This window comes from Streptomonospora nanhaiensis (assembly GCF_013410565.1).
GTDB classification, from domain to species: Bacteria; Actinomycetota; Actinomycetes; order Streptosporangiales; family Streptosporangiaceae; genus Streptomonospora; species Streptomonospora nanhaiensis.
Genome location: NZ_JACCFO010000001.1, coordinates 4784263 through 4896786, shown reverse-complemented (window position 1 = coordinate 4896786; position 112524 = coordinate 4784263). Strand labels below are relative to the sequence as shown.

The 112524-nt window shown below is 74.8% G+C and carries 106 protein-coding genes, 1 pseudogene and 1 riboswitch (2 of these 108 cut by a window edge); of the genes and pseudogenes, 45 read left to right on the top strand and 62 right to left on the bottom strand.

Annotation, left to right across the window (positions count from 1 at the left end):
- From pyrH to HNR12_RS21745, 5 genes are all read right to left on the bottom strand, one after another.
- A protein-coding gene (gene pyrH, locus HNR12_RS21765) for a UMP kinase (protein ID WP_218903109.1) crosses the window boundary here: on the bottom strand, nt 1–293 show its 5' end (the start). Its footprint begins 433 nt before the window's first position; the window shows 293 of its 726 coding nt (coding positions 1–293); the start codon lies at nt 291–293; its stop codon lies off the left edge, out of view.
- Nucleotides 294–473: 180 nt separating this feature from the next.
- A complete protein-coding gene (tsf, locus tag HNR12_RS21760; protein WP_179769313.1) occupies nt 474–1310 on the bottom strand; it encodes a translation elongation factor Ts in 837 nt (278 codons plus the stop codon).
- 120 nt (nt 1311–1430) lie between these two features.
- Entirely contained in the window at nt 1431–2315 is an 885-nt protein-coding gene (rpsB, locus tag HNR12_RS21755) for a 30S ribosomal protein S2 (protein WP_179769312.1), read from the bottom strand.
- Nucleotides 2316–2581: 266 nt separating this feature from the next.
- Nucleotides 2582–3556 (bottom strand): LLM class flavin-dependent oxidoreductase, encoded by a 975-nt coding sequence (locus tag HNR12_RS21750; protein WP_179769311.1) that lies wholly within the window; start codon nt 3554–3556, stop codon nt 2582–2584.
- On the bottom strand, nt 3553–4122 hold the full coding sequence (locus HNR12_RS21745; RefSeq protein WP_179769310.1) for a GNAT family N-acetyltransferase: 570 nt from the start codon (nt 4120–4122) through the stop codon (nt 3553–3555). The genes HNR12_RS21750 and HNR12_RS21745 overlap by 4 nt, the downstream gene beginning before the upstream one ends.
- Nucleotides 4123–4350: 228 nt before the next feature.
- On the opposite strand from HNR12_RS21745, the gene HNR12_RS21740 reads away from it, so the two are divergent.
- The 5 genes from HNR12_RS21740 (at nt 4351) to HNR12_RS21720 (ending at nt 9855) form a co-directional block, all read left to right on the top strand.
- Complete coding sequence (locus HNR12_RS21740) at nt 4351–4743, top strand: YraN family protein (RefSeq protein ID WP_179769309.1); 393 nt, start codon at nt 4351–4353, stop codon at nt 4741–4743.
- Entirely contained in the window at nt 4743–6278 is a 1536-nt protein-coding gene (locus HNR12_RS21735; protein WP_179769308.1) for a YifB family Mg chelatase-like AAA ATPase, read from the top strand. The genes HNR12_RS21740 and HNR12_RS21735 overlap by 1 nt, the downstream gene beginning before the upstream one ends.
- Nucleotides 6279–7015: 737 nt before the next feature.
- On the top strand, nt 7016–8317 hold the full coding sequence (gene dprA / locus HNR12_RS21730) for a DNA-processing protein DprA (RefSeq protein ID WP_308118373.1): 1302 nt from the start codon (nt 7016–7018) through the stop codon (nt 8315–8317).
- Between the two features lie 255 nt (nt 8318–8572).
- The gene (locus tag HNR12_RS21725) at nt 8573–8947 is read left to right on the top strand and encodes a RidA family protein (RefSeq protein WP_179769307.1); all 375 of its coding nucleotides are present in this window, start codon (nt 8573–8575) and stop codon (nt 8945–8947) included.
- The gene (locus HNR12_RS21720; protein ID WP_179769306.1) at nt 8944–9855 is read left to right on the top strand and encodes a tyrosine recombinase XerC; all 912 of its coding nucleotides are present in this window, start codon (nt 8944–8946) and stop codon (nt 9853–9855) included. The genes HNR12_RS21725 and HNR12_RS21720 overlap by 4 nt, the downstream gene beginning before the upstream one ends.
- 145 nt (nt 9856–10000) lie before the next feature.
- Here the strand turns inward: HNR12_RS21720 and HNR12_RS21715 are convergent.
- Nucleotides 10001–10423: pseudogene (locus HNR12_RS21715) on the bottom strand (peptidoglycan DD-metalloendopeptidase family protein); the annotation flags it as partial.
- Nucleotides 10424–10709: 286 nt separating this feature from the next.
- On the opposite strand from HNR12_RS21715, the gene HNR12_RS21710 reads away from it, so the two are divergent.
- Entirely contained in the window at nt 10710–11486 is a 777-nt protein-coding gene (locus HNR12_RS21710) for an SDR family NAD(P)-dependent oxidoreductase (protein WP_179769305.1), read from the top strand.
- Nucleotides 11487–11506: 20 nt separating this feature from the next.
- Nucleotides 11507–11878, top strand: a complete 372-nt coding sequence (locus tag HNR12_RS21705) for a MerR family transcriptional regulator (protein ID WP_179769304.1) — start codon at nt 11507–11509, stop codon at nt 11876–11878.
- 280 nt (nt 11879–12158) lie between these two features.
- Here the strand turns inward: HNR12_RS21705 and HNR12_RS21700 are convergent, their stop codons facing one another.
- From HNR12_RS21700 to HNR12_RS21655, 10 genes are all read right to left on the bottom strand, one after another.
- Nucleotides 12159–12491: a DUF2469 domain-containing protein gene (locus tag HNR12_RS21700; protein ID WP_179769303.1), complete on the bottom strand. Its 333-nt coding sequence runs from the start codon at nt 12489–12491 to the stop codon at nt 12159–12161.
- Nucleotides 12492–12695: 204 nt separating this feature from the next.
- On the bottom strand, nt 12696–13625 hold the full coding sequence (gene lepB, locus HNR12_RS21695; RefSeq protein ID WP_179769302.1) for a signal peptidase I: 930 nt from the start codon (nt 13623–13625) through the stop codon (nt 12696–12698).
- Between the two features lie 274 nt (nt 13626–13899).
- Nucleotides 13900–14259 carry a 50S ribosomal protein L19 gene (rplS, locus tag HNR12_RS21690; RefSeq protein WP_179769301.1) on the bottom strand — a complete coding sequence of 120 codons (360 nt, stop codon included), beginning with the start codon at nt 14257–14259 and terminating at the stop codon, nt 13900–13902.
- Nucleotides 14260–14418: 159 nt separating this feature from the next.
- Nucleotides 14419–15321, bottom strand: a complete 903-nt coding sequence (gene trmD, locus HNR12_RS21685; RefSeq protein WP_179769300.1) for a tRNA (guanosine(37)-N1)-methyltransferase TrmD — start codon at nt 15319–15321, stop codon at nt 14419–14421.
- Nucleotides 15322–15384: 63 nt separating this feature from the next.
- Nucleotides 15385–15897 (bottom strand): ribosome maturation factor RimM, encoded by a 513-nt coding sequence (gene rimM, locus HNR12_RS21680; RefSeq protein ID WP_179769299.1) that lies wholly within the window; start codon nt 15895–15897, stop codon nt 15385–15387.
- Between the two features lie 124 nt (nt 15898–16021).
- Nucleotides 16022–16264 (bottom strand): RNA-binding protein, encoded by a 243-nt coding sequence (locus tag HNR12_RS21675; protein ID WP_179769298.1) that lies wholly within the window; start codon nt 16262–16264, stop codon nt 16022–16024.
- A gap of 1 nt (nt 16265) precedes the next feature.
- The gene (rpsP, locus tag HNR12_RS21670) at nt 16266–16790 is read right to left on the bottom strand and encodes a 30S ribosomal protein S16 (protein WP_179769297.1); all 525 of its coding nucleotides are present in this window, start codon (nt 16788–16790) and stop codon (nt 16266–16268) included.
- A 350-nt stretch (nt 16791–17140) separates the two neighbouring features.
- Nucleotides 17141–18739, bottom strand: coding sequence for a signal recognition particle protein (gene ffh, locus HNR12_RS21665; protein WP_179769296.1), 1599 nt, complete (start codon nt 18737–18739; stop codon nt 17141–17143).
- 100 nt (nt 18740–18839) lie between these two features.
- Nucleotides 18840–20045 carry a hypothetical protein gene (locus HNR12_RS21660; RefSeq protein ID WP_179769295.1) on the bottom strand — a complete coding sequence of 402 codons (1206 nt, stop codon included), beginning with the start codon at nt 20043–20045 and terminating at the stop codon, nt 18840–18842.
- A gap of 413 nt (nt 20046–20458) precedes the next feature.
- Complete coding sequence (locus HNR12_RS21655; protein WP_179769294.1) at nt 20459–21778, bottom strand: ammonium transporter; 1320 nt, start codon at nt 21776–21778, stop codon at nt 20459–20461.
- Between the two features lie 346 nt (nt 21779–22124).
- On the opposite strand from HNR12_RS21655, the gene HNR12_RS21650 reads away from it, so the two are divergent.
- Nucleotides 22125–23060 (top strand): ABC transporter ATP-binding protein, encoded by a 936-nt coding sequence (locus HNR12_RS21650; protein WP_179769293.1) that lies wholly within the window; start codon nt 22125–22127, stop codon nt 23058–23060.
- Complete coding sequence (locus tag HNR12_RS21645) at nt 23047–23844, top strand: ABC transporter permease subunit (protein ID WP_179769292.1); 798 nt, start codon at nt 23047–23049, stop codon at nt 23842–23844. The genes HNR12_RS21650 and HNR12_RS21645 overlap by 14 nt, the downstream gene beginning before the upstream one ends.
- A gap of 52 nt (nt 23845–23896) precedes the next feature.
- Here the strand turns inward: HNR12_RS21645 and ftsY are convergent, their stop codons facing one another.
- The 13 genes from ftsY to recG all read right to left on the bottom strand — a co-directional run bounded on the left by ftsY (nt 23897) and on the right by recG (nt 38774).
- Nucleotides 23897–25069, bottom strand: coding sequence for a signal recognition particle-docking protein FtsY (gene ftsY, locus HNR12_RS21640; protein ID WP_179769291.1), 1173 nt, complete (start codon nt 25067–25069; stop codon nt 23897–23899).
- A gap of 128 nt (nt 25070–25197) precedes the next feature.
- Nucleotides 25198–26232: a FecCD family ABC transporter permease gene (locus tag HNR12_RS21635; RefSeq protein ID WP_372454489.1), complete on the bottom strand. Its 1035-nt coding sequence runs from the start codon at nt 26230–26232 to the stop codon at nt 25198–25200.
- Nucleotides 26233–26242: 10 nt separating this feature from the next.
- Nucleotides 26243–27187, bottom strand: a complete 945-nt coding sequence (locus HNR12_RS21630; RefSeq protein ID WP_179769290.1) for an ABC transporter substrate-binding protein — start codon at nt 27185–27187, stop codon at nt 26243–26245.
- Between the two features lie 317 nt (nt 27188–27504).
- On the bottom strand, nt 27505–31065 hold the full coding sequence (gene smc / locus HNR12_RS21625; protein ID WP_179769289.1) for a chromosome segregation protein SMC: 3561 nt from the start codon (nt 31063–31065) through the stop codon (nt 27505–27507).
- Between the two features lie 389 nt (nt 31066–31454).
- Nucleotides 31455–31646: a hypothetical protein gene (locus HNR12_RS21620; protein WP_179769288.1), complete on the bottom strand. Its 192-nt coding sequence runs from the start codon at nt 31644–31646 to the stop codon at nt 31455–31457.
- 288 nt (nt 31647–31934) lie between these two features.
- Nucleotides 31935–32261: an acylphosphatase gene (locus HNR12_RS21615; protein WP_179769287.1), complete on the bottom strand. Its 327-nt coding sequence runs from the start codon at nt 32259–32261 to the stop codon at nt 31935–31937.
- A 51-nt stretch (nt 32262–32312) separates the two neighbouring features.
- On the bottom strand, nt 32313–33197 hold the full coding sequence (mutM, locus tag HNR12_RS21610; protein ID WP_179769286.1) for a bifunctional DNA-formamidopyrimidine glycosylase/DNA-(apurinic or apyrimidinic site) lyase: 885 nt from the start codon (nt 33195–33197) through the stop codon (nt 32313–32315).
- 7 nt (nt 33198–33204) lie between these two features.
- A complete protein-coding gene (gene rnc / locus HNR12_RS21605; RefSeq protein WP_179769285.1) occupies nt 33205–33936 on the bottom strand; it encodes a ribonuclease III in 732 nt (243 codons plus the stop codon).
- 282 nt (nt 33937–34218) lie between these two features.
- Nucleotides 34219–34395 (bottom strand): 50S ribosomal protein L32, encoded by a 177-nt coding sequence (gene rpmF / locus HNR12_RS21600; RefSeq protein WP_179769284.1) that lies wholly within the window; start codon nt 34393–34395, stop codon nt 34219–34221.
- Nucleotides 34396–34536: 141 nt separating this feature from the next.
- Nucleotides 34537–35082 carry a YceD family protein gene (locus HNR12_RS21595; RefSeq protein ID WP_308118374.1) on the bottom strand — a complete coding sequence of 182 codons (546 nt, stop codon included), beginning with the start codon at nt 35080–35082 and terminating at the stop codon, nt 34537–34539.
- Between the two features lie 224 nt (nt 35083–35306).
- A complete protein-coding gene (gene coaD / locus HNR12_RS21590) occupies nt 35307–35780 on the bottom strand; it encodes a pantetheine-phosphate adenylyltransferase (protein ID WP_179769283.1) in 474 nt (157 codons plus the stop codon).
- A 72-nt stretch (nt 35781–35852) separates the two neighbouring features.
- Nucleotides 35853–36434, bottom strand: coding sequence for a 16S rRNA (guanine(966)-N(2))-methyltransferase RsmD (rsmD, locus tag HNR12_RS21585; RefSeq protein ID WP_179769282.1), 582 nt, complete (start codon nt 36432–36434; stop codon nt 35853–35855).
- A gap of 111 nt (nt 36435–36545) precedes the next feature.
- Nucleotides 36546–38774, bottom strand: coding sequence for an ATP-dependent DNA helicase RecG (gene recG, locus HNR12_RS21580; protein WP_179769281.1), 2229 nt, complete (start codon nt 38772–38774; stop codon nt 36546–36548).
- 426 nt (nt 38775–39200) lie between these two features.
- Here recG and rpmB point away from each other — a divergent pair, with 426 nt between their 5' ends.
- The gene (gene rpmB, locus HNR12_RS21575) at nt 39201–39386 is read left to right on the top strand and encodes a 50S ribosomal protein L28 (protein ID WP_078762759.1); all 186 of its coding nucleotides are present in this window, start codon (nt 39201–39203) and stop codon (nt 39384–39386) included.
- 142 nt (nt 39387–39528) lie between these two features.
- Here rpmB and HNR12_RS21570 read toward each other — a convergent pair whose 3' ends face one another.
- Both HNR12_RS21570 and HNR12_RS21565 read right to left on the bottom strand, forming a co-directional pair.
- Entirely contained in the window at nt 39529–40221 is a 693-nt protein-coding gene (locus HNR12_RS21570) for a cellulose binding domain-containing protein (protein WP_179769280.1), read from the bottom strand.
- Between the two features lie 295 nt (nt 40222–40516).
- Nucleotides 40517–41545 carry a thiamine-phosphate kinase gene (locus HNR12_RS21565; protein WP_179769279.1) on the bottom strand — a complete coding sequence of 343 codons (1029 nt, stop codon included), beginning with the start codon at nt 41543–41545 and terminating at the stop codon, nt 40517–40519.
- A 184-nt stretch (nt 41546–41729) separates the two neighbouring features.
- Here HNR12_RS21565 and HNR12_RS21560 point away from each other — a divergent pair, with 184 nt between their 5' ends.
- Both HNR12_RS21560 and HNR12_RS21555 read left to right on the top strand, forming a co-directional pair.
- Nucleotides 41730–41963, top strand: coding sequence for an Lrp/AsnC family transcriptional regulator (locus HNR12_RS21560; protein WP_179769278.1), 234 nt, complete (start codon nt 41730–41732; stop codon nt 41961–41963).
- 18 nt (nt 41964–41981) lie between these two features.
- Complete coding sequence (locus tag HNR12_RS21555; RefSeq protein ID WP_179769277.1) at nt 41982–42446, top strand: DUF3515 domain-containing protein; 465 nt, start codon at nt 41982–41984, stop codon at nt 42444–42446.
- Nucleotides 42447–42539: 93 nt separating this feature from the next.
- On the opposite strand, the gene HNR12_RS21550 is transcribed toward HNR12_RS21555, so the two are convergent.
- On the bottom strand, nt 42540–43217 hold the full coding sequence (locus HNR12_RS21550; RefSeq protein WP_179769276.1) for a DUF3105 domain-containing protein: 678 nt from the start codon (nt 43215–43217) through the stop codon (nt 42540–42542).
- Between the two features lie 124 nt (nt 43218–43341).
- On the opposite strand from HNR12_RS21550, the gene HNR12_RS21545 reads away from it, so the two are divergent.
- The 7 genes from HNR12_RS21545 to HNR12_RS21515 all read left to right on the top strand — a co-directional run bounded on the left by HNR12_RS21545 (nt 43342) and on the right by HNR12_RS21515 (nt 53023).
- Complete coding sequence (locus HNR12_RS21545) at nt 43342–43995, top strand: DUF305 domain-containing protein (RefSeq protein WP_179769275.1); 654 nt, start codon at nt 43342–43344, stop codon at nt 43993–43995.
- Nucleotides 43996–45240: 1245 nt separating this feature from the next.
- The gene (locus HNR12_RS21540; protein ID WP_179769274.1) at nt 45241–45639 is read left to right on the top strand and encodes a tautomerase family protein; all 399 of its coding nucleotides are present in this window, start codon (nt 45241–45243) and stop codon (nt 45637–45639) included.
- A gap of 348 nt (nt 45640–45987) precedes the next feature.
- Nucleotides 45988–47427, top strand: a complete 1440-nt coding sequence (locus HNR12_RS21535) for a cytochrome ubiquinol oxidase subunit I (RefSeq protein WP_179769273.1) — start codon at nt 45988–45990, stop codon at nt 47425–47427.
- Nucleotides 47428–47436: 9 nt separating this feature from the next.
- Nucleotides 47437–48504, top strand: coding sequence for a cytochrome d ubiquinol oxidase subunit II (gene cydB, locus HNR12_RS21530; RefSeq protein WP_179769272.1), 1068 nt, complete (start codon nt 47437–47439; stop codon nt 48502–48504).
- A 56-nt stretch (nt 48505–48560) separates the two neighbouring features.
- Entirely contained in the window at nt 48561–50630 is a 2070-nt protein-coding gene (locus HNR12_RS28665) for an ABC transporter ATP-binding protein/permease (RefSeq protein WP_246425146.1), read from the top strand.
- Nucleotides 50631–50680: 50 nt separating this feature from the next.
- Entirely contained in the window at nt 50681–52411 is a 1731-nt protein-coding gene (gene cydC, locus HNR12_RS21520; protein ID WP_179770802.1) for a thiol reductant ABC exporter subunit CydC, read from the top strand.
- 117 nt (nt 52412–52528) lie between these two features.
- Entirely contained in the window at nt 52529–53023 is a 495-nt protein-coding gene (locus HNR12_RS21515) for a hypothetical protein (RefSeq protein WP_179769271.1), read from the top strand.
- A gap of 157 nt (nt 53024–53180) precedes the next feature.
- Here the strand turns inward: HNR12_RS21515 and HNR12_RS21510 are convergent, their stop codons facing one another.
- Nucleotides 53181–53831, bottom strand: coding sequence for a DUF1707 SHOCT-like domain-containing protein (locus tag HNR12_RS21510; protein WP_246425145.1), 651 nt, complete (start codon nt 53829–53831; stop codon nt 53181–53183).
- 635 nt (nt 53832–54466) lie between these two features.
- Between HNR12_RS21510 and HNR12_RS21505 the strand changes: the two genes are divergently transcribed.
- The gene (locus tag HNR12_RS21505) at nt 54467–54856 is read left to right on the top strand and encodes a hypothetical protein (RefSeq protein ID WP_179769270.1); all 390 of its coding nucleotides are present in this window, start codon (nt 54467–54469) and stop codon (nt 54854–54856) included.
- Nucleotides 54857–55480: 624 nt separating this feature from the next.
- Nucleotides 55481–57331, top strand: coding sequence for a UvrD-helicase domain-containing protein (locus HNR12_RS21500; RefSeq protein WP_179769269.1), 1851 nt, complete (start codon nt 55481–55483; stop codon nt 57329–57331).
- A gap of 68 nt (nt 57332–57399) precedes the next feature.
- On the opposite strand, the gene HNR12_RS21495 is transcribed toward HNR12_RS21500, so the two are convergent.
- Nucleotides 57400–57732 carry a hypothetical protein gene (locus tag HNR12_RS21495; RefSeq protein WP_179769268.1) on the bottom strand — a complete coding sequence of 111 codons (333 nt, stop codon included), beginning with the start codon at nt 57730–57732 and terminating at the stop codon, nt 57400–57402.
- A 290-nt stretch (nt 57733–58022) separates the two neighbouring features.
- Between HNR12_RS21495 and HNR12_RS21490 the strand changes: the two genes are divergently transcribed.
- On the top strand, nt 58023–59249 hold the full coding sequence (locus HNR12_RS21490) for a helix-turn-helix transcriptional regulator (protein ID WP_179769267.1): 1227 nt from the start codon (nt 58023–58025) through the stop codon (nt 59247–59249).
- 38 nt (nt 59250–59287) lie between these two features.
- On the opposite strand, the gene HNR12_RS21485 is transcribed toward HNR12_RS21490, so the two are convergent.
- The 3 genes from HNR12_RS21485 to HNR12_RS21475 form a co-directional block, all read right to left on the bottom strand.
- Nucleotides 59288–60526, bottom strand: a complete 1239-nt coding sequence (locus HNR12_RS21485) for a helix-turn-helix domain-containing protein (protein WP_179769266.1) — start codon at nt 60524–60526, stop codon at nt 59288–59290.
- Between the two features lie 70 nt (nt 60527–60596).
- On the bottom strand, nt 60597–62141 hold the full coding sequence (locus HNR12_RS21480) for a DUF6114 domain-containing protein (protein WP_179769265.1): 1545 nt from the start codon (nt 62139–62141) through the stop codon (nt 60597–60599).
- A gap of 4 nt (nt 62142–62145) precedes the next feature.
- On the bottom strand, nt 62146–62775 hold the full coding sequence (locus HNR12_RS21475; protein ID WP_179769264.1) for a DUF6230 family protein: 630 nt from the start codon (nt 62773–62775) through the stop codon (nt 62146–62148).
- A gap of 384 nt (nt 62776–63159) precedes the next feature.
- On the opposite strand from HNR12_RS21475, the gene HNR12_RS21470 reads away from it, so the two are divergent.
- Nucleotides 63160–64932, top strand: a complete 1773-nt coding sequence (locus HNR12_RS21470; RefSeq protein WP_179770800.1) for a GMC oxidoreductase — start codon at nt 63160–63162, stop codon at nt 64930–64932.
- A gap of 101 nt (nt 64933–65033) precedes the next feature.
- Entirely contained in the window at nt 65034–65975 is a 942-nt protein-coding gene (locus HNR12_RS21465; protein WP_179769263.1) for an alpha/beta fold hydrolase, read from the top strand.
- Between the two features lie 52 nt (nt 65976–66027).
- Here HNR12_RS21465 and HNR12_RS21460 read toward each other — a convergent pair whose 3' ends face one another.
- Entirely contained in the window at nt 66028–66819 is a 792-nt protein-coding gene (locus HNR12_RS21460; protein ID WP_179769262.1) for a MerR family transcriptional regulator, read from the bottom strand.
- 194 nt (nt 66820–67013) lie between these two features.
- On the opposite strand from HNR12_RS21460, the gene HNR12_RS21455 reads away from it, so the two are divergent.
- From HNR12_RS21455 to HNR12_RS21445, 3 genes are read left to right on the top strand one after another with little or no spacing between them, the layout of a single operon-like run.
- Nucleotides 67014–67970 carry an AurF N-oxygenase family protein gene (locus HNR12_RS21455; protein WP_179769261.1) on the top strand — a complete coding sequence of 319 codons (957 nt, stop codon included), beginning with the start codon at nt 67014–67016 and terminating at the stop codon, nt 67968–67970.
- A 58-nt stretch (nt 67971–68028) separates the two neighbouring features.
- Nucleotides 68029–69639, top strand: coding sequence for a flavin-containing monooxygenase (locus HNR12_RS21450; protein WP_338119811.1), 1611 nt, complete (start codon nt 68029–68031; stop codon nt 69637–69639).
- Nucleotides 69636–69959, top strand: coding sequence for a DUF4873 domain-containing protein (locus HNR12_RS21445; protein WP_179769260.1), 324 nt, complete (start codon nt 69636–69638; stop codon nt 69957–69959). Before HNR12_RS21450 ends, HNR12_RS21445 begins: the two co-directional genes overlap by 4 nt.
- A gap of 208 nt (nt 69960–70167) precedes the next feature.
- Here the strand turns inward: HNR12_RS21445 and HNR12_RS21440 are convergent, their stop codons facing one another.
- The 3 genes from HNR12_RS21440 to HNR12_RS21430 form a co-directional block, all read right to left on the bottom strand.
- The gene (locus HNR12_RS21440; protein WP_179769259.1) at nt 70168–71544 is read right to left on the bottom strand and encodes a four-carbon acid sugar kinase family protein; all 1377 of its coding nucleotides are present in this window, start codon (nt 71542–71544) and stop codon (nt 70168–70170) included.
- 112 nt (nt 71545–71656) lie between these two features.
- The gene (locus HNR12_RS21435; protein ID WP_308118376.1) at nt 71657–72874 is read right to left on the bottom strand and encodes an MFS transporter; all 1218 of its coding nucleotides are present in this window, start codon (nt 72872–72874) and stop codon (nt 71657–71659) included.
- 336 nt (nt 72875–73210) lie between these two features.
- Nucleotides 73211–74341: an MFS transporter gene (locus HNR12_RS21430; protein WP_276516433.1), complete on the bottom strand. Its 1131-nt coding sequence runs from the start codon at nt 74339–74341 to the stop codon at nt 73211–73213.
- A gap of 178 nt (nt 74342–74519) precedes the next feature.
- Between HNR12_RS21430 and HNR12_RS21425 the strand changes: the two genes are divergently transcribed.
- On the top strand, nt 74520–75215 hold the full coding sequence (locus HNR12_RS21425; protein WP_218902005.1) for a TetR family transcriptional regulator: 696 nt from the start codon (nt 74520–74522) through the stop codon (nt 75213–75215).
- Here HNR12_RS21425 and HNR12_RS21420 read toward each other — a convergent pair.
- The 7 genes from HNR12_RS21420 to HNR12_RS21390 all read right to left on the bottom strand — a co-directional run bounded on the left by HNR12_RS21420 (nt 75201) and on the right by HNR12_RS21390 (nt 85269).
- Nucleotides 75201–76295: a Gfo/Idh/MocA family oxidoreductase gene (locus tag HNR12_RS21420; RefSeq protein ID WP_179769257.1), complete on the bottom strand. Its 1095-nt coding sequence runs from the start codon at nt 76293–76295 to the stop codon at nt 75201–75203. The two genes, HNR12_RS21425 and HNR12_RS21420, sit on opposite strands and share 15 nt — an antisense overlap.
- 102 nt (nt 76296–76397) lie before the next feature.
- Complete coding sequence (locus tag HNR12_RS21415) at nt 76398–78452, bottom strand: protein kinase domain-containing protein (RefSeq protein WP_179769256.1); 2055 nt, start codon at nt 78450–78452, stop codon at nt 76398–76400.
- A gap of 468 nt (nt 78453–78920) precedes the next feature.
- Nucleotides 78921–81332, bottom strand: coding sequence for an endopeptidase La (gene lon / locus HNR12_RS21410; RefSeq protein ID WP_179769255.1), 2412 nt, complete (start codon nt 81330–81332; stop codon nt 78921–78923).
- 116 nt (nt 81333–81448) lie between these two features.
- On the bottom strand, nt 81449–82105 hold the full coding sequence (locus tag HNR12_RS21405; RefSeq protein ID WP_179769254.1) for a response regulator: 657 nt from the start codon (nt 82103–82105) through the stop codon (nt 81449–81451).
- On the bottom strand, nt 82102–83334 hold the full coding sequence (locus HNR12_RS21400) for a sensor histidine kinase (RefSeq protein WP_308118414.1): 1233 nt from the start codon (nt 83332–83334) through the stop codon (nt 82102–82104). The genes HNR12_RS21405 and HNR12_RS21400 overlap by 4 nt, the downstream gene beginning before the upstream one ends.
- 139 nt (nt 83335–83473) lie before the next feature.
- Nucleotides 83474–84844, bottom strand: a complete 1371-nt coding sequence (locus tag HNR12_RS21395) for an MFS transporter (protein ID WP_218902003.1) — start codon at nt 84842–84844, stop codon at nt 83474–83476.
- Nucleotides 84845–85119: 275 nt separating this feature from the next.
- A complete protein-coding gene (locus HNR12_RS21390) occupies nt 85120–85269 on the bottom strand; it encodes a hypothetical protein (protein ID WP_179769252.1) in 150 nt (49 codons plus the stop codon).
- Between the two features lie 206 nt (nt 85270–85475).
- On the opposite strand from HNR12_RS21390, the gene HNR12_RS21385 reads away from it, so the two are divergent.
- From HNR12_RS21385 to HNR12_RS21365, 5 genes are all read left to right on the top strand, one after another.
- Nucleotides 85476–86321: a 3-hydroxybutyrate dehydrogenase gene (locus tag HNR12_RS21385; RefSeq protein WP_179769251.1), complete on the top strand. Its 846-nt coding sequence runs from the start codon at nt 85476–85478 to the stop codon at nt 86319–86321.
- Nucleotides 86306–88294: a helix-turn-helix domain-containing protein gene (locus tag HNR12_RS21380; RefSeq protein WP_179770795.1), complete on the top strand. Its 1989-nt coding sequence runs from the start codon at nt 86306–86308 to the stop codon at nt 88292–88294. The genes HNR12_RS21385 and HNR12_RS21380 overlap by 16 nt, the downstream gene beginning before the upstream one ends.
- A gap of 138 nt (nt 88295–88432) precedes the next feature.
- Complete coding sequence (locus tag HNR12_RS21375) at nt 88433–88780, top strand: SHOCT domain-containing protein (protein ID WP_179769250.1); 348 nt, start codon at nt 88433–88435, stop codon at nt 88778–88780.
- On the top strand, nt 88777–89346 hold the full coding sequence (locus tag HNR12_RS21370) for a hypothetical protein (RefSeq protein WP_338119810.1): 570 nt from the start codon (nt 88777–88779) through the stop codon (nt 89344–89346). The genes HNR12_RS21375 and HNR12_RS21370 overlap by 4 nt, the downstream gene beginning before the upstream one ends.
- Nucleotides 89347–89531: 185 nt before the next feature.
- Nucleotides 89532–90221 (top strand): methylated-DNA--[protein]-cysteine S-methyltransferase, encoded by a 690-nt coding sequence (locus HNR12_RS21365; RefSeq protein ID WP_179769249.1) that lies wholly within the window; start codon nt 89532–89534, stop codon nt 90219–90221.
- A 19-nt stretch (nt 90222–90240) separates the two neighbouring features.
- Here HNR12_RS21365 and HNR12_RS21360 read toward each other — a convergent pair whose 3' ends face one another.
- The 4 genes from HNR12_RS21360 to HNR12_RS21345 form a co-directional block, all read right to left on the bottom strand.
- Entirely contained in the window at nt 90241–90771 is a 531-nt protein-coding gene (locus tag HNR12_RS21360) for a low molecular weight protein-tyrosine-phosphatase (protein WP_179769248.1), read from the bottom strand.
- A gap of 229 nt (nt 90772–91000) precedes the next feature.
- Complete coding sequence (locus HNR12_RS21355) at nt 91001–91414, bottom strand: response regulator (RefSeq protein ID WP_179770794.1); 414 nt, start codon at nt 91412–91414, stop codon at nt 91001–91003.
- 29 nt (nt 91415–91443) lie between these two features.
- Nucleotides 91444–93228: a sensor histidine kinase gene (locus HNR12_RS21350; protein WP_179769247.1), complete on the bottom strand. Its 1785-nt coding sequence runs from the start codon at nt 93226–93228 to the stop codon at nt 91444–91446.
- Entirely contained in the window at nt 93225–94457 is a 1233-nt protein-coding gene (locus HNR12_RS21345; RefSeq protein ID WP_179770793.1) for a PP2C family protein-serine/threonine phosphatase, read from the bottom strand. Before HNR12_RS21345 ends, HNR12_RS21350 begins: the two co-directional genes overlap by 4 nt.
- A gap of 330 nt (nt 94458–94787) precedes the next feature.
- On the opposite strand from HNR12_RS21345, the gene HNR12_RS21340 reads away from it, so the two are divergent.
- From HNR12_RS21340 to HNR12_RS21330, 3 genes are all read left to right on the top strand, one after another.
- Entirely contained in the window at nt 94788–95480 is a 693-nt protein-coding gene (locus tag HNR12_RS21340) for a biliverdin-producing heme oxygenase (RefSeq protein WP_308118416.1), read from the top strand.
- 72 nt (nt 95481–95552) lie between these two features.
- Nucleotides 95553–96173, top strand: coding sequence for a TetR/AcrR family transcriptional regulator (locus tag HNR12_RS21335; RefSeq protein WP_179769245.1), 621 nt, complete (start codon nt 95553–95555; stop codon nt 96171–96173).
- A gap of 115 nt (nt 96174–96288) precedes the next feature.
- Complete coding sequence (locus HNR12_RS21330; protein ID WP_179769244.1) at nt 96289–96483, top strand: hypothetical protein; 195 nt, start codon at nt 96289–96291, stop codon at nt 96481–96483.
- 22 nt (nt 96484–96505) lie between these two features.
- Here HNR12_RS21330 and HNR12_RS21325 read toward each other — a convergent pair whose 3' ends face one another.
- A complete protein-coding gene (locus tag HNR12_RS21325; RefSeq protein WP_179769243.1) occupies nt 96506–97459 on the bottom strand; it encodes a 3'-5' exonuclease in 954 nt (317 codons plus the stop codon).
- A 207-nt stretch (nt 97460–97666) separates the two neighbouring features.
- Between HNR12_RS21325 and HNR12_RS21320 the strand changes: the two genes are divergently transcribed.
- Both HNR12_RS21320 and HNR12_RS21315 read left to right on the top strand, forming a co-directional pair.
- On the top strand, nt 97667–98644 hold the full coding sequence (locus HNR12_RS21320) for an asparaginase (RefSeq protein ID WP_179769242.1): 978 nt from the start codon (nt 97667–97669) through the stop codon (nt 98642–98644).
- A gap of 102 nt (nt 98645–98746) precedes the next feature.
- On the top strand, nt 98747–99955 hold the full coding sequence (locus HNR12_RS21315; RefSeq protein WP_179769241.1) for an NAD(P)/FAD-dependent oxidoreductase: 1209 nt from the start codon (nt 98747–98749) through the stop codon (nt 99953–99955).
- Here the strand turns inward: HNR12_RS21315 and HNR12_RS21310 are convergent.
- Both HNR12_RS21310 and pip read right to left on the bottom strand, forming a co-directional pair.
- On the bottom strand, nt 99939–100130 hold the full coding sequence (locus HNR12_RS21310) for a ferredoxin (RefSeq protein WP_179769240.1): 192 nt from the start codon (nt 100128–100130) through the stop codon (nt 99939–99941). The genes HNR12_RS21315 and HNR12_RS21310 overlap by 17 nt on opposite strands.
- Nucleotides 100131–100225: 95 nt before the next feature.
- Entirely contained in the window at nt 100226–101185 is a 960-nt protein-coding gene (pip, locus tag HNR12_RS21305) for a prolyl aminopeptidase (RefSeq protein WP_179769239.1), read from the bottom strand.
- Between the two features lie 534 nt (nt 101186–101719).
- On the opposite strand from pip, the gene HNR12_RS21300 reads away from it, so the two are divergent.
- The 6 genes from HNR12_RS21300 (at nt 101720) to HNR12_RS21275 (ending at nt 108206) form a co-directional block, all read left to right on the top strand.
- Nucleotides 101720–102775 carry a 3-deoxy-7-phosphoheptulonate synthase gene (locus tag HNR12_RS21300; protein WP_179769238.1) on the top strand — a complete coding sequence of 352 codons (1056 nt, stop codon included), beginning with the start codon at nt 101720–101722 and terminating at the stop codon, nt 102773–102775.
- A gap of 185 nt (nt 102776–102960) precedes the next feature.
- A riboswitch (glycine riboswitch) is annotated at nt 102961–103060 on the top strand.
- Between the two features lie 143 nt (nt 103061–103203).
- Nucleotides 103204–104325, top strand: coding sequence for a glycine cleavage system aminomethyltransferase GcvT (gene gcvT, locus HNR12_RS21295; RefSeq protein ID WP_179769237.1), 1122 nt, complete (start codon nt 103204–103206; stop codon nt 104323–104325).
- A gap of 177 nt (nt 104326–104502) precedes the next feature.
- Nucleotides 104503–104883, top strand: coding sequence for a glycine cleavage system protein GcvH (gene gcvH, locus HNR12_RS21290; RefSeq protein WP_179769236.1), 381 nt, complete (start codon nt 104503–104505; stop codon nt 104881–104883).
- Nucleotides 104884–104887: 4 nt separating this feature from the next.
- Nucleotides 104888–106159, top strand: a complete 1272-nt coding sequence (locus HNR12_RS21285; protein ID WP_179769235.1) for a serine hydroxymethyltransferase — start codon at nt 104888–104890, stop codon at nt 106157–106159.
- 97 nt (nt 106160–106256) lie between these two features.
- Nucleotides 106257–107666, top strand: coding sequence for an L-serine ammonia-lyase (locus HNR12_RS21280; RefSeq protein WP_179769234.1), 1410 nt, complete (start codon nt 106257–106259; stop codon nt 107664–107666).
- 54 nt (nt 107667–107720) lie between these two features.
- A complete protein-coding gene (locus HNR12_RS21275) occupies nt 107721–108206 on the top strand; it encodes a MarR family winged helix-turn-helix transcriptional regulator (RefSeq protein ID WP_308118417.1) in 486 nt (161 codons plus the stop codon).
- Between the two features lie 29 nt (nt 108207–108235).
- On the opposite strand, the gene HNR12_RS21270 is transcribed toward HNR12_RS21275, so the two are convergent.
- Nucleotides 108236–109093: a hypothetical protein gene (locus tag HNR12_RS21270; protein ID WP_308251218.1), complete on the bottom strand. Its 858-nt coding sequence runs from the start codon at nt 109091–109093 to the stop codon at nt 108236–108238.
- Between the two features lie 232 nt (nt 109094–109325).
- Between HNR12_RS21270 and HNR12_RS21265 the strand changes: the two genes are divergently transcribed.
- The gene (locus HNR12_RS21265) at nt 109326–110051 is read left to right on the top strand and encodes an HAD family hydrolase (protein WP_179769233.1); all 726 of its coding nucleotides are present in this window, start codon (nt 109326–109328) and stop codon (nt 110049–110051) included.
- A gap of 127 nt (nt 110052–110178) precedes the next feature.
- Here the strand turns inward: HNR12_RS21265 and HNR12_RS21260 are convergent, their stop codons facing one another.
- The 6 genes from HNR12_RS21260 to HNR12_RS21235 form a co-directional block, all read right to left on the bottom strand.
- Nucleotides 110179–110781, bottom strand: coding sequence for an alkaline shock response membrane anchor protein AmaP (locus HNR12_RS21260; protein ID WP_179769232.1), 603 nt, complete (start codon nt 110779–110781; stop codon nt 110179–110181).
- 8 nt (nt 110782–110789) lie between these two features.
- Nucleotides 110790–111395, bottom strand: a complete 606-nt coding sequence (locus tag HNR12_RS21255) for a DUF6286 domain-containing protein (RefSeq protein ID WP_179769231.1) — start codon at nt 111393–111395, stop codon at nt 110790–110792.
- 51 nt (nt 111396–111446) lie between these two features.
- Entirely contained in the window at nt 111447–111863 is a 417-nt protein-coding gene (locus HNR12_RS21250) for an Asp23/Gls24 family envelope stress response protein (RefSeq protein ID WP_179769230.1), read from the bottom strand.
- A gap of 63 nt (nt 111864–111926) precedes the next feature.
- Nucleotides 111927–112100: a hypothetical protein gene (locus HNR12_RS21245; protein WP_179769229.1), complete on the bottom strand. Its 174-nt coding sequence runs from the start codon at nt 112098–112100 to the stop codon at nt 111927–111929.
- A 27-nt stretch (nt 112101–112127) separates the two neighbouring features.
- Entirely contained in the window at nt 112128–112469 is a 342-nt protein-coding gene (locus tag HNR12_RS21240; protein WP_308118420.1) for a hypothetical protein, read from the bottom strand.
- A 5-nt stretch (nt 112470–112474) separates the two neighbouring features.
- On the bottom strand, nt 112475–112524 hold the 3' end of the coding sequence (locus HNR12_RS21235; protein WP_338119809.1) for an Asp23/Gls24 family envelope stress response protein. 448 nt of this gene lie beyond the right edge of the window; 50 of the gene's 498 nt are visible here — the last part of the coding sequence; its start codon lies off the right edge, out of view; it ends in the stop codon at nt 112475–112477.

Below are 112524 nucleotides of genomic sequence, written 5' to 3'. Positions count from 1 at the left end.
TCGACGCCCTGGCGCTCCAGGAAGTCCTGGAGGGCCAGGCAGTTGATGACGGTGCCGAGCATGCCCATGTAGTCGGCGCGGCCGCGCTCCATGCCGCGCTCGGACATGTCGGCGCCGCGGAACATGTTGCCCCCGCCGACGACCACGGCGACCTGGATGCCCTCCGACACCACCGCCGCGATGGACTCGGCAAGGTACTCCACGACCGCGGCGTCGATGCCGAGTTCGTCGCCGCCGGCGAACGCCTCGCCCGACAGCTTCAGTACGACGCGCCGCCAGCCAGAGTCGTGCATGGCTGGGGCGGCCTGCGCACTGGCATGGCCTTCGGTCTCCGACACGGCGCTCGGCCTCCTTCTGGTTCCCCCGAGTGGTAACACGGCGCGGGGCGGCCGATGCTGCACCGGGCGGGCCCCGCCTGATCCACCGAAGGTGCCGGGGTGAGTTCACCCCGACACCTCCATCATGTCAAACGGCTAAGACTGCCCGACCTTGAAGCGGACGAAGCGGCGGACGGTGACCCCGGCCTCGTCGACGACCTTCTGGATGGTCTTCTTGTTGTCCTTCACGAACGGCTGCCCGAGCAGGGTGGTGTCCTTGAAGAACCCGTTGACGCGGCCCTCGATGATCTTGGGCAGGGCCTGCTCCGGCTTGCCCTCCTCGCGGGCGGTGGCCTCGGCGATGCGGCGCTCGTTGGCGACGATGTCCTCGGGGACGTCGTCCTTGCTGACGTAGGTCGGCGCGAGCGCGGCGATCTGCTGGGCGAGGTCCTTGCCGACCTCGGCGTTGGGCTTGTCCAGCTCGACCAGCACGCCCATGGTCGGGGGCAGGTCGGGGTCGGACTTGTGCAGGTAGCTGGCGACGTAGCCGCCCTCGACCTTGGCGAAGCGGCGCAGCTCCAGCTTCTCGCCGATGACGGCGCTGCGCTCCTCGATGACGGCCTGCACGGTCTTGCCGTCGGTGAACTCGGTGGCGAGCAGGGCCGCGACGTCGGCGGCGTCGGTGCGCGCGACGAGGTCGGCGATGTCGGCGGCCAGGCTCTGGAACTGCTCGTTCTTGGCGACGAAGTCGGTCTCGCAGCTCAGCTCGATGAGCACGGCCGAGGTGTCGGAGTCCTGCTTGAGGGCGACGAGGCCGTTGCTGGTGGTGCGCTCGGCGCGCTTGCCGACGTCCTTGGCGCCCTTCACCCGCAGGAACTCGACGGCCTTGTCGAAGTCGCCGTCGCTCTCCTCCAGGGCTTTCTTGCAGGCCATCATGCCGGCGCCGGTCAGGTCGCGCAGCTTCTTGACGTCAGCGGCGGTGTAGTTCGCCATAGCTGTTCTCTAATCCCCTTGTGTGGGTCGGCGGGTCTCACGGGGTCGCGGGCCGCGGGCGCGGCCCGCAGCGGCTCCCCGCGCGTGGGCGCGGGGAGCCGGCGGTCGGCCTGGGGGGCCTCAGGACTCCTTGCCGCCCTCGGTGTCGGCGGCGGCCGGCTCGGCCGGAGCCTCGGCGGCCGCGGGGGCCTCAGCGGTCTCGGCGGCGGGCGCCGGAGCGGCCTCGGTGGAGGTGTTCTCCAGCAGCTCCCGCTCCCACTCGGCCAGCGGCTCGTCGCCGGACTTCTCGGTGTCGGCGGAGGCCGAGGCACCGGAGCGGGCGAGGAGGCCGTCGGCGACGGCGTCGGCGATCACGCGGGTCAGCAGGCTGACGCTGCGGATGGCGTCGTCGTTGCCCGGGATCGGGTAGTCGACCTCGTCGGGGTCGCAGTTGGTGTCGAGGATGGCCACGACCGGGATGTTGAGCTTGCGGGCCTCGCTGATCGCGATGTGCTCCTTCTTGGTGTCCACGATCCACACCGCGCTGGGCACGCGGGACATGTCGCGGATACCGCCGAGGGTGCGCTCCAGCTTCTCCTTCTCGCGGCGCAGCCCGAGCAGCTCCTTCTTGGTGAGGCCGGAGGCGGCGACGTCGTCGAAGTCGATCTCCTCCAGCTCCTTGAGGCGCTGCAGCCGCTTGTGCACGGTGGAGAAGTTGGTCAGCATGCCGCCCAGCCAGCGCTGGTTGACGAAGGGCATCCCCACGCGGCGCGCCTGCTCGTCGATGGCCGCCTGCGCCTGCTTCTTGGTGCCGACGAAGAGGATGGTGCCGCCGTGGGCCACCGTCTCCTTGACGAACTCGTAGGCGCGGTCGATGTAGGCCAGCGACTTCTGCAGGTCGATGATGTAGGTGCCGTTGCGCTCGGTGAGGATGAAGCGCTTCATCTTCGGGTTCCAGCGGCGCGTCTGGTGGCCGAAGTGCACACCGCTTTCGAGCAGCTGCCGGATGGTCACGACAGTGGCCATGACTCGGTCCTCCTAGTGCGGCGGGAAGGCCCCGCCTCGGTTGTTTCCTGACGCCCCGGCCGCTCCGCCGCACCGCCTGTGACGGCGCGGACCGTAAGAGCGACCCCTCCCGGGCGAGGAGGCACGTGGGCGTGCGTAGTGGTCGGCTCGCAGTGAGCCTCTAGGAATTCTAGCCGCCCTCCCGGTGTCGCGGCGCCTAGCCAGCGGCGGGCGGTGGTGTCAAGGACCCCGCGCGCCCGCATGGGCGCGGCCGGGGGCTTTGCGCGTCAACCGGTGAGGAGCGCGGGCAGCGCGGCGGCGCGCGCCAACTGCTCCTCGGGCTCGCCCACGGGGCACAGCACGACGGTGTCGGCTCCGGCCGCGTGGGTCTCGCGCACGCGCTCCAGGCAGCGCTCCGGCGGGCCGCAGGCCGACAGCCGGTCGATCCAGTCGGCGGGCAGCGCGGCGGCGCGCTCGGCCTCGGGCAGGGCGGTGATCTCCTCGCTCCGGGGGCCGAGGTCGACGTCGGCCAGGTGGGCGGCCCACGCGGGGTCGGCGACGGGGCCCGCCAGGGCGGGGCGCATGGCGTCGCGGGCGCGGTCGAGGTCGTCGTCGGCGTGGAAGAGGGTGTAGGCGGTGATGGTGTGCGGCCGGTCCAGCCCGACGCGGCCGCGGGCGATGGAGGCGCGGGCCGAGGCGAGGTAGGCGGGCGTGACGGGCTCGGCCAGCACGGTGCCGTCGGCGTGGCGGCCGGAGACCTCCAGCGAGCGCGGGCCGCGCACCCCGGCGACCACGGGCGGCGGCACCTCGGGCGGGAACTCCAGGCGCACGCCGTCGAGGCGGACGTAGCGGCCGTCGGCGGTCACGGTCTCGCCCGCCAGGAGGCGGCGGACGGCGTCGAGGTGCTCGGCGAGCGCGGTCAGCGGCGAGGCGGGTGCGGCGCCGATCTGGCGCATCCACTCGCGCATGCCGTGGCCCAGCCCGGCGGTGAACCGGCCGGGGTGCGCCTCGGCGAGGGCGGCGACCTCCATCGCGGTGAAGGCGGCGTTGCGCGCGACGGCGGGCAGGATGCCGATGCCCACGCCGATGCGCTCGGTGGCGGCCAGGGCGGTGGCCGAGGCGGCGATTCCCCCCGCGAAGAAGCAGTCCTCGACCAGCCACACCTGGTCGAACCCGGCGCGCTCGGCGCCGCGGGCCAGCGCGGCGATGCGGGAGGCGGGCAGCCGGCAGGGGATCTGGAAGCCCAGGCGGGGACGGTTCACAGCGCCTCCTCGGTGTCGGCGGGTCGGGGCCCGGAGTCGGAAAGGGGGCCGGGCGGCGCGCCGGGCCCGGCGGGGGCCAGGCGTTTGGCGAACCAGTGCTCGCTGTAGGGGCCGCTGCTGAAGGCGGGCACCTCGGCGTAGCCGCTCCGCGCGTACAGGCGGCGCGCCTCCACGAGGTCGTGGCGGGTGTCGAGCCGGATCTGGGCCATCCCGGCGTCGCGCGCGGCGCGCTCGGCGGCGGCCAGCAGCGCGCCCCCGCCCCCGCTCCCCCGCGCCTCGGCCCGGACGAAGAGCCGCGTCAACTCGGCGACGCCCCCGCCGGCCCAGCGCAGCCCCACGCACCCGCCGACGCGCCCGCCCACCCGCCCGAGCAGGAACACCCCGGTCGGCGGCGCGAGGTCACCACTGGGTTCGTCGCGCAGGGCGGCGTCGACCTCGTCGGGGGTCGCCGGACGCCCGTGGTAGCGGGACACGATGTCGACGTAGTAGTCGCGGAGAACCGCGGCGGATTCGGGACCGGCAACGTCGGCGACCCCGACGTCCCACCCCGTGGCGTTGCTGGACACAGCCAGCGATTCTGCCCCACCCCCGCCGCGGGCACCACCCTCCCCACCGCCCGGAAAGACGACGGGCCGAGCGGCGGGCCGGTCCTTCGGGCCTGCCGCGGGAAGCGCCCGGTGGGACCTTGGCGCGGGCGCCGGGAGCGCTGGGCGGCGGGTTTTTCCACAGGGGGCGGATTCGGGTCGCGGCCGGATGGGGCGCGCGAGCACGGTTGGGGGTGGAGGTGATCCACCATGGTCGCTGGGAACGGTCCGCCCGTGCGCGGGCCGGGGGCGCGCCGGGCGGTGCTCGGGGCGCGCGGCGAGGAGGTCGCGTCCGCCTACCTGCGGCGGGCGGGCATGCGCATCCTGGCCCGCAACTGGCGCTGTCCCGAGGGCGAGCTCGACATCGTCGCGGGCGACGGCGGCACGCTGGTCGTCGCCGAGGTCAAGACCCGCACGGGCCTGCGGTTCGGGTCGCCGCTGGAGGCCGTCACCGAGCCCAAGCGGCGGCGCCTGCGGCGGCTGGCGCGGCGCTGGCAGGCCGAGCACCGCGCCTGGGGCGCCCCCACCCGCATCGACGTCGTGTCGGTCCTGGTGCTGCCCGGCGGCCGGGTCTTCGTCCGCCACCACCGGGGGGTGGCCTGATGGCGCTGGCACGCACCCGCTCCATGGCCCTGCTGGGTGTCGAGGGCCATGTCATCGAGGTCGAGGCCCACCTGGGCGAGGGCCCGGCCGGGCTGACCCTCGTGGGCCTGCCCGACACCGCCCTGCGCGAGGCGCGCGACCGCATCCGCGCCGCCGTCGTGAACTCCGGCGAGTGCTGGCCCGAGGGCCACATCACCGTCAGCCTGTCCCCCGCGAGCCTGCCCAAGCGCGGCAGCGGCTTCGACCTCGCCATCGCCGCCGCCGTGCTCGCGGCCGCCGGGGCGGTGCCGCCCAGCGCGCTGCACCCCGCCGTGGTCCTGGCCGAACTCGGTCTGGACGGCCGCACCCGCGCCGTCCAGGGCGTGCTGCCCGCCGTGCTCGCGGGCGTACGCTCCGGCCACACCACCTTCGTGGTCGCGCGCGGCAACGCCAAGGAGGCCGCGCTCGTCCCGGGCATCACGGTCGTGGCCGTGGCCTCGCTGGGCGAACTGCTGGCGCACCTGCGCGGCGAACCGATCGACCAGGACCTGTTCGGCGACCCCGCCGACACCGAGCGGCACGAACCCCCGGCGGACAACCGCCGCAGGCCCGACCTCGCCGACGTCCTCGGCCAGCCGGTGGCCCGGCGCGCGCTGGAGATCGCGGCGGCCGGGTCGCACCACCTGATGATGGTGGGCCCTCCCGGCACCGGAAAGAGCCTGCTGGCCGAACGCCTGCCCACGATCCTCCCGCGCCTGACCCCCGAGGACTCCATCGAGGTCACCGCCGTGCACTCGGTGGCGGGCACCCTGCCCAAGGGCTCCCCGCTGATCGTGGACCCGCCGTTCTGCGCACCGCACCACACCGCCACCCGGGCCGCGATCGTCGGCGGGGGCAGCACCCGGCTGCGGCCGGGGTGCGTGTCGCTGGCGCACCGGGGTGCGCTGTTCCTCGACGAGGCCCCGGAGTTCGCGCGCGGGGTCCTGGACTCCCTGCGCCAGCCGCTGGAGACCGGCGAGGTCGTGATCGCGCGCTCCGCGGCGTCGGTGTGCTTCCCCGCCCGCTTCCTGCTGGTCCTGGCGGCCAACCCGTGCCCCTGCGGCAGGCCCGGCCCGGCCTGCACCTGCTCGTCGTCCCAGCGGCGCCGCTACCTCGCCCGGCTGTCGGGCCCGCTGGTCGACCGGGTCGACCTCAAGGTCGAACTCCAGCCGGTGGCCCACGCCGAACTCCTCGCCGACCGCCCCTACGCCGAGTCCTCGGCCACGGTCGCCGCCCGCGTCACCCAGGCCCGCCAACGCGCCGCCCGCCGCCTGGCGGGCACCCCGTGGTCCACCAACGCCGAGATCCCCGGCGCCGAACTCCGGCGCCACTTCCCCGTGGCGCCGCCCGCGCTGGGCATCCTCGCCGCGGCCCTGGAACGGGGCGACATCAGCGCCCGGGGGGTCGACCGCACGCTGCGTGTGGCCTGGACCCTGGCCGACCTCGCCGGCCGCCCCCAACCCGCCGTCGAGGACACCGCCTTCGCCTACGCCCTCTGGTCAGGACGCGCCCAATGACCCACGAACTCCCCACCCCTGGCACGCCCCCGCCCGCGCGACCCCGGCCCACCCCCGGCGCGCCGGGCATGTCCACCGCGCCGACCGGCCGCACACCGGCGGACGGCACGTCCACCCTCTCCGCGCAGCCGCGCGGCACCCCCACGGGTCCCGGGCCGAAGCCCGCTTCGGACACCGCCCGTCCCCGTCGCGCACCCGCGGCCCCGCGCCCCGGCCCCGCGCCCAACCTCGCGTGCGCCGAGGGCGGGACCCACTGCGGCCGCCACCACCCGGTTGCCCCGCCCGCCCGGCCCGCCGACTCCTGCGGAGGCGCCACCCCCGAACCCCCCGCCACGGTCAACCGCACTTGCGGGGAGCACGGTCCCCAAGCGGGGTCCGGCGCGATGCCCGCCACCACCCGGTGCGGGCGACCACGCGGATCCGCCGTCGCCTCCCCGATCGCGTCCGCACCCGCGGAGCGCGCGCAGGGCGGGGACCGCGGGGGTGGCGCACGTGAACACGAACGCGCGTCCGGGTCCGACTTCCACGCCCCGGCGGACGCCGCCTCGAACGGCGGCGATCCTCCCGCGGCGGACACGCCCGCGGTCGGCGTGTCCGCAGGCGAGGACACCGAACCCCTCCCGACGGGCCGCCCCGACCGATCCGCCGGAGAACCGCGCCCGCCCGGCCCGGAGGCTGGCGCGCCCCCGGGCAAGGGCGGCTCCGCCGGCGCGCGGTCCCCCGCGCCGGCCGCCTCCGTGAGGCTCCGGGCCGACAGCGCCGACCCCACGCCCGGTCAGGGAAGCACGGCGTCCACGGACGGCGGCGGCGCCGACGGTGCGCTCGACGACGCCGACGACCAAGACGGTGCGGCCGGTGACCCGCCGAGCGCCTTCGACCGGTCCGACGACGCCCTCGCGCGGGCGTGCCTGACCGCCGTCGCCAATGCGGGCGATCCCGTCATGGGCGCGCTGCTGGACGAGCACGGGGCGGCGGCGGTGTGGGAGGCGCTGGCGGCGGGGCGGCCGCCGTCGGCGCCGCCGGGGGTGCGGACGGCGGCATACGAGCAGCGGGCCGCGCGCTGGGCCGAGCGGGCGGCCCGGGTCGATCCCGACTCCCTGCTCGCCGAATCCGCCGAACTCGGGTGCCGCCTGCTCGTGCCCGGCGATCCCGGATGGCCCACCCAACTCGACGACCTCCACCTGCACCGCCCCTACGCGCTGTGGGTGCGCGGCGCCCACGACCTCCGGCACGCGTGCCTGCGGTCGGTGGCGGTGGTGGGCGCCCGGGCCGCCTCCGCCTACGGCCGGCACGTGGCCGCCGACCTCGCCTGGGGCCTGGCGCAGCGGTCGTGGACCGTCGTCTCGGGCGGCGCCTACGGCATCGACTCCGCCGCGCATCGCGGGGGCCTGGCCGCGGGTGCGCCCTCCGTGGCGGTCCTGGCGTGCGGACTGGACCTGGTCTACCCGCGCGGCAACGAGAACCTGTTCGCCGACATCGCCGCGCGCGGCGCCCTGGTCAGCGAGCACCCGCGCGGCGCCGTGCCCAGCCGCCACGGCTTCCTCATCCGCAACCGCATCATCGCCGCGCTCACCCCCGGAGCGGTCGTGGTCGAGGCCGGGCTGCGCAGCGGCGCGCTCAACACCGCCCGGCACGCCCATGAACTCAATCGCACGGTCATGGCCGTGCCCGGCCCGGTCACCTCTGCCCTGTCAGCGGGCTGCCACAGGCTCATCCGCGACTCCGGCGCCACCTGCGTCACAAGCGCGGACGACGTCATGGAGCAGGTGGGCCGGATCGGTACCGACCTCGCCCCTGCCCCCGGAAGCGCGCTCGACCCCGACACCCTCGATCCCGAATCCCGCCGCGTGCTCGCCGAGGTCCCCCGGCGCGGCGGCACCGGCACCGCCGCCGTGGCCGCCGCCTGCGGCCTCGACCTCGACTCCGCCCTCAGCCGCCTCGGCCTGCTGGCCGCCGCTGGTTTCGTCGAACGCGGCCCCTCGGGCTGGCGCACCCGCGACGACCGCCCCGCACGCCGCCCAGCCCCCTCCGGCCGATGACCCACGAACCAGGTGCCCGCCACGGCGCACGCCCCGCGCCGCCCGCCGACGACCGGGCATCGCCACCTCGCGCCGCGGCTGGGCGGCGCTCCGTGCTGGCTCGGTCCGGGGCGAGGTGAGTACCGTGGCCACAGGGGCGGGCGGTCACCGCGTAGGCCCTGTGTTCGGGGTCCGACCGGGGCCTCCGCAATCCGGGCTCCGGCTACGGGTGCCGCTCCGCCCGGCCGGGACCAGTGCCGTCGATGGGGAGGCGCGATGCCGAAGAGGTACAGCGATTCGGTGGTAGCCGAAGGGCCGCTCATCTTCGTCTCCGGGCAGACCCCCGTGGGGCCGGATGGCGGTGTCGCCGGGGACGCCTTCGCGCAGACGCGGCAGGTGTTGAGCAACATCGACGCGGTCCTCGCCAGGCACGGGGCCGACTCCTCCGACCTGGTGAAACTCACCTACTACCTGCGCCACGTCGCCGACCTGGACGACGTGCGCAGCGCCCTGGACGAGTACCTGGTGCACGAGCCCCGCCCGGCGGCCACGCTTGTGGAGGTCGGCGGGTTCGTGGATCCGAGGTTCCTGCTGGAGGTCGACGCCGTGGCGCGGATGCCGCGCGGCACCCGGGCGGAGCCGGGCACGTGACCGGTGGGGTTCCGCCCGAGCACGAGCGGCTTCTCGACGAACTGCGCCGCCACCTGGCGGTGGACCGCTCGGAGAACACGGTTCGCGCCTATCTCGGCGACGTCCGGTCGCTGCTGTCCTACCTCGCCGAGGCCGGCCGCGCCGTGGCGGAACTCGACGTCGCCGCGCTGCGCGGCTGGCTCGCCCGGCTGCACGACCAGGGTGCCGGCCGCGCCACCATGGCACGGCGGGTGGCCGCCGCCCGGGTCTTCACCGACTTCCTGCACCGCGGCGGTGTGCTCGCCCAGAACCCCGGGCCGCGGATCTCCGCGCCGCGCGCCCACCGCACGCTGCCCAGGGTCCTGGCCGAGGACGAGGCCGCCGCCGCGCTCGCGTCCGAGGCGGCCGACCGCGAGGAGGACGCCGCGCCGACCGCCCTGCGCCGGCGCGCCGTGGTGGAGGTGCTGTACGGGACCGGGATCCGGGTGGCCGAACTGTGCGCTTTGGACCTGGACGACGTCGACCGGGAGCGCCGCACGCTGCGGGTCTTCGGCAAGGGGGGCAAGGAGCGGGTGGTGCCCGTGGGCGCCCCGGCGCTGGCCGCCGTGGAGCGCTGGCTGGCGGAGGGCCGCCCCCGGGTGGCCACGGCCGCCAGCGGCCCGGCGGTGTTCCTCGGCGTGCGCGGCGGCCGCCTGGGCACCCGCACCGCCCGCCGCGACGTCCACGACCACATGGCGGCGGCCGGCACCGACATCGCCCCGCACGGCCTGCGGCACAGCGCGGCCACCCACCTGCTCAACGGCGGCGCCGACCTGCGCAGCGTGCAGGAGATCCTGGGGCACGCGTCGCTGTCCAGCACCCAGATCTACACCCATGTCTCGATCGAGCGGCTGACCAGCACCTACAACCAGGCCCACCCGCGCGCCTGAGCCGTCGGCCGGACGATGCGCGGGCGGTCGGCGGCGGCGCGCCCAGCGGCAGCAGCCGGACCTGCGCCCGCCCCACCAGCGCGAGGGGGTCGAGGTAGTCGCCGCCGCGGCGCAGCCCCCAGTGCAGGCAGGCGCGGCCGCCGCAGTGCGGCGGCTCGGCCGCGACCACGGCGATCACCTGTCCCGCCTCGACGCGGCTCCCTTGCTCGACGCGGGGCTCCACCGGCAGGTAGCTGGTGCGCAGGTGCCCGTGGACGATGCTGACCGCACCGGTGCCCGCCACGGTTCCGGCGAACGCGACCCGCCCCGCTCCCGCCGCCCGCACCGGGTCGCCGGCCGAGGCCGCGAGGTCGACGCCGCGGTGACCGGGCGACCACCGCCGTTCCGGAGGGTCGAACGCCCGCACCACGCGGACCTCGCCGTCCAGCGGGACCCGCCACGGCCCCGAGTCGGCCGTCGCGGTACCCGGAAAGGGTCCGGCGCCGACGAGCACAGCGAGTGCGGCGACGGCGAGCGCGCCGAGCCCTCGCGCCACCCGCCGCAATGTGACCTGGAGTGTTGTCCCCATGCCCCCAGCGTCGCCCTGGCCGCCACCGCCCCGCCAGCCCAACCGCGCCCCTGTGGACAACCCCCGCGCGGAGACCCCGCCGCCCTCGGCTACCTGCCGCAGAGGCTCACCCGCACGCCATATCCCCGGCCGCCCGCACCGGGATCCGCTCCCGGTGACCTGCGGGAACACGGCCGTCGATCCCCCGATCAGGTTCCGCGTCGGCCTCCCTCCGCGCAGGCCGTCCCGACCCGGATCCGCCGCCGACTTGACCTTGCCGCCGGTGTCAAGGTCGCACGATGGCGCCATGGACATCGAAACCGCCGCTCAGCGGCCCACGGAGCAGGACCGAGTCGTCGCCGTCACCGGAGCCGGGACCGGGATCGGGCGGGCCGTCGCGCGGGCCTTCGCCGCCGAAGGCGCCCACGTGCTTGCCATCGGGCGCCGCCGGGAGCCCTTGGAGGAGACCGCCGCCGGCAGCGACCGCATCACGCCCCTTCCCGCCGACATCACCGCCGACGACGCCCCCGACGAGATCGCCCGGGCGGCCCGGGAGCGCCACGGACGCCTCGACGTGCTGGTCAACAACGCCGCGATCGTGCGCAGCGGCGCCCTGGGCTCCTTCACCCGCAAGGACCTGGCCCCGGTGATCGAGACCAACCTCATCGCGCCCTTCCTCCTCACCCAGGCGCTGCTGCCGCTGCTGGAGGCGGCGGGCGGGGTGGTCGTCAACGTCTCCACCGCCGTGGGCCAGCGCGGATGGCCCGGGAACTCCGCCTACGCGGCCAGCAAGGGCGCCCTGGACGTGCTCACCCGCAGCTGGGCGGTGGAACTCGCCCCGCGCGGCGTCCGCGTCGCCGCCGTCGCCCCCGGCGCGATCGGCGGCACGCCCATCGGGGAGCACCAGGGGCTCACCCCCGAGCAGCAGGCCGAGGTGCGCGAATGGCAGGTGTCCATCACCCCGGCGGGCCGGATCGGCCGCCCCGAGGAGGTGGCGTGGGCCGTCACCCGGCTCGCCGACCCGGCCGCGTCCTTCGTCACCGGCGCGGTACTGCCCGTGGACGGCGGCGCGATGGTGGGATAATCCGGGGTCGGAGGTGCGGGATGCGGATCGGCGAACTGGCCAAGGCCACCGGCGCGAGCACGCGCGCGCTGCGGCACTACAAGGCGGCGGGACTCATCACGTCCGAGCGCGCGCCCAACGGCTACCGCGTCTTCGACCCCTCCACCGCCGTCCGGGTGCGCAACATCCGCCACCTGCTGGAGGTCGGCCTCACTCTGGAGGACGTCCAGGTCTTCCTCCCGTGCCTGGACGGCGACATCACCTCCGCGCCGCCCTCGGAGAAGAACCTGCGGGTGGCGTTGGAGCGGCTGGCCGTGCTCGACGAGCGGATCGCCGCCCAGACCCGCGTCCGCGACCGGCTGGCCGCCGCCATCGTGGAGCGGACCGGCGGCCGGGTGCGCACGGTGGCCTGAGCGCCGCACCGCCGACACCTCGCCGGTCCGGCGGCCCCGTCGCGCCGCCGAGGGCCGAATCACGAGCACGCGAGGGCCGCCGCCGATATGTCCGTTTCCGAAGAAGCCGCCAGAACCGGTAGCGCCCGCCGGAAAACCCAGTTCGATAGGGGTGCTCCCCGCACACGCGGGGATGGACTTCCTGCGCGCGCCGAGGCGTACCGTTACCAAAACGCCGCCGGATCGACCCGTGAGGGCCGGTCCGGCGGCGGGGTTCGGGGCCGGTGCGGTCGGGCCGGGGTCAGGAGGATGAGCCGGGCTTGCCCGCTGCGGGGACCTCAAGGTCGGACTTGGTGATCTCTTCGACGTTGACGTCCTTGAAGGTCACCACGCGCACGTTCCGCACGAACCGCGCCGGGCGGTACATGTCCCACACCCAGGCGTCCTCCATCGTGACCTCGAAGTACATCTCGCCGTTCTCGGTGCTGCGCGGCTGAAGGTCCACGTGGTTGGTCAGGTAGAACCGGCGTTCGGTCTCGACCACGTAGCTGAAGAGGCCGACGACGTCGCGGTACTCGCGATAGAGCTGCAGCTCCATCTCGGCCTCGTACTTCTCCAGGTCCTCAGAACTCATCTCGTGCTCGCTTTCGTCGTGCAGTCCCGGTTGAGCGGCCCGGCCCCCTTCGCCTGAGCGGTGACTTATCCACTACAGCAACCATGATGCGACACGTGTCAACCGTCCGGGGGCGTTACGCGGGATTGCCGACGCCCGGCCCGCCGGGCCCGCCCGCTCTGCCCGCCGACCACCCGCCCGGCCCGCGCGAGCACGCCCGCCGTGTCACTTTGTGTCGGCGCGCCCGTCCGGCTCCTCCGGCGGGACGGCCGCGGCCACCACCGCGGAGTCCGGCCGGCGCAGCGACCGCAGCACGCGGCGGCCCGTGAGGTGGAAGGGCACGGCCGCGGCCGCCCCCAGCACCAGCGGCAGCGCCGCCGACGCCTCCACCGCCTCGGCGCCGGCGGGCTCACCCGCCGCGCCCTCGCCGGCCTGCTCCTCGGCCCCGGCCTCGTTCAGTTCGGCGAACGTGTCGGGCGTGGGCAGCGTGTCCATGCGGTCGAACGGCCACACGATCACCGAGGCCCGGCCCACCACGTGGTCGATGGCGATGGTGCCGCCGCCCGGCTCGTTCTGGTGCATCCGGGAGTCCTTGGAGATGGCGCGGTGGTCGCCCATCAGCCACAGCCGGCCCTCGGGCACCTCGACCGGCCCGAACTCCACGTGGGTCTCCTGGCTGCCCGGGTACAGGTAGGGCTCGTCCAGGGGGACGCCGTTGACCGTGACCCGGTTCTGCGCGTCGCAGCAGGCCACGGTGTCGCCCGGAAGCCCGATCACGCGCTTGATGTACTCGCGGCCGGTGGGCGCGGCGCCGAACTGCTGGCCCACCCAGTTGAACAGCCGCGAGATCGGGTTGGTGGGCTCCTCGACCGGCAGGGCGCCCTCTTCCTCGTCCCAGGAGCCGTCGCCGTTGAACACCACGATGTCGCCGCGCTCGATGTCGCGCACCTGGAACACCAACTTGTTCACGATGACCCGGTCACCGATCAGCAGGGTGTCCTCCATCGACCGCGAGGGGATCCAGTACGGCTGCGCGATCCACGTGCGGATCACGAACGCCAGCACCAGGGCGATGACGATCAGGATCGGGAGTTCCTTCCAGAACGACCCCGACTTCTCCGACCTCTCGCCGGCACTCTCCCTCTTGGCGCTCATCGAACCTCCTGCGCTGTCGGCTGCCTCGGCCCCACCGGTGTCGCCCGGTCGCGCGCACCCCGGCCCGACACGACTCTGGCCCTTCCACGCACGCGCGTGGAAGAGCCAGAGTCGCCGAACCGGTTCCCGCCGACGCGCCCGGTGGTGACGGTGGCCGCGCAAGAGGCCGATTCCAGTTTGCTCATCGGAACCGAAGCCTATCCGAGCGCGGCCCCTCCCGCCGGAAAAGGCACAGCCGGAAACCTCCGCCGCACCACCGGTCGCGCGAGTGCGCTCAGTTCGCGACGGGCTCGCGGCGCTCGCGGATGCGGGCGGCCTTGCCGCGCAGGTTGCGCAGGTAGTACAGCTTGGCGCGGCGGACGCGGCCGCGGGAGACGACCTCGATCTTCTCGATCACCGGCGTGTGGACCGGGAACGTGCGCTCCACACCCACGCCGTAGCTGATCTTGCGGACCGTGAAGGTCTCGCGGCTGGCGCCGCCCTGCCGCCGGATCACGACGCCCTTGAAGACCTGGACGCGGGAGCGGTTGCCCTCGGTGACCCGCACGTGCACGTTCAGCGTGTCGCCCGGGCGGAAATCAGGAATGTCCGAGCGCAGTTGAGCCTTCTCAATTTCCTGAATAGCGGTGTGCATCTCAGCGGTTCCTCATCGATTGCGCGCCGCGGCGACTAACTGGAGCGGTTCGCGCGGGCGGATCTGCTGCTGGGGTCGTAGGTGCCTCTGCCGGGTGTGGGCGGCCTGCGCCGGAGTTCCGGCATGCGGGCAACACGAGCGACGACAGGGGCAACTCGTCTAGTCTGCCATAGGTTCGGCACCGGTCTGCAACGTCGCCTCCCGGCCGGCGCCCTCCCGCCCCTGCTCGGCGGCGGTCTGGGCCAGAAGTTCCCGCACCAGCTCCCGGTCCCGGCGGTCCAGGCCGGCCATCCCGGCCTCGGCCAGCGCGCGCAGCAGCTCGGGCCGGTTGCGCGCGGTCTTGCGCAGCGCCTCGTGCCGCCGCCACCGGTCCACCGCGCCGTGGTCGCCCGACAGCAGCACCGGCGGGACCTCCAGACCGCGCCAGTGCGCCGGCTTGGTGTAGACCGGCCCCTCCAGGAGGTTCTCCATGGCGCCGGTGGCGAAGGAGTCCTGCACCGCCGACTCGGCGTTGCCCAGCACCCCCGGCAGCAGCCGCGAGACCGTCTCCACGATGACCAGCGTCGCCGACTCCCCGCCGGCGAGCACGTAGTCGCCGATGCTGACCTCCTCGACCGGCATGCGCCGCGCCGCGTCGGCCGCCACCCGGGAGTCGATGCCCTCGTAGCGGCCGCAGGCGAACACCAGCCACGGCTCCTCGGACAGCCGCCGGGCGCGCTCCTGGGTGAACGGGGTGCCGCTGGGGGTGGGCACCACCAGCCGCGGCACCGCGCCGGGACCGGGCGTGCCGTCAGGGGTGTCGGGGGAGGAGCCCTGGTCGGGGGTGGCCCGCCCCGCCCCGATGACCGCGTCCAGCGCCTCGCCCCACGGCTCGGGCTTCATGACCATGCCGGGGCCGCCCCCGTAGGGGGTGTCGTCGACGGTGTTGTGCCGGTCGTGGGTCCAGCTCCGCAGGTCGTGGAGGCGGATGTCGAGGATGCCGGCCGCCCGCGCCTTGCCGATGAGCGACAGCTCCAGCGGCGCGAAGTAGTCGGGGAAGATGGTGATGATGTCGATGCGCATAGGGGTGCGGGGTCCGCGAGGGAAGGGCGGCGCGCGGCGTGCGCGCCGCGAACGGGCGGGCGGTCAGCGGCCCAGGTCGAGCAGTCCGGGCGGCGGATCGACCACCAGCACCCCGGCCGCGGGGTCGACCTCGGGCACGAGGTCGCGGATGAAGGGCACCAGGAACTCGGCGCCCTGGGGGTCGGCGACCACCAGCACGTCCTGGGCGTTGTGCAGGACGTCGGCCACCTCGCCGACCTCCTCGCCGGCGGTGGTGCGCACCCGCAGGCCGATCAGCTCGTGGTCGTGGAACTCGTCGGGGTCGTCCACGGGTGGCACGTCGGCGGAGTCGACCCACAGGGTCACCCCGCGCAGCCCCTCGGCGGCCGTGCGGTCGGAGACGCCGGCGAAGCGCACCAGCAGCCGCCCCGAGTGGGTGCGGGCCGAGGAGACGGTCAGCGGCCCCGCGTCGGCGGGGTCGGTGGCGAGCCGGGAGCCGGGCGCGAAGCGGGCGGCGGGGTCGTCGGTGCGCACATCGACGGCGACGTCGCCGCGGACGCCGTGGGCGCGGCCGATCCGGCCGACAACGAGACGCATGGTCCTCCCGGGGAGCAGGGGCGTGCGGGCACCGAAGCGGTCTCCGCACATGCCGACGGGGCGCCGCTCGTGTTCCCAGCGGCGCCCCGGCCCGGCGCCGCACGGGCGCCGGGCCAAGCGCAGATCAGCGCACTTCGTTCAGGTCCAGCAGGTCGACGCGGACGTAGCGGCCGCCGGCCAGCGAGCCGACGACCGTCCGCAGCGCCTTGGCGGTGCGGCCGTTGCGGCCGATCACCTTCCCGAGGTCGTCGGGATGGACCCGGACTTCGAGCACCTTGCCCTTGCGGAGCCTGCGGGCTCTCACCTGGACATCGTCGGAGTTCACGACGATGCCTCGAACCAGGTGCTCAAGCGCCTCTTCCAGCACGTCAGACCTCGCCCTCGGGCTCCGTGGTCGTCGATTCGCCGGTGTTCTCGGTGGCCGGAGCGGCGTCGGACTTCTCCGCCTTCTCGGCCTTCTCAGCCTTGTCGGCCTTCTTCTCGGACGCCCCGGAGGACTTCCGGCCGCGACCCTTGGACTCGCCGCCCTTGGTGTCGTTCTCGGGCAGGACGAGCTCCTTGAGCACGGCCTGGAAGGCGGCCTCCTCGGCCTCCTTGTCGCGCGGCTCGGCGACCTTCAGCGGCGCCGGCTCGGTCAGGCCCTTGAACTTCTGCCAGTCGCCGGTGCGCTTGAGGATGGTCTTGACCGGGCCGGTGGGCTGTGCCCCCACAGACAGCCAGTGCTGCACCCGCTCGGAGTTCACCTCGATGAAGCTCGGCTCTTCCTTCGGGTGGTACTTGCCGATCTCCTCGATGGCCTTGCCATCGCGCTTGGTGCGGGCGTCGGCGACGACAATGCGGTACTGCGGCGTACGGATCTTGCCCATACGCTTCAGCTTGATTTTGACAGCCACGAGTGTGGTCTTCTCCCAGTTGCGATGCTCTGTGCCCACGACCGCCCCGCGTGGGGATGCGGCGGGGTCAGCGGGCGGGGACGTAGGTGTCCAGGCTAGTTAGAGGGCCGGCCCATCACACCGTTAGTCAACCACCCATTCTGCCAGACGCGGCGCAACGCAACACCCGTTCGGCGGCATCGGTCCGGCGGCGCGGGCGATGAGGTTCCGGTCACAGGCCCGCGCAACGGGCGCGCGGCACGGCCGGGCGCCCGCCCGCGGGAACGCGAAAGCGCGGCGGGCCGGGCACTTGGGGTGCCCGGCCCGCCGCGCTGACCGTGCTGTGGGCCGCGCGCGGCGGCCGTTCGGAGCTACTTGCGCGGCAGCTTGAAGTTGGAGAGGTCGGGCATGCCGCCGCCCAGGCCGGGCGGGAGCTGGCCGCCGCCGAGACCCGGCGGGAGCTGCGGCATCTGCGGCTGGTCGCCGCCCTCCTCGCGGCGGCGCTGCCGCTCGGCCGCGCGCTCGGCCTCCTGTTGCTTGGCCTTGAGCGGGTTGCCGCTGCGCTGCTTGCCCTTCTTGCCCTTCTTGGCCTGGGCCTTGCCCTTCTTGCGGCCGCCGGGCAGCGCCCCCGGCATGCCCGGCATCCCGGGCATTCCCGGCATGCCGCCGCCGTTCTTCATCTGGCGCATCATCTTCTGCGCCTCGAAGAAGCGGGTGACCAGGCCGTTGACGTCGCTGACCTGGGTGCCCGAGCCGTTGGCGATGCGCAGCCGGCGCGACCCGTTGATGATCTTGGGGGTGCGGCGCTCCTCGGGAGTCATGGACTGGATGATCGCGGCGATGCGGTCGAGGTCCTTCTCGTCCACGTTGCCGATCTGGTCGCGCATCTGCCCCATGCCGGGCATCATGCCGAGCAGGTTGCTGATGGGCCCCAGCCGGCGGACCATCGCCATCTGCTGGAGGAAGTCGTCGAGGGTGAAGTCGTCGTCGGAGGCCAGCGTGCTGGCCATCTTGGCGACCTCTTCCTCCTCGAACGTGCGCTGCGCCTGCTCGATGAGCGTGAGCACGTCGCCCATGTCCAGGATGCGCGAGGCCATCCGGTCGGGGTGGAAGAGGTCGAAGTCCTCCAGCTTCTCGCCGGTGGAGGCGAACATGATCGGCCGGCCGGTGATGTGCCGGATCGACAGCGCCGCACCGCCGCGGGCGTCGCCGTCGAGCTTGGTCAGCGCCACCGCGTCGTAGCCGACGCCGTCGAGGAACGCCTGGGCGGTGTTGACCGCGTCCTGGCCGATCATGGCGTCGACGACGAACAGGATCTCGTCGGGCTGGACGGCGTCGCGGATGTCGGCCGCCTGCCGCATCATCTCGCTGTCGACGCCGAGGCGGCCGGCGGTGTCGATGACGACGACGTTGTGGTTGTTGCGGCGGGCCTGCTCGATCGAGGCGCGCGCCACCGCCACGGGGTCGCCCACGCCGTTGCCGGGCTCGGGCGCGAACACCGGGACCCCGGCGCGCTCGCCCACCACCTGCAACTGGGTGACGGCGTTGGGGCGCTGGAGGTCGGCGGCCACCAGCAGCGGGGTGTTGCGCTCGGCGGCCAGCCACCGGCCCAGCTTGCCCGCCAGGGTGGTCTTGCCGGCGCCCTGGAGGCCGGCGAGCATGATGACCGTCGGAGGGGTCTTGGCGAACCGGATCTCGCGGGTCTCGCCGCCGAGGATCTCGACAAGCTCCTCGTTGACGATCTTGATGACCTGCTGAGCGGGGTTGAGCGCCTTGGAGACCTCGGCGCCCTGCGCGCGCTCCTTGACCTGGGCGATGAAGGAGCGGACGACCGGAAGCGCGACGTCGGCCTCCAGCAGCGCGAGACGGATCTCCCGCGCGGTCGCGTTGATGTCCTCCTCGGACAACCGCCCCTTGCCGCGCAGCGAGGAGAAGACCGATGTCAGCCGGTCGGATAGCGTCTCGAACACGAGTGTGGCCAGTCCTTCGTCTCGGGATTGGCTTCCTAGGTTACCCGCCGGGGCGCCGCCCGCGCGCCCCGGCCGTCACCCGGTCGGCGGGGGCGCCCGGTCAGTCGCCGGCCGACTCCGAGGGCGAGGCCGACGGCGAGCCCGAGGGGTTCTCCAGGGCGGCGTCGCGCTGCTCCTCGATGGTGGTCACGAACTCCTCGCGCGCCTCGCCGGTCAGCGCCCGCGTGGACAGCTGGGCGTCGCCGCTGACCTCGTAGCTCTGCGGCGACGCGCTGGGCGCGAGGTTGAAGTCGACGCCGCAGGAGAGGTCGACCGTGCCGCCCGCCTTGAGGGTGCCGGTGTCGTCGCACTCCTTGGAGCCCAGCTCGTCGTTGGAGACGGTGGCGTCCATGCGCACCACGACGCTGTCGCCGCTGTCGCCCTCGGAGTCGTCCTTGACCGTGCCGCTGACCGTGCAGGCGCCGCCGGTCTCGCAGTTGAGTTCGAGCTGGCCGCTCCAGTTGACCGGAAGCCGGGAGTCGGGCGCGCCCTTGAGGCCGTCGTTGGCCACGGCCAGGACGTCGGTGTAGACCGACTCCACGTCGGCGGGCTCGGCCGGGGTGAAGTTGAGGCGGCTGCGCGGGCCGTCCTCGGCGCCCTCGGGCGCCAGCTGCTCGATCTCGGCGCGCAGCAGCTCGCCGGACTCCTCACCGATCCACACCCGGTTCTGCTCGCCGCCGCGCAGGTCCACGCGGTGGGCGGTGGTGCCGTCCAGGTTCTCCAGCGTGGCCCGGCCGCCGTCGGGGGCCATGGCGCCGATGATGTCGGCGAGCTGGGCGGGCGCCAGCACCGCACCGGGGTCGAAGCCGAGCTGGCGGGCCGAGACCCGCACCCAGTTGTCGGCGTAGGAGTCGGTGTCGGGGTTGATGACGTTCTGGTCCAGCCAGTACTCCTCGGGCGCGTTCACGAAGATCCGGCTGTCGGCCGCCATGACCTCGGCCTCGTTCTCGCTCTCCTGGAGCGTGCCGTAGGAGGCGCCGGCCGCGGTGGTGGTCAGCGCGATGTCGCTGACGATGCTGTTCTCGGTGGCCGAGACCTGCCCCTGCACGGTGACGGCGGGCTGGCCGCGCAGCGACTCCAGCGCCGACTCCAGCAGCGGCGCGGCGTCGACGGGGGTGGGCGAGGGCGAGGGCTCGTCGCCGCCGCCCGGCCGCAGGTGGCTGAGGTCGATGGAGCAGCCGGACACGCCGAGGACGGCCGCCGCGGCCACCGCGGCGAGCCCCAGCGGTCCGCGCGATCGGCGCGAGGTGGAATGAACCGGCGACATCTTGCCTCCTGGCCCCCTGCCACGGGGTGCGCGTGTCTTGAGCGGAGTCGGCTGGATCGACTTGGCACGGTGCGCCAAGGGGGCGCCGGGCCGCTGAAGCGGCGCCAGGCGCCGGGACGAGGGCACGCGGGCGGGTTGGGACACCGTGCGGAGGCCGCGGTGTGCGCTGCGCCCCTCCGTTGCCGCACAAGCGTACCGAACCGGCGGAGGCGTCGGACCGGTCCCGGCGCGTCAAGGCGCTGGCCGCACGTGGCCGGGTGCCCGGCACCGCCGGGCCTTGCGCGCCCCGCGCGCCCCGGGGCGTGACTCCGGCCACGCGCGCATGTCCCGCACGCGGTTGAGCCGGCGGGGACCGCGTCCCCGCCGGCTCGTTCGTCACCTCATCGCAGCGCGTGCCGCGGCCGTGCCCGCCTCTACGCTGAGGCGGTCGGCCGGGCCTGCGGTGAGGCCACCTCCTCGCCCGGAGGCGTCGGCGAGGAGAGCTCTCCGCCTTCGATCTCGTCCAGCTCGTCGAAGGCGTAGGCGGTCTCGGAGTGCAGTTCGGCGTCGAGCCCGTTGGTCTCGACGTGCTCGGGGATCCGGAAGCCCATCACCAGGTCGATGATCTTGGCGATGACGAAGGTGACCACGAACGAGTAGACGAGGACGCCGGCCACCGCGATCGCCTGCACCGCCAGCAGCGCCGGCGAACCGCCGTAGAACAGGCCGGCCGAGCCGTTGGCCGAGGACGCCGCCAGGAGCCCGATCAGCAGCGAGCCGAGGATGCCGCCGACCAGGTGGACGCCGACCACGTCGAGGGCGTCGTCGTACTTGAACTTGTACTTCCAGCTGATGGCGTAGGCGCAGACGGCGCCGGCGACCAGGCCGAGCGCGATGGCGCCCAGCGGGGTGAGGTCCGCGGCGGCCGGGGTGATGGCCACGAGGCCGGCGACGGCGCCGGAGGCGAAGCCCAGCGCGGTGGCCTTGCCGTAGCGGATGCGCTCCACCAGCATCCAGGCGCCGGTGGCGGCGGCGGTGGCGACCTGGGTGTTGAGGAAGGCGAGCGCGGCGGCGCCGTCGGCGGCGTAGGCGGACCCGGCGTTGAAGCCGAACCAGCCGAACCACAGCAGGGCCGCGCCGAGCAGGACGAAGGGCAGGTTGTGCGGGCGCATGGACTCCGAGCCGAAGCCCTTGCGCCGGCCCAGGACGAAGGTCAGCGCGAGCGCGGCGGCGCCGGCGTTGATGTGGACGGCGGTGCCGCCGGCGAAGTCGATGACACCGTAGCCGCCGATCTCCAGGCTGCCGATCCAGCCGTCACCCCACACCCAGTAGGCCACGGGCGAGTAGACCAGGATCGACCAGACGGGGACGAACAGCAGCCAGGCCCCGAACTTGGCGCGGTCGGCGATGGCGCCGCTGATCAGGGCGACGGTGATGACCGCGAACATCATCTGGAAGGCGACGTCGAGGAGGACCGGAATGCCGCCGTCGACGGAGCTGATGAGGCCGGTGACACCGGCGAGGCCGAAGCCGCCGATGAAGGGCCCGGCGGTGTCGTAGGCCAGCGAGTAGCCGATGAGCACCCACAGGACGCTGACGATCGCGATGCTCGCGAAGCTCATCAGCATCATGTTCAGCACGCTCTTGGCGCGGGACATGCCGCCGTAGAAGAACGCCAGGCCCGGCGTCATCAGCATTACCAGCGCCGAGGATATGAGCAGCCACGCGGTCGTGCCGCTGTCGATGCCGTCCATTCAGTCGCCTCCATAGATCGGGCGGGGGATCGCGGTTCGTCCGAGGATGGGTCGGCGAGCACGTCGTCGGGCTCGGCGAAGATCACCACGTCCGCAACCTTCGTATTGCCGTGTTTCTGCACGTCGGCACCTTTGTTGCACCGGCGTAAAGAGATGTCCGCACCTGTTACGCCGCAGTGAAGCAACCGCTCAGACCGGCCGCGGGAAGCGCCCGAGAGGGCCCGCGCCCCACCCGGCGCGAATCGGTCAGCCCCCCGGCGGCGTTAAGAACCCGCTAGGCGGCGGCTGGCCCCCGGCGGCACGGGGAAGGCTCTGCCTCGCCGACGCGGAATCGAGATGACCGCCCATGAACGCCCATCCCCCCGTCATCACCTGCCGTGCGCTGGCCAAGAGCTACGGCCGCCGCCGCGCCCTGGCCGGCGTCGACCTCGACGTCCCCGAGGGCACCGTCTTCGGCTTCCTGGGACCCAACGGCGCCGGGAAGACCACGGCCATCCGGATCCTGCTCGACTTGGTCCGGCGCGACTCCGGCGAGGTCGCCGTCCTGGGCGCCGACCCCCGCTCCGGCGGGGTCCGGCTGCGCCGCGACGTGGGCTACCTGCCCGGCGAGCTGCCCCTGGCGGCCCGCCGCCCGGCCCGCGACCTGCTGGCCTTCCTGGGCCGGCTGCGCGGCGGGGTGCCCCGCGGCGAGGTCGAGCGGCTGGCCGAGCGCCTGCACCTGGACCTGGACCGCCCGCTGCGCGGCCTGTCCAAGGGCGACAGGCAGAAGGTGGGCCTGGTGCAGGCGTTCATGCACCGGCCGCGCCTGCTCGTCCTGGACGAGCCCACCAGCGGCCTGGACCCGCTGCTGCGGCAGGAGTTCCTGGACATGGTGCGCGAGGTCCGCGCCGAGGGCCGCACCGTGTTCATGTCGTCCCACGTCCTCAGCGAGGTGCAGGACGTCGCCGACCGGGCGGCCGTCATCCGCGCGGGCCGGATCGCGGCGCTGGAGGACATGGACGACCTGCGCGAGCGCGCGCTGCGCCGGGTCACCCTGACCTTCGCCGAGCCGGTCGGCGCGGCCGAGTTCGCCGCCCTGGAGCACGTGCGCGACGCGGCGGTCGACGGCGCGACCCTGACCTGCACGGTCGAGGGGAGCCCTGACGCGCTGGTCAAGCAGGCCGCCCGCCACACGGTGCTCGGCCTCACCAGCGAGGAGCCCGACCTGGAGGAGCTGTTCTTCACCCACTACACCGAGGGCGGGGCCGCCCGCGGAGCGGAGGCCGGCGATGCGGGGGCCTGACGTCTTCGGCGCGTTCCTGCGCGACAACCGGCGCGGCGTGCTCGGCTGGTCGGCCGGTGTGGCGGCGGTGACCGCGCTCTACACCGCGTTCTGGCCGTCGATGCGGGAGTCCGGCGCGGCCATGGCGGCGCTCACCCGGCAGATGCCCGAGATCGCCGAGGCCATGGGCTGGAGCGACCTGTCCACCCCCGAGGGCTACCTGCGCGGCACCGTGTTCTCCCTGCTGACCCCGATCCTGGTCACGGTGGCCTCGATCGCGGTGGGCGCCCGCGCCATCGCCGGCGACGAGGAGGAGGGCGGGCTGGAGCTGGTGCTGGCCCACCCGGTCAGCCGGGCCCGGGTGCTGTGGCAGCGCTTCGCCGCGCTGGCGGCCTTCGACGCGCTGCTGGGCGCGGCCGTGTTCGCGGTGCCGGCGGTGCTGGACTCCCCGCTGGAGCTGGGGATCGGCCTGGCGGAGCTGGCGGCGGCCGCGGCGGCGGTGGCGCTGGCGGGGTTGTGCCACGGCGCTGCGGCCCTGGCGCTGGGCGCCGCCACCGGGCGCCGGGCGTACGCCATCGGCGGGGCCGCGGTGCTGGCCGCGGTGGGCTACCTCGGCAACACCCTGGCCTTGCAGGTCGAGGAGCTGGAGTGGCTGCGGTTCGGCTCGGCGTTCTACTACGCGCTGGGCCCCGACCCGCTCACCAACGGGTTGGACCCCGGCTTCACCGCCGTGCTCGTGGCGGCGCCCGTGGCGCTGGTCGCGCTGGCCGGGCTGCGGTTCGACCGCCGCGACGTGCTGGTGTAGGCCCCGCCGGGGCGGCCGGGGCGGGCCGGGCGGGCGCCCGGCCCGGTCGGCGCTACTCCGCGTCGCCGAGGATGGCGTCGACGAACGCCTCGGGGTCGAAGGGCGCGAGGTCGTCGGGCCCTTCGCCCAGGCCCACCAGCTTGACCGGCACGCCCAGCTCGCGCTGGACCTGGACGATGATGCCGCCCTTGGCGGTGCCGTCGAGCTTGGTGAGCACGATGCCGGTGATGTTGACGACCTCGGCGAAGACGCGCGCCTGGCGCAGCCCGTTCTGGCCGGTGGTGGCGTCCAGCACCAGCAGGACCTCGTTCACCGGGGTCTTCTTCTCGATGACGCGCTTGACCTTGCCCAGTTCGTCCATCAGGCCGGTCTTGGTGTGCAGCCGCCCGGCGGTGTCGACGATGACGGTGTCGGCGCCGTCGGCGGTCCCGCGCGAGACCGCGTCGAAGGCCACGCTGGCGGGGTCGGCGCCCTCGTCCTTGCGCACGACCGGCGCGCCCACCCGCGAGCCCCACGTGGCCAGCTGCTCGGCGGCGGCGGCGCGGAAGGTGTCGGCGGCGCCCAGCACCACGCTGCGGCCGTCGCCCACCAGCACGCGGGCGAGCTTGCCGGTGGTGGTGGTCTTGCCGGTGCCGTTGACGCCCACGACCATCACCACCGCCGGGCCCCCGGCGTGCGGCTCGGTGCGCACGGCGCGGTCCTGGTCGGTCTCGATCTGGGCCAGCAGTTCGGCCCGCAGCAGGCCGCGCACCTCCTCGGGCGTGCGGCTGCCCAGCACCTTCACCTTGGTGCGCAGGCTCTCCACGATCTGGGTGGCGGCGGTGACACCGACGTCGGAGGTGATGAGGGTGTCCTCGATCTCCTCCCAGGTGGAGTCGTCCAGCCGGTCGGCCGACAGCAGGCTGAGCAGGCCCTTGCCCAGGGCGTTCTGCGAGCGCGCCAGCCGGGCGCGCAGCCGCACCAGCCGCCCCGCCGAGGGCGGGGGCATCTCGATCTCGGGAGCGGGCGGCGCCTCGGGCACGGGCTCGGGCGCCACCACCACCGGGCCGGCGCCCTGCTCCTCGGCGGCCTCGGGCTCGGCCGTGGTGGTGCCGGCGCCGTCCTCGCGCTCCTGCGGCGGCGCCTTGGGCGGTGCCTCGGGCCGCCGGGGCCGGATCAGGAAGACTCCGCCGAACACCAGCAGGGCGACGACGAAGATGATCACGGCGAAGATCGTGTAGTCCATCAGTCTCCTAGCGTGTGCCTGCGGCCGGGTAAGGGCTGACCACCGCTCGCGCGCATCGGACCGGGAACGAGCCGCAACCGCTCCAGTCTCCCAGATCAGCGCTCTCGATCAGGTCACGCACCGGTGACTCACCCGGCTCTGTTGCGTGTCGTTCTGAGGACGAACACGAAGAACGGGGCGCCGAGGAAGGCTGTGACCACGCCCAGCGGCAGTTCGGCGGGGGCGATCGCGGTGCGCGCGGCGATGTCCACGAGGACGAGGAAGGCCGCGCCGGTGAGCAGGGACACCGGCAGGATCATGCGGTAGCCGGTACCCACCAGGCGGCGGACGATGTGGGGCACGACGATGCCCACGAACCCGATCAGCCCGCTGACGGCGACCGCGGCGGCGGTGCACAGCGAGGCGGCGGCGATCACGGCCACCCGCACGGCGGTGGCGTTGAGGCCGAGGCTGACCGCCTTCTCGTCGCCCAGCGCCAGCAGGTCCAGCAGCCGGCCGGAGACCATGAGCACGGCCAGGCCGACGGCGGCGTAGGGCGCGACCATGCCGACGTCGTCCCAGCCGCCGCGCCCCAGGCCGCCCAGCAGCCAGGTGTAGATGCGCCGCAGCTCCTGGGTGCGCAGCATCTGCACCAGGGTCTGGCCCGCCGACAGGAACGACGACACCGCCACCCCCGCCAGGACCAGGGTGGCGGTGCCGCCGGTCCCGGCGACCGCGCCCAGCAGGTAGGCCGCCGCGACACCGGCCAGCGCGCCGACGAACGCGGCCACCGGCACCAGGGCGCGCGGGGAGTCCAGGAGGTCGGAGCCGTAGGCCAGCACCAGGGTGGCGCCCAGCCCGGCGCCGCCGGCCGCCCCCAGCAGGTAGGGGTCGGCCAGCGGGTTGCGGAAGACGCCCTGGTAGGCGGCACCGGCCGCGGCCAGCAGCCCGCCAACCATGGCACCCAGCACCACGCGCGGCAGCCGCAGCTCCACCAGCACCGCGAACTGGAGGTCGTTCAGCGGCGAGGCCACCGGCGAGAACGGCAGCCGGCTCAGCAGGGCGGCGGCGGCGTCGAGCGGACCGAATCCGGCGGAGCCGGCGGCGGCGCCGACCACCATGGCGGCGGCCAGCACGCCGGCCGAGACCGGTACCCAGATCCAGGCCGGGCGGGGAGCGCGCAAGGGCCGCCGCCTACCGCTCCCGCGCGGCGGCCGTGACGGCCTCGGAGACGCTCTCGGCGAGGTCGACCACGCGCGGGCCCCAGCGGGACGCGATGTCGGGGTCGAGCTGGACGATGTCGTCGTTCTTCACCGCCGTGACGGAGTCGAAGGCGGGGCGGCCGCGCAGGTCGGCCACGGCGTCCTCGCCCTCGTAGGCGAGGAACACGAGGTCGGGGTTCTGGTCGACGATGAACTCCGCCGAGAGCTGGGGGTAGCCTCCGGCGGTGTCCTCGGCCTCGTCGGCGATGTTCTCCAGGCCGAACCGCTCGTAGACCTGCCCGATGAAGGTCTGGGAGGTCGCCGAGTACATGCCGTCGTCCAGCTCGTGGTAGTAGGTCAGGTCGACCTCGCCGACCTCCTCGGTGGTCTCCTGGACCACCGCGTCGAGTTCGGACTCCACCCGGTCGGCGGCCTCGTCGGCCTCCTGGGCGTGCCCGGTGGCCTCGCCGAGCATGCGCATCTGGGAGTAGGTGTCGTCCAGGGTCTCGGCGGCCGGGATCAGCAGCACGGGGACGTCCACCTCGCGCAGCTGGGCGGCGGCGTCCTCGGCGTCGCGGGCCATGATGACCAGGTCGGGGTTGTACTCGCTGACGGCCTCCACACTGGGGGTGAACCCCGACAGGTCGGTGGTGGGCGCGTCCTCGGGGTAGTTGGAGAACTCGTCGGCGGCGACCACCTGGTCGCCCGCGCCGATCTCGAACAGCATCTCGGTGCTGCTGGGCGACAGCGAGACGATGCGCTCGGGGCGGGCCTCGATGGTGACCTCGCCGGTGCCGTCCTCGACGGTGACGGGGAAGCCCTCGCCGGGGGAGGCGGCTCCCTGGTCCTGATCGGCGGGCTCCTGGCCGCCGCCGCAGGCGGAGAGGGTGAGTGCGGCCAGCAGCAGGACGGCCGGCAGGCGACGGGCGCTGCGCACGGGACTCCTTCACGGGCTGGGCAGGGAACGGGCAGCCCGCGGGCGCGGAGCGGTCCGTCCTTCCTGCGAGGACTGGGAACACCGCGGCACCGGTGAGGCGGCCTGGCTCGTCCCGCCTCGCGCGCGGCCCAGGGGCCGTGCGGGGGCGGGCGTCACAGTTGCGGGACAGCGCCGGGTTGCGCGGTGCGCCCGAAAGGGCGCCCGCACCGGACTTCGCTCGCTCGGTGCCGTCGCCCGGCCGGTCAGGGCACGGGCGACTCCCCCACTCTAACCGGCGGCCGGGGGCCGGGCGCGGGCGGGTGGCGCGGCGCGGCCGGTCAGGGGCCTGGCCGGTCGCGGTCCAGCTTCTGGCTGATGACCTGGGAGATGCCGTCGTTCTGCATGGTGACGCCGTAGAGGGCGTCGGCGGCCTCCATGGTGCGCTTCTGGTGGGTGATCACGATGAGCTGGGAGGAGGCCCGCAGCTCCTCGAAGATCACCAGCAGCCGCTGGAGGTTGGTGTCGTCCAGCGCGGCCTCGACCTCGTCCATGACGTAGAACGGCGAGGGCCGGGCCTTGAAGATGGCCGCGAGGAAGGCCACGGCGGTCAGCGAGCGCTCGCCGCCCGACAGCAGCGACAGCCGCTTGACCTTCTTGCCGGGCGGCCGCGCCTCGACCTCGATGCCGGTGGTGAGCATGTTGTCGGGGTCGGTGAGCACCAGGCGGCCCTCGCCGCCGGGGAACAGCCGGCCGAAGATCTGGGTGAACTCCCGCTCGACGTCGGTGTAGGCGGCGGAGAACACCTCCTGCACCCGGGCGTCGACCTGCTCGACCACCGACAGCAGGTCGCGGCGGGTCTTCTTGAGGTCCTCCAGTTGGGCGTTGAGGAAGGCGTGCCGCTCCTCCAGGGCGGCGAACTCCTCCAGCGCCAGGGGGTTGATCTTGCCGAGCTGGTTGAGCTGCCGCTCTGCGGCGCGCGCCCGCTTCTCCTGGACCTCGCGCACGTAGGGGACGGGCACGGCCTCGTCCTCGGGGGCGTCGGCGGGCGGCGGCACGGGCACGCGCGGGCCGTACTCGGCGATGAGGGTGTCGACGTCCACGCCCATCTCCTCCACGGCCCGGGTCTCCAGCTGCTCCAGGCGCAGCCTGCGCTCGGCGCGGGCGACCTCGCTGCCGTGGACGACGTTGACCAGCTTCTCCAGCTCCACCGACAGCTCGCGGACGCGGGCGCGCACGGTCTTGAGTTCGGCGTCGCGGGCGGCGCGCTCCTCCTCGGCGGTTCGTCGCTCGGTGTCGGCGTGGGCCAGCGAGACGGCGATGCGCTCCAGGGCCTGGGCGGCGGCGTCGGCGACCGCCTCGGCGACCCGGGACTGCCGGCGGCGGCGGGCGCGCCGCTCGGCGGCGCGGCGGCGGGCCTGGCGCTCGGCCTCGGCGGCGCGCAGCAGGGAGTCGGCGCGCCCGGCGATGGAGCGCACCCGCTCCTCGGCGGTGCGCACCGACAGCCGGGCCTCGGTCTCGGCGGCGCGCGCGGCGCTCGCCGCATCGGCCAGGGCGTCGCGGCGCTCGGTGTCGGGTTCGCCGTCGTCCAGCGGCTCGGCCTCGGCCTCGGCCAGCCGTGTTTCCAGGTCGGCGAGCGCGTCGAGGTCGCTCTGCCGGCCGGCGGCGGCCTTGGCGGCGGCGGCCGTGTAGCGCTCGACCTCGGCGGCGGCGGCGCGCGCCTGCCCGCCGAGCTTGCCCAGATGCTGGGCGGCGTCGTTGCGGCGCTTGTCGGCGGCGCGGCGGCGGGCGGTGACCTCGTCCAGCTCGGTGGCGAGGTCGGCCCGCTCCTCCTTGGCCTCGGCGAGGTCGGCGGCGGCGCGCCGGGCGGTTTCGGTTGCCCGCGCGAGAAGCTGGGCGGCCTCGTCGACGGCGGCCTGCACCTCCAGCAGGCTGGGCGCCGAGGACGACCCGCCCTGCACGAGCCCGGGGCCGAACACGTCGCCCTCGGCGGTGACGGCGCGCAGGTCGGGGTGGGAGTCGAGCAGGTCGCGGGCCGCCGGCGCGTCGGCGACCAGCACCACGCGCTCCAGCAGCGCGGTCAGCGCCCCGTGCAGCGGCGCGGGGGCGGTGACGGCGTCGAGGGCGTAGCGCAGGCCCGCGGGCGGCCGCGGCCATTCGGCGCGGGGGACGGTGGCGGCGGCACCGGCGCCCACCACGATCCCGGCGCGCCCGGCGTCGTCGCCCTTGAGCAGGTCCAGCGCCGCCAGGGCGTCGGCCAGGGACTCCACCGCCACGGCGTCGGAGGCGGCGCCCAGGGCGGCGGCGACGGCGGTCTCGTGGCCGGGCTCGACCTCGACCAGCGCGGCGACGGAGCCCAGCAGGCCCGGCAGGCGGTCGCCGGCGGCCATCAGGGCGCCGGCGCCGTCCTTGCGGGCCAGGCCCATCTCCAGGGCCTCCTTGCGGGCGGCCAGTGCGGCGCGTTCGCGCTCGGCGGTGCGCTCGGCGTCGCGCAGCTCGTTGAGCCGGGCCTCGACGGCGGCCAGCCGCTCCTTGGCGCGCTCGTAGGCGGCGTCGAGTTCGGCGTCGCCCTCGTCCAGGCCGGCGGCGTCGGCCTCGGCGAACTCGTACTCGGCCTGGGCGGCCTCGGCGCGCTCGCGGGCCTCGACGGCGGCGGCGTCCAGCCGCTCGACCTCGGCCTCGGAGGCGGCGAGCCGGCTGCGCAGGGCGTCGACGCGGCCCCGCAGCTTGGCCAGGCCCTCGCGGCGGTCGGCGGCGGCGCGCGCGGCGGCGGCCACCCGCCGCTCCTCCTCCTTCAGCGCCTCCTCCGCTGCGGCGCGCTCGGCCACGGACCGCTCCAGGACCTCGCGGGAGTCGTCCAGCCGGTACTGCAGCTCCTCCTCCTGGGCGCGCGCCTCCTCGGCCTCGCGCTCCAGGTCGTCGGGGTCGCGGCCGAAGCGCTCCTCGCCGGGGTCGGCGGCCAGGTGGCGGTGGCGCTCGGCCGCCAGGCCGGCCACGGCGCTGAGGCGCTCCTTGAGCCGGGACAGCCCGTGGTAGGCGTCCTGGGCGGCGGCCAGCAGCGGGGCGGCCTCGGTGGCGGCGGCCTCCAGGGTGGCCTCGCGCGCCTGGGCGTCGGCAAGGGAGCGCTCGGCGGCCTCGCGGCGGGTGCGCACGGCGGCCTCGTCGGCCTCCTCCTTCTCCAAAGCCTCGCGCAGGGTGACGATGTCGTCGGCGAGCAGCCGCAGCCGGGCGTCGCGCAGGTCGGCCTGGATGACGGCGGCGCGGCGGGCGAGTTCGGCCTGGCGGCCCAGCGGCTTGAGCTGGCGGCGCAGCTCGGCGGTGAGGTCGGTGACGCGGTCGAGGTTGCCCTGCATCGCGTCCAGCTTGCGCAGCGCCTTCTCCTTGCGCTTGCGGTGCTTGAGGATGCCGGCGGCCTCCTCGACCAGGGCCCGGCGCTCTTCGGGGCCGGCGTGCAGCACGGTGTCGAGCTGGCCCTGCCCGACGATGACGTGCATCTCGCGGCCGATACCGGAGTCGCTGAGGAGGTCCTGGATGTCCAGCAGCCGGCAGGTGTCGCCGTTGATGGCGTACTCCGAGCCGCCGTTGCGGAACATGGTCCGCTTGATGGTGACCTCGGTGTAGTCGATGGGCAGCGCGCCGTCGGAGTTGTCGATGGTGAGGCTGACCTCGGCGCGGCCCAGGGGGGCGCGGGAGGACGTCCCCGCGAAGATGACGTCCTCCATCTTTCCGCCGCGCAGGGACTTGGCGCCCTGCTCGCCCATCACCCAGGCCAGTGCGTCGACCACGTTGGACTTGCCCGACCCGTTGGGGCCGACGACGGTGGTGATGCCGGGTTCGAACCGCAGGGTGGTGGCTGAGGCGAACGACTTGAAACCGCGCAGCGTGAGGGTCTTCAGGTACACGCCGCGGGTCCTCCTGCTTCACTCGCCACTCGCCGGTCCTCGGCATTCCAGGGTGCCATCAAGAGTGCCATGAACCAGGGGTTTCGGGTGGGGGAACCGCGCGGTGTCACCGGTGGCCGCGGCCACCCGCCCCGTCTCCGGCGCCGCGTGGGGAGCGCGGCGGTCGGGCGGGGCGGTGCTGTGCGGACACGGCGGGGCGCACCGGAGCGGTGCGCCGTTCGCGGGGGGTGGAGTCGTCGTCGCCTGCGGGGCGGAGGGGCGGTCGGCGTGCGCCGCCGCCGCGGACCGGGTGGTCGGGGCCGGTACGGCCGGGCCCGGATGCCCCGCTCAGGGACGCCTGGCCGAAGAAGCGGCGTCCCTTGCTGCGGTACGGAATCGTAGCGGGGGCGTTAGGCGAGCGCGGGCTCGCGGTCCGCCGCGGTGACAGAGACGTCGGCGACGGCCGCCGACAGTTGGTCGTTGCGTGCCTGAAGACGACCGATCTCGTCCTCGAGGTCACGTACTCGCTTCTGCAGTCGCCGCATTTCCTGAACCATCTGAGGGTCAGGACCGCCGACGTGGCCAAACAGAGCCTTCGCCATGATGTGGGTCCTCCACACTGAGTGACCAGTTCGATGCACGCACACATGAGCAAGAGGAGCGCCGCCGAGCATCCCCGGCTGTCTCCTGAGGAAGGGCGCGCGGTCTGCCTTCCAGCGTCTCACCATGGGCGCTACTGGTCAAGATTGAACGAAACCGTACGTAACAAACTGTAACCGGACAGGTCACAAGGGCGCGATCCGGCGTTGAGCACCCCGCGCGTAGGGCTGCCGCGGCGTGAAGCCGACTGCAGGCGGGCGCTCGCGAACCGCGCTACCTTCCCAGGATACTCACCGCTCGGCGAATCCGGAGTACGCGCCCCGGGGATTCTCCCATCGTTCAACCACGCCGGTGACCTCACCAGGGGTTTCACCGCCGCGCAGATGCGCGAGAAGCTGCGCACACCGCTCGCGCGGGCCCTCGGCGACCACCTCCACCCGGCCGTCGGCCAGGTTGGTCGCGGCGCCGGTGAGCCCCAGTTCCAGCGCGCGCGAGCGCACCCACCAGCGGAAACCCACGCCCTGCACGCGTCCGCGCACCCACGCGGTCAGGCGCGCCCCCTCGTCGGCGCCGCCCCCGGCGCCGTGCGTGCCCTCTGTGCTCCCGGTGCCTGCCATGCGCTGCCGCCTCCCGTCTCGGCTCGTGTCACGTGCGGTCCACGGACCCGCCTACCCGCCGCCTACCCGCCGGCGCGGCGCCGGCTGGCAGCGCGGGCAGCTGAACGACGACCGGTTCATGAAGGGGTCGCGGCGGATGGGCGTGCCGCAGCGGCGGCAGGGCAGGTCGCGGCGGCCGTAGGCGTTCAGGCCGCGCTCGAAGTAGCCGCTCTCGCCGTTGACGTTGACGTAGAGGCTGTCGAAGGAGGTGCCGCCCTCGGCCAGCGCCTCGCGCAGCACGTCGCGCAGCCGCGCCAGCAGCTCGGCCACCTGGGCGGGGCGCAGCGTGGCGGTGGGGCGCGCCCAGTGCAGCCGCGCGCGCCACAGCGCCTCGTCGGCGTAGATGTTGCCCACCCCGCTGATCAGCGACTGGTCCAGCAGCGCGCGCTTGATCTCGGTGCGCCGGCGCCGCAGCGCCGCCGTGAACACCGCGTCGTCGAAGTCGGGGTCGAGGGGGTCCAGCGCGATGTGGGAGATGACCGCGGGCACCCCGGCCGAACGGCCCACCACGTCGGGCGCCAGCGGCTCGACCATGAGGTGGCCGAAGGTGCGCTGGTCCACGAACCGCAGCTCGCGCTCGTTGTCGGCGCCCAGCCCCAGGCGCACCCGCAAATGCCGCTCGTCGGGGCGGCCGCGCGGCTGGACCAGCAGCTGGCCGCTCATGCCCAGGTGGGCCAGCAAGGCGTCGCCGGAGTCGAGGTTGAGCCACAGGTACTTGCCGCGGCGCCGGACCTCGGTGACGGCGCGGTCCTTCAGCCGCGCGGCGAAGTCCTCGGCCCCCGCCGCGTGCCGCCGGACGGCGCGCGGGTGCAGCACCAGGGCCTCGTGGACGGTCCGGCCGCGCACCCAGTGCTCCAGGCCGGTGCGGACGACCTCGACCTCGGGCAGTTCGGGCATCGGGGGGTCAGGCTCCGTCCTCGTCGGCGACCGCAGCGGCGGACTTGGCGCGGATGGCCTTCCAGGCCGACTCCGCGGCCTGCTGCTCGGCCTCCTTCTTGCTGCGGCCCTCGCCCGTGCCGTAGTCCTCGCCGGCCACGCGGACGGTGGCGCGGAAGGTCTTCTGGTGGTCGGGACCGCTCTCGTCGACGTGGTACTCGGGCACGCCGAGCATCTCCGAGGCGGTCAGCTCCTGCAGGGAGGTCTTCCAGTCCAGGCCCGCGCCCAGGCCCGAGGCGGTGGCGATCAGCGGGTCGAACAGCCGGTGCACGAGGTCGGAGGCGACGTCCAGGCCGCGGTCGAGGTAGACCGCGCCGATGATGGCCTCCAGGGTGTCGGCCAGGATGGAGGACTTGTCGCGCCCGCCGGTGCCCTCCTCGCCGCGGCCCAGCCGGATGTAGCCGCCGATGCCCAGCTCGCGGGCGACGTCGGCCAGCGCCCGCATGTTCACCACGGCGGCGCGCAGCTTGGCGAGCTGGCCCTCGGGAAGGTCGGGGTGCTCGCGGAAGAGGGTGTCGGTGACGATCAGCCCCAGCACGGAGTCGCCCAGGAACTCCAGGCGCTCGTTGGTGGGCAGACCGCCCTTCTCATAGGCGTAGGACCGGTGGGTCAGCGCCCGCGCGAGCACCTTGGGGTCGAGTTCGACACCGATGGCGCGGTAGAACTCGCGGGCCTCGGCCGCGTTGAGTTGAGTGGCCACTCGACGTTCACACTCCTGATCTCCAGCGCGCGGCGCGTGCGCGCGGCTGCGCTCAACTAAGCCGATCAGGGACGCTCGAAAGCGAGGTGGGCGTCGCGGAGGCGGGTGCTCCCCGGCGGCCACCACGGCCTCGGGATAGGCCCGAACCGGCGCGGTCGTCGTGTTGTGTTGCCGTGGTACGTGCGGACCCCAAGAGCCGAAAGGCGGGCCCGGTGGGCGGCGCGGTGCGGGGCTGCCCCCCGCTCGCGCGCCGCGCACCGGACCCGCCGCGGTTCGCGGCCCTTAGGACGGGTTCAGCACCTGGCGGTTGTTGTAGGTGCCGCACGTGGCGCAGGCGGTGTGCGGGAGCTTGTAGTCGCGGCAGCGCGGGCAGGTCACCAGCTCGGGGCGCGACGCCTTCCACTGCGAACGGCGCTTGCGGGTGTTGCTCCGCGACATCTTCCGCTTCGGGACAGCCACTTCAATCCTCCTGGGTCACCCGCGCGGTCGCGGGAGCGGTACTTGCACGGGCGCACCCCGCCGAGGCGGGGAGCACCGCTGTGCCCCGCCCGGGGGTTCGCGGCCGCGGGCGGCGGTCGCGGTGCCGGACGGAGCGGGGGCTCATCGTTCGCCGAACTCCTCGCCGAGGTCGCGCAGCGACGCCCAGCGGGGGTCGATGGCCTCGCCGTGGTTGTGGTCGGGGCCGACGTCGGCGAGCCTCGCCCCGCACTCGGCGCACAGGCCGGGGCAGTCGTCCCGGCACAGCGGCGCGAGCGGCAGCGCGAGCACGACGGCGTCGCGGACCACCGGTTCGAGGTCGAGGAGTTCGCCTTCTAGATAGTAGTCCTCTTCGTCGTCCTCCGCGTCCGTGTCACCGGCCGCCCCGAGGTCGTCCTCGCCGGGGTAGCGGAACAGCTCCTGGAACCCGACCTCGACGGTGTCGGTGATGGGGTCCAGGCAGCGGGAGCACTCGCCCGTGACCTCGGCGCGCGCCTCGCCGGTGACGAGCACGCCCTCCATCACGGCCTCAAGCCGCAGCTCCAGCTCGATCGGCGTGCCCTCGGGCACGGCGGACATGCCCGTGGCGAGCGAGCCGGGCGCGGGCACGGCGCGCTCCACGGTGCGCATGGAGCCGGGCTGGCGCCCCAGCGGCCGGGTGTCGACCACGAACGGGGCGCGTGCGTCAAGACGAGACAGGGTGATCGCGCTTTCAAGGAGTGCCGCCGGCCGCGGAACGCGGGGCGGTGGGCGGGTGGTCGTCGCAACGACGCGTCGGACACGCGGCCGCGCCCGGAACGAAGGCGTAGCCGGTTGGCGAGTATACCGACCGGCCCGGACCGCGCCCAAATCCGCGTTCGCCCCGGTGGGCGGCCCGCCGCGCAACGCCCGCCCTACTTGTACTTGTCGCGCAGCCGCTGCTCGACGTTGGGCGTGACCAGGCTGCTGACGTCGCCGCCGTACTGGGCGATCTCGCGGACCAGGCTGGAGCTGAGGAACGAGTACTTCGGGTTGGCCGTCATGAACAGGGTCTCCACCCCGGACAGGCGGTAGTTCATCTGCGCGATCTGGAGTTCGTAGTCGAAGTCGCTGACCGAGCGCAGGCTGCGGATGATGGCGCTGATGCCGTTCTCGCGGCAGAAGTCCACCAGCAGCCCGTTGAACTGGGCCACCCGCACGTTGGCGAGGTCGGCGGTGCACTCCTGCAGCATCTCGACCTTTTCCTCGACGGTGAAAAGGCCCTTCTTGTGGACGTTGGTCAGCACCGCGGCGACCACCTCGTCATACTGCCGCGCGGTACGCCCGATGATGTCGATGTGGCCGTTGGTGACCGGGTCGAACGACCCGGGGCAGACGACACGACGCACGGTGGATCGATCCTCCTTGACGATCGGACGCTTCCGGCGCGAGGGCTCCACCGCCAGATTCTGCCCGGAGTTTCACGACGGTCCCGAAAGGCTCGCGGCGCGACCGTACCAAAGCGCCGCCTCTCCGTATCGGCGGACCCGGTCGGGTTCGTAGCCCTCGGGCCAGACCAGGTCGGGGTCGCGGCCGGAGCGCTCCACGACCACCAGCGCGCCCGGCGCGAGCCAGCCGCCGTCGCGCAGGGCCACCAGGACCTCCTCGACCTCCGCCGCCGCGACCGCGTAGGGCGGGTCGGCCACGACCACGTCGAAGGGGCCGCCGGGCGGCTCCCCCGCCAGGACCCGCAGGACCCGCGCCGCCGCCACGCGCGCGCCGGGCAGGCCCAGCGCGGCGATGTTGGCCTTCAGCGTGGCCACCACCCGGCGGTCGGACTCCACCAGCAGCGCGTGCGCGGCGCCGCGCGACAGGGCCTCCAGCCCGATCGCCCCGGATCCGGCGTAGAGGTCGAGCACCCGCAGCCCTTCGAACGTGCCGAGGTCCGACAGCGCCGAGGCGAACAGCGCCTCGCGGGCGCGGTCGCTGGTGGGACGGGTGGTGCGGCCGTCCGGCACGGCGATCCGGCGGCCCCGCGCGGTACCGGCGATGATGCGGGTCATATGCGTCACGTTAGCGCGGCGGCACCCGGGGGCGCCGCGCGGCACCGGTGAGCGCCCGGGCGCGGCGGGCGCGCCGCCGCGCCGGTGCCCGGCCCGCGCGCGGGGCGGTGGTCAGGCCTTCTCCAGGAACTCCGCCCGCTCCTCGGGCAGCAGGTCCTCAAGGGCGCGGGCCAGCGGCGGGTGGCCGGTGAGGCCGGGGTCGGCGCCGATCAGCGCGGTGGCCTCCTCGCGGGCCTCGCCGATGAGGTCTTCGTCACGCAGCAGGGTCAGCATGCGCAGCGAGGAGCGCCGCCCCGACTGGGCGTCGCCCAGGACGTCGCCCTCTCGGCGCTGTTCGAGGTCGACCCGGGACAGCTCGAAGCCGTCGGTGGTGGCGGCCACGGCGTCCAGGCGCTGGCGGGCCGGTGTGTTCTCGGGGGCCTCGGTGACCAGCAGGCACAGGCCGGGCAGGCCGCCGCGGCCCACGCGCCCGCGCAGCTGGTGCAGCTGGGAGACCCCGAAGCGGTCGGCGTCCATGATGACCATGGCGGTGGCGTTGGGGACGTCCACGCCGACCTCGATCACGGTGGTGGCGACCAGGACGTCGGTCTGGCCGGCGGCGAAGCGGCGCATGACGGCGTCCTTGTCGTCGGGGGCCAGGCGGCCGTGCAACTGCTCCACGCGCAGCCCGGCCAGCGGGCCGGCGGTGAGTTCGGCGGTCAGCTCGGCCACGGCCAGCGGCGGGCGGCGCGCGGGTTCGTCGCCGGGGGCGGCGGGCTCGGCGGGCGGGGCGAGGCCGGGGTCGTCGGTGTCCTCGCCGCCGGGGGTGTCGCCGCCGATGCGGGGGCACACCACGTAGACCTGCCGGCCCTGCTCGACCTCCTCGCGGACGCGCTGCCAGGCGCGTTCGACGAAGTGCGGCTTGTCGACGGCGGGCACCACGTGGGTGGCCACGGGCGCGCGCCCGGCCGGGAGCTGGGTGAGGGCGACGACGTCGAGGTCGCCGTAGACGGTCATGGCGACGGTGCGCGGGATGGGTGTGGCGGTCATGACCAGCACGTGCGGGCGGCCCTCGGCGGCCTTCTCGCGCAGGGCGTCGCGCTGCTCGACGCCGAACCGGTGCTGTTCGTCGACGACCACCAGGCCGAGGTCGGCGAAGGAGACGTGCTCCTGGAGGAGCGCGTGGGTGCCCACCACGATCCCGGCGGCGCCGGAGGCGGCGTCGAGCAGGGCCTCGCGCCGGGCGGCCGCGCCCTGGGATCCGGTGAGCAGGGCGACGCGGGTGGCGTGCTCGGCGCCGTCGATCTGCCCGGCGCGGCCCAGCGGACCCAGCATCGCGCTGATGGAGCGGTGGTGCTGCTGGGCCAGGACCTCGGTGGGGGCCAGCAGCACGGCCTGGCCGCCGGAGTCGACGACCTGGAGCATGGCGCGCAGCGCGACCAGGGTCTTGCCCGCGCCGACGTCGCCCTGGAGCAGCCGGTGCATGGGGTGGGCGGAGTCGAGGCCGGCGGAGATGGCGGCGCCGACCTCGGCCTGGCCCTCGGTGAGCGTGAAGGGCAGGGCGGAGTCGAAGGCGTCGAGCAGGCCGCCGGCGACGCGGGGGCGCGGGCGGGCCGAGAGCGCGGCGGCCTCGCGGCGGCGGCGGGCCAGCGCGAGCTGCAGCACGAACGCCTCGTCCCACTTCAGCCGCACCCGGGCGCGGCCGATCTGGTCGAGGTCGGCCGGGCGGTGGATGCGCTCCAGGGCCTCGTGCAGCGGGAGCAGCCGGCGGCGGGCGCGGAGGTCGGGCGGGAGGGGGTCGGGGAGGTCGGCGGTGGTCTGGTCGAGGAGCACGCCCACGCACCGGGCGATGTCCATGGAGGACAGGTCCTTGGTGGCGGGGTAGATGGGGATGGGGCGTTCGGCGAACTCGCGGGCGCGGGAGTCGGCGGTGCCGTCGTCGGGCAGCATCTCGTAGACCGGGTGGGCCAGCTGCTTCTTGCCCCGGTAGGTGGAGATCCTGCCCGCGAACATGCCGCGCCGGCCGGGCAGGAGTTCGCGCTGGTGGAACCCGACCTTGGCGAAGAACGCGAGCGTGAGGCGGCCGGTGCCGTCGGTGATGACGACCTCCAGCAGGCTGCGCGGGCGCCCGCCCGGGCCGCGCCGGAGTTCGCGCTTGTGCGCGGAGTGCACCTGGGCGACCACCGTGACCTGCTCGCCCTCGGCCAGGGCGGCGAGGTCGGTCAGCTCCCCGCGGGTGGCGTAGCGGCGCGGGTAGTAGCGCAGGAGGTCGCCGGCGGTGTGGAGGTCGAGTTCGGCGGCGAGCTTCTTGGCGGCGGTGGCGCCGAGGGTGGTGCGCAGCGGTTCGTCCCAACTGATCACGCGACCCCTCCCCTGGACACGGCTGCGGACGTGTGCTGCTGACACGCTAGACCGTTTGTACACGCTCGGGCCGACAACCCGGGCGGCCGCGCGGCGGCGTCGGCGCGGGGCGGTGACCGGGGCGGGCGCCGGCGGCGCGGGCGGCGCGGGTGGGCGGGGGCGGTATAGTTGGGGTTTGGACGTGCAGTGCCCGCGCCCGGTCCGCCGGCCGCGCCGCTGGCGGCCTGATATCCCGGGACCGGCTTTCCGGCCCCGATCCCGCGTGCGCGTTCCCGCCCGCAGGCCGGCTGCTCCGCTGGTTGGAGACCGGTGCGGGTCCTCGTGTACGCTCCCACGGTTGGCGCGCCGCGCCAGCCTGCTCACCAGACCTCTCTCGGGGCCCGCACCGCTGTCGGATGCGGATCCGAGCGCCTGAATGGAGTTACCGTGGCTTCCGTCTGCGACGTCTGCGGCAAGGGACCAGGGTTCGGTAACAGTGTTTCCCACTCGCACCGCCGCACCCGCCGCCGCTGGAACCCCAACATCCAGACCGTGCGCACCCGCGTGGGCGGCACGCCCAAGCGCCTGAGCGTGTGCACGTCCTGCATCAAGGCCGGCAAGGTCGACCGCTGACCGCGGACGCCCTTCGCGCCCTGCCGCTGTCGTAGGAGTCCGCTCTCCACGGCGCCCCTGAGCGCCACGGCTTCGCCGTGGCGCTTTTCGGCGTTCCCGGCCGCGTGCAGGAGAGTGGGGCGGCGGGGCGGTCGCCGGGGGGTCACTCCCCGGCGAGGTCGCAGGGGCGGCCGTTGAGCGCGCAGGTGACCGGCGCCTGGGCGGTTCCGGCCGCGGTGAAGCTGAGGGTGACCGACTCCCCCGGCCCCAGGCCGTCGGAGGAGTCGGGCGCCCGGGCCACCACCCCGTGCTCGGTGGCCCGCCAGTCGACGTCGCGCACCGAGGTGACGGTGGCGTCGGCGAACTCCAGCGCCAACTCCCAGTCGGCCAGCACGGCGGTGCCGGTGTTGGTGACGGTGACGGCGCCGGTGAACCCGGTGGCCGAGGACTCCACGGTCTCGTAGGAGACCACGCTGACGGTGGAGGAGGCGCTGTCGGCGCTGCCGCCGGGCCCGGTGCCGGGCTGGGCGGCGTCGGCCTCGGCGGTGGGCGGCACGCGCTCGCCGGCGCCGGGTGCCGGGCTGCCGGAGTCAGGGGGGTCGGAGAACCGCAGGTAGATCTGCGTGGTGCTGTAGCCGAAGAGGGTCAGGGCGAGGGTGACGCCCGAGACCAGGAGCACGTTGATCAGCCGGGGCGGCTGCACGCGCTTGGGAACGGTGGAGCCCAGGAAGTAGCCCACGGCGGCGAGTCCGCCGGGGTTGGCGGGTTCGGCCCGGTGCGCGCCGCGGGACTCGCGGGTGCGGGAGCCGCCGCGCCGCGGGCGCTCGGCCAGGGGATCGCGGCGTCCGGCGCGCATCCGCTCGGAGATGTCCTCGGGCGGTTCCGGCGTTTGCGAGCCGGCAGGCCGGTGATCCGTTCCACGTGGCCGCACGGTGACCCCGATCCGGTGCTGACTCCAAGAAGCAGGCCGAGCTTAGCGCGATTCGGCCTTCGAAACCGACACCCTAACCCCGCGTCCGTGAAACCTGACATAGCGTCCGGGCGGGGTTCGCGGGCCCCGGGGGCGCCGGCAGCGGCCGGTGCGGGTCCGGGGAGCGGGTCGGGAGCGGGGTGCCGCGGCGGGGGCGGACGGGGCGGTCGGGGGACCGGGTTCAGCGGAAGTGGTCCCAGCCGCGCGCCCGGGCGGGCCGGCCGTCCACGGTCACCACCGCGCCGTCGGCGCCGGGCGCGGCGGCCGACCCGATGCGGCGCCACTGCGGCGGCAGCTCGGTACCGGGCGGGAACGCCGCGGCCAGCGCGTGGTCCTCGCCGCCGAACAGCATGCGCTCGACGGGGCCGCGCCGGGCGGCGCCCAGCCGCTCCAGCAGCGCCGCGGCCTCCTCCAGGGCGGGGTCGGGCACCAGCGCGGCGGTGTCGAGGTCGATCGCCACCCCGCTGGCGCGGGCGACGTGGCCGAGGTCCTGCACGAGGCCGTCGCTGACGTCGAGCATGGCGCGGGCGCCCAGGCGCGCCGCGTGCGGTCCCTCGGCGTAGGGCGGGCGCGGGCGGCGGTGCTCGCGCAGGCAGGCCGCCCACGCGGGGTCGGCGCCGCCGGCGGCCGCGCCGCCGAGGGCGCGCCGGGCGTCCTCGGGGCCGAGCACGCCCGCCTCCAGCAGGTCGTAGCCGGCGCTGGACAGGCCGAGGGGGCCGGTGACGGCGATGACGTCGCCGGGCCGGGCGCCGTCGCGGCGCACCGCCGGGCGGCCGCCGAGGTCGCCCAGCGCGGTGATGGCCACGGTGATGGTGTCGGCCGCCACGGTGTCGCCGCCCACGACGGCGCCGCCGGCGTGGGCGCATTCGGCGCGCAGGCCCTCGGTGAGGCCGTCGGCCCAGCTCAACGGGAGGTCGCGGGGTGCGGCAAATCCCACAAGGAGCGCCGTGGGGCGGGCGCCCATGGCCGCGATGTCGGCGAAGTTCTGCGCGACGGCCTTGCGCCCGACGTCCTCGGGCGAGGACCACGCGCGGCGGAAGTGCCGGTCCTCGACCAGCAGATCCATCGTGGCGACGACCCGGTTGTCGGGTGCGGTCACGATTGCGGCATCATCGCCAGGACCGAGGATTACGTCGCCGGTTCCGGGGAATTGGGCGGTCACGCGCGCTATCAGGCCGAATTCGCCGGCCTCCCCAATGGTGCTCCACACAGCCCTCAGGGTACGGTGACGCCTCGGCGCAGTGGTCTAGACCCGCGCGGACCGGCCCGACGCCTCGGCTCGGCCGCGACGGCGACGGAGCACGGGCGCGACGGGCAGGGCGGAGTTCAGGCACAACGGGTCCGGGCGGCGCGGCGGCGCACCCGGGCGCGCGACGATCCAGCAGGAGGCTTCCATGGTGCAGGCATATGTGTTGATCCAGACGGATGTGGGGCGGGCCGCCGAGGTCGCGCGCGACATCAGCGACATCGAGGGGGTCACGCAGGCCGAGGACGTCACCGGTCCCTACGATGTGATCGTGCGCGCGCAGGCCGACGACGTCGACGCGCTCGGGCGCCTGGTCGTGGCGCGCATCCAGCGCCTCGACGGGATCACCCGCACGCTCACCTGTCCGATCGTGAACATCTGAGGGGACCGGCGACCTCCCATGCGACGCGCGGCGGCGGCGCTGGCCGCCCTCACGACCGTTGCGGCGGCCGCGGGCTGCGCCTCGGGCACCGTGCGGCTGCCCGCGCCCAGCCCCGCCCCCGAGGCGCGCGACGTCTGCCGCGATCTGGTGGAGCGGCTGCCCGACACCCTGGTGGACCAGCCGCGCGCCGAGGTCGAGCCGGACACCCCCTACGCCGCGGCCTGGGGGGATCCGCCGATCGCGCTGCGCTGCGGCGTGGCGCGCCCGCCGGCGCTGGCGCCCGACTCCGAGCTGATGGTGGTCGAGGAGGTCGCCTGGCTGGCGGAGCCCCCGGCCGAGCCCAACCTGTACACCGCCGTGGGCCGCGAGGTCTACGTCGAGCTGACGCTGCCGCCGTCCTACGGGCCGCCGGCCCAGGGGCTGGTGCGCGTCAGCGAACTGATCGCCGAGGAGATCCCGGCGCTGCCCTCGGGCGAGCTGTAGCCAGGGGACCCCATCGGCAACGCGGAAACGCCCGCGCCCCGGCCGCTCGGGTAGGAGCGGCCGGGGCGCGGTGTCGGTAACCGGGCCGGATGCCTACATGCCGCCGTTGAGGGCTTCGAGGCCGCCGGCCTCCTCCAGTTCCTGGGCGTTCATGTTCAGGCCGCCCGAGCAGGCCGCGCCGGGCTCGGGGACGTTGGGGCTGCGCTCGAAGGCGCGCAGGAACCGGGACAGCCGCTCGTCCTCGGGCGAGTCGAGCCGGATCTGGTTGCCCCACGCGCTGGCCACGATGGGCGAGGGCATGTCGCCGTCCTCGTAGGGGCTGACCAGGACGTAGCTGCCCTGGGAGTACAGCGAGGCGAGCTGCTCGACCTGGTCCTCGGGAAGGTCGGGCTCGTAGGTGATCCACACCGCGCCGTGCTCCAGGGAGTGCACGGCGTTCATGGTGGAGACCGGGGCGTCGTAGACGCCGCAGTTCTGCCAGACCGCGTGGTGGTCGCCGCCCGCGGGCGGGGTCTGCTCGTAGTCGACGGGCTCGGTGACGTGGTTGTTGGTCAGGTCGTCGAAGGTGCGCAGGCCCTCGATGGTGGCGGGGTCCCTCTGCTGCCCGCGGTCGTAGGCCACCCAGACGCCGAATCCGACGAGCCCGGCGAGCACCACGCCGGTGACGGAGAACGCGGAGATCCGGAGGAAGCGCCGGCGCCGCTCCTCGCGCTCCCGCTGGATGCGCCGTTCCTCGGCTTTCCGGCGGCGTTCGGCTGCGTTCTTTGCCACTGCGGTTCTCCCGGGGTGGTTCGACTGGGGTACTGGAGCAAGGTCCCGTTACGCTCTGGAAGCGCAGGTCTCCGTCCGGAACGCCCGATTAGCCAGATTGGTTCCCATAAGTGGGGAAGAGCATATGACAGAGTCGGTCGACGAAGACACCCCGCGCCCCACCCCCTCCGCCCCCCGGCGGCGCGCGGCGGTTCCGCTGGTCATCGCGCTTCCGCTGGTGGCGGCGGCCCTGGTGGCGGGCTACCTCCTGGGGCGGCCGGTGCAGCCGATCGACAGCTCCGCCGACGCCGGTTTCCTGCGGGACATGAGCGTGCACCACTCCCAGGCCGTGGACATGTCACTCATCGTGCTCGAAGAGGCCGACGACCAGGTGATGCGCACCGTGGCCACCGACATCCTGCGCACCCAGCAGGAGCAGATCGGGCGCATGCAGGGCTGGCTCGTGCAGTGGGACCTCCCGGCGCGCGGCGCGCGCCCGGCCATGGAGTGGATGGCCGGGCACGGGCACCACGGCTCGGCCGAGGACATGCCCGACCGCATGCCCGGCATGGCCACCGAGGCGGACCTGGAGGACCTGCGCGCGGCCGAGGGCGAGGACGCCGAGATCCTGTACCTCCAGTTGATGATCGAGCACCACGAGGGCGGCATCGAGATGGCCGAGGCCGGGGCCGACCTCGCCGGGGAGCAGATGGTCGCCGACTTCGCGGCGGGCATGGCCGAGGCGCAGCAGAGCGAGATCGACCTGATGGAGGACATGCTCCGCGAGCGGGGGGCGTAGCCGGAGGAGTGGCCTTGGTGGCCTTGGTGGCCTCCGGGGCCTTCATGGCCGACCGACGGGCCGACGGGTTGGCGGGACCGTGGGTTGGCGGGCTGGGCCGGGGAGCAGCGACCGGGGCCGGGGTCGGCGGACCAATGGGTCCGTGGGCCTGTGCTTCGTAGGCCGATGGATCATCGGTTCTCGTCGTGGACGGCCGGGGTAGCGACGGGGCGGCAACGGCGGCGGACACCCGGCTCAGCGGTGATCGGCACCCATGGCGGCTGGTCGAGGCCGCGACGGGGCACCGAAGGCGGCGGGGGCAAGGCCGGGCGGTCACCGGTACGGCGGACTCGGGTGCAGGCCGAGACGCGGCGGCGACGGCGGCGGACACCCGGCTCGGCTGTGACCGAAACCGGGAGCGGCGGCCACGGCCCCGACGGGAGCGGCAACAGCACCGGGTGGCCGGGCCCGGCGGCCACCGGCTCAGCCGGCGGAGGATCAGGGCCGCGACGAGACGCCGAAGGCAGTGGCGCGGGGAGGCGGGTCAGCGCGCCGCGTCGGATCGCTGTCGGTCGGACTCGCAAGAATCCGCATATCGTCGGCGCACTGGGCGACCTTTTGTTGCGTTTTGACGGTTTTTACTCACCATTGCACGCCTGAATGGCGCCCTCTCCGCCCGCAACCTCACCACAATGTCCACGATGTGAGACACCAGACCCTCCTCGGGATGCATTTGCACCTTTCGCCCCTTTTTTAAAAGCGACGAGTTAGCGGTTTCGGGCCACCGGACGACCGTGGAGGCTGGATCGTCGCAAGAGACCCCACTTCGTCTCACATTGTGAGACAAAGCGGGGTGCGCAAACGCTTTCCCTCCCCGTTTCGGGAGTCGGCCGACACTGAGGCGAGAATCGTCGCCGGATCGCGGACACCGACCGCGCCCCAACCCGCGTGGCCCCGCCCCGACACCCCCCACCACCCGCCGCCCTCGCCACCCCGACGCCACCTCCGCCACCCGCCCGGGCGGCCGATGACCGCTCGCCCGCACCCGATCGACCGCCCGGCCGCACTAACACCCCGGCGCCCCACCCAGCACCGCCGCAGTGCCTGTACCTGCCTGCACCTGCCCGCAACCACGCCCGTCGCGGGCGCCGCTCGCCCGCTCGCCGCGCCCCTCCCCTCCCTCTCCGCCGCCCCGCCCATCCCCCTCCGCCGTCTCCGACGTCGCCCCGGCCACCTCCACCGCCACCACCCCGGAAAGGCCCTGCCATGCCGCTCGTCCGGATCGACGCGCTGCGCGCCGACCCCGCCCGCCTCGACGCCCTCGACCGCGCCGTGCACGAGGCTCTGGTCGAGACCATGGGCTTCCCGCCCGACGACCGGTTCCAGATCCTGACCAGCCACGAAGGGACCACCAGCGACCTGCGCTTCGACGACCACCTCGGCGTGCACCGCGGCGAGGGGATCGTCTACGTGGCCATCACCCTGCGCGCGGGGCGTCCGGCCGGGCGCAAGCGTGCGCTCTACCGCCGGATCGCCGAACTCGCCCACGCCTACGCGGGAACCGAACCGCGCAACGTGTTCGTCTGCCTCACCGAGAACACCTCGGCCGACTGGTCGCTGGGCGAGGGCGTGGCGCAGTACGCCCCCGGTCCGGCGGGCGGCTGAAACCCGGTCTCGGCGAGCGGATCACCCCCGGCGCGGCCATCACGCCCCTCATGGTGACGGCGCCACGAGGCCATGAACTCGGTCACATCCGCGCGCCGCCGCGGCGCCCGCGGCGGCGCGCGGCGGCACCCCCCGCACCCCCGCCCTCTCCCGATCCCGCGTGTCAGCCCAGTTCACCGGCCCGGACCCCGGCGCGGACCCGCGGCCGGCCGCCGGCTCCCCTCCCGGAGCCGGGTCCGCGCGGTGACGCGGGCCTCCCTGCCCCCGGTCGACGTACTACACGTCGTAGTTCTACGATTCGTAGTACTACGAGTCGTCGATGACTCTTAGGCGGTTGGAGAGGCGGGCATGGACGCTCTGGATCTCGCACGGTGGCAGTTCGGTATCACGACGATCTACCACTTCCTATTCGTGCCACTGACGATCGGCCTGTCCGTCATCGTCGCGTCGCTGCAGACGGCGTGGTACCGCACCGGGAAGCACCAGTACCTCCAGGCCACCAAGTTCTTCGGCAAGCTGTTCCTCATCAACTTCGCCATGGGCGTGGTGACCGGGATCGTGCAGGAGTTCCAGTTCGGCATGAACTGGAGCGAGTACTCGCGGTTCGTCGGCGACGTGTTCGGCGCGCCGCTGGCCATGGAGGCGCTGCTCGCGTTCTTCCTGGAGTCGACCTTCATCGGACTGTGGATCTTCGGCTGGGACAAGCTGCCCCGCAAGGTCCACCTGGCCTGCATCTGGGCGGCGGCCATCGGCACCAACCTGTCGGCCTACTTCATCCTGGCGGCCAACGCCTGGATGCGCCACCCGGTCGGCTACACTCGCGACCCCGAGACCGGGCGCGCGCAGCTCACCGACATCTGGGCGGTGCTCAGCAACAACCAGGCGTGGTCCACCTACCTGCACGTCGTCTCGGCCGCCTTCATCACGGCGGGGATGTTCGTCGCCGCGGTGAGCGCCTACAAGATCTGGCGCACCCGCGCCGCGGCCGCCGAAGGCAAGGCGGGACGTGAGCGGGAGCTGTTCCGCGCCACGCTGCGCACCGGCATGGTCGTCACCCTGCTCGCCGGCGTGCTGGCCGTCTACTCCGGTGACCACCAGGCCAAGCTCGCCGCCGCCTACGAGCCGATGAAGCTGGCCGCGGCCGAGGCCCACTGGGAGACCGAGGAGGGCGCGCCGTTCTCGACGTTCGCCGTCGGCGACACCGAGGAGCGGCTCAACGTCATCGACGTCACCGTGCCCCACGTGCTCAGCTTCCTGGCCACCGGCGACATCGACGGCACCGTGCACGGCATGAACGACCTCCAGGCCGAGTACGAGCGCCTCTACGGCGAGGGCGACTACATCCCCAACGTCTTCGTCCTGTACTGGTCCTTCCGGCTGATGATCGGGCTGGGGCTGTTCAGCGTGGCGGTGTCGGCGCTGGGCCTGTGGCTCACCCGGCGCCGGGAGCTGCCCCGCACGCGCTGGTTCTACTACGCGGCCGTGCTGTCGCTGCCCGCCGCCCTGGCCGCCAACATCCTGGGCTGGATCCTCACCGAGATGGGCCGCCAGCCCTGGACCGTCCACGGCGAACTGCTCACCGCCGCCAGCGTCTCCCCCGGGGTCAGCCTGGGCACGGTGGCGTTCTCCCTGGCCACCTTCACCGCGATCTACGGCGTGCTGGCGGTCGTGGAGGCCGGGCTGCTGTGGCGCTACATCAAGGCCGGCCCCTCCCATGTGGTCCCCGACCGGGACGACGACGAGGAGGGCCCCGCCGCCGACGCCCCCGTTCCGGCCTTCGTCTACTAGGAGCCGAGCATGGAACTGCTTCCCCTCGTCTGGTTCATCGCCATCGCGGTGCTGTGGGTCGGCTACCTCGTCCTCGAGGGGTTCGACTTCGGCGTCGGGATGCTGCTGCCGGTCATCGGCAAGGACAACACCGACCGGCGGGTCATGATCAACGCCATCGGCCCGGTCTGGGACGGCAACGAGGTCTGGCTGATCACGGCGGTGGGCGCGATGTTCGCCGCGTTCCCCGCCTGGTACGCCTCGGTCTTCAGCGGCTTCTACCTGCCGGTGCTGGTCATCCTGGTCGCGCTCATCGTGCGCGGGGTGGCCTTCGAGTACCGCGGCAAGGGCGACACCGCGCGCTGGCGGGCGTGGTGGGACCGCGCCATCGTCTTCGGCAGCGCCGCGCCGGCCGTGCTCTGGGGCCTCATCCTCGCCAACATCGTGCGCGGGGTGCCGATGGACGCTGACGGGATCGTCTCGGCCGGACCCGCCGACCTCCTCAGCCCCTACGCGGTGCTGGGCGGCCTGACGACGCTGACGCTGTTCGCCCTGCACGGCGCCGTGTTCCTCACCCTCAAGACGGCGGGACCGGTGCGGGCGCGGGCCCGGGCCGCGGCGCTGCGCTCGGCCGTGGTGGCCGTGCCCGCGGCGGTGGCGTTCCTGGCCTGGACCCAACTGGCCTACGGCGCCGCCTGGACCTGGCCGGTGGCGGCCGTGGCCGCCGCCGCGCTGGTGGCGGCGGTGCCGCTGGTCGCGGGCGGGCGCGAGGGCTGGTCGTTCACCGCGACGGCGCTGACCATCGGCGCCACGGCGGTGGTCCTGTTCGGCTCGCTGTTCCCCGACGTGCTGCCGTCCACGACCGACCCCGCCCACAGCCTCACGATCGCCAACGCCTCGTCGGCCGACTACGCGCTGACGGTGATGACGTGGGTGGCGGTGGTCTTCCTGCCGCTGGTCATCGCCTACCAGGCGTGGAGCTACTGGGTGTTCCGCAAGCGGGTGAGCCGGGAGCACATCGAACCGGCCCCCGCCTATGGTGGCTCTCACACGGCCCCGGGGACGGCGGCCGACGCGGGCGCCGGCGCCGCCGGCTGAGGCCCGGCGCCGCCGCGCGGCGGCCCTCCCCACCCCGACGAGAAACGGACCAGCCCATGAAGCCCCTCGATCCCCGGCTGATACGGACGGCGCGATCCGTCCGGGTGTACCTCGCCGTAACCGTGGTCAGCGGAGTGGCGGTCACCGGGTTCGTGCTGGCGCAGGCGTGGCTGCTGTCGCACGTGATCTCCGGCGCGGCCGAGGGCGCGGGGGCCGCCGAGCTGTCGTGGGCCGTCTCGGCGGTGGCGGCGGTGGCCGTGGGGCGTGCGGCGGTGGCCTACGCGGCGGAGACGGCGGCCCTGCGGTCGGCGGCCAAGGCGAAGTCGGAGCTGCGGCGCAGGCTTGTCGCGCACGTCACGGGAACGGAATCGGGCGGTGCGGACGTTGGCACTCATGGCGGGGGCGCACCACAGGATTCAACAGACGCCCGGAGGCCCAGGGGGTCCTCGGGGGCGGAAGCGGTCTGGTTGTCAGGGCAGGCCGGTTCCGAAGAGGGGACGAGCACCCCACGCGCCGGAGAACTGGTCACACTCGCCACCCGTGGCCTCGATGCGCTGGATGATTACTTCGCCCGGTATCTCCCGCAGCTGGTGCTGGCGGTGCTCGTCCCCGTCGCCGTCCTGGTGGTCGTGGCGGGGGCGGACTGGATCTCGGCCATCGTCATCGCGGTCACGCTCCCGCTGATCCCGATCTTCATGGCGCTGGTGGGCTGGCACACCCAGGCGCGCACGCAGCGGCAGTGGCAGCTGCTCAACCGGCTCGGCGGCCACTTCCTGGACGTGGTGGAGGGTCTGCCCACGCTGGCGATCTTCCGCCGGGCCAAGGCGCAGGCGGCCATCATCCGGCGGATCACCGACGAGCACCGGCGCACCACCATGTCGACGCTGCGGGTGGCGTTCCTGTCGGCGTTCGTGCTGGAACTCCTGTCGACGCTGGCGGTGGCGCTGGTGGCGGTGGAGATCGGCATCCGGCTGATGTACGGGATGCTGGACTTCCAGACGGCCCTGCTGGTGCTCATCCTGGCTCCGGAGGCCTACCTGCCGCTCCGCGAGGTCGGCGCCCGCTTCCACGCGAGCATGGAGGGGGTGGCGGCCGCGGAGCAGGTGTTCACGGAGCTGGAGAGGCGACGAGCGAGCGGAGTGGGCGCTGTCGAAAGCGAAGCCGACCAGCAGCGCCCGCAAAGCGGAGCGAGAAGCCGATCGCTCCAAGAAAACACAACGCTGGAGAGGCGACGAGCGAGCGGAGTGGGCGCTGTCGAAAGCGAAGCCGACCAGCAGCGCCCGCAAAGCGGAGCGAGAAGCCGATCGCTCCAAGAAAACACAACGCTGGAGAGGCGACGAGCGAGCGGAGTGGGCGACGGCGAAGCCCCCCACCCGGCCGCCCCTCCCCCGGCGCCTTCCCGCTCCCCCGAGGGCACCTCCACCGCTCCCTGGATTCGCCTCGATCAGGTGACACTGACCTATCCCGGCCGTGACATCCCGGCCCTCGACCGCGCCGACCTGGTGATCGCGCCCGGACGGTCCGTCCTGCTGATGGGCCCCAGCGGCTCGGGCAAGAGCACGCTGCTGTCCCTGCTGCTGCGGTTCCTGGAGCCGACCTCGGGCCGCGTCCTGATCCGCGAGCCCGGCGCTCCGGACACGCCGGAGGGCTGGACCCCTCTGGACGACGTGCCGCCCGATCAGTGGCGCCGGCGCATCGCGTGGGTGCCGCAGTCGCCCTACCTCTTCGACGACACCGTCGCCGGCAACATCCGCCTCGGCGACCCCGACGCCGGCATGGACGCCGTGCGCCGGGCCGCCGAACTCGCCGAGGCCGACGCGTTCATCCGGGCGCTGCCCCAGGGCTACGACACCCGCCTCGGCGAGCGCGGCGCCCGCCTGTCCGCCGGCCAGCGGCAGCGCATCGCCGTCGCCCGCGCGTTCCTGCGCGACGCCCCCGTCGTCCTCCTGGACGAACCCACCGCCCACCTCGACCCCGACAACGCCGCCGCCGTCCGCGTCGCCGTGCGGCGGCTGCTGGCCGAGCGCACGGGGGTGGTCGTCGCCCACGACGCCCACTGGGCCGACGCCGTGGACGAGGTCGTGGCCGTGCACGCCGGGCACGTCGAAACGGGGGTGCTGTCGTGACCGCCCCGTCCACCCACCCGCCCGCTCCCGGCCGCGACCCGCTGTGGCGGATGATCGCGCTCGCGCGCCCGCGCACCACCCGGTTCGCCCTCGGCGTCCTGCTGGGGGCGCTGGCCGCCGGGTCCGGGGTGGCCCTGCTCAGCGTGGCCGCCTGGCTCATCGCCCGCGCGGCCGAGCACCCGCCCATCACGGCCCTCAGCGTCGCCGTCGTGGCCACCCGCGCCCTCGGCGTCTCGCGCGGCGTCACCCGCTACCTTGAGCGCCTGGTCACCCACGACGCCGCGTTCCGCACCCTGGCCGACGTGCGGGTGCGGGTCTACGAGCGGTTGGCGCGCACCGAGCCGGTGCGCCGGTTCCGCTCGGGTGACCTGGTGTCGCGGCTGGTCAGCGACACCGACGCCACCCAGGATCTGCTCGTGCGCGGGCTGACACCGCCGCTGGTGGCCGTGGTCACCGGCGGGGCCACCGTGGTGTTCTGCACGGTGCTGCTGGTGCCCGGCGGGCTGCTGCTGGGCCTGGGCCTGGTGCTGGCCGGGCTGGCGGTCCCGCTGGTCGCGGCGGCGCTGGGGCGGCGGCCCGGGCGGCGCCAGGCGGCGGCGCGCGGGGAGCTGTCCACGGCGCTGGTGGACACGCTCTACGGCGCGCCGGACCTGGTGGCCTACGGCGCGATGGACCGCGCGGTGCGGCGGGTCACCGACGCCGACGCCGAGCTGACCCGCATCGCGCGGCGCGACGCGGCCCTGCTGGGGTTCGGGGCCGGGGCCACGGCCCTCATCACGGGGCTGACGGTGTGGGGCACGCTGGTGCTGGGCGTGGCGGCCGTGGAGGGCGGGTCCCTCAGCTCGATCTCCCTGGCGGTGCTGGTCCTGACCGCGCTGGCGGCGTTCGAGGTCGTGGCGCCGCTGCCGGCGGTGGCGGCTCGGCTGGGCGCGATCCGGGCGGGCGGCGAGCGGCTGTTCGACGTCCTGGACACCCCGCCCTCGATCGCACCGCCCCGGAGCGCCGCCGCCCACGGCGGGCCGGACGGCGCGGACGGCGCGGCGCTGCCCGTCGGGGCCGACACCGGGCTGCGGGTGCGGTCGCTGCGGGTGCGCTACGGCCCCGAGGAGCCTTGGGCGCTGGACGGGGTGGACATCGACATCCCCGCCGGGCGCACGGTGGCGGTGGTGGGCCCCAGCGGCGCGGGCAAGAGCACGCTGGCCGCCGTCCTGCTGCGCTTCCGCGATCCCGACTCCGGGACCGTGGAGCTGGGCGGGGCCGACATCACCGGCCATCCCGCCGACGCGGTGCGGGCGGTGGTCACCGGGGTGCCGCAGGACCCCCACATCTTCGCCAGCACGGTGCGGGAGAACCTGCGGCTGGCGGCGCCGGGCGCCGACGACGGCCGGCTGTGGGAGGCGCTGGAGCGGGCGCGGCTGGCCGGCGAGGTGCGGGCGATGCCCCAGGGGCTGGACACCGAGGTCGGCTCGCACGGGCTGCGGCTGAGCGGCGGCATGCGCCAGCGGCTGGCGCTCGCGCGGGCGCTGCTCGCGGCGCCGCGCGTGCTGGTGCTGGACGAGCCCACGGCCCACCTCGATCCCGACACCCGCGACGCGGTGGTGGCCGACCTCCTGGCGGCGGCGGAGGGGTACTCCACGCTCCTCATCACCCACGACATGGCGGGCCTGGACCGGGTGGACGACATCTACGTGGTGGCCGGGGGGCGGGTCGTCCAGCATGGCACGCACGCGGAACTGGCCGCCGAGCAGGGCGGGTGGTACGCGGCCGCGCTGAAGGTGTGAGGCGGGCTGTCCACAGGGAAGTGATGCGTGTGGCGCGGCGGGTGCGCCGCTTCCAGCATGGAAGCAGACCGGTCGTCCGTCCGGGGCGGCCGGCACCCTTCGCCCTGGAGGTGCGCCATGGGTGTGCCCACCCTGGTACTGTCCGCCGCGCTGCTCGCCGTTCTCGCTCCGCCGCCGTCCGCCGATCCCGCTCCGGAGGCCGCCATGCAGGACCTGTCAGGCTTCGCCGTTGGCCATCTGCCCGAGGGCACGGGTGAACAGGTCACCGACTTCCACACCGAGTGGGAGGACGTCGCGTTCGCCTCGCGGGTGTGGGAGCGCCCGCTGCCCGAGGGCGGCTACAGCGTCGACCTCAAGGTCAACGTCATGCGCGGGGAGCGGCTGACCGACCTCGCGGCGGTGCGGGCGTTCCTGACCGAGTACCACGAACGCGATCCCGCCGAATGGCGGCTCACCAGCTTCCAGCACGGCGGCGATCCCGGCTTCCACGGGGGCGGGCTGGCCTTCTGGTCCGACGAGCCCGGGGTGGCGGTCGAGGTCCGGCTGGATCCGCACCGGTTCCCCGAATCCGAACTGATGGCCACCGCCCTGGGCATCCAGCGCACCGACTGATCCGGAGTCCGCGCCGCGCCCGCGCCACGGGATGCCCGGCCCGTCCGGCCGCAAGCCCCGCCGGGGCGCATCGCCCGCTTCGGCGGGCCGAGTCCTTCGCGCCCCTCCGGCCGCCTCCGCGCCCGCGGCCCCGGCCTGCCGCGCCTCCGGCCGCCCGCTACCCCCAGTCGCTCCAGGCCGTCCAGTCGTCCAGCCGCCGCCGGTACCGCACCTTGAGCGAGCCGCCCTTGACACTGCCGGTGATCCGGAAGTGCGGCGCGGGCGGGGCCGGGACCTCGGGCACCTCGCTGTCAAGGCTGCCGAACCACGAGGTGTCGACCTTTGCCCGCGCGGTGGCGCTCTCGGGCAGGATGATCTTGGTCTGGCCCCACGGGCCGTGCACCTCGATGTGGATCACGTCGCTGAGCAGGGTGGCCTGGCGGAAGTCCAGGCGGATGTCGCCGTAGGGGTTGCTGACCTCCACCCGGCGCGGCACGTACCAGTTGCCCCGGCGGGCGATGGTGCCGGCCTTGGCCCGCATGACCAGCGGGGCGTCGGCCTGGGGTCGGTTGGCGCGGGGCCGCGGTGCGAGCCCGACCGGGGGCGGCACCACGCGGTCGCCCGGCAGGTCGGCGGTGATGGGCTCCAGGTCGGCGTAGGTGCGCGCGCGGTAGGTGCGGTCCAGCCGCTCCTCCAGCTCCTCCAGGGTGATCCGGCCCTCGCCGGCGGCGTCCTGGAGGATCCTGGCCACGGCGTCGCGGTCGCGGTCGGACGCCCGCATGCCGCGGGCGGGGTGGTCAGGGCTCGTGCCGTTGCCGTTGGCTTCCATGCGACCTCCGCTCCGATCTCATGGTAGGTCCGGCGTGCCGCGGGCGGCCCGTGCCGGACGCCGGACCCCGCCGACCCGGAACACCACCCCACAGGCGCCCAGCACCATGGAAAGCGGTGCCGGGTAAGCAAAACAAGACCATCGGAACGCTCCACCTCTTTCCGTTGCGCATGCGATGATTGGTCGCCAATTGGCACGGTGCCACCGCCGCGGCGAAAGCAATTCCGCACTCGGAGCCGATTCCTCCGGATCGGGGTCCCCCTGCCGCCCCCGCGCGGCACCCGCGGAGGAACCGGGAGGCCGGGCACGGCCCGGCGCCCGGCAGGGGGACGGCCGAGGCCCCTGCCGGGGTGGGACGGACCCCGGTAGGAACCTCGGCCTCCCCCGCCGCACCGCGCCGCCTCCGGCGTCGCGGCGCCTTTTCCGGCCCCCGCCCCCCCGAGCGTCCGAGAACCACCCGTGTGCGCTCGTGAACCGGCGGGCGCCTCCGGGCCGCCCGAGGACCCTCCTCGCTCCGCACGCGGCCGCCCGGTCCCGCCGGGCGCGCCGCGACGGCGGCCATCCCGCCGATCCGGCGCCCCCGGCCGCGCGCACATGCCACCATGCAAGGGGCTCGCCCGCAGGTGCGTTCGCGCATGCGGCGCATCCTTGAGAAGCTACGGCCGACCGCCGCGCGCATCGGCGCCGGCGCGGTTGAGGAGTGGGAGCAGACGGTGGGACACCTGACCCTGGCCGAGCACGCGGCCCGCGTGATGCAGCGCGAGGCCGACCGGCGCGGCGTCACCCTCGAAGCCGACGCCGAACCCCCAGCCGAACTTCCCGGCGAACTGCGCGCCTGGGCCTGCCGCGTGGCCGGCAAGGGCTGGTGCGTGTTCGCCGCCCTGGACTGCCCCAACGAGATCAGCACCCCCGCCCAGCGGGAGTTCCTGCCGCTGTCCCAGGTGCTGGAGTCCACGTGGTGCGTCATGGGCGGCACCGGCTCGGTCCGCGTCCACACCGGCGGTGTGGCGCCCGAGTCCGCCTAGCCGATTCCCCGCCTGACTCGGCCGCCGGGGCGGCCTCCGGGTGAAGCGGTGGATTCCGCGCTCCGGGGGCCACCGTCATCGGATGACCCCACCACGCGGGCTCCGAGACCGCACAAACGGCCGCCACCGGCCGGCCCCTGCCCCCGCAAGCCTTCCCGGCGCGCCGCCCCCGGACACGGCGCGTGACGGCCGCCCGGCCCGACGGTGCCCCCGCGCCCGGCGCCATGCGAACATTCGGCCGATAACGGTCATCCCGCTCGCGCGTTCGGGCCTCTGGTGTCCGTCGCGGCTCTCGCGCTGACCAGAGGCGAACCCGCCCCATGGGCCTCCTTTTCGGTCACCCCCTAACCGAACTTCCGGCCACCGGACTCTCGCCTCTGGGGCGGCCCCGCCGCACCGATATCGGCGGCGGCGGCCCCCGCGCTCGAAAACACCGTCGAAAAATCGCTCTGACCAGCGCGAACACACCCCGGAAAACACCACCGCAACCCGACCGGAATCGGGTTGTGCGCGGCGTTTGCCCAAATTCCGCCGCGAGCATGACTAGGAGTGAACGTGCTGGTGGGACCAGCCGCCGCCCCTCTCGACCCCCGGCCAGGAACGCGAATCGGAGGAACACAGGACGTGCCCAAGCTCGCGATCTCCCCGACCTTCCTCACCGAGTTCTCCCGTCTCGACCACGGCATCCAGGCCGCAGCGCTCTCGGCCGTGCAGGCGTACACGGCCGGCGAACACGACCGTCTCGAACCCGTCGCCGACGCGTCCGACCCCCGCATCCGCCTCCTGCCCGTCGCGCCCGAGTGGGCGGGGGTCGTCGCGCCCGGCGACCAGGACTCCGACTGGCTGGTGGCCATCCGCCCGCACGACGAGGCGGTGGCCTTCGCGCACGAGCTCCCGGCGCCCGCGCCCGCCCCGGCGGTCGAACTGGTCGAGACCGACCCCCTGCCCCGGCTGCCCGAGGTCACCGGCCCCGACGAACTCGCGGCCGACCTCGGCAAGTCCTTCGCCGACTGGCAGATCACGCTCCACCCGCGCCAGCACCGCATCGTCGACGCCCGCTTCGCCGGATCCGCCCAGATCACCGGCGGCCCGGGCACCGGCAAGACCGTGCTCGCGCTGCACCGCGCCGCCCACCTCGCCAACCGCGACGCCGCGCGCCACCCCGGCGAGCACCGGCGCACCGTCCTGCTCACCACCTTCAACCGGCTGCTGGCGCACACGCTGTCCCAGCAGCTCGACCGTCTGCTGCCCGACGAGGAGCCGCGCAGCCGGGTCGAGGTCACGACCATCGACAGCCTGGCGCGCTCGGTGGTGCACGAGCACACCGGGCGCAGCCCCGAGACCCTGGGCAGCGACACCATCGCCGAGCGCTGGCGGGAGTCCGCCCGCGCCGACGGCCTGCCCTACTCCGGGCGGTTCCTCGCCGACGAGTGGGAGCAGGTGATCCTGGCCCAGAACATCACCCGGCTGCCCGACTACATCCGCTGCGAGCGCAGCGGCCGGGTGCTGCACCTGGCGCCCGAGCACCGGGCGCACGTGTGGGAGGCGATCCAGCGCTACACCGGCGCCATGGAGGTCGCCGGGGAGTGGTCCTACCCGCAGGTGGCGCTGGAGGCCGCACGGATCCTCGCGCGCACCGGCACCCGCTACCGCCACATCGTCGTGGACGAGGCCCAGGACCTCCACCCGGCGCACTGGCGGATGCTGCGGGCCGCCGTTCCGCACGGTCCCGACGACCTGTTCATCGTGGGCGACCCCCACCAGCGCATCTACGAGAACCGGGTGTCGCTGGCGTCCCTGGGCGTCAACGTCCGGGGCCGCAGCCACCGGCTGCGCGTCAGCTACCGCGTCACCCAGGAGATCCTGAGCTGGGCCATGCCGGTGCTGGGCCGCCACTCCGCGATCGGCATGGACGACAACGCCGACACCCTCGCCGGCTACCGCTCGCTGCTGCACGGACCCGAGCCGGTGGTGCGCGGCTGCTCCTCGCGGCTGGAGGAGCGCACCGCGCTGGGCGACTGGGTGCGGGTGTGGCTGGAGGCGGGCGCCGCGCCCTCCTCGATCGCGGTGGCCGGGCGCAACCAGTGGATCGTCCGCCACATCACCAAGGAACTCCAGGCGCGCGGGATCCCCACCGCCCCGCTGGACTCCACCGACGACGTCCAGGCGGTGCGGGTGGGCACCATGCACAAGCTCAAGGGCCAGGAGTTCCGCTGCGTGGGCATCGTGGGCATGAGCGAGCCCCTGCTGCCGCCCAAGGCCGCGATCGACTCCGCCGAGGGCGACCCGGTGGCCCTGGAGCAGATCTACCAGCAGGAGCGCAACCTCCTCTTCGTGGCCTGCACCCGCGCCCGCGACGCCCTGTACATCTCCTACGTCGGCACCCCCAGCCGCCTCCTCCCCCACATCGCCGACCCCGAGCACTCGGCCGCCCCCGAGCCCGCCGCCCTCCCCGAACCGGCCCACTCCGCCTGACCGAAATGCCATAAACCCCATAAACGCCATCAGGGCGGGAGCGACCCCCGGGCCGCTCCCGCCCCCGGTCACGTCATCGGCGGCCGAAGGTCCACACAGGCCCCGTCGCCACCGACCCGCTCGACGTTGTCGGCGAACCACCCGGCGCTCAGCAGCGACGCCCGACCGGGCCGGCACGCCCGCGCGGGCGGCTCCTCCAGTTCGCGCACGAAGGTCTCCACGTCGGGCTGCACCAGCGTCGGAGCGTGGTCGCAGTCGGGATCCAGGGCCGTGGCGATCCACAGGTGCGCCGTCCGCCGGATCGACCAGGTCTGCCCGTAGCGCCGCCGCAGGAGAACCAGCAGCGGGTCTTCACCCGCACCACGGCCCGGACGGTCGGCGGAGCCGTGCGCGGCGGTCATCGCCCGATCACCGCCGCCATCCGGAGGACCAGCCGCACCAGATGCACCAACCGGTCGACGTCCGTTACGGCCATACGCGGCGCGATCGGAGAAATGTAACCTCGTACCCGATTCGCCCGCCGACGCGGCGGGCGGATAATGTCGTTCACGTCATCAGCTCCTGTTTAGCTGGTGGCCACGCCCCGGGGGTGTTCGCGCACTCGCCGGGGTCTTCGACGTCCACTGTCCTTTTCCCCGCGTGTTTATGGAGCTGCCTTCCTGTAGGCCACTCTGTAGGCCACCATTGGTTTATGGCGGAGACGTTGCCCGCGCTGCTGAAGCGCCAGAGGGCCGGGTTCGGGTGGACGCAGGCACGGCTGGCGCAGGAACTGTGTGCCGCGTCCGGACGACCGACAGTCACGCGCCAGGAGGTGTACCGGTGGGAGTCCGGACGCCGGATCCCCAAGTTCTGGCTACCGCACCTGGCCACCGTCTTGCAGATCCCCCGGACCGAACTCGAACGGTCCATCGCCTCTGCCAAGGAGAAGTCGGCCGCACTCGACGACTTCTTTCCGCGTGGCAAGGCGCGGCAACGGCAACTGTGCCCTCCGCGCGGTCGCCTTGGCGGCGGTGACGCCGATGACCTCAGCAGCAGGGTGCACGCGCTGCGGTTGGCCGATGACGTGCTTCCTGGAAAGGACCTGATACGGCCCGCGCTGCGGGAGTTGAAAACTGCGGTGCGGCGCACCGAGAACGGCTTTTCGAGCGAAACGGCCGAAAGGTCTTTTCTCGTTCCGTTGGGCGAACTCGCGCAGATTGCCGGGTGGATCGCCTCGGACGCGGGGCGGCAGGGGGTGGCCGAACGCGTCTACCGGCTGGGGATCGCGGCCGCGCGCCAGGCCGGTGACGCGGCTCTGGCCGCGCAGATCGCCGGGTGCCTCGCCTACCAGTGGAGCAACAACGGACGCGAGTCCGAGGGCGTGGCGCTCGCCGAAGCCGCACTCGCCGAGGCCGGACCGGCGGCGCCGCCCCGGGCGCGGGCGCTCTTCTGGGACCGCGTCGCCTGGGCGCGGACCATGACCGGCGACGCCCAGGGCGCCATGCGCGCGCTCGGCGAGGCCGAGTCAGCCCTGGCCCGGCACCGCGACGAGGCCGAACCCGCCTGGCTGTACTGGGTGGACGAGGGCGAACTCCAGATCATGGCGGCCCGCGTCCACACCGAACTCCGCCGCCCCCTGCGGGCGGTGCCGCTACTCACCGAGGTGCTGGCCCGCTACGACACCACCCACACCCGCGAGCACGCCCTGTACCTGTCCTGGCTGGCCGTGGCCTACGCCGACGCCAACGAACCCGAGGAGGCCGCCGCCGTGGCCCGCCGGATGCTCGCGATGTCGGCGAACCTCGGCAGCCACCGCACGTCCCGACGCGGCCGCGCCGTCCTCACCGCCCTCCACCCCTTCCACGACGTCCCCGAGGTCGCCGAAGTACTGGAAACCGTCCACGCCGAATATCGGAATACGGCCAAGGGAGCGCATTGAGCGAAATCCGCGCCCTGCGGGAATTGCTGACCAGGGGCCTAGACAAGCACGCCGGACTTTTCGGCGAGTTCGGCGGCGCGGTTGCGGCGCTGGGGAGATGCGGCGTCGAGTTCTTCGAGGATGATGCGGCGGGCGTAGCCGTTGTAGCGAATGGTCTCCGGGGCCGCGTCGTGGGCGGATTGGAGGACCGACATGGCGGTTTCGGGCTGGTTGTCGAGGTGGAACGCGCGCGCCTGTTCGATGGCGTGCCGGGCGCGGCGCGGGCGTGAGGGGATGGCGTCGCCTGCGGCCCGGGTGGCCTGGCGGACGGACTCTCCTCCGGCACGCAACTCCACGGCGACCGTGACGGCGTGGGCTCCCATGATCACCCGCGAGAACGAGGTCACCGGGTGGTAGTAGTCGGCGGGCAGGCGCCCGGCCACGGCGGCGGCGGTGTCCCAGCGGCCCCACGCCGTGCCGGCCTCGCCCCGCCGTGCGGCCGTGTACCCGGCCTCGAAGGTGAGAGCGCCCCATACGGCCAGGACGTCGTGGTCGGCGTCGGGCAGCCGCCGGGCCAGCTCATCGGCTGTGCGCGCCGTGACCTGATCGGCGGCGTCCCAGTCGCCGGAGTCGCGGTGCGCCTGGGCCATCAGCCAGGCCGCCACCCCGATCGCGTGCGGGTCGCCCGAGTCCTGCGCGGCGACCATGCCGCGCTCGGCGACCCGCCACAGCAGGTCCTGGGCGGGCTGGTAGGCGAGAAAGAACTGGGCGAGCGCGTAGACCTCGGCGAGGAGCGCCTGCGCCGACCTCCATTGCTCCCGGCTCTGCTCCTGCCGCGCCGCCGCCTGGGCGTCGGCGATGAGGTCCGGGAGCAGCGCGCCGATCACCTCGCGGTGGTTCGGCGCCGCGTGCCGGGCGCGCCACGCGCTGTCCAGCCGCGCCCGGATATGGGCTGGCGGCGGAGCGGTGCGCGGATCAGCCAGAGGAACGGAGTTGACGGCCGCGCGCACCGCCGCCAGCCGCGCGTGCCCCGGCCCGGTGAACAGGTCCACCGGCATCCGCTGGTCCCCGGTCAGCTCCGCGAGGTCCCGCACCCGCAGAACCTCGGCCAGCCGCAGCAGAACAGACAGTTTCGGCGTACCCAACCGCCCGTTCTCGACGGCTTTCACCCAGGAAGCGGATTTCCCCACGAGTCCCGCCAGCACTTCCCGTGTCATTCCCCGGCGAGTCCGCGTGAATTTGAGCCGCTGCCCGAAACTCAAACCCGCCTCACCGGGGTCGGGCAAACCGTTGTTCATCAAAGACTCCCGTCCCGCCGTGGCCGTCTCATTGGGCTCAGCATAAAAGGCCGGGATCGCCGCGAGCCGCCTATGCCTCGATGGTTTCCGACAGGTCGCCGATCGAGATTTCCTGGGCCTGGGCCAAGGGCTGGTCGACCTCCAGGTCGGTGACGGTCATGGTGGGCAGGAGCAGGGGCGGGGGGAAGTCGGGGGTGAAGGTCAGAGGGATGCCGAGGATGCTGGCCTTCATGCGGGTGACGTGCATGACGACCTCGCCTGACATCGTCATCTCGGGGATCTCCAGCGCCCCGTCGCCGCCGTCGAACGCGAACCACTGCCGGGCGCCGGTGAACTCCGCGACGTCCATCGACAGCTTGAGGTAGCGCACGGTCCCGTTGCGGGAGGGGTACTCCACGACCCCGTCGAAGGACGCGCCCTCCATGTGGAGGCGGTCGGCGCTCAGCCCCGACTCGGCGGTGTGCGCCGGCCACGGCGCCTCATCACCCCTGCTGACCTGGACCTCCGGCGGCTCGCCGGACTCCTGGGCCCGGCGGCACGCCTCCAGCAGCGCGCGGTACTCCTCCTCGGGCATCGCCGCCGCGCCCTCCTGGACGGTGCACTCGGCGGCGGGCTCGGGCCGGTCGCGCTCCTCCTCCCGCTGCGCGTCCTCGTCGGCGTCCGCGCCGTCCGCGCCGTCCTCGGCCGTGCCGCCATCGCCGGAGCCCTCCTCGGCTCCGCCGCCCGCGCCGCCTTCATCGCCGCCGCCGGGCGGGTCCGACGGGGCGGCGCCGGACTCGCTGGGCGAGGGCGAGGGGGACGGTTCGGAGGTCTCGCCGCCGCCTCCGCCGAACCAGTCGTCCCAGGGCCAGGTGATCGCGGCCGGTCCCGGCACGGCCAGCGCGAGGGCCAGGACCGCCGCCGACAGCGCGTGCAGACTGCCGGGCGGTTCGGCAGCACGGGGCTCGACGGGCGCCGCCCCCCGAGTGTCGATGCGCGTGGTGGGCGACTCCCCACGAGGCTCGAAGCGCGTGGGGGGCGGCTCCTCCCCGCGTGCGTCGGCCTCCGCTTTCCTCGGCGCCTCCGGCGCCGCTCCTGGGGCCTCCTCGTCGGCCGGCCCCGGCGCCTCGCCGGTCGCCCGCTCGGTCCCTACCTCCGGCTCCTCCCGCGCGGCCGCCCGCCGGGCGGCCTTCCGGCGCGCGGGGCGGTCGGGCACCCAGGCGATGGTCAGTGCGCCGCCGACCAGGCCGAACAGCATGCCGAAGACGAACCCGCCGAAGTTGGAGGTCACGAAGGACACCAGCGCGAGCAGGATCGCCACGATGCCGTAGAAGAACCGCTGCGGCGGCTGGAGCCACACCAGGACGCCGATGGCCATCAGCAGCACCCCGGCGAAGTAGCCCGAGATCCCGGCGATGCCCTGCTGGACGATCAGCTCCAGCGGGTTGAGGGCGGGGGCGGCGATGACCACCGCCCCGGCCAGGACGGTCAGCAGGCCGCCCCAGAAGGGCCGGCTGCCCCGCCACCGCCGGAACGCCGACCTCCGTGCGGACGCGCGGCGGGGTGTGCCGCGCACGCCGCGCGCCGCGCGGGCGCCGAAGGGGCGGTCCGTACCGTGCGAGCCGTTGCCTGCCATGGGATCAGTAGCACTCGTGGTCGCCGGGCTCCACGCTCAGGCGCAGCCCGGTGAGACTGAACGTCCCGGCGTTGACCGACCACGCCGTCTGGCGCAGCCCGTCGATGGTGATGGTGTCGGCCTGCTGGCCGAAGCCGCCGACCTCGCCGACCTCGCCGCTGGCGTTCTCCAGGGTCGAGGCGTCGCGCCCGATCTCGAAGTTGGTGAACTCGGCGTCGCCGGAGAGCTGCTGGACGTCGATCACCATGTTGCGCGCGCTCGCGGGCTCGTCGCCCTGCCCGGCGTTGACCAGCAGGGTGACCTCGCCGACCGGGGTGTCCATCAGCACCGACTGGCACAGGTTGTCCAGCTCGACCTCGTCGATCACCGACACCCCCACCGGGTGCTCGGAGCCGTCGCCCGAGGTGGCGATGTCGCCGTACTGGGTGAACCCGGTGCCGCGCAGCTGGTCGGCCGACACCTTGAAGCTCTGCCCCGACACCGCGAACGACGCCGCGATGGTCCCCTGGGCCGTCATGGCGACGAGGACGCCCGCCGCGCCGAGGGCCGGGATGAGGGCCAGACCGAACCGCCGCCAGCGGGTACCGCCCGACACGGGGGCGGCCTCGGCCGGGGTCTCCTCTTCCTCTGCCATGGATTCCTCCTCTACCGGGCATCCGGCGGACGCCGCGATGGGGATGTGGGAGTGCGGGGAGTGTGAGATCGGCACAGCTCTGTGTTAAGCGGGTCACCTTACCCGCTGGTAGGTGAGGAACATTACAATAGCCGATGTCACATTTCCAAGTGCTTGACCGTCCCGCGGTCGGGTGCTGGGAGTGCGGACTTCAGGCGCGAGTCCCCAGCCGAAGCAGCACAGGAAGGCGAGGCCGTGGCAACGGAGAACGCATCAGCGCAGTCCCGACCGGCTCAGCACCACCCCGCGGACCAGGCGGACCAGGCCGACCACAAGTACCACGCCCAGGAGCGGCCCGCCCGGGATTCGGCCGGATCCGCGGCCGACCCCTTCGACTACGACGTGGTGGTCATCGGCTCGGGCTTCGGCGGCGCGGTCAGCGCGCTGCGCCTGACCGAGAAGGGCTACCGCGTCGGCGTGCTGGAGGCCGGCCGCCGCTTCACGCCCGAAACCCTCCCCACCACCTCCTGGGACCTGCGCAACTTCCTGTGGGCGCCCGCGCTGGGCATGTTCGGCCTCCAGCGCATCCACCTGCTGCGGGACGTGATGATCCTGGCCGGGGCCGGCGTGGGCGGCGGCTCGCTCAACTACGCCAACACGCTCTACACCCCGCTGGAGGACTTCTACAACGACCCCCAGTGGCGCGACATCACCGACTGGCGCAGCGAACTCGCCCCCTACTACGACCAGGCCCAGCGCATGCTCGGCGCCCGCACCAACCCCACCATGACCGCCGCCGACGTGCACCTGAAGAAGGTCGCCGAGGACATGGGCGTGGGCGACACCTTCCGCCTGGCGCCCGTGGGCGTGTACTTCGGCGACGGCCGCGACGCCGACGGCTCCTGCCGCGCCGAGCCCGGCGAGTCGGCCGGCGACCCCTACTTCGGCGGCGCCGGCCCCGCCCGCCGCGCCTGCGTGGAGTGCGGCAACTGCATGACCGGCTGCCGCCACGGCGCCAAGAACGCGCTGACCGAGAACTACCTGTACTTCGCCGAGCGCGGCGGCGCGGTCATCCACCCCATGACCACGGTGGAGCGCCTGCGCGAGCTGCCGCCCGGGCGCGGCCCCGGCTTCGCGGTCGACACCCTGGCCACCGGCGCCCCGCGCACCCGCGCCAACGCCCGCACCTTCACCGCCCGCCAGGTGGTGGTGGCCGCCGGCACCTACGGCACGCAGACCCTGCTGCACCGCATGCGCGACTCCGGCCTGCTGCCCCGCATCTCCCCGCGCCTGGGCTCGCTCACCCGCACCAACTCCGAGTCGCTGGCCGGCGCCATGACCCGGCACATCGACCCGCCCGAGGACTTCTCCCGGGGCGTGGCGATCACCTCGTCCATGCACCCCGACCCCCACACCCACGTCGAGCCGGTGCGCTACGGCAAGGGCTCCAACGCCATGGGCCTGCTGGCCACCATCCAGGTGCCCGGCGGCGGGCGGATCCCGCGCTGGCTGCGGTTCCTCCTGCTGGCCGCGCGCCACCCCTACGTCTTCACCCGCAGCATGTCGGTGCGCCGGTTCTCCGAGCGCACCATCATCGGCCTGGTCATGCAGTCGCTGGACAACTCGCTGACCACCTACACCCGCCGGGGCCTGCTGGGCCGGCGCGTGCTGACCTCCCGGCAGGGCCACGGCGAGCCCAACCCGAGCTGGATCCCGCAGGGCCAGGAGGTCATGACCCGGCTGGCCGCCGAGATCGACGGCTTCCCCGGCGGCACGGTCGGCGACGTCTTCAACGTCCCGCTCACCGCGCACTTCCTGGGCGGCTGCCCGATCGGCGCCTCACCCCAGACCGGCGTGATCGACCCCTACCACCGGCTCTACGGCCACCCCGGGGTGCACGTGGTCGACGGCTCGGCCGTCAGCGCCAACCTCGGCGTCAACCCGTCGCTGACCATCACCGCACAGGCCGAGCGGGCGATGTCGTTCTGGCCCAACAAGGGCGAGCCCGACCCCCGCCCGGCGCCCGGCTCGGCCTACGAGCGCGTGCGGCCGGTGTTCCCCCGCTCCCCCGCCGTGCCGGCCGGCGCCCCCGCCGAACTGCGCTTCACCCGCCCCCTGCCGGTGACCGCGGTCCGCCAGGAGCCCGACACCCCCAGCGCGGCCGGCGCCCCGGGCTGACCCCCGGGGTCCACGGCGGGCGGCGCGGGGCGACTGGCCGGGCGCGCAGCGGGAACCACACAGGGGGACACCCGCGCCCCCGACCCGCCAGGAGCCGCCCCGTGATCCCCCTGCGGCAGGCCGCCGACCAGACCCGCACCGTGCGCACCCCTGACGGCGCCGAACTCCGCGTCCACCTGCGCGGCCCGGTCGACGCCCCGGTGACCGTGGTGCTGGCCCACGACTGGGCCCTGGCCTCCGACACCTGGCGCCCGACCGTGGCGCGCCTGGTGGCCGGCCCCCGCCGCCCGGTGCGGGTGGTCCGGTTCGACCAGCGCGGCCACGGCGGGTCCACGCTGGGCACCCGCCCCTTCAGCGCGGCGGTGCTGGGCGAGGACCTGCTGCGCGTGCTGGAGGACTGCGCGCCGCACGGACCCCTCGTGCTGGGCGGGCACTCCATGGGCGGCCGGGCGGTCATGGCGCTGGCCGCCGCCCGCCCGGGGTTCGTGGCGGGGCGCGTGGCGGGGGTGCTGCTGGCGGCCACCGCCGCCGGGCGGCTCGACCCGGACGACCCCGGGCTGCCGCCGCACCGGCGCGCGGCCGGCGTGCTGCGGCGGGCCCTGGCGCGCGGGCTGGCGCGGGCCCCGGGCGCGGTGGACCGGCTGCGCGCGCTGCTGCCGCCCCACTCGGGCGCCTACCGCGCGGCGGTGCGGAGGGCCGCGTTCGGGACGCGGGCCGATCCGCTGGCGGTGCGCGAGTGCGCCCAGCTCCTACACAGCACGCCCACGCGCGTGGCGGTGGGGTTCTACGAGCCGCTGGTGCGCCACGACCTGTCGGGGCGGCTGGGCGCGCTGCGCGCCGTGCCGGTGCGGATCCTGGCGGGCGGGCGCGACCGCCTGGTGCGGCTGCGCCACACCCGCGCGCTGGCGCGGGCGCTGCCCCTGGCCGCGGTGGCGGTGCTGCCCGACTGCGGGCACATGCTGCCGCTGGAGGCGCCCGAGGCGGTGGGCGCCCACCTGGAGGCGCTGGCGGCCCTGGCCGGCGAGGCCGCCGAGGCCGCCTGACGCGCGCCGGCGGCCGGGGCGCGGGACAGTCCGCGACCGGCGCGGACGCGGATCAGCCGGTGGAGGGCGCCCCCTGCCCGGCGGGCTGGTCGACGGCGTGCCTGTGCTCGTTGATGTGCTCCAGCACCTCGGCGAAGTGCTCGCCCAGGACCTCGTGCAGGTGGCGGGACATGGACCCGGCGAGCATGGCGTCGACGGCGGTCTGGGCGAGCGGCCGCAGGCGGCGCACCAGCGAGGCGGTCTCGGCGATCTCCTCGCCCTTGAGGATGCCCTCGGGGGCGTGCTGGGCGAGGATGTGGTCGGCGACGGTGCGCACCAGTTCCTCGGCGAGGGTGTCGACGCGCTGCTTGAGCCGCTCGGAGATGTCCAGCACGGTGCTCAGCCGCATGCCGGCGGCCACGAGTTCGGCGCCGGCGTTGAGCAGGCGGGGGCTGGGCACCCGGAAGCGCAGGCCCTCGCGTTCGAGCAGGCCCAGGCGCAGGGTGCGGGTGAGGTTGGGCGCGGTGACCTGGCCGGGGAACATCCGGCGCAGCTCGGCCATGGTGACGTAGCCGGGGATCTCGTCGGTCCAGGGGTCGCCGATGGCGGCCTCGAAGCCGAGGATGTCGTTGAGGTCGCCGCCGCGCTCCCACACGCTGACCAGCTCGCTGATGTTGGCGAAGGTGTAGCCGCGCTTGAGCAGCTGGCCGATGAGCCGCAGGCGCGCCAGGTGCGCCTCGGTGTAGATGCCGACGCGGCCCTCGCGGCGCGGCGGGGAGAGCAGTCCCCGGTCCTGGTAGACGCGGACGTTGCGGACGGTGGTCTCCGCCAGCCGCGCCAGCTCGTCAATGCGGTATTCGGCCATGCCTCCAGCCTAGGGAGTCCCGCGCGCCGCGCGCCGCCGGTCCACCGCCCCGACCTTCCCCTCTTGCATCGTGACAATGGTCATTGTAATGTTTCGCCACACACGGTGTGGAGGAGATCACACTCGCCCCCCGAGCGGGCCGCGATGAACCCGTCCCGGCCGCGGCCCGCCGCCGGCGGACAAGGAGGACCGGCGTGACCCCCAAGACGCAGACCCGCACCACCGACCGCGAGGACATCGCCAAGCGCCTGCTGCGCTCCTCGGCCAAGGCGTCCTACGACCCCCTGGTGGAGATCGACTGGGACGCCCCCATCGACCGCGACCGCTACGCGATCCGCCCCGAGCGGCTGAGCCTGTACGGCACCGAGCTGTGGGAGACGCTCACCGAGGACCAGCGCAGGGAGCTGAGCCGCCAGGAGATCGCCAGCGTCGCCAGCATCGGCATCTGGTTCGAGACGATCCTGATGCAGATGCTCGTGCGGCACGCCTACGACCGCGACCCCACCACCAGCCACGTCCAGTACGCCTACACCGAGATCGCCGACGAGTGCCGCCACTCCGTCATGTTCGCCCGGATGCTCGGCAAACTGGACGCCCCCTTCTACCGCCTCGACCCCGTGGCGCAGTTCCTCGGCCGGGTCTTCAAGACCCTCTCCAACGGCCCGCTCACCTTCAGCGGGGCGCTTTTCGTGGAGGAGATCCTCGACCAGCTCCAGCGCGAGATCATGGTCGACGAGGAGCTGGAGCCGCTCACCCGGGCGGTCTCCCGCATCCACGTCGTGGAGGAGGCCCGCCACATGCGCTACGCCCGCGAGGAGTTCGCCCGCGACTGGCACAACCGCCACCCCCTCATCCAGCACTACAGCCGGTTCGTGCTGGGCCTGGTCGTCTACTACGCCACCACGCGGCTGATCAACCCCCGGGTCTACGCCCGCGTCGGCCTGGACCCCCGGACCGCCCGCAAGGCGGCCCGGCGCAACCCGTACTGGACCGACACCAAGACCTGGGCCGCCCGCAAGGTCGTGGCCACCCTCGACGCGGCCGGCGCGATCTCCGGGCCGGGCCGCTACTTCTGGCGCAAGGCCGGGCTGCTGGGCCGCCCCGGCGCACCCGCCGCACCGACCGCCGGCCCGGGGACTCAACGCGCCTGATCCCCGGGCCGGCCTCCCCGCCCGGACCCGCGCCCACCCGCTCGAAAGGACGCCTCGCGTGCGCGACGACCAGGAGACCCCGACGCCCCCCGTCCACCACCGGGTCGCCATCATCGGCACCGGGTTCGCCGGAATCGGCATGGCGGTCCGCCTCAAGCGGGCCGGACTGCACGACATCGTGCTGCTGGAGCGCGCCTACGAGGTCGGCGGCACCTGGCGCGACAACACCTACCCCGGCGCCGCCTGCGACGTGCCCTCCCACCTCTACTCCTTCTCCTTCGCGCCCAACCCCGACTGGTCGCGCAGCTTCTCGCCGCAGCCCGAGATCTGGGACTACCTGCGCCGGGTCGCCAAGGACCACGACGTGGTGCGGCACGTGCGCTTCGGCTGCGAGGTCACCGACGCGCGCTGGGAGCCCGCAGCCAACCGGTGGCGCGTCACCACCACCGGCGGCGTGTTCACCGCGCAGTTCCTCATCAGCGGCTGCGGGCCGCTGGCCGACCCCGCCGTCCCCGACATCCCGGGGCTGGACTCCTTCGCGGGCACGGTGTTCCACTCGGCGGCCTGGAACCACGACCACGACCTCACCGGGCGGCGGGTGGCCGTGGTGGGCACGGGGGCCTCGGCCATCCAGTTCGTGCCCGAGATCCAGCCGGTGGTGGGCGAGCTGAAGCTGTTCCAGCGCACCCCGCCGTGGGTGCTGCCCCGCCACGACCGCGACATCACCCGGCCCGAGACCTGGGTCTACCGCACCATCCCCCTGGCCCAGCGCGCCGCCCGGCTGGCGATCTACTGGGGGCGGGAGAGCTACGTGCTCGGGTTCGTGCACAGCCCGCGCCTGATGAAGGCCGTGGAGCGGCTGGCGCGGTTCAACCTGCGGCGCGGCGTGCGCGACCCCCGCCTGCGCGCCAAGCTGCTGCCGGACTACACCATCGGCTGCAAGCGGATGCTGCTGTCCAACGACTACTATCCCGCGCTGGACCGGCCCAACGTCGACGTGGTCACCGAGGGCATCGCCGGGTTCCAGGCCGACGCGGTCGTCACCCGCGACGGGGTGCGGCACGAGGTGGACACCGTCATCTTCGGCACCGGGTTCCACGTGACCGACAGCCCCATCGCCCAGCGGCTGCGCGACGCCGAGGGGGTGCGGCTGGCCGACCGGTGGGGCGACGACATGACGGCGCTGCGCGGCACCACCGTCGCGGGCTACCCCAACCTGTTCATGCTGGCCGGCCCCAACACCGGGCTCGGCCACACCTCGCAGGTGTTCATGATCGAGGCGCAGATCAACTACACCATGGCCGCGCTGCGCCACGCCGCCCGCAACCGGATCGACCGCATCGAGGCGCGCGCCGACGCGCAGGCCGCCTACAACGAATGGGTGCAGCGCAGGATGCGCGGCACGGTGTGGGTCTCGGGGGGCTGCGACAGCTGGTACCTCAACGACAAGGGCCGCAACACCACCCTGTGGCCCGGGTTCACCTGGGACTACGCCCTGCGCACCCGGCGGTTCGACCCGCACAACTACCACCTGCGGCCCGAAATCCCCCCGGCCGGCCTGCCCGGCGCCGCCCGCCGGACGCCGTCGGGGGCCGGTGCGGCGCAGCGCCCCGAGGGCGCGCCCGCCGGAGCGCCCCGGCGGGCGCAGCGGAATGAGGCGGCGCGATGAGCGGCATGGGCGACGACGAGGAGGAGTACCACGGCCCCGCCGACCTGGACTTCGGCGAGTCGACCGCGGCGGTGGAGGCGCACGTGGCCGGGCACTTCGACCCGCTCATGGGCGCCTACCGCTGGGTGGGCCGGGTGGCCGCCTCGCCGCGGGTGGCCGAGGCCGTCGCGGCCGGCCGCACGTCGGTGCTGCTGCGCACGCCCGGCGGCCACGAGGGCCGGGGCACGCTGTCGGGCCCCGACGTGTGGGGCGGCTACCGGGTGGAGGGCACCGGCGCCCCGCCCTTCGCCGTGCCGGAGGTGGACCCGGCCCGGGACTGACCGGGCCGCATCGACCCGGGGCCGGCTGATCGTCCCGGCCAGGCGTTCCGGGGGAACGGTCGCAAAGCGGAGGGGACCGGCCACTCCCCCGGTGCGGACCGCGTGCCCCGCTCTCAGCCGGAGGGCGGGGCGCCGCGGTGCCGGCGTGACGGGGCCCCGGCGTCGGCGCGGCGGCCGCCGGGCCCGCCACCCGTACGACGGCCGCCGTTCAGGCGGTGCGCGGCCCGCCCCAGACCGCGCCCTGCGGCGCGCGGTGGGCCGGGGGCAGCACATGCTCGGAGACCTCCGAGTGCACCTGCTGGAGCCGCGCGCGGGCGGCGCGGCGCAGCCGGGCCAGGCACTCCACGGCGGCGGCGGAGTCGCCGACCAGGCCGCCCTTGACCACGGCGGGCACGCCGTCCAGCGGGCCGCCGCTGAGGGCGCCGTGCACCGCCAGCGGCAGCACCTCGCCGGCGACCTCGAAGGCGTGCACGTCCAGGGCCTCCAGCACGCTGGCGGCGACGTCGCCGCCGGTGAGGTAGACCCCGCTGGGCAGGGCGTGGCTGCCGGCCTCGTCGCCCACGGCCGCCACCACCTCGGCCACCAGTTCGGCCAGGCGGCCGGGCAGCGCGCGGGCGGCCGCCGGGGAGTCGCCGCCGGGCGCCAGCGCCCGCAGCACCACGACCTCGGGGAACACCGCCGAGGTGAGCTGGTCGGTGAGGCGGCGGCACACCTCGTCGAAGTGGTCGTCGGTGCGGCCCAGCCGCTCGGGGTCGGCGTCGACGAACCGGGCCGGACCGGTGCGGGCCAGCGCGGCGAACTGCTCGCGGGTGAGGTCGGTGGTGCTGCCCGCCACGGCCAGCAGCGGGCCGGGCGCGCGGGCCTGGCCGCGCAGCCGCAGCGCGTAGGCCAGCAGCGCCCCGCCCGGGCCGGGGTCGGCCGCCACCCATACGGTGCCGTCGGTGCGGTGCACCTCGGCGGCGGCGCCCGCGAGGTCCTCGACGCGGCGCTCGTCGGCGGCGTCGCACAGCAGCACCGGCTCGTCGCCGGCCCGCAGGTCGGCGGCGAGCATGTCCTGGGTGACCTGCCGGTCGGGCACCCGGCGCACCGCCAGGCCGGTCTGGCGGGCCAGGATCGCGGCGACGTCGCCGGTGTCCATCGGCCAGAACGGGTCGCGGGCGAGTTCGGTGGCCTCCAGCGGACGGCCGTCGAGCAGCTGCACACCGTCGACCGTGGTGCGGCCCGAGGCGGGGAAGGCGGGCACCAGCAGCGCGCGCACGGCCACCTGGGCGGGCACGCGCTCGCGCACCGCCTGCCAGGCGGCCTCCAGTTCGGCGCCGACGTTGCCGCGCAGGGTGCTGTCGATCCGCTTGACGACCAGGCCCACCGGCCAGATGGCCTCCACCACGTCGGTGACCAGGTCGGCGGCCTGCTCGGCCGAGGCGTGCCGGCTGTCGAGGTTGGCCACGACCACGTCGTACTCCTCGGCGACCGCCGCGACGTGCTCGGGGGTCACGGTCGCCACCCGCATGCCCGAGCGCGCGAACCGGGCGCCGGTTGCGTTGGCGCCGGTGAGGTCGTCGGCGACGACGAGAACCTGGGCCACGGCTTCCTCCCTGATCGTCCTGGGCGGCGCGGACGCGCGGCGGGCCCCGCGCGGCGGTGCGGCGGGTGCGGCGGGACGCGGGCCGCCCCGCGGCCCGGCCCCTATGACTCTCTCATCCCCGCCGGGTGCGCAGGGCCGCCCCGGCCAGTGCCGCGGCCGCGCACAGCGCGAGCACGTAGCCGATGGTCCCGGCCCAGCCGAGGTGGTCGTAGGCCACGCCGCCGAGCCAGCCGAAGGCGCTGGAGCCCAGGTAGTAGGCGAGAGTGTAGAGGGCGGCGGCCTGGGCGCGGGCGGTGGTGGCGCGCACGCCCACCCAGGCCGACGCGGTGGCGTGGGCCGAGAAGAACGCGAAGGTGAACAGCAGCAGCGCGGCGACCACGGCGGCCGGCGCGGGCAGCAGCAGGGCCGCCGCGCCGACGGCCATGGCGGCGACCCCGGCCAGCAGCACGGCGTGCCGCCCGGCGCGCTCCACCACCCGGCCGACGAACGCGGAGCTGGCGGTGCCGGCGAGGTAGGCCGTGAACAGCAGCGCGACCGGCGCGGGCGGGAGGTCGAAGGGCGGGCCCGTCATGCGGAAGCCCAGGTAGTTGTAGACGGTGACGAACGCGCCCATGAGGAACAGGCCCTGGGCGTAGAGCGCGATCAGCCCGGGGTCGGCCACGGCGGAGCGCAGCCGCGCCGCCGGCCCGGGGCCGCTCCCGCCGCGCCGCCGGGGGGTGAACCCGCGGCTGCGCGGCACGGTCGCGGCGAAGACGATCAGGGCGGCCAAAGTGAGGAGCGACCCGGCGCCCACGCCCCAGCGCCAACCGCCGATCCCGGCCACGGCACCGGCCACCAGCCGTCCGCTCATGCCGCCCACGGTGGTACCGGCGATGTAGAGCCCGGCGGCGCGGGACACGTGGGAGCGGTGGACCTCCTCGGCGAGGTAGGCCATCGCCACGGCGGGTACCCCGCCCAGGGCGGCGCCCTGGAGGCCGCGCAGCACCAGCAGCGCCGCCATGCCGGGGGCGAAGGGCGCGGCGAGCCCCAGGGCGGTGGACAGCGACAGGGACAGCGCCATCACGCGGACGCGCCCGAACCGGTCGGCCAGCCCGCTCCAGAGCAGGACGAAGGCGGCCAGGCCGCCGGTGCCGAAGGAGACGGTGAGCGCCACCTGGGACGCGGAGGCGGAGAACCCCGCGGCCAGGCCCGGCAGCACCGCCTGCACGGCGTAGAGCTGGGCGAAGGTGGCGATCCCGGCGGCGGTCATGGCGACGGTGAGCCGCCGGTAGGCGGGGGTGCCGGCGCGGTGCCCCTCGAACCCGCCGCTTCCCGTCGTCCTGTCCTCCACCCATCCGACGGTAGACAGGTGACCCGCCGCACAGGGCATCCGGGGGTCGCCCCGGCGCGGCGGCGGACGCGCGGGGCGGCGCCGGCGGGGCGCACGGGCCTCCCGGGCGCCGGTGCGGACGTGGTGGTCCGCGCCGGACCCGGAAGGCCCTCCTCTGTTTCCCGCACCCGGCACGCGTGTCGCCGGCGTCCCGGGACGGCACGCCTGGCACGTGCCTAATAAGGGAGAGTCCCTCCCCGCCCGTGGCGGGGAGGGCACGCGGGCACGCCTCGCGCGGGGCCGACGAGGAGGTCGGGGCGGCTCGCTGCCGGCCGGGCCCCGGCGGGAGCGGGATCCCTACCCGGCGCGCCGCGCCAGGAGCGCCGCTCCCAGGGCCGCGGCCGAGCCGGCCAGCAGCACGGCGGCGAACACCGCGCCCAGACCGGTGAACCCGAGCCCGACCGCCCCGGCCACGGCGGGTGCCGCCGCGCTGGAGCCGATGTAGAGCCAGAACCCGTACATCGCGTTGGCACCCGCCAGGTGCTCGGCCCCCGCGGCGGCCGTGGTGGCCTGCATCGCCGCGGGCAGGGCCACGGCGCTGGCGAACACGAAGCCCGCCAGCAGCAGGGTGAACAGCCCGACCGAGCCCACCGCGGGCACCGAGGCGGCCGCGGCCCCGATGAACAGCGCCGCCGCGGCCGTGCTCACGACCAGCCGGTGCAGCGGCGCCAGGCGCGCCAGCAGCGGCATGGCCAGCGGCGCGAGCAGGATGGCGGGCAGTCCGGTCGCGCGCAGGGTGAGCAGGGCACCGGCGTCGCCCGCCACGCCCAGCGGGTTGGTGGGCCGAACGGCGGCGTACACGCCCACGAAGCCGAAGAGCAGGGTCAGCGCGATCAGGAAGAAGGGCAGCAGCCGGGGCAGCAGCGCCGCCCTGAGCAGGCCGCGGTAGGCCTCGGCGAGCGGGGTCGCGCCGTCGCGCCGGTCGGGCACCAGGACCACGCGCGCCAGCACGGCGACCCCCGCGGTGACCACCGCCGAGGCGAGGAAGGCGGCCGACCACCCCCAGCGGTCGGCGATGAACTGGGCGGCCACCTGCGCCACCACGGCCGAGGCCAGGAACGCGCTGGTCAGAGCGGTGAAGGCGTGCGCCCGGCGGTGCGCGGGGATGGTGCGGGTGAGGTAGCCGATGGCGGTGGGCGCGAACGTGGCCGCGGCGCAGCCCTGGAGCACGCGGGCGGCGATCACGGTCTCGGCGGTGGGCATGAGGGCGGTGACCGCGGCGAACAGGGCGGTGGCGGCCAGCCCGACCGCGATGAGCCGGCGGTGGCCGATCCGCGGTACGAGCGGCCCGAAAACGAGGAAGCCCAGGGCGTAGGCGGCGCCGAAGGCGGTGACGGTCCAGCTGACGGTGGCGGTGCTCGCGCCGGTGTCGGCGGCGATGGGCGCCAGGAGGGGCAGGGCCAGGTAGAGCTGGCCGGTGATGACCAGCGCGGCGGCCGCGATGACCAGGACCTACGGCAGGATGCGCGCGGCGGCCGGCGCGGCGGAGGCGGGCGCGGTCGGGGCCGCGCCGCCGGCGGGAGGCGCCGGCGGGCGTGTCTGGTTGAGCATGGCCCCATATAAACCAACCAAACAGTTGGATGTCAACTGGCCTATGATGGGCGGCATGATGGCACCACGGGACAGCGCCGCCACCCGCCGCAAACTGCTGGAGGCGGGGCGCGCGGAGTTCGCCGAGCACGGGATCGCGGGCGGCCGCATCGACCGCATCGCCGAGAGCGCGGGTGTGAACAAGGAACGCGTCTACGGCCACTTCGGCAGCAAGGAGAAGCTGTTCCAGGCGGTGCTGGAGGCGGTCAAGGCCGAGCACGCGGCCACCCTGCCCACCCCCGACGAGGACGTCGGCGAGTGGGTGGGCCGGCTGTTCGACTCCCACGCGGCCAACCGCACGATGGTGCGGCTGATGATGTGGGAGGCGCTGTACTTCGAGGACCGCCCGCTGCCCGACGACACCGCGCGGGCCGACGTCTACGCCAGCAAGGTCCTGGCGCTGGCGCGCAGCGCCGGGGTGGAGCCCGACAGCGCGGCGGCCATGACCCTGCTGTGCCTGCTGGGCCTGGGCACCTGGCCGTTCGCGATGCCGCAGATGGCGCGCCTGGTGATCGGGCCGCGCGCGCTCACCCCGGCCGGGCGCGCCGAACTGCGCGCCCACATCGTGGCGATGGCCAACGCCGCCGTGGCGGGCGCGGTGGGCGCCCGCGGCGCCGCGGGCGCGGCCGAGGCGCCGGGCGCCTCGGCCGCCGCCGGAGCGTCGGCGACCGAGGACGGCACCCCGGATTCCAACGAATCAGTTGGAAGGTGAGCCGGGAGCGGCGCCCACCCGTACCACCTGGCCCGTGCGGGCGCTGTGCCGCGCCGCCTCGATGACCTCCAGCCCGTGCACCACCTCGTGCGGCTCCACCGGCACCGGCTCGCCCTCGCCCACCGCGTCGCGCACGGCGGCGTAGAAGGCGGGGTAGGCGCCGCGTTCGCTGGGCACCGGGCGCGGGTCGTCGTCGGTGCCCACGCGGCCCCACGCCGCCTCCGGCTCCACGCCCCAGTCGGGGGCGTCGGGGCGCTCGCCGCGCCCCAGCCGGTCCTCCTGGCCGTCCAGCCCGTGGATCGTGAAGGCCGCCCGGTCGCCCAGCACCCGGAAGCGCGGCCCGAGCCGGGCGGCGACCGCGCTCATCCACAGGTGGGAGCGCACGCCCCCGGCGTGGGTGAGGGCCAGGAAGGAGTCGTCGTCGGCGGGCGCGCCCCGGCGGGCGTCCAGCTCGGCGTAGACCGCCTCGACCGGTCCGAACAGGTTGACGGCCTGGTCGATGAGGTGGGGGCCGAGGTCGTAGAGAATCCCTGCGCCGGTGTCGGGGTCGCCGCTGTCGCGCCAGGTGCCCTTGGCCTCGGGCCGCCACCGCTCGAACCGGGACTCGAACCGGTGCACGCGGCCCAGCGCGCCCTCGTCGATGAGCTTCCACAGGGTCAGGAAGTCGGAGTCCCAGCGCCGGTTCTGGTAGACGGTCAGCACCCGCCCCAGCCGCTCGGCCAGGGCCACCAGCTCGCGCGCGTCGGCCGCCCGCAGCGCGAACGGCTTGTCCACGACCACGGCGAACCCCGCCTCCAGCGCGGCGCGCGCCAGCGGCACGTGCGTCTCGTTGGGCGTGGTGACCACCGCGATGTCGATGTCGCCGCCGCGCCGCCACAGCTCCTCGGCCGAGCCGACCACCTCGGTGTGCGGGTACCGCGACCGCACCGCCGCCTGCCGCTCGGGGTTGCCCGTGACCACAGCCGACAGGCGCAGCCCCGGGGTGGTGTCGATCAGCGGGGCGTGGAACACCTCGCCGCCCTTGCCGTACCCGATGACGGCGACGTGCAGTTCTCGTTCAGCGTCGTGCGCAGAGGTCATGACCCCCACGGTAGCCAGCGCCCGCCCCCACCCGGCGCGGCGCGCGGCGGGAGCGGAGGCGGGGAGCGGCAGAGGTGCCGCCGGGCCGGGGCCGGCCGGGCGCTAGTCCGTAGCGGTCCCGGCGGCCTCCACGCCCCACGTCCGCACGATGCCGTCCTCGCCTCCGGCGGCCAGGACGGTGCCGTCGGGGCTGAAGGCCACCGAGCGCGTCCAGGTGCCGCCGGCCAGGTGTTCGGCGATCGGCCTTCCGGTCCCCGTGTCCCACACCGCGATATCGGCGCCGCCGCTCGCGAGCATCCCGCCGTCGGGGTGGAACGCCACCGAATCCACCCGGCCGTCGTGGTGCAGCTCGGACTCCTCCTCGCCCGACTCAGCGTCCCACAGGAGTACGGCGCCCTGCTCGGCCTCCGTCTCGGTGCCGGCGGCCAGCACGGCGCCGTCGGGGCTGAACGCCAGCGAGAACACGTAGTCGTCGTGCTCGAAGGCGGCGGTCTCCTCGCCCGTCTCGGCGTCCCACAGGCGGACGGGCCCCTCGCCCTCGGCGGTGGCGACGGTGGCGCCGTCGGGGCTGAACGCCAGCGCGGTCACCATCACGTCGTTGTCGGCCTCGTCCAGGGTGGCGGTCTGCTCACCGGTCTCGACGTCCCACAGCCGTGTGGCGCCGATGGCCGTGGCGACCGTCCGGCCGTCCGGGCTGAACGCGATCTCGGTCGCCGTGGAGCCGAGTGTGGCGACGTTCTCCTCGGTCTGGGGGTCCCACAGGACGACGTCGGTGTAGCTGCCGCCCACGGCGAGCAGGCCGCCGTCCGGGCTGAACGCCAGTGCGTCCACGTGGAAGCCGCCGTTGACCGTGGTGACCGGCTCCCCGGTCGCGGCGTCCCACAGGCTGAACGCCAGGTCGTCGCCGCCCGCCGCGATGGTCCCGCCGGGCCCGACCGCCACCGTCCGCACCTCTCCGCCCTCGCCCTGCGGCGTGGGGGTGGGCCCCGGAGGGAAGCGGACGGAGGCGCCGGCCGCGCCGCCCTCGCCCGTGGTGGCGCCGCCCTCCCCCTCTGCGGCCTCGGCCCCGAGCAGCAGGCTGACGCCCCACACCGCGCCCGTCGCCACCACGAGCGCCGCCACCATGGCGCCGGCGCCCACGAGCAGCCACACCGGCGGGCGGCGCGGGTGCGGGTCGCGGCGCGGGGTGGCCGCGTCCAGAATCCGCTCGGTTGCGGCGGGTGCCGCTGTCACGGGGGGCGGCGCCTCGTCAGGCCGGGCACCGGGGGCCTCAGCGCCGCCGGAGGGTCCGCCCGCGCCGCGCGCGGCCGGTCCGCCGGGCCCGCCGGCGCCCGGCCCGGCCCCGGAGTCCCGCAGGACGCCCTCGGCGAAGCGGGTGAGGATGGCGTCGGGGGTGGGCCGCGCGCCGGGGTCGCGGTTCCAGCAGTCGGCGATCAACTCCCGCGTGACGGGATCGACGCCGCCGAGGTCGGGCGGCGGCCCGGTGAGGCGGTGGACGGTCTCGGCCATGGTGGGCGCCTTGAACGGGTTGGCCCCGGTGGCGGCGAAGGCCAGCACGGTCCCCAGCGAGAACAGGTCGGAGGCCGGGCCCACGCCGGAGCCGTCGACCTGCTCCGGCGACATGTAGGGCAGGGTCCCCACCACGGACTCGTTGCCGGTGAGGGTGTCGGCGCCCAGCGGCCGGGCGATCCCGAAGTCGATGATGCGCGGCCCGTCGTGGGTCATGATGACGTTGCCCGGCTTGAGGTCGCGGTGCACCAGCCCGCACGCGTGGATCGCCTGGAGACCTTCGGCCAGCCCGACGGCCAGGACGTGCAGCGCGGGCGGCGCGATGGGGCCGTGCTCGCGGACCCGCCGGTAGAGCGTTGGGCCGGCGATGTAGGCGGTGGCGATCCAGGGCGGCGCGGCCGACAGGTCGGCGTCCACGACCGAGGCGGTGTGGAACCCGCCCACCCGGCGCGCGGCGTCGACCTCGCGGGCGAAGCGGGCGCGGAACCCGCTGTCCTGCACCAGGCCGGAGCGGATGACCTTGACGGCGACCTGGCGGCCGGAGGCGGTGCGGGCGAGGTAGACCCGGCCCATCCCGCCCTCGCCCAGGCGGTGGGTGAGGCGGAAGGCGCCGATGCGCGCGGGGTCGGACGGCTCCAGCGGCTCCACGCCGTCAGTCCCCCTTCCCGGGCGCCGGTGCCGGCCCCGGGGCGCGGCCCTTCCCCGCCTTGGCGGGCGAGGCGCCCTCATCGTAGCCACGCCGGATCGGGGCGCACACCTCCCGTCACCGGATCGCAACCCGCCCGCACGGCCCCGCGTGGCCGGTGGCCGGGGTGGGCGGCGTCGGTGCTGAGCACCACCGAGGCCGCCCCTCGTCGGAGCCCTCGGCGACGGCGGCCTCCTCCGCGTGGCCCTCGGACGAGGCGGCCCGCCGCGCCCGAGAGCACGTCCGCCACGGCCTCACGAACCGTGCGGTCCGGGAGGCCGTGGGGTGGGGCTCGCGGCCCGCTCTATGCCACGGCGTGTGCGGGGTCGTCCAGCCGCAGGGCCTGACCGCTTCGGGTGACCGTGCGGCCGGGGTGCGGACACACGGGAGGGGCCGCCCCTCGCACGGGACGGCCCCTCTGGGTCCGGCGGTCAGGCCGCTACGGCCGCTGCGCGCTGTGCAGGCTCAAGCGCGATCTCCAGCACCTCGCGGACGTCGCTGACCGTGTGGACGGTGAGCTGGTCCAGGACGTCCTGGGGGACGTCGTCGAGGTCGGGCTCGTTGCGCGAGGGGATGAGGACCGTGGTGATCCCCGCCCGGTGCGCCGCGAGGAGCTTCTGCTTGACCCCGCCGATGGGCAGGACGCGGCCGGTCAGCGAGACCTCGCCGGTCATGGCGACGTCGGCGCGCGCCGGGCGGCCCGACAGCAGCGACGCCAGGGCGGTGGTCATCGTGACACCGGCGCTGGGGCCGTCCTTGGGGATCGCCCCGGCCGGGACGTGCAGGTGCACGCCGCGCTCCTTGAGGTCGCCCACCGGCAGCTCCAGTTCGGCGCCGCGCGAGCGCAGGTAGGACAGGGCGATCTGCGCGGACTCCTTCATGACGTCGCCCAGCTGGCCGGTGAGGGTCAGCCCGCTCGCGCCGGACTCGGGGTCGGCCAGGGAGGCCTCGACGAACAGCACGTCGCCGCCGGTGCCGGTGACCGCCAGGCCCGTGGCCACGCCCGGCACGGCCGTGCGCTCGGCGGTCTCGGGCGTGTGCTTGGGGCGGCCGATGAAGTCCTTGAGGTCGGCGGCGGCCACGTGCAGCGGCAGCTCCCGCTCGCCCAGGGCCACGCCCGCCGCGACCTTGCGCAGCACGCGGGCGACGGTGCGCTCCAGGCCGCGCACACCGGCCTCGCGGGTGTACTCGGCCGCGATGGAGCGCAGGGCGTCTTCGCCGAACTCGACCTCGCCGGGCTCCAGCCCCGCCCGCTCCAGCTGCCGGGGCAGCAGGTGGTCGCGGGCGATCACGACCTTCTCGTCCTCGGTGTAGCCGTCGAGCTGCACCAGCTCCATGCGGTCCAGCAGCGGCCCGGGGATGGTCTCCAGGGCGTTGGCGGTGGCCAGGAAGACGACGTCGGAGAGGTCGAGGTCGACCTCCAGGTAGTGGTCGCGGAACGTGTGGTTCTGCGCGGGGTCGAGCACCTCCAGCAGCGCGGCCGTGGGGTCGCCCCGGAAGTCGGTGCCGACCTTGTCGATCTCGTCCAGGAGCACGACCGGGTTCATGGAGCCGGACTCCTTGATCGCCCGCACGATGCGGCCCGGCAGCGCGCCGACGTAGGTGCGGCGGTGGCCGCGGATCTCGGCCTCGTCGCGCACGCCGCCCAGCGCCACGCGGGTGAAGTTGCGGCCCATGGCGCGCGCCACGGACTCCCCCAGCGAGGTCTTGCCCACGCCGGGCGGGCCGACGAGGGCGAGCACGGCGCCGCTGCGGCGCCCGCCCACCACGCCCAGGCCCCGCTCCTCGCGGCGCTTGCGCACGGCCAGGTACTCGACGATGCGCTCCTTGACGTCGTCGAGGCCGGCGTGGTCGGCGTCGAGGATCTCGCGCGCCCCCACGATGTCGTAGGAGTCGTCGGTGCGGGTGTTCCACGGCATGTCGAGGACGGTGTCGAGCCAGGTGCGGATCCAGCCGGACTCCGGCGAGGAGTCGCCGGCCCGCTCCAGCTTGTCGACCTCGGCCAGCGCGGCCTTGCGGACGTGGTCGGGCAGGTCGGCGGCCTCGACGCGCTCGCGGTAGTCGTCCTCCTCGCTGCCGGGCTTGCCGTCGAGCTGGTTCAGCTCCTTGCGGATGGCCTCCATCTGGCGGCGGAGCAGGAACTCGCGCTGCTGCTTCTCGACGCCCTCCTGGACGTCCTGGTCGATGGTCTCGGCGACCTCGAGCTCGGCCAGGTACTCGCGGGTCCACTCGCTGAGCAGCCGCAGCCGCTCGGCGACGTCGTAGGTCTCCAGGAGCTGGAGCTTCTGGGCGGTCTTGAGGAACGGGGAGTAGCCGCCGCGGTCGGCGAGGCGCCCGGGGTCGTCCAGCTGCTGGATGCCGTCGAGGATCTGCCACGCCCCCCGCTTTTGCAGGTAGGTGGTGAGCAGGGTCTTGTACTCGCGGGCCTGCTCCAGGACCTTGCCGGGGTAGCCGCCCTCGGGGGCGACGTCGGTGTGGACCTCGGCGGAGACCCACAGGGCCGCGCCCGGGCCGGCGGTGCCGCTGCCGACCCGCGCGCGGGCGGTGCCGCGCAGCACGGCGGCCGGCTCGCCCTCGGGGGTGCGGCCGACCTGCTCCACGACGGCGACGGTGCCGATGGCGGCGTAGTTGCCGTCGACGCGGGGCACGATGAGCACGCGCGGCTTGCCCGTGGACCGGATCCCGGGGACCCGCGCGGCGCCCTCGCCCCCGGCCCGCGCGGCGTCGATGGCGGCGCGCACCTCGGAGTCGGAGATGTCCACCGGCACGACCATGCCGGGGAGGACGACGTCCTCGTCAAGGGGAAGCACCGGGAACGTCGCACTGGACTGCGCTTCAGTCATCAGACCCTCCTTGTTGAGTCACTAACACTCAATAAACGAGAGTCCGGGTTTGTTCCCCGCATCGTGTTCGCCGTGAGCGATGCGGGTCCGGGCCCGGCGGGCGGCCCCGCGCGGGCTCAGCGCACCAGGCCCGCGCGGTAGGCGATGACCACCAGCTGGGCGCGGTCGCGCGCGTGCAGCTTGACCATGGCGCGGCTGACGTGGGTGCGCGCGGTGGCCGGGCTGACCACCAGCCGCTCGGCGATCTCGGCGTTGGACAGGCCCTCGCCGACCAGCGCCAGCACCTCCCGCTCGCGCTCGGTCAGCTCGCGCAGCTGTGGGCGCGGGGCGCTGTGGGGCGCGCGGGAGACGAAGGTGGAGATCACGCTGCGGGTCACCGACGGCGACAGCAGCGACTCCCCGGCGGCGGCCAGCCGGATCGCGCGCAGCAGCTCGGTGGGCTCGCTGTCCTTGATGAGGAAGCCCGCCGCACCGGCGCGCAGCGCGTCGAACACGTACTCGTCCAGCTCGAAGGTGGTCAGCACCACCACGCGCGTGGCGGCGAGCCGGTCGTCGGCGGCGATCTCGCGCAGCGCGGCGATGCCGTCCATCACCGGCATGCGCACGTCCATCAGCAGCACGTCGGGGTGCTCGCGGCGGACCAGCTCGACCGCCTCGCGGCCGTCGGCGGCCTCGCCGACCGCCTCCAGGTCGTCCTCGGCCTCGATCAGCACGCGCAGGCCCATCCGCACGAGCGCCTGGTCGTCGACGATCCCCACGCGCACGGCCGTCATCGCTCACCCCGCGGCAGCTCGGCGCGCACGGCGAACCCGCCCTCGGGGCGCGGCCCCGCCGCCAGCCGCCCGCCGACGGCGCGGGCGCGCTCGCGCATCCCGGCGATCCCGCCGCCTTCGGCCGGTGCCGCACCCGGGCGGGCCGGGCCGGTGTCGGTGATCTCCACGGTGACCTCCTTGGGCCGGTAGCCGATGACGACGGTGGCGCCGGCGCCGCCGGCGTGGCGCACCACGTTGGTCAGCGCCTCCTGGACGATGCGGTAGGCCGCGTGGTCGACCGCCGCCGGGAGCGCGGCGCGCTCCCCCTCGACGCGGACCTCCACGGGCCGCCCGGCCGAGGCGATGCCCGCGACCAGGTCGTCCAGCCGGTCCAGGCCGGGCGGGGGTTCGCGGGTGTCGCCGGGAGCGCCGCCCTCGGGGGTGCGGAACACGGCGAGCGTGCCGCGCAGCTCCTCCAGGGCGTCCTTGCTGGTCTGGCGGATGGCCTCCAGCGCGGGCTGGGCGCGCTCGGGCCGCTTCTCCAGCACGTGCAGGGCCACCCCGGCCTGCATGTTGATGACCGACAGGCTGTGCCCCACGACGTCGTGCACCTCGCGGGCGATGCGCAGCCGCTCCTCGTAGACCGAGCGGCTCAGCTCCTGGGCGCGCTCGCGGCGCGCGTTCTCGCGCCGGGAGCGCACGATGACGCCCAGCGCGGCGGGCCCCAGCAGCAGGCCCAGGGCGACGAACAGGTCGGCCACCGCCTGGGCGGAGGCCAGCCCCAGGTAGGGCTGGTCCAGGCGCAGGGCGAGGAAGACGGGGACCCCCATGGCCGTCAGCGGGAGCCAGCGCCGGGGCGGGAGCCGCACGGCCAGCGTGTAGAGGAGCAGCATGGGCGCCAGGACGATCGGGCCGCCCGAGCCCAGGACGCCGAAGACCACGGCCACGGCCGCCATCGCCGCCACGAAGGCCGACCGGGGGTGGAGGCGGCGCAGGGCCAGCGCGCCGACGACCACCGCGACGCAGACGTAGACGGCGGCGGGCACCGGCTCGAAGTCGGGCGGCGGGCCGTCCCAGGGCGGGCCGGCGGTGTCCGGCCCACGGGCGCGGTCGCTCCAGGCGCCCTGGGCGTGCACCCCGGCGAGCGCCACCGCGCCGAGGCCCAGCGCGAGGGGGACGTCGAGCAGCAGGACGCGGCCGGCGCCCCGCCGCCGGGGCGCCGGGTGCCCGTTGCCTCCGTCGCCGTTCACACGCCCGACACTAGCCCGCACGGGGCCGGACGGGCGTCGGCCGCGCTGCGTATCCGCGGTGGTGCGCGGTGCGTAGCGGGGGGCGCCGGGACGCGTGGACGAGGGGGCTGCCCTACCGCCCCCGGAGGCGCCGGAGAGGTCAGCGCACCCCGGCCTCGGGCGCCACCGCGTCGTCGAGGTCGCGGCCCCGGGTCTCGCGGGAGGCCAGCACGGCCACCAGGGTGAGCACGCAGGCCCCGGCCACGTACACCGACACCGGCAGGCCCGACCCGAACCGCGACAGCAGCCAGGTGGCGATCAGCGGGGCCAGGCCGCCCGCCGCGATGGAGGCGAGCTGGTAGCCGATGGACGCCCCCGAGTAGCGCGTGCGGGTGCCGAACAGCTCGGAGAAGAACGCCGCCCGGGGGCCGTACATCGCGGCGTGCAGCACCAGGCCCACCCCGGCGGCGGCCAGGACCATGCCGAAGCCCCCGCCGTCGATGATCGGGAAGAACGCGAACGCCCACAGGCCCGTGCTGACGGCACCGAAGGCGATGACGGGACGGCGGCCGAGCCTGTCGGACAGGGCGCCCCAGATCGGCACGACGACGAGCTGCACGGCCGAGGCGACCAGCAGCGCGTTGAGCACGGTACCGCGCTCCACCCCGGCCTCTTCCACGGCGTAGACCAGGATGAACGCGGTGATGACGTAGTAGGAGATGTTCTCCGCCAGGCGCACGCCCATGGCCACCAGCACCTCGCGCCAGTGGCGGCGCAGCACGTCCACGATGGGCGCGCGCTCGGTGACGCCGGCGCGCGCACGGGCGTCCTCGGCGCGGCGGGCCGCCGCCTGGAAGACCGGGGACTCCTCGACCGCCAGACGCACGTAGAGGCCGATGAGCACGAGTACGCCCGAGAGCAGGAACGGGATGCGCCAGCCCCACGCCTCGAACGCGGAGTCGGCCATGGTCGCGGCCAGCACGGCCAGGACGGCGGTGGCCAGCAGGTTGCCGCAGGGCACCCCGGCCTGCGGCCAGGACGCCCAGAACCCGCGCCACCGGGGGTGGCCGTGCTCGGAGACCAGCAGCACCGCCCCGCCCCACTCGCCGCCCAGCGCGAAGCCCTGGACCAGCCGCAGCGCGATCAGCAGCAGCGGCGCGGCCACGCCGATGGTGGCGTGGCCGGGCAGCAGGCCGATGGCGAAGGTGGAGGCGCCCATCAGCAGGAGGCTGATCACGAGCAGGCGCTTGCGGCCGACGCGGTCGCCGTAGTGGCCGAACACCAGCCCGCCGAGCGGGCGCGCGACGAACCCGATGGCGTAGGTGCCGAAGGCGAGCAGGATGCCGGTCAGCGGGTCGGACTCCGGGAAGAACACGGCCCCGAAGACGAGCGCGGCCGCCGATCCGTAGAGGAAGAAGTCGTACCACTCCACGGTGGTGCCGATGAGGCTGGAGACGACGACCTTCGCGAACGACCCGCGAGGCGCGGGGGGCTCTGTGGTCGGTGGAACGGGGGAACCGGGTGCAGACATGGGCTCGACTTCCGTGCGACGGGGAACTGCGGAAGCAGCAGGGGCAAGCATCGTAAAAGCCCCGATGTGAGCCGGACCATGGCGAGGAGGCACCCATGGCGGTGCCGGTTCATGTGCCTCGGCCACACCCGGTGGTGGCCGTTGGGGGCCGGGGACCGTGCCCGCGCGCGGGGCACGGCGTGCCCCGGCGCCCCTGTGCGGCGGAAACGGCGGGAGACGGTAAGCGGCCATCGCGTGATGGCCGGGGCCGGCGGGCACGCCGAACCCCCGTACGGTCAGGCGGGTGCGGAAGCCTCTGCCTCGCAGTGGAAGCACATCACCGAGTGCTCCACCACCTCGCCGTTCTCGAACCGCTGACCCACGCTGACGGCGAACTCGTCGCACTCAGGGCACGTGAAAGGACCGGACTCGTCGTCCTCCTTCACGCGACGGAGGATGTCATTCCACTCATCGCCATTCATGCCGGGACCCTACCGCCCGCCGGGGACATCGACTGAGGCCGCGAGCGGTCGGGGCGTGGGCCGTGGCATGGCGCGGCAGGGCACGTATGGGGCCGTTCAACACATACGAACCCACTCGTATGGGTTGGTGAGCTATGCGCCCCTTCGTTCCGGGAACCTACATTGGCGGCATGACGACCCGTGGACCCGCCGGGGCCTCCTCCTTCGCGCCTTCGGCGAATGACGCCGCCGCGTCCGTGCCTCTTCCCGCCGATGCCGTCTCCTCCCCCGGGCCCGACCTGCGGGGACGGGTGGCCGTCGTCACCGGGGCCGCCGGGGGGATCGGGCGGGCCTGTGCCGCGCGGCTGCGTGCGGCGGGGGCCGAGGTGCGGCTGGTCGACCGCGACGCCGGCGGTGTCGCGGCGCTCGCCGACGCGGGCCTGGGCACGGCCTTCCCGGTGGACCTCACCGACCTCGACGCCGCCGCCGAGGTCGCGCGCGGCGCCGACATCGTCGTCAACAACGCGGGCGTGCAGACGGTCGCCCCCATCGAGGAGTTCCCGCCCGAGCGGTTCTCCCTCATCCTGCGCCTCATGGTCGAGGCGCCCTTCCGCCTCGTCCGGGCCGCCCTGCCCCACATGTACGAGCGCGGCTGGGGCCGGATCGTCAACATCTCCTCGGTGCACGGCCTGCGCGCCTCCGCCTACAAGTCCGCCTACGTGACCGCCAAGCACGGCCTGGAGGGCTTCTCCAAGGTCGCCGCGATCGAGGGCGCCCCCCACGGTGTGACCTCCAACTGCATCAGCCCCGGCTACGTGCGCACGCCCCTGGTCGAGCGGCAGATCGCCGAGCAGGCGCGCGCCCACGGCATCCCCGAGGACGAGGTCGTGGAGTCCGTCCTGCTGGCCCGCACCCCGCTCAAGCGGCTGATCGAACCCGACGAGGTCGCCGCCATGGCCGTCTACCTCTGCGGCCCCGACGCGTCCTTCGTCAACGGGGCGTCCCTCACCATTGACGGAGCCTGGAGCGCCAACTGAACGACGACACCGCTCCCGCCCCGGGGGTGCCGCCCGCCGCGCCCGGCCCCATCGGCCGGCCGGGCGGCCCCGCCGGCGCCCCCGGCGGGGCCGAGGCGCAGTTCCTGCGGCTGCTGCTGCGCGACGCCCCGGCTGTGGAGTACGAGCGCCCGCTGGTCGAGTCCCGCGCCCGGGGCGCCTCCCCCGCAGAACTCGCCGTCCTGGAGGACACCAAGGTCCTCGCCCTGCGCGTGCGCACCGTGCTCTCCGACCGGCGCCGCCGCGAGTCCGAACTGACCGCCCTCTTCGAGACCGCCAACGACCTCGCCGGCATGCGCGACCTCGACCAGGTGCTGCGCGCCATCGTCGACCGCGCCCGCAACCTGCTGGGCACCGACACCGCCTACCTCACCCTGCGCGACACCGTCCGGGAGAACGGCGACACCGTCATGCGGGTGACCTCCGGATCGGTCTCGGCCCGGTTCCAGCAGCTCCGCCTGGGCCCCGGCGAGGGCCTGGGCGGCCTCGTCGCCCAGACCGCGCTGCCCTACGTCACCGCCAACTACTTCACCGACACCCGCTTCCAGCACACCGCCGCCATCGACGCGGGCGTGCTGGACGAGGGCCTGGTGGCCATCCTGGGGGTGCCCCTCCAGCTCAACGGCCGCGTCATCGGCGTGCTCTTCGCCGCCAACCGCCGCGAACGGCCCTTCTCCCACGCCGAGGTCGCCCTGCTCGGCTCCCTGGCCACCCACGCCTCCATCGCCATCGACAGCGCCAACCTCATCGAGGGCACCCGCGCGGCGCTGGAGGAGCTGAACGCCGTCAACCAGCGGCTGACCGAGCACAGCGGCGCGGTCGAGCGGGCGGCCGAGGCCCACGACCGGCTCACCGACCTGGTGCTGCGCGGCGGCGGCGTGGAGGAGGTCGAGGCGGCGGTGAGCGCGGTCCTCGGCGGCGCGGTGACCGTGCACGACACCTCGGCCCACGGCGCGCGGCCCGCCGACCCCGCCGTGGCCGAGGCCCTACGCGCCTCCCAGGCCAGCGGCCGGGCCGTACGCACCGGGAGCGGGTGGGCGGCGGCGGCCATGGCGGGCGGCGAGCCGCTGGGCGCGGTGCTGCTGGAGGGCGTGGACCTCGACCCCGCCGACCAGCGCATCCTGGAGCGCGCGGCCATGGTGATCGCGCTGCTGCTGGTGATGCGCCGCTCGGCCGGGGAGGCGGAGAACCGGGTGCGCGGCGACCTGCTCGACGCGGTGCTGGACGACCCCGCCCGCGACCCCGACGGCCTGCGCCGCCGCGCCGGGCGCCTGGGCGCCGACCTCGACGCCGAGCACGTGGTCGTCGTGGCCGAGGCCCCCGGCGCCCGCCCGGGGCGGCTCCGCTCGGCGGCGATGCACCTGGCCGAGACCTCCGGCGGCCTGGCCGGGACCCGCGCGGGCGCCACCGTGCTGGTGCTGCCCGGACCCCGGCCCGCCGAGACCGCGCGCAAGGCGGCCGCCGCGCTCGCCGCGGCGGTCAACACCGAGGTCACGGCCGGGGCGAGCGGCCCCACCGCCGGGCTGGCGACGTTCGCGGCGCGCTTCGCCGAGGCGCGGCGCTGCCTGCGCGCCCTGGTCGCGCTGGGCCGCACGGGCGAGGTGGCCACCTCCGACGACCTTGGATTCCTCGGCCTGCTGCTGGGCGGCGACCGCGACGTGGCCGGGTACGTGGACGCCACCCTGGGCCCCCTCGTCGACTACGACGCCCGCCGCGGCACCGCCCTGGTCCAGACGCTGCGCGCCTACTTCGACAGCGGCGGCAGCCTGGCCCGGGCCAAGGACGTCCTGCACGTCCACGTCAACACGGTGGCCCAGCGCCTGGAGCGCGTCGGCCGCCTGATCGGCCCCGACTGGCAGGAGCCCGCGCGCGCCCTGGAACTTCAGCTCGCCCTGCGCCTGCACGCGCTGCTGACCGGCGGCGTCACCGACGACGAGGGCGCCGCCCGCCCCTGACCGCCCCGCCGCCCCTGCCGCCCCGCGTCGGCACGTCCTCCTCCGTCGGCGTGCGTAGGCGGGTGCGCCCGCGCGCGTAGCGGCGAAGCCGCCGGTCGGGCGATGCCCGGCGTAGCAACCGGCGGCGAGGGTGGAGGCATGAACACCACAGCACTCATGGCGGCGGCCGCCGGGTTCGGCGGATTCGGCGACGCCGCCTTCCGCGCCCATCCCGGACCGCCGCCGTTCGCACCGCTGATCGGAGTCTCCATGCTGCTCTTCCTGCTCCTGCTGGGCGTCATCGCCTTCCTGCTCGTCTCGCGCGCCAAGGGCGGGCCGCCGTGGGCGCACCACGGCCCCCGGGCGCGCCACCAGGCCCCCGAGGACGCCGCCAAGCAGGTCCTCGCCGAGCGCTTCGCCCGGGGCGACATCACCGTCGAGGAGTTCCTGGAGCGCGCCAGCGTGCTCAACTGGACCCCCGGCACGGGCGAGGGGAAGCGGCGGTGAGACGCCCGCCCGCGCTCCCGCCCCCCGCGCGCAAGGCGGTCCTGACCGTCCACGTGCTCGCCTCGGTGGGCTGGGCGGGCCTGCACGCCGCCGTCTTGACCCTGGTGGCGGCGGGCCTGGCCGCCGGCGAGCCCGAGCGCACCGGCATGCTCTACGGCGCCGCCGCGACGCTGGTCCAGCTGCTCGTGCTGCCGGTCAGCCTCGTGGCGCTGGCCTCGGGCCTGGCCCTGGCGCTGGGCACCCCGTGGGGCCTGTTCCGCCACTGGTGGGTGGCCGCCAAGCTCGGCCTGACCGCGCTGCTGGTCGCGGGCTCCAACCTGAGCCTGGGCCCGGGGGTGGTGGAGCTGGCCGAGGCCGCCGAGGGCGGCGCGGTCCTGCCGCCGACCCTGGAGGGCGCCCGCATGGTCACCGCCCTGTCGGTCGCGCTGACGGTCCTGGCCGCCACCACGCTGCTGTCCACGGTCAAGCCCTTCGGCCGCGTGCGGCGCGCCGGACGCGGCCGGCCGGACCGCTCGGCCCCGGCCGCCGCGCCCACCGCCCGCGAACACCTCGGGGCCGCCCGATGACGCCTCCGCCCCACCGGCCCGCCGGCCCGCCTCCGGCGGGCCCTCGGCGCGCCCGCGCCTGACACGGCCGCCGGCACCGCGCCCACACGAATCGCCGGGCGCGCCGCCCGCCGAAGCGACAGGGCGCCCGCACCGTGACATCCTCATCGCGGGACGTTCCGAAGCGTGAGAGGAACATGGCCGGCATGTGGCACGGCGAGCTGTACACCGACTTCACCGGCAGCGGCGGCGTCGACGGAACCGGCGGGTCCGGCGGCGACGACCTCGACGCGCTCGTGCGCGCCACCTCGGCCGCGCACGACCGCCCCGGCGGGCGGGCCGCCCTCGACGGGCCCCCGGCGGGCGCCCCGGTCAGCCGCTCCATCCCCTTCGACGTGGTCACCGGCGCCGCCGAGACCCCGGTGGGCTTCCTGTTCCTGGCGATGACCGAGGAGGGCCTCGCGGCGTGCACGTTCGCGCCCGAGGAGACCGTGGTGGACCGGCTGCGCCGCGCCGTCTCCGCCGACATCGGCCCGCACGACGCCCACCTGGACCCCGTGCGCCGCGAGATCGACGCCTACTTCTCCGGCCGCCCCGCCCGCACCCGCGTCCACCTGGACCTGCGGCTGGTCGGCGACTTCGGCCGGGTGGTGCTGCGCTCGCTGCTGGACGTCCCCTACGGGGGCACCGTCACCGTGGGCGACCTGGCCCGGCGCATCGGGCGGCCCAACGCCCGCCGCGCCGTGGCGAGCACCCTGGCGGCCAACCCGCTGTGCCTGTTCCTGCCTTGCCACCGCGTGGTGGCCGACGACTACCCCCGGTCGGTGGGCCCCTACGTCGGCGGCCCCGAGGCCAAGCGCCGCCTGCTGGAGCTGGAGGCCGCGGGCGCCGCCTGAGCGCGCCGGCGGCGCCCGCTCAGCGCGGGCCGCCGGGCCCCAGCAGCGCGGCCAGTTCGGCGGTCAGCCCCTTGGAGGCCGCCTCGACCATCGTCAGCACCGTGCTGAACCCGTCGTCGCCGCCGTAGTAGGGGTCGGGGACCTCGGGGTTGGGCCCGACCTCGCCCGGTGCGAAGCTGCGGAACAGGCGCAGCCGCTCGCGCACCGCGTCCGGGTCGGGGGCGCGGCGCACCAGCTCGTCCATGTTGTCCAGGTCCATGGCCAGGACCAGGTCGCGCCGCTCGAACCACGCGGGGTCGAACTGGCGCGCCACGTGGTCGGTGGGGTATCCGTGCACGCGCAGCGCGGCGGCGGCGCGGGGGTCCATGCCCCAGCCCAGGTGCCAGTCGCCGGTGCCGGAGCTGTCCACCACCACCGCGTCGGCGAGGCCCGCGCGGTCGAGGTCGGCGGTCAGCACCTTCTCGGCCATGGGCGAGCGGCAGATGTTGCCCAGGCACACCACGCAGATCCGGTAGGGACCGGAGGGGTCGCGGGGTTCGGGCAGGCTCATCGGGTGCGCGGCGCGCGCTCCGGCGGCCCGGACGGGCCGGTCGGCGCGGCCGCTCCCCCCTTTCCCAAAGAGGCGCGTGCTGGCGGCGGACCGCCGCCCCCGCCGGGCGGGCGGGGGCGGGCGGCGCGGTCGTGCGGACCGGTCGGGCCGCACGAGGCGGCGCGCGGTCGTCCATACCGTAATCGAGGAACGCGCTTACCGCAGGCGGGCGCGTTTTTTCGGCTCCCGGTCAGCCCTTGGGCAGCCGTACGACGGTCACGAAGAAGTCGTCGATCTGGCGGACCACCCGGATGAAGGACTCGAAGTCCACCGGCTTGGCCACGTAGGCGTTGGCGTGCAGGCGGTAGCTCCGCAGGATGTCCTCCTCGGCCTCGGAGGTGGTCAGCACGACGATGGGGATGTGCGAGAGGGCCTCGTCCTTCTTGACCTCCTCCAGCACCTCGCGGCCGTCCTTGCGGGGCAGGTTCAGGTCGAGCAGGATCAGGTGCGGTGCGGGCGCGTCGGCGTACTCGCCCTCGCGGCGCAGGAAGCGCAGGGCCTCGACCCCGTCGGAGACCACGTGCAGGCGGTTGCCCACCTTGTGCTCCTGGAACGCCTCCTTGGTCATCAGGACGTCGCCGGGGTCGTCCTCGACCAGCAGCACCTCAATGGGTTGCACCAAGTTGACCTCGCTCACTGTCGTCCGACCTGCTCTGGCTCGTCTCCCGCGTCCCGCCCGGCCGGGGCGCGGCCCTCCGCCGGGCCGTCGGCCTCGGGGGAGACGACGCCGGCGGACGCGTGGGCGGCGCCGCCGACCGCGGTGTCGGCGGCGGGTTCCCCGGCGGGGGTGTCCGGGTCCTGCTTGTCGCCCGGGGTGTCCGCGGTGTCCTCGGTGCCCGCCGCGGAGGGTGCCGGGACGTCCGTCCCCTCCGCTGCCTCGGCCCCGGCGGCGGTGCCGTCGTCGGCGGGCAGCGACCAGCATATGCGGGTTCCGCGGCCCTCGTGCTCGGTGTCGAGCCAGATGCGGCCCCCGTGGAACTCCACGATCTTCTTGCACATGGCCAGGCCGATCCCGGTGCCGCCGTACTTGTCGCGGGTGTGCAGCCGCTGGAAGATGACGAACACCCGGTCGGCGTACTGGGGCTCGATCCCGATTCCGTTGTCGGCGCAGCAGAACACCCACTCGTCGCCGCGGCGGCGGACGCCGATGTGCACCCGGGGGCGCTCCTCGCCCCGGAACTTCACCGCGTTGCCGACCAGGTTGAAGAACACCTGGGTGAGCAGGGTGCGGTCGCCCCGCACGGTGGGCAGGTCGTCGCCGGTGATCTCGGCGTCGGCCTCCTCCAGGCGGGTCTCCAGGGAGTTGAGCGCGTCGTCCAGGGCGTCGTTGAGGTCGACCGGCTCGTCGTCCTTGGTGCGCCCGACCCGGCTGAACGCCAGCAGGTCGTTGATGAGCGTCTGCATGCGCTTGGCGCCCTCGACCGCGAAGTCGATGTAGGAGTCGGCGCGCTCGTCCAGCCGCCCCTGGTAGCGGCGCTGGAGGAGCTGGCAGAAGCTGGCCACCTTGCGCAGCGGCTCCTGCAGGTCGTGGGAGGCCACGTAGGCGAACTGCTCCAGCTCGGTGTTGGAGCGCTGCAGCTCCGCCGTCTGGCGCTCCAGCAGCTCCGACTGCTCCTGGAGCTTGCGCCGCGCGGCGCCGACCTCGTCGAGGTCGCGGACGATGCGCTCGCGCATGGCGTCGACGTCGCGGCCCACGCGTTCGATCTCGGGCGGGCCCTGCAGTTCGATGCGGTGGCCGTAGTAGCCGCCGGAGACCTGCGCCAGGTGGCTGGCCAGCTCGTCCAGCGGGCGCAGCACCCAGTTCTGCAGCATGATCCACAGGAAGCAGCACAGCACGACCACGACCACGCCGACCAGGACGAGCAGCGCGACCACCTGCTGGGTGGCCGTGGCCAGGCCGTCGCGGGCCTGCGACAGCTCCTCGTCGATGCTGGTCTCGGCGGCGGTGCCGGCGGCGCGCAGGTCGTCGAAGAGGGCGCGGCCCTCCTGCAGGTCCGCGGCGCTGACCTGCCCGCCCTGCTGGACGGTGTCCAGCGCGGGCGCGGCGAAGTCCTCCTGCCAGGTCTCGCCCGCGGCGATGAGCTGCTGGATGTCGGCGTTGACGTCGCTGTCGGCCTCGGCCAGCGCGCGCAGCTGGGGAAGGCTCTCCTCCAGCGTCTGGCGGCCCTGCTGGTAGGGGTCGAGGAACTCGATGTCGCCGGTCAGGGCGTAGCCGCGGATCCCGTAGTCCAGGTTGAAGTAGGCCGACATCGTCTGGCGCACCGCGCTCTGGGCCGGGGTCAGCTCGTTGACCTGGCGGTCCAGGGAGTCGCGCGCGCTGAAGGCCGCCGCGGTGATGGTCGACACGGAGGCGACCAGCACCACCGCCACCGACGCCAGCAGGATGGTGACCCGGCGGCGCAGGGGCAGTTTCCTCAAGGCCGGTCCCCGTGGGTGATCAGCAGCATCGCGACGTCGTCCTGCAGGGGGCCGCCGTTGGAGCGCTCGGCCTCGTCGATGACGTGCTCGGGAAGGTCCACCACCGACACCCCGCGGGCCAGCAGGTCGGTGACCAGCCGGCGCAGGCCCTCGACCTCCAGCCGGGCGGGCGGCGCGCCGTCGTAGGCGTCGACCAGGCCGTCGGTGTAGAGCATGAGGGTGGCGCCGCGCGACAGCCGGAACTCGTCGACCTCGGTCTCGCCCTCGGGGAAGACGCCCAGCGGCGGGCTCGGGGTGACCGCGACCTCCTCGACCTTGCCGCCGTTGAGGACCAGCGGCGGCGGGTGGCCGAACAGCCGCACCCGGGCCTCCTCGCGGCCGGTGTCGATGCTGGTCTGGCACAGCGTGGCGTACATCTCGTCCTGCGCGCGCTCGCTGACCAGGATCTCGGCCAGCGCGGGCAGCAGGTCGGCCTCGGCCACCCCGCCCATGACCAGGGCGCGCCAGGCGATGCGCAGGCTGACGCCGAGGGCGGCCTCGTCGGGGCCGTGGCCGCTGACGTCGCCGACGATGACGTGGGTGGTGCCGTCCTTGTGCACGGCGTCGTAGAAGTCGCCGCCGACCAGGGCGCGCTTGCGGCCGGGCCGGTAGAAGGCGCGGGGGATCAGCGGGGTGCTGTCGAGCAGCACCTGCGGCAGCAGGCCGCGCTCCAGGCGCATGTTCTCGCGGGCGTACAGCTCGGCCTCGCGCAGCTGGCGGGCGTTCTCGTCGGCGCGCTGGCGCTCGACGGAGTAGCGCAGGCTGCGGGCCAGCAGGGAGCCGTCGACCTGGCCCTTGACCAGGTAGTCCTGGGCGCCGGCGGCGACGGCGGCCACGCCCTCGTGCTCGTCGTTGAGGCCGGTCAGCACCACGACGGCGGCGGAGGCCGCACCGGTCAGCACCTCGCGCAGCAGCTCCATGCCCGAGGCGTCGGGCAGGTTGAGGTCGAGGAGGACGCAGCCGCGGAAGCCGGCGAAGTACTCGCGGGCCTCGGCAAGGGTGCGCACCCAGGTGATGTGGGCGCTCAGCGCCGTGTCGGCGAGCAGTTCCTCCACCAGGAACGCGTCCTGGGTGTCGTCCTCGATGAGGAGGATGTCGACCGCCTCAACGGTGGAGGAGGAACGCCGCTCCATGACGGCCTCAGCGGCCCGGCCGGTGTCGCCCAGCCGCGCGAGTTCGGTATCGGTCATGGTCACGGGCTGGTGTCCTGGTTTCCTGATATCCACACATCGCCTCTACGTCGACCGGTGCGCGGGGAGCGTCGTCAGCCGTTGCGGCAGTCAAACGATAATCGCCCGGCACGGAGTGTCGCCAGCGGGATTGCACGAGAGACATCGAACGAGGGGTTGGGGGGCTGACCCGAATCCTGGGGCGCCTGGTCGCACCCGTGTGCCTTACCAGGCTACCCGGCTTCCCCCCGCCGTTTTCTGACACGCCGTCATCTCGACCCTTGATGGCCGCGCCTCATGCTGACATCATGTCGAAAAAGCCGGAGCGGCAAAGGCGACAAAGGAGGGCGTGTGCCCGCAAATCCCGTCGACGCCAACCCCACCCCCGACACCGAGCAGACCCCCTTCTCCACGGAGCTGCGCCAGGCCACCTGGAGCGACCACGGCGACGCCGAGCAGCAGGGGTTCGTCCAGGCGCTGCTCGACGGCACCCTGCCGCGCGCCGCCTACGCCGCGATGCTCGCCCAGCACCACTTCGTCTACGCGGCGCTGGAGGAGGTCGGCCGGACCCTGGCCGAGGACCCCCTCGCCGGGCGAATCCACTTCCCGGCCCTGAGCCGGGTCCCCGCCCTGCACCGCGACCTCACCGCCCTCTACGGCCCCGACTGGCGCGACCGCGTCTTTCCCACCCCGCCCACGCGCGCCTACACCGCCCGGATCGAGGGCACCGCCGCCGACCCCGCCCGGTACGTGGCCCACCACTACACCCGCTACATGGGCGACCTCTCCGGCGGGCGGTTCCTCCGCCGGGCCGCCGAACGCGCCTACGGAATTGACGCCGACTCCGGCACCGCGTTCTTCGACTTCCCCGGACTGGGCAGCCTGCTGCGCTTCAAGGACGGCTACCGCCGCCGGCTGGACGAACTGGACCTCGACGCCGCCGCCCGGCGCCGGGTCGTCGCCGAGACCCGCCTGGCCTACCGGCTCAACGCCGAGGTGCTGGCCGACCTCGGCCGCACCCACGCCGGCGGGCGCGCCGCCTGAACAGGCCCGCGCCGGGCGGCGCCGCGGCACAACCGCCGCCCGGCGCGGTCACCGCGTGCGACCATAGGGGCCATGCCCAAGATCTCCGCGCCCACCATCGCGGCGCACCGCGCGCAGACCCGCGAGCGCATCCTCGACGCCGTCGCCGCGCTCACCCGCGTGCAGGGCATCGACGAGATCTCCATGACCGAGGTCGCCGCCGAGGCGGGCATCACCCGCACCGCGCTCTACAACTACTTCCCCGACAAGCCCGCTCTGCTGCTGGCCTTCACCGAGCGGGTCACCAGCGGGTTCGTGGAGCGCTACCGCCGCGAACTGGCCGGCGACGCCTCCGCCGCCGACCGGCTCGACGCCTTCATCCGCTTCCAGCTCGACGGCCTGGCCGAGCACCCCCACCCGGCGGCGGGCGAGCTGGGCGCCAGCCTGGGCCCCGACGCCTACCAGGCCCTGGCCGACCACGTGGCGCCCATGCACGCCCTGCTCGACGAGATCCTGCGCGCCGGGGTGGCGGCCGGGGAGTTCGCGCCGGTTCCGGTCGAGCCGGTGGCCCGCCTCATCCTCGCCATGGTCGGCGCCCAGCGGGTGCCGCTCCAGCGCGGCGAGACCACCCCGCACGAGGCGCACCGCCTGGTGGCCGGGTTCACGCTGCGCGCCCTGCGCCAGGGCGACACGGCGGCACCGCCGCTCACGTGAGGTGATTGCGGCGCGCCCCTAACCTGCCGCGAGGCCGGATCCGACGCGCGGCAGCGCCCGCGGTGCGGCAGAATCGGGCTCCATAGCAGCCTGTTCTCCCCGGAAGGGCCGCCCGGTGTCCATACTGCTGATCCTCCTCGGCGCCGCCCTGGTCGCCATCGCCGTGTTCAACCGCGTGCCCCGGTTCCAGCCGGCGTGGTCGCCCCAGCTCGTGCCCGCCCGACTCACCGAGGCCGGGCGCGCGACCCTCACCACGGTCGGCGGCAGCGCGCTGATCATCGCGTTCTTCCTGGCGCTGTCAGGGGTGTGAGGCGGGGCCGGCCGCGGGTGCCTCAGCCGCGCCCCACGAGCCGGCGCAGCCGCCGCTCCGCCTGGCGCGCCGCGCCGGCGGCCGCCAGCACACCGGTGAGCACCGCCGCGCCCGCCACCGCGTCGCGGGCCAGCGCGCGCTGCCCGGCCGCCCGCTCGGCCGCCGCGCGCTCGTCGGCGTCGAACCGGCCGCCGCACGCCCGGAAGTCCAGTTCCAGCTCCCGCCAGCGGTGCGGCCACGGCGCCGGCGGCCGCTCGGGATGCGGCCGGGCCGCCCGCGCGCCGTCGGACCCGCTCCAGGCCGTGCGGGTCTTGTAGGTGGCGCGCCCCCGGCGCGGGAAGTCCAGCGGCTCGGGCCGGGGCCCGGTGTAGCGCAGCGGCCCCGGCGCGTTGGCCAGCAGTTCGGCCAGCAGTTGGGCGCAGGCCCGGGCGTCGCCCAGCGCGGTGTGCTGCCCGGTGGGCCAGTGCCCGCCCAGGGCGTGGCTGGCGCGGGGCAGCGAGTAGCGCGGCAGGTCCACCTGCGCGCGCAGCGCCCGCAGGGTGCACAGCCCCGGCAGGCCGCCGGGCAGGCCGGCCGGGAGGAACTCCGCCGCCAGGAACCGGCCCTCGAAGTCGAGGTTGTGCCCGGTGACGACCGCTCCGCTGAACAGCTCCGCCAGCACGTCGACCAGTTCGGCGGCCTTGGGCGCGCCCACCACGTCGCCGGCGCCGATGCCGTGGAACTCCTGCCCGGCCAGGGGCACCCCGGGGTCCACCAGGGTGCTGAACTCGCGCAGCACCGCGCCGTCGCCGCGCATGCGGACCACGGCGATCTCGCAGACCCGCGCCCCCTCGCGCGGGTCCAGGCCCGTGGTCTCGACGTCGACGACCGCGTACTCCAGGTCGCGTGCCTCGGCCGGCCCGCGCCGGTGGCGGGTCAGCCCGCCCATCCGGAGCACCCGCCCGAAGTCCGGTTCGGTCTCCAGCACGTCGCCCATCCCCCGTCTGCGTCACTCGCGGCGGTGGTGTCCCACCGGGCCGACCCTATGCCAGAGGCGGCGGGCGCGGTCCGGGCGGCATGCGCCACCATGGCCCAGACGGCTTCGACGGCCCGGCGCCGCGGCCCGCCCGGGAAGACCCCGGCCGCCGCGCGCGTTGACCCGTCCCGGCCCCCCGGTTTCCACCCCGACCTGTGAGGAGTACCCATGCCCGAGACCGCGCCGCCGCCCTACGTCCCCCTGGTCGAGGTGGTCCGCTCGGGCTTTCGCGAGGGCGTCCACTACGGGGCCGTCGTGGGGCTCACCGCCTCGGGTGAGATCGGCTACGCCCGCGGCGACGTCGCCGCGCCCATGCTGCCGCGCTCGGCGGCCAAGCCCTTCCAGGCCGCGGCCGCGCTGCGGGCGGGCGCGCCGCTGCACGGCCCGCAGGTGGCCATCGCCGCGGGCAGCCACAGCGGCGAGCAGCGCCACGCCGACCTCGTGCGCGCGACCCTGGCGGCCTCGGGCCTGTCAGAGGACGACCTGGGCTGCCCGGCCGAGTGGCCGCTGGACCGCCACGAGCGCGACCGCCTGCTGCGCTCGGGCGGCGGGCCCGCCCGCGTGCTGATGAACTGCTCGGGCAAGCACGCCGCCATGCTGGCCGCCTGCGTGGCCCGGGGCTGGGACACCGCCGGCTACCTGGCGCCCGACCACCCCGTGCAGCAGGCGGTGCGGTCGGCGATCGAGGAGCTGTGCGGCGAGCCGGTCGCCCACACCGCCGTCGACGGCTGCGGCGCGCCGCAGCTGGCGGTGTCGCTGCTCGGACTCGCGCGGGGCCTGAGCGCCATGACCCGCGCCGACGGCGGCGGCCCCGAGGGCCGCGTCCTGGCCGCCATGCGCGCCCACCCCGAGTACGTGGCCGGCGAGCGCCGCGACGACACCCGGCTGATGCGCGCCCTGCCCGGGCTCGTCTCCAAGATCGGCGCCGAGGGCGTCATCGCGCTCGCCGCGCCCACCGGCGAGGCGGTGGCGGTCAAGATGAGCGACGGCGACCCGCTGGGCCGCGCGCGCACCATGGCCGGCCTCACCGCGCTCGCCGCGCTGGGGGTGGACGTCGCGCCCGTGCAGGACATGCTGGAGGCCGAGGTCCTGGGCGGCGGCGCGCCCGTGGGCGGCGTCCGCCCGCTGCCCGAGGCGCGCGGCTGAAACCCGCTCCCGGCGGGGAATCGGCGCGGTCGCGGCGCTGTTGGCGCCAACGACGACTCCCGCGCGCCCGCCGCGGCGCGCGGACCACACGAAGGGCGGAGCATGCGCGACATCGTCATCGCCGGCGCGGGAATGGCGGGTCTGCACGCCGCCGAGGCCCTGCGCGAGGCCGGGTTCGACGGCCGCCTCACCCTGGTCGGCGACGAGCCCCGCCGCCCCTACTCCCGGCCGCCGCTGTCCAAGGAGTTCCTGACCGGCAAGGGCGCGCCCGCGACCCTGGACCTGCGCCAGGACGCCGAACTGGACGCGCTCGCGCTGGACCTGCGGCTGGGCCGGGCCGCCGTGGCGCTGCGCCCGGGCGAGCGCGCCCTGGACCTGGACGACGGCTCCTCGGTGCGCGCCGACGGGGTGGTGATCGCCACCGGCGCCCGCGCCCGCCGCCCCGCCACCGGCCTGGCGGGCGTGCACGTGCTGCGCACCGCCGAGGACGCGGCGGCGGTGCGCGCCGCCTTCGCCGAGCACGAGCGGATCGTGGTGGTGGGCGCCGGGTTCGTCGGCGCCGAGGTCGCGGCCAGCGCGCGCACGGCCGGGCTGGCGGTCACCCTGGTGGAGGCCGCCCCCACGCCGCTGACCCGGGTGATCGACCCCCGTGTCGGCCGGGTCTTCACCGAACTGCACCGCGACAACAAGGTCGACCTCCGCCTGGGGGTGGGGGTCGCCGGGTTCGAGGGCGACGACCGGGTCCGCCGGGTGCGGCTCGCCGACGGCACGGCGATCGAGGCGTCCCTGGTGGTGGCCGGCCTGGGCGCGCTGCCCAACACCGAGTGGCTGGCGGGGTCGGGCGTGGCCCTGGCCCCGGGCGCGGGCGGCGTGCTCTGCGACGAGTACTGCGCCACCTCGGTGCCCGGGGTCTACGCGGCCGGCGACCTCGCCAACTGGCCGCACCCGCGCTACGGCGGGCGGATCCGCCTGGAGCACTGGACCAACGCCGGCGAGCAGGCGGGCGTGGCCGCGCGCAACCTGCTCGCCGGCGAGGGCGCCCGCCAGGCGTTCACGCCGGTGCCCTACTTCTGGTCCGACCAGTACGGCATGAAGATCCAACTGCTGGGCCAGGCGGCGCCGGCCGACACCGTCGAGGTCGTGCACGGCTCGGCCGAGGACCGCAAGTTCGTCGCGTTCCTCGGCCGGGACGGGATGCTGGTGGGCGTGCTGGGTCTGCGCTCCACGCCCAAGGTGATGCGCTACCGGCGGCTGCTGGCCGAGCCCACCACCTGGGCGGCCGCGCTGGCCGAGGTCAGCCCTCCAGCCTGATGGCCTGCTTCGGGCACATGCGGGCGGCCTCCTCGACCCGGGGGCCCAGCTCGGCCGCCGGCTCCTCCTGGAGCACGTAGAGGTAGTCGTCGTCGCGCACCTCGAACACCTCGGGCGCGATCCCCATGCAGACGGCGTTGCTCTCGCACAGGTCGTAGTCGACGGTGACACGCATGTGTGGTCCTCCTCGCTCCGCGCGGCGGGTCCGCGTGCCGCGGGCCCGCGCCCGAGCCTAGCCCCGGGCGGCCGGCCCCGGCGGGGGGCCGGCCCTCAGCCGCGGGCGAAGGCGTCGGTGGCCTCGATCAGGTGGTGCAGGATCCCGGGCTCGGAGAACGCGTGCCCGGCGTCGTCGACGAGGTGGAACCGCGCCTCGGGCCAGGCCCGGTGCAGGTCGAAGGCGGTCTTGGCCGGGGTGCAGACGTCGTAGCGGCCCTGGACGATGACCCCGGGGATCCCGCGCAGGCGGTCGGCGTTGGCGATCAGCTGCCCGGGCGAGAAGAACCCGCCGTGCTCGAAGTAGTGGTTCTCGATGCGGGCGAAGGCCAGCGCGTAGTCGGCCTCGGCGTGCTGGGCGCGGATTGCCTCGTTGGGCAGCAGCGTGACGGTGGAGCCCTCCCACACGCTCCACGCCCGCGCCGCCTGGAGCCGGACGTCGCGGTCGGGCGAGGACAGCCGCCGCGCGTAGGCGCCGATGAGGTCGTCGCGCTCGTCCTCGGGGATCGGCGCAAGGTAGCGCTCCCAGACCTCGGGGAAGAGGAACGAGGCACCGCTCTGGTAGAACCAGCGCAGCTCCTCGTTGCGCAGGGTGAACACCCCCCGCACGATCAGCTCGCTCACCCGGTGGGGGTGCTCCTCGGCGTAGGCCAGCGCCAGCGCGCTGCCCCACGAGCCGCCGAAGACCTGCCAGCGCTCGACGCCGAGCATGGCGCGCAGCCGCTCGATGTCCTCCACCAGCGCCCAGGTGGTGTTGGTCTTGAGGTCGACGTCCATGCCGCTGGCGTGGGGGGTGCTGCGCCCGCAGTTGCGCTGGTCGAACAGCAGGACCCGGTAGCGCTCGGGGTCGAAGAGCCGCCGGTGGTCGGGACTGCAGCCGGCGCCGGGGCCGCCGTGCAGGAACACCGCTGGCTTTCCGGCCGGGTTTCCGCACAGCTCCCAGTAGATGCGGTGCCCATCGCCGACGTCGAGCATCCCGGAGTCATACGGTTCGATAGGCGGGTACAGCGTACGCATGGGTAAGGCGTTCCTTCGTCGCAGGTGTGGCCGGGGCCATCCTAGAACCGGCGCCACCGGGCGTATTCCGCGCCGGAGCCGCTCCACCGGGGGGCGGCCCGGCGGGCCCTGGGGCGCCCGCGGCGCCCGAGGGCGCCCGGCCGGTGCGCGGGTGGCGGGTGGTGCGCACGGGGCGGACCTGGCCGGTGTGACCATCGCCGCAGCACACAGCCCTGCGGGCGGCGCCGGCGCCCGGCCCGGCGGCGGCGTGGGCGGGGGCGCGGGGCGTCCGCGAGGCCGCGAAACCGCCGGTACACGGCCGATCGGCGGGTTCCCGCGACCACGCGATGTGTCCGAGGTCACACGACCGGCCGCGCCCCGCGGCCCGCCGGACGCCCAACCGGGCCGCCCGGCGGGCCGCCGCGGAATCCCGGCGCGGCCGGGCGAGCGCCCGAAGCGGGCCACCGGGTCGGGCCTCCGGGAAGTGGCGACCGCATGATCACGTTAGGGTTTCCAGTGGGTCCGCAGGGCAGAGGGAAGAGGAACTCAGAACGCATGGCCAACACCAATGACACCCGGGTCGTCAGCTACCAGCCGCTGATCGCGCCCCAGGACCTGCTCGCCGAACTCCCCATGGGCCCCGAGCGCGCCGCCCTGGTCGAGGACGCCCGCGCCGAGGTCAAGCGCGTGCTCGACGGCTCCGACGACCGCCTCCTGGTCATCGTCGGGCCCTGCTCGGTGCACGACCCCGAGGCCGCCCTCGACTACGCCCAGCGCCTCAAGGCGATCAGCCCCGCGCTCAGCGAGGACCTCTGCCTGGTCATGCGGGTGTACTTCGAGAAGCCGCGCACCACGCTGGGCTGGAAGGGGCTCATCAACGACCCCGGCCTCGACGAGAGTTACGACGTCCACCGGGGCCTGCGCACCGCGCGCAAGCTGCTGCTGGACATCGGCTCCATCGGCGTCCCGGCCGGCACCGAGTTCCTCGACCCCATCACGCCGCAGTACATCGCCGACGCCGTGGCCTGGGGCGCCATCGGCGCCCGCACCACCGAGAGCCAGGTGCACCGCCAGCTGAGCAGCGGCCTGAGCATGCCGGTCGGCTTCAAGAACGGCACCGACGGCGACGTCCAGGTGGCCGTCGACGCCTGCGGCGCCGCGGCGGCCTCCCACACCTTCTTCGGCGTCGACCCCGCCGGCCAGGGCTCGGTCGTGGTCACCGAGGGCAACCCCGACTGCCACGTGATCCTGCGCGGCGGGCGCAGCGGCCCCAACTACGGCCCCGACAGCGTGGCCGCCGCCCTCGACGTCGTCGAGGGCTCCGGGCTGCCCCGCCGGGTCATGATCGACGCCAGCCACGCCAACAGCGGCAAGGACCACACCCGCCAGCCCGGGGTGGCCGAGTCGATCGCCGCGCAGGTCGCCGGCGGCGAGCGCGGGATCATCGGCGTGATGCTGGAGAGCTTCATCGAGGAGGGCGCGCAGAAGCTCGGCGACCCCGCCCAGCTCGTCTACGGCCGCTCCATCACCGACAAGTGCATGGGCTGGGGCACCACCGAGCAGGTCCTGGGCGGACTCGCCGAGGCGGTCCGCAAGCGCCGCGCGGCCTGACCCCCGCCGCCGGGGCACGGCCCAGGCCCGGCCGCGCCCCGGCCGCACGTCCGCGCGGCGACCTGACACGCGTCCGCCGGCGCGCTCCCGGGCGCCTCGGCCCTGGTCGGCGCCCCGCCCGCGCGGCCTGAGCACGGTGCCTCCTGTTCGCGGCGCACCCGCGCTGCTAGGCTGGGCGCGGTCGCTGACACCGTGCGGGAGAGAGTCCGTGCAGCCGGCACGGGCCGCCGAAGGAGCAATTCCTCCCCAGAGAACCTCTCAGGCGCGCCGGACCGCGGGGTCGAGACCACTCTGGAAAGCAGGGGCGCGTGCGCCCCTCGCCGAAGGTGCAAGCCGCGTTCCGCGCGGCGAAGCTCTCAGGCTCCGATGACAGAGGGGGAGGATGGCAGCGCCATGTCGAATCGACGTCCATCCTCTCGGGAGCGACCATGACTGCGCCGGACCAGGGGTCCGCACTCCGCACCACACCGCTGCACGCGGTCCACCAGCGCGCCGGGGCCACCCTGGTCGACTTCGCCGGCTGGGAGATGCCGCTGCGCTACGCCGGGGAGCGCGCCGAGCACACCGCCGTACGCGAGCGCGCCGGGCTGTTCGACCTCTCCCACATGGGCGAGATCCACGTCGTCGGGGCCCAGGCCGCCGACCTGCTCGACTACGCCCTGGTGGGCCACCTGTCGCAGGTCGCGGTGGGCCGCGCCCGCTACACCATGATCACCGCGGCCGACGGCGGCGTGCTGGACGACCTCATCGTCTACCGGCTGGCCGATGACGACTACCTGGTGGTGGCCAACGCCGCCAACACCGCCGCCGTGCTCGCCGCGCTGACCGAGCGCGCCGCCGGGTTCGACGCCCGGGTCGAGGACCGCTCGGCCGACTACGCGCTGATCGCCGTGCAGGGCCCGGCCGCCGCCGCGGTCCTGGCGCCGCTCACCGACGCCGACCTCGACACCATCAAGTACTACGCCGGCTACCGGCACACCGTCGCCGGGCGGCCGGCGCTGCTGGCCCGCACCGGCTACACCGGCGAGGACGGCTTCGAGATCTTCCTCACGCCCGGCACCGAGGCCCCGGCCGTGTGGGCGGCCCTGCTGGAGGCCGGCGAACCCCACGGCCTGGTGCCCGCCGGGCTGTCGGCCCGCGACACCCTGCGCCTTGAGGCCGGCATGCCGCTCTACGGCAACGAACTCGACCCCGGCACCACCCCCTACGAGGCCGGGCTGGGCCGCGTGGTCAAGCTCGACAAGCCCGGCGACTTCGTGGGCCGCGCGGCGCTGGCCGCGGCCGCCGGGTCCGGTCCCCGCCGCCGGCTGGTGGGCCTGGTGGCGCGCGGCCGCCGCCCGCTGCGCAAGGGCAACCCGGTGCTGTGCGACGGCCGCGAGGTCGGCGTGGTGACCAGCGGCGCGCCCTCGCCCACCCTGGGCTCGCCCATCGCCATGGCCTACGTCGAGGCCGCGCTCGACTCCGCATCGGGCGCGTTCAGCGTCGACGTGCGCGGGCGGGCCGAAGAGGTCGACCTCGTCGACCTGCCCTTCTACAAGCGCGACCGCTGACGCGCGCGCCCCGCCCGCACCGGGCGGGGCGCGTGCGGACCGCCCGGCCGACCCGGCAGAATCTATTACGTCCCAGCGGAACCGGCCCCGGTCCGCACCGGATCCGCCCGCGCCGCACGCCGAGGCACCGCGGCAGCCGGCCCGCCCCGGACCACCACGACCTCCTGGAGAGTTGAATTGAGCGTTCCCGCGGAGTTGCACTACACGAGTGAGCACGAGTGGGTGGCCGTCGCCGACGGCGTGGCCACGGTCGGGATCACCGCCTATGCCGCCGAAGCGCTCGGCGACATCGTGTTCGTCGAACTGCCCGAGGTCGGCGGCACGGTCTCCTCCGGTGACACCTGCGGCGAGGTGGAGTCCACCAAGTCCGTGAGCGACCTGTACTCCCCTGTCAACGGCGAGGTCGTGGCGGTCAACGAGGCGGCGGTCGCCGATCCCGAGGTGATCGGCACCGACCCCTACGGGCAGGGCTGGCTGTTCAAGGTCGAGGTCTCCGAGGAGCCGGCCGACCTGCTCTCGCCGGAGCAGTACACGCAGTTGACCGAAGGAGAGGGGTAAATCCATGGCCGCCCAGCCCAACCCGTTCGACCAGTCCCTCGGCCAGGTCGACCCCGAGGTCGCCGCCGCCGTCGCCGCCGAACTCGGCCGCCAGCGCGACACCCTGGAGATGATCGCCTCGGAGAACTTCGCCCCCCGGGCGGTTCTGGAGGCCCAGGGCACCGTCCTGACCAACAAGTACGCCGAGGGCTACCCCGGCAAGCGCTACTACGGCGGCTGCGAGCACGTCGACGTCGTGGAGCAGCTGGCCATCGACCGCGCCAAGGCGCTGTTCGGCGCCGAGCACGCCAACGTGCAGCCGCACTCGGGCGCCCAGGCCAACACCGCCGTGTACTTCTCGCTGCTCCAGCCGGGCGACACCATCCTGGGGCTGGACCTCGCCCACGGCGGACACCTCACCCACGGCATGCGGCTCAACTACTCCGGCAAGATCCTCAACGCGGTCGCCTACCACGTGCGGCCCGACGACGGCACCGTCGACTACGACGAGGTCGAGGCGCTGGCCAAGGAGCACCGGCCGCGGATGATCGTCGCCGGCTGGTCGGCCTACCCCCGGCAGCTGGACTTCGCCCGGTTCCGCCAGATCGCTGACAGCGTCGACGCGCTGCTGCTGGTCGACATGGCGCACTTCGCCGGCCTGGTGGCCGCCGGCCTGCACCCCAACCCGGTGCCGCACGCCGACATCGTCACCACCACCACCCACAAGACCCTGGGCGGTCCGCGCGGCGGGCTCATCCTGAGCAAGGAGGAGTTCGGCAAGAAGATCAACTCCGCGGTGTTCCCGGGCATGCAGGGCGGGCCGCTGGAGCACGTCATCGCGGGCAAGGCCGTGTGCCTGAAGATCGCGGCGGGCGAGGAGTTCGCCGACCGGCAGCGCCGCACGCTGGCGGGCGCCCGGATCCTGGCCGAGCGGCTTCTGGCGCCCGACGCCGTCGAGGCGGGGGTCAAGGTGCTCAGCGGCGGCACCGACGTCCACCTGGTGCTGGTGGACCTGGTGGACTCCCAGCTCAACGGCCGCGAGGCCGAGGACCGGCTGCACGGGATCGGGATCACGGTCAACCGCAACGCGGTGCCCAACGACCCCCGGCCGCCCATGGTGACCTCCGGCCTGCGCATCGGCACCCCGGCGCTGGCCACCCGCGGGTTCACCGAGGAGGACTTCACCGAGGTCGCCGACGTCGTGGCCGAGGCGCTCAAGCCCGACTACGACGCCGAGTCCCTGCGCGGCCGGGTGGCCGCGCTCGTGCGCAGGCACCCGCTCTACGCGGACCTGTAGAGGGCTCCACCGCCCTCCTCGGCGCGGCCGGCGGCCCGCTCCCCGGGCCCGCCGGCCGCGCCGCACCCGTCCCGCACCCATCCGCAGGAGGGCAACCATGGCCATCAGCGCTTTCGACCTGTTCACCATCGGCATCGGCCCCTCCAGCTCGCACACCGTGGGCCCGATGCGCGCCGCCCGCACGTTCGTCACCGGGCTGGCCGACTCCGGCCTGCTGGAGCGCACGGCCTCCGTGCGCGCCGAGCTGTACGGCTCGTTGGCGCTGACCGGCAAGGGCCACGGCAGCGACCGCGCGGTGCTGCTGGGCCTGATGGGCGAGACCCCCGAGGACGTCGACGTCGACGCGGTCCCCGCCCTGGTGGAGTCGGTGGCCGAGCGGGGCCGGCTGGCCCTGGGCGGTGTCCGCGAGATCCCGTTCGACCCCGCCGCCGGCATCGACTTCCGCCGCCGCGAGAGCCTGCCCGGCCACCCCAACGGCATGCGGTTCCTCGCCCTGGACGCCGACGGCGCCGAGCTGCGCTCGCGCACCTACTTCTCGGTGGGCGGGGGGTTCGTGGTGGACGAGGCCGCCGTGGGCGCCGACCGCATCACCCCCGACGACACCCGGCTGCCCTACCCGTTCGCCTCGGCCGCCGAGCTGCTGGAGCGCTGCCGCGAGACGGGCCTGTCCATCAGCGCGATCATGCTCGCCAACGAGCAGGCGTTCGGCCGCTCGGCCGCCGAGGTGCGGGCCGGGCTGCTGGAGATCTGGCGGGCCATGCGCGAGTGCGTGCGCCGGGGCGTGACGACCGAGGGCACCCTGCCCGGCGGCCTGAAGGTGCCCCGCCGCGCGCCCCGGCTCTACCGCCAGCTGGGCGGCTCCTGCGACGATGCGGGCCTGGCCCGCCCCACCCACAGCGACCCCGCCGACCCCATGCGCGGCACCGACTGGATCTCGCTGTACGCGCTGGCGGTCAACGAGGAGAACGCGGCCGGCGGCCGGGTGGTGACCGCGCCGACCAACGGCGCCGCCGGGATCGTGCCGGCGGTCCTGCACTACTACAGCCACTTCACCCAGGGCGCGAGCGACGACGGCGCGGTCCGCTTCCTGCTCACCGCGGCCGCGATCGGGATCCTGTACAAGCAGAACGCGTCGATCTCGGGCGCGGAGGTCGGCTGCCAGGGCGAGGTCGGCTCGGCGTCGTCCATGGCCGCCGCCGGCCTCGCGGAGGCGTGGGGCGCCACCCCCGCCCAGGTCGAGAACGCCGCCGAGATCGCGATGGAGCACAACCTCGGCCTCACCTGCGACCCGATCGGCGGCCTGGTCCAGGTGCCGTGCATCGAGCGCAACGCCCTGGCGGCGGTGAAGGCGGTCAGCGCCACCCGCATGGCCCTGCGCGGCGACGGCAGCCACTTCGTCAGCCTCGACAAGGTCATCAAGACCATGCGCGACACCGGCCGCGACATGATGGACAAGTACAAGGAGACGTCCCGGGGGGGCCTGGCGGTCAATGTCATCGAGTGCTGATGCGGCGTTGCCCGGCGGCGTGCCCCGAGAACCGGCGTGAGCGGAGGTCCCACCGTGCCAACGGGTGAGGCGGACGGCGGCGGGCCCAGTGTCGAGGACGGCATCCGGGCGCTGCTGCTGCTGATGCCGCGGCTGGTGGGGCGGGCCAAGCGGCTGCCGGTGCCCGAGGAGCTGCGCTCGTTCTCGCTGGCGCCCCGGCACCTGTCGCTGCTGGCCTACCTGCTGTTCGACGGGCCGATGAGCGTGACCGAGCTGGCCGGGCGGCTTGAGGTCGCGCCGGCCACCGCGAGCCTGATGGTGGGCGACCTCAGTCGGCAGGGCGTGCTGGACCGGCGCGAGGACCAGGCCGACCGGCGGCGGATGATCGTGAGCATCGCCGAGCAGCACCGCCCGGCCATCCGGGCGTGGCTGGCCCAGGGCGCCGAGGCGTGGCGGGTGGCGCTGGAGCCGCTGAGCCCGGCTCAGCGGCGGATGTTCGTGGACACCCTCGCCGTCTACGAGCGCGAGGTCGCCCGCCGCGGCGACGGCGGGGGCGCCTAGGCGGCGGATGCGCCCGTCCGCCCCAGGGGTCAGGCCGACTGGGCAGGGGCCTCGTAGTGGCCGCGCAGCAGGCGTTCGCGCTCGTCGTCGGTGGAGAGCGGGCAGCTGGCGCACTTGGCGTCGCCGAAGCGGTAGTAGAAGCAGCACCCGCCCGACACCAGGAACATCCGCTCGGGCCGGTGCCGCGGCCGGCCCGCCAGGGCCAGGGGGAACGGCCGCTGGCGCGGGGCCACGCGGTCGCGGTCGTGGTTGAGGCAGGCCACCATGCGGCGGGCGCGCTCCCAGGCGGCCGCCTGGTCGGCGCCGACCTCCTCGGAGGCCAGCAGCAGGGCCTCGTGCAGGGCGTCGGCGACCATGCTCCACTGCGGGCGCAGGCCGAACCGGGTGGTGGCGCGCACCGCCTCGATCGCGGGTTCCAGGGCGGCGGCCGCCGAGGACACGAACCAGCGGTCCAGGTCGGCCTCGGAGTCCAGGACCCGCACGCCGGGGGCGTCGGCCAGCGGGTCGCCGGGCAGGACCGCGGCGTCGGACAGGCGCAGCGTGAGGCGGTCCAGCCGCCCGGTCTCGGTGCGGCGCACCCACAGCAGGTGCGCGGCCAGCAGCGGCGCGCGGCCGGTGAGGTAGGCGGCCATGGCGGCCAGGGTCATGACCTGGCGGCCCATGTCGGCGGCGAGGAACGCCGAGGACGCGGTGCGGTGGCCCTGGCAGGAGTGCTCGGTGAGGGTGTCGATGAGGTCGGGGACGCGGTCGGGCAGCCGGTCCAGGCGGATCCACTCGGGGCCGGCCGGCGCGGGGGCGCCGGGGGCCAGCAGGTCGGTCTTGTAGTACAGGTCGCGCTCGTTGACCCACTCCACGATCCCGGTGAGCGGATGGCTGCCGGCTCCCACCACGGGGCTCCCTTCACGGCGCACGGAAAACACGCCCGGGCCGCGGGGCGCGGGGGCGCCGGCCGGCCGGGTGTCCGTAGGTAAGCCTAGCCTCAGAAGAGCGAACCGTACATACCGCAATCGGGGTGGCGAACGGTGCGACACCTCTCAGGCCACCCGCGGCGACCCGCGGCCGACCATCCGACGGCGAATCAGCGAAACCGGTGGTTGCGGTCCCAATCAGTGGGTTAACGTGGCAGAACACGCGCTGACAAGGGGGACCCGGGTGGGCAAGCGGCTGGTGCTGTGGGACATCGACAAGACCCTGATCGACGTCGACGGCCTCGGATCCGAGATCTTCTCGGCGGCGTTCGCGGAGTTCAGCGGATTAGCCCGGCACCGCCCCACCCACGGCCCCGGCCGCACCGAGTGGCAGTGGTTCCAGGACACCCAGCTCGCCAACGACCTCGTGCCCACCGACGACTGCTTCCCGCGCTTCCTGAGCATCCAGGACGCCATGTTCGAGGCGCGGGCCGCCGAGTTCGCCGAACGCGGGCAGGTGCTGCCCGGCGCCCGCGAGGCGCTGGAGCGCTGCGCGGCCAACCCCGACATCATCTCCTCGCTGCTGACCGGCAACACCCGCCGCAACGCCGAGCGCAAGCTCGCCGCGTTCGGCCTGGACCACCTCGTCGAGATCCCCATCGGCGGCTACGGCGACGACCACCGGGAGCGCCCCGAACTGGTACGTGTCGCGCGCGAGCGGGTGCAGGAGGCCACGGGGATCGCGTTCACCGCCGACACCACCGTGCTGGTGGGCGACAGCCCCAACGACGTCATGGCCGCCCTGCACGGCGGCGCCCGGATCGTGGCCGTGGCCACCGGGATCGTGTCGGCCGACGAACTCCGCGCCGCCGGGGCCGACACCGTGCTGGACGACCTCTCCGACACCGATGCCGTGCTGGAGCTGCTGCTGGGCTGAGCCCGGGCCGGCCGGCGGCCGCGCGGGGCCTTCCGCGCGGCCGCCGGCGTGGCACGAGGTGAGCGGCGCCGGAGGTTCCCCCCGATGTCCTCCAGCGCCGCTCTTCCAGGGTGGTCGGTGTGCGCCCTCAGACGAGGGCGCGCCGGGGGTGCCGGGGCGGCGCCGCCATCGACACCCGGATCACGGCGGGCACCCGCTCCAGGTCCAGCGCGGTGCGCAGGTCGGCGAGCGCCTCGGCGCGCACGCGGCGCCACACGGCCGCCACGTCGGCGTCGTCGTCCAGGGTGAGGTCGAGCCGCACGTGCGGCGCCGCGCTGGACTCGGTCAGCCGCGCCCGCGCCCGGCGCACGCCGGGGTACTCCCGCACCGCGTCCTCGAACGCGCCGCGCGCCGCCCGCGCGGGCAGGTCGGTGGTGCCGCCCCGGGGGTCGGGCTCCACCGCCACCCGGCCGACGGTGTCGCCGCGCCCCTGGACCGCCAGCCAGCGCAGCGCCAGCAGGGCGGCCAGCACGGCCGCGGCCGCCGCGGCGTAGGGCAGCCACGCGCCGCCGATCCCCAGCGCGCCCGGGGTTTCGGCCAGGCCGGCGCGCGGCGTGGGGACGGGCAGCAGCCCGCGCCCGGCACCCAGCGCCGCCGCGCCCAGAACGGCCAGCAGCAGCCCCACGGTCGCCAGCCCCCAGCGGTTGCCCCGCGCCGACCTGCGCGCCCTGCGGCCCAGCGAGGTGGTCATCGGCCCGGTCACGCCTTCGCGCAGCGGACGTGGGTGATCACCTTGAAGTCGCCCAGCGGGGCGATCTCGGTGAGCCGCCGCTCCACCGCCGCCGCGACCTGCCCGCGCAGCTCGGGCGCCTCGATGAGGTCGGTGTGCACCCGGACGCCGATCCGGTGGCGCCCCACGGTGACGCGGGCGGCCCGCACCCCGCCCACGCTCTGGGCGGCCAGCACCAGGGTGCGCCGCAGCGCCGGACGCGACAGCCCCACCACCAGGTCGGGGTCGTCGGTGCGCAGCGGCGCGAACCGGCCCCGGCCGGGAAGGAGCGCGATCGCGATCAGGGCCAGCCCGATCAGCGCGAGCAGCAGCGAGGCGGCCTGCACGGCGGGGTCGCCCCACTGGGCGCCCACGGCGTACTCCTCGGCGGTGGTGGTCACGGCGGTGCGCATGGGGCTGCCCACCAGCGCCGAGACCACCTCGGCGGCGGCGAGGGCGGCGACCAGCAGCACCAGGGCGCCGACGATCAGCGCCGGCCAGGAGCGCCGCGGGCGGAAGGTGTGCACGGCCACGCGGCGCGCCCGCCGTGCCGTCGCGGGATCCGGGCGCATGAGCGCGTCTTCCACGGTTGTCATGCCAGTTGTCCCTCCCCAGTAGTGGTTCGGGCCGCCGAGGGGGGCGGCCGGTCAGTGGGCGCGGCCGCCGCGCACCAGATCCGCGATCTCGATGTCGACGCGGCGCACCGCCATCCCCGTCAGGTCCTGCACCGTCCGGGCGGTGTGCGCCCGGACCTCCCGTGTCACCTCGCGCACCGAGCGCGGGTAGCCCACGGCGATCCGCAGCCGCAGCGTGGCGGTGCCGCCGTTGCCGCTGACGCGGGCCTGGGCCCGCACGCCCGAGACCGCGCGGCCGGCGCCCGGCGGTGTGCCGCCGGCGGTGCGCCTGACCCCCGCGACCTGGACGGCGGCGTGGGCGGCGATCGCGGCCACCACGTCGGCGCCGATGACCGTGCGGCCGCGCTCGGCCGCGGCGGCGTCGGGGCCCTCGGGGGCCGCCGGCCGCCGGTGCGGCGGCGCGGGGTCCGCGGCGGTGGTCGCCGTCATGGTCGCCTCCTCACACGTCTCCAGGTCGCTGCCGGGGCGGCTGCGGGGCCCGCCGGCCCGGGGTCACCCGCGGCGGCCCGCGAAGAGCTGCCTCAGATCGAGTTCGCCCTCGAACGCGCGGCCGGCCAGGAAGCCGATCACGCCCAGCACGAGGACGAGGACGAAGGCGCCGAAGCCGCCGAAGGCCCCGGCGAGTCCGAGTACGGACCCGAAGGCCAGTCCCACGATCGGCCACATGTGCGTTCCTCCTTGTAGTCGGCGGGTTCACCCGCGGGTGCCCGTGTCGGCGAGGTCGATGTCGGCCACCCGGACCTCGACATCGAGCGGCCCCGCGGAGCCGCCGCGGGCGGCCAGCACCGCGGCGCGGACATCGGCGGCGATGTCGGGGATGGGGCGGCCGTAGCGCACCACCACGCCGACCTCGACCCCCTCGGCGCGCACCGCCACCCCCTCGACCCGGCCTCCGGGGCCGGGCGTGGCGGTGGTGCCGAACGCGCCCGCCGACAGCGCCACGACGCCGGGGACCGCCCGCACCCGCGCGGCGATCCGCTCGGCCTCGGCCGTGGCGGGGTCGCCGCCGCCCGCCGGGTCTGCGCCACCGGCCACCGGGATCAGCGGACCCGGGGCTCGGAGTCGTCGCCGGACTCGGAGTCGTCGGTGT

Coding starts and splice junctions, on each gene's coding strand:
- rimM (WP_179769299.1), bottom strand. CDS start 15,897: ATGCGTCTCGTTGTCGGCCGGATCGGCCGCGCCCACGGCGTCCGCGGC.
- lepB (WP_179769302.1), bottom strand. CDS start 13,625: ATGAGCGCCAAGAGGGAGAGTGCCGGCGAGAGGTCGGAGAAGTCGGGG.
- rsmD (WP_179769282.1), bottom strand. CDS start 36,434: ATGACCCGCATCATCGCCGGTACCGCGCGGGGCCGCCGGATCGCCGTG.
- HNR12_RS21710 (WP_179769305.1), top strand. CDS start 10,710: ATGGACATCGAAACCGCCGCTCAGCGGCCCACGGAGCAGGACCGAGTC.
- HNR12_RS21505 (WP_179769270.1), top strand. CDS start 54,467: ATGCGGCGCATCCTTGAGAAGCTACGGCCGACCGCCGCGCGCATCGGC.
- HNR12_RS21325 (WP_179769243.1), bottom strand. CDS start 97,459: ATGGGCGACGTGCTGGAGACCGAACCGGACTTCGGGCGGGTGCTCCGG.
- HNR12_RS21460 (WP_179769262.1), bottom strand. CDS start 66,819: ATGGCCGAATACCGCATTGACGAGCTGGCGCGGCTGGCGGAGACCACC.
- HNR12_RS21315 (WP_179769241.1), top strand. CDS start 98,747: ATGCGCGACATCGTCATCGCCGGCGCGGGAATGGCGGGTCTGCACGCC.
- HNR12_RS21395 (WP_218902003.1), bottom strand. CDS start 84,844: ATGTCTGCACCCGGTTCCCCCGTTCCACCGACCACAGAGCCCCCCGCG.
- HNR12_RS21300 (WP_179769238.1), top strand. CDS start 101,720: ATGGCCAACACCAATGACACCCGGGTCGTCAGCTACCAGCCGCTGATC.
- ftsY (WP_179769291.1), bottom strand. CDS start 25,069: ATGGACTACACGATCTTCGCCGTGATCATCTTCGTCGTCGCCCTGCTG.
- HNR12_RS21645 (WP_179769292.1), top strand. CDS start 23,047: ATGCGGGGGCCTGACGTCTTCGGCGCGTTCCTGCGCGACAACCGGCGC.
- HNR12_RS28665 (WP_246425146.1), top strand. CDS start 48,561: ATGAAGCCCCTCGATCCCCGGCTGATACGGACGGCGCGATCCGTCCGG.
- gcvT (WP_179769237.1), top strand. CDS start 103,204: ATGACTGCGCCGGACCAGGGGTCCGCACTCCGCACCACACCGCTGCAC.
- HNR12_RS21360 (WP_179769248.1), bottom strand. CDS start 90,771: ATGAGCCTGCCCGAACCCCGCGACCCCTCCGGTCCCTACCGGATCTGC.
- HNR12_RS21700 (WP_179769303.1), bottom strand. CDS start 12,491: ATGAGTTCTGAGGACCTGGAGAAGTACGAGGCCGAGATGGAGCTGCAG.
- HNR12_RS21245 (WP_179769229.1), bottom strand. CDS start 112,100: ATGTGGCCGATCGTGGGACTGGCCTTCGGGTCCGTACTCGGACTCGCC.
- rpsB (WP_179769312.1), bottom strand. CDS start 2,315: ATGGCCACTGTCGTGACCATCCGGCAGCTGCTCGAAAGCGGTGTGCAC.
- mutM (WP_179769286.1), bottom strand. CDS start 33,197: ATGCCCGAACTGCCCGAGGTCGAGGTCGTCCGCACCGGCCTGGAGCAC.
- HNR12_RS21385 (WP_179769251.1), top strand. CDS start 85,476: ATGACGACCCGTGGACCCGCCGGGGCCTCCTCCTTCGCGCCTTCGGCG.
- HNR12_RS21490 (WP_179769267.1), top strand. CDS start 58,023: ATGGCGGAGACGTTGCCCGCGCTGCTGAAGCGCCAGAGGGCCGGGTTC.
- lon (WP_179769255.1), bottom strand. CDS start 81,332: ATGACTGAAGCGCAGTCCAGTGCGACGTTCCCGGTGCTTCCCCTTGAC.
- HNR12_RS21425 (WP_218902005.1), top strand. CDS start 74,520: ATGATGGCACCACGGGACAGCGCCGCCACCCGCCGCAAACTGCTGGAG.
- HNR12_RS21280 (WP_179769234.1), top strand. CDS start 106,257: ATGGCCATCAGCGCTTTCGACCTGTTCACCATCGGCATCGGCCCCTCC.
- HNR12_RS21725 (WP_179769307.1), top strand. CDS start 8,573: ATGCCGAAGAGGTACAGCGATTCGGTGGTAGCCGAAGGGCCGCTCATC.
- HNR12_RS21650 (WP_179769293.1), top strand. CDS start 22,125: ATGAACGCCCATCCCCCCGTCATCACCTGCCGTGCGCTGGCCAAGAGC.
- HNR12_RS21740 (WP_179769309.1), top strand. CDS start 4,351: ATGGTCGCTGGGAACGGTCCGCCCGTGCGCGGGCCGGGGGCGCGCCGG.
- rplS (WP_179769301.1), bottom strand. CDS start 14,259: ATGCACACCGCTATTCAGGAAATTGAGAAGGCTCAACTGCGCTCGGAC.
- HNR12_RS21620 (WP_179769288.1), bottom strand. CDS start 31,646: ATGGCGAAGGCTCTGTTTGGCCACGTCGGCGGTCCTGACCCTCAGATG.
- HNR12_RS21255 (WP_179769231.1), bottom strand. CDS start 111,395: ATGACAACCGTGGAAGACGCGCTCATGCGCCCGGATCCCGCGACGGCA.
- HNR12_RS21555 (WP_179769277.1), top strand. CDS start 41,982: ATGCGACGCGCGGCGGCGGCGCTGGCCGCCCTCACGACCGTTGCGGCG.
- HNR12_RS21705 (WP_179769304.1), top strand. CDS start 11,507: ATGCGGATCGGCGAACTGGCCAAGGCCACCGGCGCGAGCACGCGCGCG.
- HNR12_RS21735 (WP_179769308.1), top strand. CDS start 4,743: ATGGCGCTGGCACGCACCCGCTCCATGGCCCTGCTGGGTGTCGAGGGC.
- tsf (WP_179769313.1), bottom strand. CDS start 1,310: ATGGCGAACTACACCGCCGCTGACGTCAAGAAGCTGCGCGACCTGACC.
- HNR12_RS21445 (WP_179769260.1), top strand. CDS start 69,636: ATGAGCGGCATGGGCGACGACGAGGAGGAGTACCACGGCCCCGCCGAC.
- HNR12_RS21495 (WP_179769268.1), bottom strand. CDS start 57,732: ATGACCGCCGCGCACGGCTCCGCCGACCGTCCGGGCCGTGGTGCGGGT.
- HNR12_RS21285 (WP_179769235.1), top strand. CDS start 104,888: ATGGCCGCCCAGCCCAACCCGTTCGACCAGTCCCTCGGCCAGGTCGAC.
- HNR12_RS21660 (WP_179769295.1), bottom strand. CDS start 20,045: ATGTCGCCGGTTCATTCCACCTCGCGCCGATCGCGCGGACCGCTGGGG.
- HNR12_RS21310 (WP_179769240.1), bottom strand. CDS start 100,130: ATGCGTGTCACCGTCGACTACGACCTGTGCGAGAGCAACGCCGTCTGC.
- trmD (WP_179769300.1), bottom strand. CDS start 15,321: ATGCGCATCGACATCATCACCATCTTCCCCGACTACTTCGCGCCGCTG.
- HNR12_RS21540 (WP_179769274.1), top strand. CDS start 45,241: ATGCCGCTCGTCCGGATCGACGCGCTGCGCGCCGACCCCGCCCGCCTC.
- HNR12_RS21365 (WP_179769249.1), top strand. CDS start 89,532: ATGTGGCACGGCGAGCTGTACACCGACTTCACCGGCAGCGGCGGCGTC.
- HNR12_RS21615 (WP_179769287.1), bottom strand. CDS start 32,261: ATGGCAGGCACCGGGAGCACAGAGGGCACGCACGGCGCCGGGGGCGGC.
- HNR12_RS21375 (WP_179769250.1), top strand. CDS start 88,433: ATGAACACCACAGCACTCATGGCGGCGGCCGCCGGGTTCGGCGGATTC.
- HNR12_RS21335 (WP_179769245.1), top strand. CDS start 95,553: ATGCCCAAGATCTCCGCGCCCACCATCGCGGCGCACCGCGCGCAGACC.
- HNR12_RS21510 (WP_246425145.1), bottom strand. CDS start 53,831: ATGGAAGCCAACGGCAACGGCACGAGCCCTGACCACCCCGCCCGCGGC.
- HNR12_RS21485 (WP_179769266.1), bottom strand. CDS start 60,526: ATGAACAACGGTTTGCCCGACCCCGGTGAGGCGGGTTTGAGTTTCGGG.
- HNR12_RS21345 (WP_179770793.1), bottom strand. CDS start 94,457: ATGACCGATACCGAACTCGCGCGGCTGGGCGACACCGGCCGGGCCGCT.
- HNR12_RS21475 (WP_179769264.1), bottom strand. CDS start 62,775: ATGGCAGAGGAAGAGGAGACCCCGGCCGAGGCCGCCCCCGTGTCGGGC.
- HNR12_RS21320 (WP_179769242.1), top strand. CDS start 97,667: ATGCCCGAGACCGCGCCGCCGCCCTACGTCCCCCTGGTCGAGGTGGTC.
- HNR12_RS21560 (WP_179769278.1), top strand. CDS start 41,730: ATGGTGCAGGCATATGTGTTGATCCAGACGGATGTGGGGCGGGCCGCC.
- HNR12_RS21420 (WP_179769257.1), bottom strand. CDS start 76,295: ATGACCTCTGCGCACGACGCTGAACGAGAACTGCACGTCGCCGTCATC.
- pip (WP_179769239.1), bottom strand. CDS start 101,185: ATGCGTACGCTGTACCCGCCTATCGAACCGTATGACTCCGGGATGCTC.
- HNR12_RS21260 (WP_179769232.1), bottom strand. CDS start 110,781: ATGACCACCTCGCTGGGCCGCAGGGCGCGCAGGTCGGCGCGGGGCAAC.
- HNR12_RS21545 (WP_179769275.1), top strand. CDS start 43,342: ATGACAGAGTCGGTCGACGAAGACACCCCGCGCCCCACCCCCTCCGCC.
- HNR12_RS21655 (WP_179769294.1), bottom strand. CDS start 21,778: ATGGACGGCATCGACAGCGGCACGACCGCGTGGCTGCTCATATCCTCG.
- HNR12_RS21250 (WP_179769230.1), bottom strand. CDS start 111,863: ATGACGGCGACCACCGCCGCGGACCCCGCGCCGCCGCACCGGCGGCCG.
- HNR12_RS21480 (WP_179769265.1), bottom strand. CDS start 62,141: ATGGCAGGCAACGGCTCGCACGGTACGGACCGCCCCTTCGGCGCCCGC.
- HNR12_RS21515 (WP_179769271.1), top strand. CDS start 52,529: ATGGGTGTGCCCACCCTGGTACTGTCCGCCGCGCTGCTCGCCGTTCTC.
- HNR12_RS21570 (WP_179769280.1), bottom strand. CDS start 40,221: ATGCGCGCCGGACGCCGCGATCCCCTGGCCGAGCGCCCGCGGCGCGGC.
- cydC (WP_179770802.1), top strand. CDS start 50,681: ATGATCGCGCTCGCGCGCCCGCGCACCACCCGGTTCGCCCTCGGCGTC.
- cydB (WP_179769272.1), top strand. CDS start 47,437: ATGGAACTGCTTCCCCTCGTCTGGTTCATCGCCATCGCGGTGCTGTGG.
- HNR12_RS21535 (WP_179769273.1), top strand. CDS start 45,988: ATGGACGCTCTGGATCTCGCACGGTGGCAGTTCGGTATCACGACGATC.
- HNR12_RS21405 (WP_179769254.1), bottom strand. CDS start 82,105: ATGACGGCCGTGCGCGTGGGGATCGTCGACGACCAGGCGCTCGTGCGG.